Origin of the sequence: Wenzhouxiangella sediminis (assembly GCF_003410055.1) — a bacterium.
GTDB classification, from domain to species: domain Bacteria; phylum Pseudomonadota; class Gammaproteobacteria; order Xanthomonadales; family Wenzhouxiangellaceae; genus Wenzhouxiangella; species Wenzhouxiangella sediminis.
The window spans coordinates 1-112,956 of record NZ_QUZK01000018.1; the positions used below are offsets into that span (position 1 = coordinate 1).

Here is a 112,956-nt window from a genome sequence, read left to right on the forward strand (position 1 = left end):
CTCCGGCTTCTGCTCCGGCTTCTGCTCCGGCTTCTGCTCCGGCTTCTGCTCCGGCTTCTGCTCGGGCTTCTGTTCCGGCTTCTGCTCGGGCTTTTGCTCGGGCTTTTGCTCGGGCTTTTGCTCGGGCTTTTGCTCGGGCTTTTGCTCGGGCTTCTGTTCCGGCTTCTGTTCCGGCTTCTGTTCCGGCTTGGGTCCGGATTGCTGTTGGGGCTGCTGCGCCTGCTTCTGATCAGCCGGCCGGCCCCGACCCGGGTCCTTTTCCTGATCCTTCTTGTCGTTCCGGGACTGGCCCTGGCCCTGTTGGTTGCCCTGGTCCTGGCCCTGGTTGCCGGAACGACCGCGGCGCTTCTTGCCGCCGCGACGCCGACGTTTCTTCTTCTTGCTTCCGCCGTCGGGACCCTGACCGTCCTGGGAAGGCTTCTGGTTGCCCGGTTGCTGGTCGGCGGGCTTGCCGCCGGTTTTCTTCTTCTTGCCGCGGGCTTGGGTTTTCTTCTTTTTCTTGCTGCCGGGCTTGCCCTGGTGACGATGCGAACTGCCTACGGCTTTGTCGGGGCGCTTGCCGCCATGCTTGTGCGGGCGTGGACGATTGCGACTGCGCTCGCTGCGCTCGTCCTCGTCGCCGCCGAAAATGCTGCGCAACAGCGACTTGAACCAGGCGGCGAAGCCTCCGCGCTTGCGTGTCGGGGCCGGTGCTGTTCGTTGGATTCCGCTGACCGCGGCCGGCTCGGGCGCCGGTCCGGGCTGCACTTCGGCCTGGGCCGGCAGCGATTCCAGCTCCTCGCCGGTGGCCAGCGCGTAGCTGGGTTCATCGACGGTTTCGCTGGTACGCAGCCGCTGGATCTCGAAGCGCGGCGTTTCGATCCAGCGGTTGGCCACGACCGTGATGCCCACCTTGGTGCGCTCTTCGATTTCGTCGGCAGCCTGGCGTTTCTCGTTGAGCAGGAAGTTGGCCACCTCGATCGGTGCCTGGACGATCACGCGCGAGGTGTGCTCCTTCATGGATTCTTCCTCGGCCAGGCGCAGGATCGAAAGCGCGAGGGACTCGATCGAGCGAATGGCGCCGTAGCCGTCGCAGCGCGGGCAGGTGATGTAGCTCGATTCGCCCAGGGAAGGGCGCAGGCGCTGACGGGACATTTCGAGCAGTCCGAAGCGCGAGATTCGCCCGATCTGCACCCGGGCCTTGTCCATGCGCATCGCCTCGCGCAGGCGATTCTCCACCTGGCGCTGGGCGTCCTTACTCATCATGTCGATGAAGTCGATGACCACCAGGCCGCCCAGATCGCGGATGCGCAGCTGGCGGGCGATTTCGTCGGCGGCCTCCAGGTTGGTCTGCAGCGCGGTTTCCTCGATATCCGCGCCCTTGGTGGCGCGGGCGGAGTTGATGTCGATCGACAACAGGGCTTCTGTATGGTCGATCACCACGGCACCGCCCGACGGCAGTCGCACCTCGCGGGCGAAGGCCGACTCGATCTGACTTTCGATCTGGTAGCGCGAGAACAGCGGCGTGTCGTCGCGGTAGACCTTGAGCTTGCGCAGGTTGTGCGGCATGACCTGCTGCATGAACTCGCGCGCGTCCTCGAAGACCTTCTCGTCGTCGATGAGGATTTCACCGATGTCGTCGCGCAGGTAGTCGCGCAGGGCGCGGATGATCAGGTTGCTTTCCTGGTAGATCAGGAAGGGCGCTTTCTTGCTGTCGGCCGCTTCCTTGATCGCGCTCCACAGTTGCAGCAGGTAGTCGAGGTCCCATTGCAGTTCCTCGCGCTCCCGCCCCACGCCGGCGGTGCGCACAATGCAGCCCATGCCGCTCGGAATCTCGATTTCCTTGAGCGTGTCGAGCAGTTCCTTGCGTTCGTCACGCGTGATCTGGCGCGACACGCCGCCGGCGCGTGGGTTGTTGGGCATCAGCACCAGGTAGCGTCCCGCCAGGGAAACGAAAGTCGTCAGGGCCGCGCCCTTGGTGCCGCGCTCTTCCTTGTCGACCTGGACGATGACTTCCTGGCCGCCCTGGACGGCATCCTTGATTTCGACTCGTTCGCCGGATTCGAGCGCCTTGATCGCCGTCGGGCTGAAGTACTCGCGGCTGATTTCCTTCATGGAGAGGAAGCCGTGCCGCTCGGAGCCGAATTCGACGAAGCAGGCGTCCAGGCTGGGCTCGACCCGCGTGATGCGGCCCTTGTAGATGTTGGATTTCTTCTGCTCCTGGGCGGGCACCTCGATATCGAGGTCGAGCAGGGTCTGGCCGTCGGCAATCGCCACGCGCAACTCTTCGGGCTGAGTCGCGTTGATCAGCATGCGTTTCATTGTTGTTCCTCCGGCGCTCCCGACCGCCACGAGGCAGGGGTTCTTCGGGAGATGAGTGCCGGACTCCGCCACGCTCCGAAAGACGGAGCCGGGCGGGCAAACCAGCCTGCATCGATTGTCGTCGGACCAGCCGGCCCGGACACTCCGTCGAGACGACGCGCCCAAGGCGCGACATGGTCTGGTTTGGCATGCGGCCGCGCGAGGCGCTGGCCTGCAAAGTCTGGCACCCAACCCGGATCCGGTGCATCGGTCGATCCGGGAGCGCGTAATTTTCAATGTCAGGCCGCCGGGCGTCTGTTTGCCTCGTCCACGCTGGCGGCACACGTTGTTCATCTGCCGGAACCCGAATCCTGGGAAATCGGGTCGCCGCGCAAAATCGAATCGTTCGGGTCCCGTGGGGGACCGCTCCCGTTCCAGGCACTGGCCGGCCCGGGAGTCGAGCAAATGGTTCTGGTGGCGGATGCAGCATTCGGCCGTCGAGGCCCTGCCATGGCCGCTTGTATCGGCATCGGCAGATGTGTCAGCATCCGCGATCGGGTTCACGCGGGTTCAAGCCTTCCAGCCATCCTGCTGGTTGCCGCTCGACCACGCATGCGCCTGACCTTGTCATTTTATCATTGATCGTATTGCGACGATAGCCGTTGTCGATGGTCGGACCCTCCCGGCGAGAAGGCAGGCGCAGGACATTTCCGAGGAATCCCGATGAAGGAGAGCAAACAGGGCGGAGGCGTCAGGCACGTTACCGTCAGCGGCGACCGCTCCGGCCAGCGGCTGGACAACTTCCTGATGTCCCAGCTCGGATCGGTTCCCCGCGGCCTGGTCTACCGGCTGGTGCGCACCGGGCAGGTTCGGGTGAACGGGCGCCGCGCCAAGCCGATGAAGAAGCTGCAGGCCGGTGATGAAGTACGGATTCCGCCCGTGGCGAGCCAGGCGCCCGAGGATCGTCGCGTACCCGAGGGCATGGTAGAACGTATCCGCGAGTGCATCATCGAACAGGGTGAGGGCTTCCTGGTGCTGGACAAACCGGCCGGCGTGGCGGTGCAGGGCGGCAGTGGCCTCAATTGGGGCCTGATGGACGTGCTTTCGAGAATGGGCGAGGGATATCGGCCGGTGCACCGTCTGGATCGGGCCACCAGCGGCGTCCTGGTCGTGGCGCGCAGCCACCGGGCGGCGAGGGAACTGCAGAAGGCCTTCTCGGGCCAGGCCGTCGAGAAACGCTACCTGGCGCTCCTCCAGGGCGAACTGGCCGAGGACAGGGTGACCGTCGATTCGCCCCTCAAGAAGGTCCGGGACGCGAGCGGGCAACACCGCGTCATCGCGTCACCGGAGGGTCAGTCGGCGGTCAGCCACTTTCGCGTGCTCGAGCGGGTCGGCGGCTACAGCTACGTCGAGGTGCGCATCGAGACCGGCCGCACTCACCAGATCCGGGCTCACGCGGCCAGCATTGATCATCCGCTGGCCGGAGACGAGCGGTACAATCATGATCCGGCCCCGGAGGGCCTGAACCGGCTCTTTCTCCATGCGCACTACCTGAAGCTGCCCTGGCCGTCGGAACAGGTCTTTTCGGCACCGTTGCCCGAGGAACTGGCTGCCGTGCTCGATGGCCTCCGTTCCGGCACTTCGTCGGCCTGACACAGGAATCCGCTAGCGAATGTACCAACCCCTGAGCATTTTCGTCGGCCTGCGCTACCTGCGCGCCAAGCGCCGCAATCACTTCATTTCCTTCATTTCGCTCATATCCATGGGGGGGATCGCGCTGGGCGTGACCGTTTTGATCACGGTGCTGAGCGTGATGAACGGTTTCGAGAAGGAACTGCGGGAGCGCATCCTCGGCATGATTTCGCACGCCACGATCGAGGGCTACGAGCGCCGGCTTTCGGACTGGGAGTCCCTGCTCGAGGAAGTCCGGCGTCATCCCGACGTGGTGGGCGCAGCGCCCTATGTGGAGCAGGAAACCCTGATCAAGGGGCGTGGCACGGCGGGTGCTCAGGTTCGAGGTATCGATCCCGAGCTCGAGCCCCAGGTCTCCGAGATCGACGAGTTGATGCGGCACGACGGTTTCCAGGCCTTGGCGCCCGGTGAGTGGCGGGTGATGCTCGGCGCGGGGCTGGCCGCCCGGCTGGGGGTGCGGGAAGGTGACCCGGTCACGATTTTCGCGCCCGAGATCCGCGCCACACCGGCCGGCGTCGTGCCCCAGGTGCGTCGCTTCGAGGTCGCCGGCATTTTCGAAGCCGGCGTGCAGCAATACGATACGGCGCTGGCCATCGTTCACTATCGCGACGCGCAGCGACTGTTCCGGCTGGATGAGCAGGTCAGCGGTGTGCGACTGAAGTTCGACGACATGATGCGCTCCCGGGCGATCGCCTGGGAATTGAGCGACCAGCTCGGCGGAGTGCACCGCGTGCGGGACTGGACCCAGCAGCACGCCAATTTCTTCCGGGCCGTGCGCACCGAGAAGACGGTGATGTTCATCATCCTGTCGCTGATTATCGCGGTGGCGGCCTTCAATATCATCTCGACCCTGGTGATGGTCGTCACCGACAAGCAGGCCGACATCGCCATCCTCAAGACGATGGGGCTGGGGCCGAGGAAGATCATGGGGATTTTCGTCGTTCAGGGATCGCTGATCGGCATCATCGGCACGCTGCTGGGCATTGTCGGCGGCGTGGCCCTGGCGCTCAACGTCGAGCAGATCGTGGCCTGGCTGGAACAGTTCCTGAGTACCGATTTCCTGTCCGCCGAGGTCTACTACATCAGCGACCTGCCATCGGAACTGCGCTGGGGCGACGTGGTCAAGTTCGGCGGGGTGGCGCTGTCGCTGTCGCTGCTGTCGACCATCTACCCGGCGTGGCGGGCGGCTCGAACCGAACCGGTGGAGGCACTGCGCCATGAATGACATCGTCATCAGCGCCAGGGGACTCACGCGGACCTTTGTCCAGGGACGCACGGAACTCAACGTCCTCAAGGGCGTCGATCTCGACATCCACGCGGGCGAGCAGGTAGCCATTCTCGGGGCATCGGGGGTGGGCAAGAGCACCTTGCTTCATCTGCTCGGCGGCCTGGACAAGCCGACTTCGGGCCGGGTGGAAGTGGCCGGCGAGGACATGGCCCGGGCCGACGAGACCCGGCGGGCGGCCATCCGCAATCGCCATCTCGGCTTCGTTTACCAGTTCCATCACCTCCTGCCGGAATTCACCGCGCTGGAAAACGTGGCCATGCCGCTGTTGATCGCGGGCCGCGGCGCCGGTGACGCGAGCCGTGAGGCGACCGCGTTGCTCGAGCGCGTCGGACTGGGTGATCGGCTCTCGCACAAGCCGGGTGAGCTCTCCGGCGGCGAGCGCCAGCGCGCTGCAGTGGCCCGGGCGTTGATCAACCGGCCGGACTGCGTACTCGGCGACGAACCCACCGGCAACCTGGACGAACGCAACGCCGACCACGTCTATGGCCTGATGCTCGAACTCAACCGCGAATTTCGAACCAGCGTCGTCCTTGTGACCCACGACCCGCAGCTGGCTCGCCGCATGGACCGGCGCCTGGAAATGACCGGCGGTCAGCTCGTGCCCATCGACTGAGCGATGCGTGGCGGGGGCGGGCGCTTGCTACTGGCCTTCGTCGGAGGCTGCCTGCTTGCGTCCTGGGCGCCCTCGCTGCCCGGCATGCCGGCGCTCCTGGTGCTTGCCGCCCTGGCCGGAACGGGCTGCGCGTTCCGCTATACGCGACTGCCCGCTGCTTTCCTGCTCGGCGCGCTGTGGTTCCTGGCCGCGGCGCAGGGTCAGATCGGCAGCCAATGGCCCGCCGAGGAGGCGGGCGCAACGCGCACCCTGACGGGCACCGTCGTCGGCCTGCCCCAGCGTCACGAGCAGACCGTGCGTTTCGTCCTCGCCGTCGATGAAGCCTCGACCGGCACCGCGCTGCCCGAGCGGATCCGGGTCAGCTGGTATCGCCCCTTCCGGCGTGTCGTGCCGGGCAGCCGCTGGCGCATGACGCTGCGGCTGGAACCGCCGGTCGGGCGCGACAATCCCAACGGGTTCGACTACGAGCGCTACCTGCTGGCCCGGCGAATCGCTGCCACGGGCAGCGTGCGGGGGCGGCCGGAGCTCGTCGCCGACGACCCGGGCGAGCGATGGCTCGACCGTCAGCGTCAGCGCCTGTCCGACATCATCCAGTCCGAAACCGTCGATCGCGATGTCGCCGCCCTCAAGCGCGCCCTCGGCGTGGCCGATCGCTCGGCCATGCCGACGGCGCTCTCCGAGCGGCTTCGCGAGACCGGTACGGCCCATCTTCTGGCCATTTCCGGGCTGCATGTCGGCATGGTGGCCGGCCTTGCCGGCCTTCTGTCCGGATGGCTGGCGGCACCGCTGTCGCTCGTCGCCAGCCGTTTCGACCGGCGGCGGGTCGGCGTGTCGTTCGGTTTACTGGCCGCGGTGGCTTATGCGGGCCTGGCGGGCTTCACGCTGCCCACGCAGCGCGCCCTGGTCATGCTCGCCGTCGTCGCTGCTGCGCTGTTCTTCCGGCGTGCCGTTCCGCCCGGCCGGGCCTTGTTGCTGGCCCTGCTCGCCGTTCTCGTGTTCGATCCCCTTTCTCCGCTGTCGCTGGGTTTCTGGCTGTCGTTTGCGGCCGTCGCTGTCCTGGTTTTCGCTTTCGCGTGGCGTCCGTCCAGGCCCGGCCAGTGGGTGGCCGGCCTGTTGCGGGCCCAGATGGTTCTCCTGATCGGGCTATTGCCCCTCAACGTCGGCCTCTTCGGGCAACTCGTGCCCGGCGCTTTCCTCGCCAACCTGGCCGCGATCCCACTGGTGGGCCTGGTCGTGCTGCCCTCGCTGCTGGTGGATATCGCGACCATGCTGTTGGGCTGGCCCGCTTCGCCGCTCGCCGCGCCCGCGGACTTCGGCCTGCGCTTGCTGCTGGACATCCTCGAGGGGTTGCATGGCCTGGGCGGAACCCACATCGCGATGTCGTCGGCAGCGACCTGGGCGATACCGCTGGCGGCGGCGGGAGCGGCGTGGCTGATCGCGCCGCCGGGCTGGCCTGCAAGGGGTCTCGGAGCGGTCCTGCTGCTGCCCTTGCTGTGGCCGGCCGCCGACGAACTCGGCGAAGACCAGCTGGAGGCCTGGTTCCTGGATGTCGGCAACGGCCTGGCCGTGCTCGTGAGAACCGCCGACGAAGCGCTGCTCTACGACACGGGGCCGGGCGACGGTGAAGGCTCGGACGCCATTTCGGGAATCCTCCCGGGTGTATTGCGGACGGTCCGCCTCGACGGAGTGGATCGTGTCGTGATCTCGCACGAACATCGTGGTCATTCGGGTGGCCTGGCTTCGGTGACCGGCGAGGGCGTCGCGGTGCAGGCCGCCACGGGGCGACTCGGGGCGCCTTGCGTGGCCGGCCGCTCCTGGCGCTCGGCCGGCTGGCGCTTCCGCTTTCTTCACCCCAGCGCGGCCCTGCCGGACCTGGGCGGCAATTCCTCCTGCGTGCTGCACGTCTCCGGTCCGGGCGGCGACCTGCTGCTGACCGGCGGCATCGATGCCGACGTGGAGGCGCGCCTCGTCGCCGAGTGGGGCGGTCCGGCGTCCGATGTGCTCCAGCTGCCTTCCGGCGGCCACCGGGAAGGAAGCAGTCGAGGCTTCCTCGAGGCGGTCTCGCCGGGCACGGCCATTGCCTCGGTGGCACGTCATGATCGCTTCGGGCGCGTTCACGCCGAAACCCGCGAAAGACTTCAGGCGCACGGCACGACCCTGCTGACGACGGGGCGCTGCGGCGCGATCAGGGTTCGGTTCGCCTCCGACCGGCCGCCTGGCATTCGCTCCATGGCGACGCTCGCGCCCCGTTTCTGGAAGCCGCGCACCGGTTGTCCCTGATCGTCGGTGCGCGAGCTGCTTCATCCGGCGAGTGGAGGCGACGAATGAACGGCAAACCCGTTATCATGCGCGCTGGACAAGCAACGGTCGGGGCTGACTCCGGACATGCTCGAAATCGTCGTCGCGGGTGGATGGTTGATGGTGCCCATTCTGGCCTGTTCCATCATCGCCGCCGCCATCATCATCGAACGCTTCGTGAACCTGCGCCGCAAGCGCGTGCTACCCGCTGGCATCCTCGAGCGCGTGCGCCAGTGGGCGGCGCAACGGGAACTCGATCGCCAGCACATCGAGCAGTTGCGGCGGTCCTCGGCCCTGGGCCGAGTCCTGGCCGCGGCGCTGGTCAACCGCCGGCGCGAGCGTGAAGTCATCAAAGACGCGGTCCAGGACACCGGCCGGCACGTCGTGCACGAACTGGAGCGCTTCCTCAACACCCTGGGCACGATTGCGGGCATCACGCCGCTGCTCGGGCTCCTCGGTACCGTGATCGGCATGATCCAGGTCTTCTCGGCGATCATGATTCACGGCGTCGGCGACCCCAACGAGCTGGCCGGCGGCATTTCGCAGGCTTTGATCACGACCGCCGCGGGCCTGACCGTGGCCATTCCCAGCTATTTCTTCTACCGCTATTTCCGCGGTCTGGTGCGTTCCTACGTCGTGGAAATGGAGCAGCAGGCACTCGAATTGCTGCACACCATCGAGCTCAAGCGCCCGCAGGCCGCCGGCTGAAGCCAAGGCATGAAACTACAGCAGGAAGAACACGAAGAACCGGAGATCAACCTCACGTCACTGATCGACGTGGTGTTCCTGCTCCTGATCTTCTTCATGGTCTCGACCACCTTCGAGCGCCAGGCCCTGTTGCGCCTGGACCTGCCGGAGGCCAGTACGGCCGAGGCGGAGACTGTGCCGGAAATCGTGGAGTTCATCGTCACCGACGACGGGCGGTTGTTCGTCGGCGACCAGGAACTGGTCGACGCACGCCAGGCGACGGTGCAGGCCGCAATCGCCCAGCGTTTTCGTGATAATCCGGAGGCGGTGCTCGTGGTGCGTGCCGACGGGGAGGCGCCGCACAGGCTGGTCGTGCGCGTGCTGGACTCGGCGGCGGCCGAAGGCATCCGGCGGGTCAGCATCGCGACGGTCGAGGGAGATTCCGAATGAACGCGCCGACGAGCATGACCGGCAGGCAGGTCTACCGCCGCCTGCTGGGCATGGTGCTAAAGCACCGCCTGATCTTCGGCCTGGCGCTGTTGGCCGTCGCCCTGGACGCGGCCGGGCAGGGACTGTTCTTCTACCTGTTGCGCCCGTTGATCGACGACACCATCGCCAATCCCAACCCCGAGTTCAACTACGCTCTGCCGGCGCTGGTGTTCCTGTCGCTGATCCTCCGGGTGGTGGGCAATTTCGGCGGTGAATTCGGCATGCAGTGGGTCGGCCGAAAGCTGATCGCGGACTTGCGCAACGCACTGTTCGACCGTTACCTGGAGCTGCCCGCCGCGTACTTCGACCGGGAGTCTTCGGGCCAGATGATCTCGCGGGTGACCTACAACACCGAGCAGGTGGCCGAGGCGGCGACCAAGGCCTTGATCGGCATCTCGCGCGACATCATGACCGTGGTCGCGCTGTTCGGCGTGATGCTGATCCAGTCCTGGCGGCTGACGCTTTCCCTGTTGCTGCTGTTGCCCATCATCGGCGTGATCGCTTACTTCATCAGCCGGCATTTCCGGAGCATCTCGACCAACATCCAGGACTCGATGGGAGATGTCACCCACATCACGGAGGAGGCGGTCAACGGTCACCACGTGGTCAAGGTCTTCGGCGGCCAGCGGCAGGAGCGCGACAAGTTCCACGGCATCAACGAGAGCAATCGCAAGCTGCACCTTCGCCTGGTGGGCACGCAGCTCCTGTCGTCTTCGCTGGTGCAGATGGCCGCCGGCGTGGCGCTGGTGGTGCTGTTGGTCGTGGCGGCCAGCGAGCTGATGGGCGACACGGTCACCGCCGGCATTTTCATGTCCGTGCTGGCGGCCCTGGCTGCGACGATTCCACCGCTCAAGCGCCTGACCAAGATGCACGTCACCATCGAGCGTGGCGTCGCGGCGGCCGAGAGCATTTTCCGTGTGGTCGACACGCCGGGAGAAACGGATACGGGCACCTACGAGCCCGAATCCGTGCGCGGCGAGATCCGCTTCGAGAATGTCTCGTTCTCGTATCCGGACGCCAGCAATTCGGCTCTGATCGATCTCGACCTGACCATTCCGGCCGGCAAGGTCACCGCCCTGGTGGGGCGATCCGGCTCGGGCAAGAGCACGATCGTCAAGCTACTGCCGCGCTTCTACCAGCCCGCTGCGGGCCGCATCCTGATCGACGGCGTGGATATCCGGGACTACAAACTGGCAGCGCTTCGCGATCGCATTGCCCTGGTCAGCCAGGACGTGGTGCTGTTCAACGACACGATCGGCCGCAACATCGCCTACGGCGGGCTGGCCGGCGCCACCCGGGAGCAGGTCGAGGAAGCCGCGCGCGCCGCGCACGCCATGGAATTCATCGAGCGCCTGCCGCTCGGGCTGGACACGCCGATCGGCGAAGACGGTTCCCTGCTTTCGGGCGGTCAGCGCCAGCGCATCGCCATCGCGCGGGCCGTGCTCAAGGATGCGCCCATTCTGATCCTCGACGAGGCCACCTCGGCGCTGGATGCCGAGTCCGAGCAGGCCGTTCAGGATGCCCTCGAGGTGCTGATGGAGAACCGCACGACGCTGGTCATCGCGCATCGCCTGGCCACGGTTCAAATGGCCGACCAGGTGGTCGTGCTCGACCACGGCCGGGCAGTCGAGTCCGGCTCGCACGCCGAACTGCTAGAGCGCGACGACGGTCTCTATCGCTACCTGCACCGCCTGCAGCTCGCCGGCGCGTGACCGGCCGTGAAAGGGCGGCTGGAGCGGTATCTGACCGGGCTGTGGTACTCGCAGCGGCGTGTGCCGCTTTGGCTGCGGGCGCTCGTCCCGGTCTACCGCGCCGTGGCGGCCTCGCGTTGGCGACCCTCGCATGAGCGCCCGCCTTGCCCGGTCATCGTGGTCGGCAACATCACGGTCGGCGGGAGCGGCAAGACGCCGGTCGTGGCTGCGCTGGCCAGGCTGCTCGCTCAGGCCGGCCATGCCCCGGCGGTGATCAGCCGGGGATACGGCGGCCGGAACGGTGACGAGCCGCGGGCCGTGACGCCCTCGAGCGATCCCGAGTCGGTCGGTGACGAGCCGGTGCTGCTGGCCCGTCGGGCGGGTTGCGCCGTCTGGGTCTGCCGGGACCGGCGCGCGGCTCTGGACGCAGCACGCAGCGGCGGTGCGGACGTGGTCCTGTCCGACGACGGCCTGCAGCACCCGCGCCTGCCGCGAAGCTACGAAATCTGCGTTGTCGACGGCCTGCGCGGGCTCGGCAACGGCCGCTTGCTGCCGGCCGGGCCGCTCAGGCAGCCGGTCGACCGGCTCGATTCGGTCGACCAGGTGCTGGTCAAGCAGGCCGCAGGGGAAGCGGCGGAGTACCGGGCCGCCGCAACGCCTTTTGCAGTCGCTCCCGGCCGCCCCTATCTTCTGGGCGGCGGCCGTTCGGACGACACTTTTCCTGCACAGGCCGAATTCGACGCCGTCTGCGCCATCGGCAACCCGGACAGCTTCTTTGCCCTGCTGGAGGCTCTGGGATACCGTTTCCGGGCGCGAGCGTTTCCGGATCACCATGCCTTCGCAGCGAATGATTTCAAGGCAATGGAAGGTCCGCTGCTCGTCACCGAGAAGGACGCAGTCAAGCTGGAGCGGCTGGCGGGGCTGCCGCGGACCTGGGTCTTGCCCATCGAGGCCCGCCTGCCCGAGCCCGTCCGCGTTGCCGTGCTGGCGCATGTGCGAGAATTTCTGCGGCATGAGTGACTTCCACGTACTGATTCCCGCCCGCCTGGCATCCACACGATTGCCCGGCAAGCCGCTGGCCGACCTGGCCGGCCGCGCACTGATCCTGCGCGTGTGCGACCGGGCCCGCGCAGCGGGTGCGGCCAGCGTCCACGTTGCGACCGACAGCGAGGAGGTGGCCGGCATCGTGCGCGCCGACGGCGGCGACGTCGTGATGACCCGCGGCGACCACCGCTCCGGCACCGACCGGCTGGCGGAAGCCGCTTCGAAGCTGCAGCTCGGCGAGGACGAAATCGTCGTCAACCTGCAGGGTGACGAGCCGGAGATGCCGTCTTCCTGCCTGCGCCAGGTGGCCGGGCTGCTGGCCCGTGAATCCGAGGCCCGAATGGCGACCTTGTGGCGGGTCTTCGACAGCGAAGTCGAATGGCGCAACCCCAACGTGGTCAAACTGGTGGCCGACGAGCGCGGACGGGCCCTGTACTTTTCGCGCAGCGCCATCCCCCATGCCCGCGACGGCGGGTGGCCGGAAGCCGTCGCCCGGGCGCATCTCGGGCTTTATGCCTACCGGGCGGGCGCACTCCGGGACTGGCAGTCGCTGGGGGCCTCCGACCTGGAGCGGCTCGAGTCGCTCGAACAGCTCAGGGCGCTCTCGGCCGGGTGGGTCATCGTCTGCGACCGGGCCGATGCGCCCGTTCCGTCCGGGATCGACACGCCCGAGGACCTGGCGGCGGCCTGCGCCCGATTCGGCCGGGAATGAGTCTATTCAGGCTTGATGCGACAAGTGAATAAATGAAGCCAATATCATGAAAAGCATGCTTTTTGTCTGCCTCGGGAATATCTGCCGCAGCCCGACCGCAAAGGCTGTCTTCGACGCCCGCTTGAGCCGGGCTGGACTGGTGATCGAGACGGACTCGGCCGGCACCACCGGATACCACGCCGGCTCGGCGCCCGATCCGCGTGCGCAACGCATCGCCCGGCAGTGGGGGCTGGACCTGAGCGCCGAACGGGCAAGGGTGGTCGTGCCCGATGACTTTGAGCGTTTCGACGCCATCTTCGTTATGGACCGCTCGAACCTTCGCGACCTCGAGGCGATACGGCCCGCTGAAAGCGCCTGCCGCCTCGATCTGGTGATGAGCCTGGCGCCGGACTACGGCGTCGACGAGGTGCCCGATCCTTACTACGGCGGCGTCGACGGGTTCCAGCGGGTCATCGACATGCTCGAAGCGGCCGCCGAACAGCTGGTCGAGGAACTTTCCGCGTCCCGGCGATGAGCGAGTTCGACGGCCGCGCCTTCGCCCGCAGCCTCGGTACCGGACCGGGCGTCTACCTGATGCGCGACGCGGCGGGCAAGGTGCTCTACGTGGGCAAGGCGCGCAACCTGCGCCGGCGGGTGGGCAGCTATTTCAGCCGACGCGATCTCGGTCCCAGGCTCAACCTTCTCGTGCGCAAGGTCGACCACATGGAAGTCAGCCTGACCCGCACCGAGGCCGAGGCGCTGTTGCTGGAGAACGAATGGATCAAGGCGCACCGGCCGCGCTTCAATATCAATCTTCGCGACGACAAGAGCTACCCCTGGATCCGGCTCGAGACCGCGCACCCGTATCCGCGTATCGGTTTCTATCGCGGCAGTCGCAAACCGCCGCACCGCTACTTCGGTCCGTTCTCGAGCGCCGGCGCGGTGCGCGAGGCGCTCAACCAGATCTATCGGCTGTTCGGTGTCCGGCAATGTCGCGACACGGTGTTCGAGAACCGCAGCCGTCCCTGCCTGCAGTACCAGATCAACCGCTGCAGTGCTCCCTGCGTGGGCTACATCAGCGAGCAAGACTACGCCGCCGATGTCCGCGCCGCCGTGCAGTTCCTGGAAGGGCGCAGCGACGAGGTCATCGAACACCTGGGCGAACGGATGGAGCAGGCCTCGAGGTCGCTGGATTTCGAGAAGGCAGCGACCTACCGTGACCGAATCCGGGCGGTCCAGCAGGTGCGCGGCAGCCAATTCGTCACCGGCGCCAGCGGCGAGATGGACGTCGTCGGCATGCACGTCGAAGCCGCCAAGGCCTGCGTGCACGTGGTGGAATTCCGGCATGGCCGGAACGTGGGCGGACGGAGTTACTTTCCGGGCAACCTGCACGAGGACATGACGGCGGCCGACATCCTCGGGGCTTTCCTGGGCCAGTACTACGCCGATCGCAATCCGCCGGCCGAGATCCTGCTCTCGCAGGAGCCTTCCGATGCCGCTCTTTGGGAGGAGGCACTCGGTTCCCGGCGCGGGTCACGGGTGGCGCTTTCCTGGCGCCTGCGGGGCCAGCGGGCCGAGTGGGTGCGCCTGGCGGCGGCCAATGCCGGTGATGCGCTCCGGCGCCGCCTGGCGGAGCGGGACCAGGTCGGCCGCGGGCTGGCCGCCCTGGCCGAAATGCTCGAGATGCCCAATCCGCCCGAGCGCCTGGAGTGCTTCGATATCTCGCACATTTCGGGCACCGAGACGGTGGGCTCCTGCGTGGTGTTCGGCCCGCGCGGACCCGAGAAGAAGCAGTACCGGCGCTTCAACGTCAGCGATATCGAGCCCGGCGACGACTATGCGGCCATGGAGCAGGTGCTGCGGCGGCGCTACACGCGGGTGCTCGAGAAGTCCGAGGACCTGCCGGACCTGGTCGTCATCGACGGCGGCAAGGGCCAACTCGGTCGCGCACGCAAGGTATTCGAGGAACTGGGACTGGATGCCATCCCGCTGCTGGGCGTTGCCAAGGGGCCGGCCCGACGCGCCGGCCACGAGCGCTTCATCATGGGCGACCGGGAGGCCGTGCCGGGGCCGCATCATCCCGCCTCGCACCTGGTGCAACAAATCCGCGACGAAGCACATCGCTTCGCCATCAGCGGCCATCGAAAGCGCCGGCAGAAGCGAGCGCAGGCCTCGCCCCTGGAGCAGGTGCCCGGCGTGGGGCCCAAGCGGCGGCAGGCCCTTCTCAAGGCCTTCGGCGGGCTCCAGGGCATTCGCAAGGCGGGCGTGGACGAACTCGTGCGGGTCGGGGGCATCAGCCGCAAGCTCGCCGAGGCGGTCGTCGAACATCTGCACAAGCCCTGACGGTTCCGCTCGCGCCGATGTTGCGTGATAATGATGCGTTTACCGGCCCCGGAGCGATTCCTTGCAGTTGACCATTCCGACACTGCTGACCCTGCTGCGCATCGTGCTCATTCCGGTGCTCGTGGTGGTGTTCTACCTGCCGTTCGATGCGTCCAACCAGGTCACCGTTGCGCTGTTCATCATCGCGGCGGTTACCGACTGGCTCGACGGCTGGATTGCGCGGCGTTGGGGCATGACGAGCAGTTTCGGGGCCTTTCTGGACCCGGTGGCCGACAAACTGATGGTGACGGTCGCGCTGCTGCTGATCGTGCAGCGCCATCCCGAAATCGGCATTGCCCTGTCGGCGGCGGTCATTATCGGGCGCGAGATCACCATTTCGGCGCTGCGCGAGTGGATGGCGGCGCTGGGCGAGGCCGGGCGCGTCAAGGTCGCATGGGTCGGCAAGATCAAGACCATCCTGCAGATGGTGGCCATCGGCTTCCTGCTCTACGGCGAGTCGCTGTGGTTCATCCCGGTGCTCGAGATCGGCCGCTGGCTGCTGATCATCGCCGCGGCACTGACGATCTGGTCGATGTTCATCTATCTCCGCGCGGCCTGGCCGGCGGTCCGCAAACAATCCTGAGCCGGATGTCGCTCCGGCCTTTCACGACACACGGAGTCTGACGCATGTCGCGTGCCCGAAAACGCTCAAGCACCCTTGCCAGCCGCGCCGACCGGCACGCCCTCTACGAAGAGAGCGTGCAGGATCCGGAGTCCGAACTCGAATTCGTGGCCGAGACCTTCGAGGTCGTGGCCGGGCGTCCGCTCGAGTTCATCCGGGAGGATTTCTGCGGCACGGCCAACACGGCCTGCTACTGGGTTCGCAGCGATCGTGGCCGCCGTGCGGTTGGCGTCGATCTCGACCCCGAAGTCCTGGCCTGGGGCAGGGCGCATCACGTCGAGGCGCTCACGGCGGAGGAGCGGTCACGTATCGAGCTCATCGAGGGCAATGTGATGACCGCCAGCACACCACGCGTCGACGCCTTGCTGGCCATGAACTTCAGCTACTACCTGTTCACCAGCCGGGATGCGCTGCGGGCCTACTTCGAGCGTGCCCGGGAAGCCCTGGTCGACGACGGCGTACTCTTTCTCGACGCTTTCGGCGGCTATGACGCCCATCGCGAGCTCGAAGAGCGGACCGAGTACGACGATTTCACTTACGTCTGGGACCAGGCCAGCTTCGATCCCATCCAGCACGCGATGACCTGCCAGATCCACTTCGAGTTCCCGGACGGCTCGGAGATCAGGCGGGCGTTCGAGTACCACTGGCGTCTCTGGACCCTGCCCGAGATCCGGGAGTTGCTCGAGGAGGCCGGCTACTCCTCGGTCGAGGTGTACTGGGAGGGTACCGACGAGGACACGGGGGAAGGCAACGGCGTGTACGAGCCAGCCGACACCGGCGATGCCGATGCCGGCTGGATCTGCTACCTGGTGGCGAAGCGCTGAGGAGCCGGGCTCCTTACAGCGTCGAGTAGACCAGCTCGAGCCATTCTTCCAGGCCGTCGTACTGGCCGGGACGGGCTTCGATGAACTGGCTGATGTCGAGTTCGTTGAGGGCGGCAAAGTGCTCCTCGTCCTCGTGCAGCGCCAGCAGCGCGGCGCGGATCTCTTCCTGGATATCCACCGGGACTTCCGGGCTGGCGGCGACCGTCACTCCGGGAAACTCCTGCGAGGTCAGGACATTGGCCATGTTGACGTAGCGCGACACCAGGTTGTGCGGAACGATCGCGGCGTCGGCTTCCTGCGAGAAGACGATCTCGACGGCGTCGAGCCAGGAAGCGGCATTGGACTGGATGATCGGCTGCTGCATGGGATTGTCGAACCAGCTCGTCAGGATCAGGTAACCGAGGCTCGGTGCCGGCATCGTGGAGACACGACGCCCGATGAAGTCCTGGACGCTGGATTCGGCGTTGTTCATCGAGGTCAGGAGCGAATAGGTGATCGGCGCCTGAGCACGCACAAGCGGTGTGTAACCGTGTTCTTCCATGCGGTAGGCGGTCAGGTGCGGCTCTTCCAGCACCAGGTGCGGATTCTGCCCGCGGCGTGTGCTCAACCAGTAGCGGTGGTAGTCGGGAGCCAGCTCCAGGTCGAAGCGGTAGGGAAGCGCATCGTTGAGATAGTTGACCAGTGGGCGATAGACCAGCTCGGCGGTTTCCGGCGAAAAGATCGGATGGCCCTGGAAGACGAAAGTCTCTGCCGATTCCGGCGTCGCTTCCGCTGCGGCCGGCATCGGCTCGGCGGCGGCCTCTGCGGATTCTTCCGTTCCAGTCGTTACTGCAGGAGCCGAGCCTTCCTCGTCGGCAGTTTCGGCTGTCGAGCCCGATTCTTCCGCTTCGGTCGCTTGCTGCGGCTCGTCGCTTGCCTGCTCCTGCGCTTCCTGGGCTGCCTGCTCGGTCGCGGCGGCCTCCTCCGCGGACTGGCCGGACTGTTGCTGACTCTCTTCCTGAGTCCAGGCGGAAACGGCCAGGATCAGCCCGAGCAGCAGCCCCGACCATTTGATTGAAGTTTTCATTGAACTGACCCCTCTAAATTCATGATTTGTGGATTTCTTTTGGGCTTCTGGATGTTAGCACAGCGTTTCAGGCGCCGTCACTCGGGCCGAATGCGCGCGCTCGCCGCAGGCCACAAGCACCGCACCGTCCGACTCGGCTCGCGTCGCGAGAACCGCCAGGCCGATGGTCGAACTCTCCAGTGCCATGCCGCCCAGCCAGTGCCCGATACCGGCGCCGGCGGCATCCGTGATCCGGGCGTGAGCATCGATTGCCTCGACGGTGTCGATTTCCAGCCCGGCGAGGCGATACTTCACCGTGCCTCGGTAGTGCAAGCGGGCGATGACTTCCTGGCCGGGATAGCAGCCCTTGTCGTAGGCTACTGCCCCCAGTTCCTCGAGGCCCAGCCATTGGGGCAGGTGCCGGGCGCTGCTTTCGGGCTCGAGCCACGGAAGGCCCTGGCACAGGTCCAGCCGGCGCCAATTCCGCAGGGCTGCCGCGTCGCCCGGGGCCGCCACGTCGTTCAGCAAGCCTCGCTCCGGATCGAAAGCCAGGGGAGTTGCCTCACCGAGCCCATCGAACACGCCCGAAACGGGCCCGCTCTCCGAGAGATCGACGCGTCGCCCGATCGTGAATCGCCCGAGCCCTTCGCGGATGGACTCGCATTGAACGGCGGGGAGCACGAGATCGACACGGTTTTCACCCGCGCGGGCCATCATGGTGGCCAGTACGCGACCTTTCGGGTCGCACCAGGCCAGCGGCGACCAGGCATCCCCGGCGAGGCGATCGACGTCCGCCGTGAATTGCGACTGGGCATAGCTGCGGGCATCGGGGCCGGCGATCGAAAAGCTTGCGAGATGATTCAGCAGAAATTGATTCGACATGCCGAGTAAAATGGAGCGTCATGAGCGGTTACAATTCTACATCGTCAGGCACGAATCCAGATCAGCACACCGACGAAGCGACCCGCCAGGCGGAGCATCGCGATCACGCGCCGGAAGAGGAGTCGGCGTCTGATCGGCCGCGGGAGTTCGGCGGTCGCAGAAAGGGTCTCGAGCCTACCCGCTACGGCGACTGGGAAAAGGACGGTCGCTGCATCGATTTCTGACCTGGACGGAAAACCGGGAGAACTGAATCCATGGTGACGGACAACCGCCCCCTTTCACCGCACCTTCAGGTGTATCGCCCGCAGTTGACTTCCGTGATGTCGATCTCGCATCGAATCACGGGCCTGTTGCTGAGTCTCGGCATGGTCATGGTCACGGCCTGGGTCGTGGCGCTTGCAGCCGGCCCCGAGGCTTTCGCCTCGCTGACGGGACTGCTCGCCAGCCCGGTCGGCCTGGTCGCGCTGCTGCTGTGGACCGTGAGCCTGTTCTACCACCTGCTCAACGGCATCCGGCACCTGTTCTGGGACGCCGGCTGGCTGCTCGAGCTCAAGGGCGCCTATGCTTCGGGCTGGACCGTGCTGGTCCTGACCGTCGTGCTGACCGCCATCGTGTGGGGAGGCTTGCTGTGACCGGACTTCGCAACCCGCTCGAAAGAGCCCACAATCATGGTTCGGCCGGCGACGGTGTCGGCCACTGGTGGGCGCAGCGCTTCTCGGCCATGCTGCTGGTGGTTCTGACGGCCTGGCTGGTCTGGGCCCTGACCGCGCTGGTCGGCGCCGACCACGCGGCCGCCACGGCCTTCCTGGCGCATCCCTTCCATGCAACGATGGCCATCCTGTTCGTGGCCACCGGCTTCTATCACGGCCAGCTCGGCCTGCAGGTGGTCGTCGAGGACTACGTTCATCACCGAGCCCTCGAGGTGGCCCTGATGGTGACCATCAAGGCGCTGGCTATCTTCGGCGGCCTGCTGGCCGTACTCGCCATTCTCAAACTGGCTCTGGGAGTCTGAAGTTGAGTAACTACGACATTACCCGGCACGAGTACGACGTGCTGGTCATCGGCGCGGGTGGCGCCGGCCTTCGCGCCACCATGGGTCTGGCCGCGACCGGCCTGAACACCGCCTGCATCACCAAGGTCTTTCCGACCCGTTCGCACACCGTCGCAGCGCAGGGCGGCATGAGTGCCGCGCTCGGCAACATGGGCGAGGACGACTGGCGCTGGCATATGTACGACACGGTCAAGGGTTCGGACTGGCTCGGTGACCAGGACGCCATCGAGTACATGTGCAAGAACGCCATGCAGGCGGTGATCGAACTCGAGCATTTCGGCGTGCCGTTCTCGCGCACCGAAGAGGGCAAGATCTACCAGCGCCCCTTCGGCGGCATGACCACGCACTTCGGCGAAGGCACTGCGCAGCGCACGGCCGCGGCCGCCGACCGGACGGGCCACGCCATCCTGCACACGCTCTACCAGCAGTCGCTCAAGCACGATGCCCAGTTCTTCATCGAGTATTTCGCCATCGACCTGCTGATGGACGACGACGGCGTCTGCCGCGGTGCGCTGGCCTGGGACCTGGGCACGGGCACGCTGCACGAATTCCGGGCGCATGCCGTCATCCTGGCCACCGGTGGCTACGGCCGCTCGTACTTCTCCTGCACCTCGGCTCATACCTGCACGGGCGACGGCAACGGCATGGTGCTGCGCGCCGGCCTGCCGCTCCAGGACATGGAGTTCGTGCAGTTCCACCCCACCGGCATCTACGGCGCCGGCTGCCTGATCACCGAGGGCGTGCGCGGCGAGGGCGGTTACCTGACCAATTCCGAGGGCGAGCGCTTCATGGAACGCTACGCGCCCAATGCCAAGGACCTGGCCTCGCGCGACGTGGTTTCGCGCTCGATGACCATCGAGATCCGCGAAGGCCGCGGGGTGGGACCCAACAAGGATCACATCCATCTCAACCTGCAGCACCTCGGCGCCGACGTCATCCACGACCGGCTCCCCGGGATCGCCGAGTCGGCCCGGATCTTCGCCGGCGTGGACGTCACGAAAGAGCCGATTCCGGTTCTGCCGACCGTGCACTACAACATGGGCGGCATCCCGACCAACTATCACGGCGAGGTGGTCACGCTTGCCGACGGCGATCCCGACAGCGTCGTGCAGGGCCTCTACGCCATCGGCGAGGCGGCCTGCGTGTCGGTGCACGGAGCCAATCGCCTCGGCTCGAATTCCCTGCTCGACCTGATCGTCTTCGGCCGCGCCGTGGCCAATCGCTGCGGCGAGACGATCCAGCCGGGGCAGTCGCACAAGCCCCTGCCCAAGGGCACGCTGGATGCGCTCGTCGGCGAGTTCGACCGCCTGCGCCACGCCGACGGCGATGTGTCGACCGCGGAGATCCGGGGCGAGATGCAGCAGGTCATGCAGAACAACGCAGCCGTATTCCGCACCGGCGAGACGCTCGAGGAAGGCTGCGGAAAGATCAACGAGGTCGCCGCCAAGTTCGAGCGCGTCAAGGTCAGCGACCGCGGCCTGGTCTGGAACTCCGACCTGGTCGAAACGCTGGAACTGCGCAACCTTTTGGGCAACGCGGTGACCACCATGGTGGCGGCCGAGAACCGCACCGAAAGCCGCGGCGCGCATGCCCGCGAGGACTACAGCGACCGCGACGACGACAACTGGATGAAGCACACGCTCATCTGGATGGACGAGGCGAGCAAGACGAAGATCGACTACCGGCCGGTGCACATGCACACGCTGACCGACGAAGCCGAAGTCATTCCTCCGAAGGCGAGAACCTACTGACCATGGCTGAATTCAGACTCCCGAAGAACTCTCGCATTTCCAAGGGCAATCATCACCCCGCGCCCGAGGGTGCGAAGAACGTCAAGACCTTCCGCGTCTACCGCTGGGACCCGGACAGCGGCGAGAATCCGCGGGTCGATTCATACGATATCGACCTCGACGACTGCGGGCCGATGGTGCTCGACGCGGTCATCAAGATCAAGAACGAGATCGATCCGACGCTGACGTTCCGTCGTTCCTGCCGCGAAGGCATCTGCGGGTCCTGTGCATTCAACATCGACGGCACCAATACGCTCGCCTGCACCAAGGGTATCGACGAGATCTCCGGCGACGTCAAGATCTACCCGCTGCCGCACATGCCGGTGGTCAAGGACCTGGTGCCCGATCTCACTCACTTCTACGCCCAGTACGCGTCGATCCGGCCCTGGCTGCGCACGCAGAGTCCCGCGCCGCCGGACAAGGAGCGCCTGCAGTCGCCCGAGGACCGCAAGCACATCGACGGTCTCTACGAATGCATCCTGTGCGCCTGCTGCTCGACTGCCTGCCCGAGCTACTGGTGGAGCGGCGAGCGCTATCTTGGCCCCGCGATCCTGCTGCAGGCCTATCGCTGGCTGGTGGACTCGCGCGACGAAGCCACGGGTGAACGCCTCGACGATCTCGAGGACCCGTTCCGCCTGTATCGCTGCCACACCATCATGAACTGCACCAAGACCTGCCCGAAGGGTCTCAACCCGGCCAAGGCGATTGCCGAGATCAAGAAGATGATGCTAGCTAGGCGGGGGCTCTAGCGAGTCGCCTCGAGGTTCACCGGGATGACAGCGCAAGAGCCCCCTGCGAAACTGCGCTGGCGCTGCCGGCGGGGCATGCAGGAGCTCGACGTGATGCTCGGCGGCTGGCTGGAGGTGTGCTGGGCGGGAGCCGGCGACGATCTGCGCGAGGCCTTCGATCGTCTGCTGGAGATCGAGGACGACCGGCTCTGGGATTGGTTGTTGGGGCGCTCCGACCCCGAACGGGGCCTGGAAGAAATCGTCGAGGCCATTCGTGCCCGCCACTTCGGCCCGTCCCGGCGCTGACTGGCCAGTGGGACCGGCTCGCGGCGCGGCCCTGGTCGTGTCCGGGCTGAGCCTGCTCGCCTGCCTGGCCGCGTTCGCCAACGGATCGCCCTTTTTCATTCGCCTGTTCCTGGCATGCCTTGTCGCAGTCGTCGGCGGTTTCGCCGTCCTGCGCCTCCTGCGTCCGACGGTCAGTGGCCTGACGGTGACGGGGCGACGCGTACGCCTCGATCGACCGGGCCGCCAGCCACGGACCGGTGAGGTGGTCGGCCTGCCGTTCGTCTCACCGCTGTACGTCGGATTCCGCTGGCGTCCCGACACGACGCGCCTGCCGCGCGCCGTCGGCCTGTTCAGGGAACAAATGAGCGAGTCGGATTTTCGACGGCTCTGCGCCGAATTGCGCCAGGGTGACGAGCCATGAAACGATTCCTGCGAGGCCTTGGGCGGTGGCTGTTTCGACTGGGCGTCCTCGGCATTCTCTTGCTCGTCGGCCTGACCCTCCCGCTGCGCTGGATCGATCCGCCCACTTCGGCCTACATGATCCTCGACGAAAGGCGCAACGATCGAGCCGTCCGCCAGCAATGGGTCGCCTACGAACGCCTATCGGACCATCTCAAGCTGGCGGTCATCGCGTCGGAGGACCAGAAGTTCCCCCATCACTTCGGCTTCGATCTGGAGCAGATACGCCAGGCCGTCGACACGCGGCTGGACGGCGGACGCCTGCGCGGGGCCAGTACAATCAGCCAGCAGCTGGCCCGCAATCTCTACCTCTGGCCGGGTCAGGACTGGATACGGAAGGGTCTCGAAGCGGCGCTGACCGTGCCGCTGGAATTGTTCGTCCCCAAGCACCGGCTGCTCGAGATCTATCTCAACATCGCTGAATTCGATACCGGCGTGTTCGGTGCCGAGGCCGCGTCGATGCAGTATTTCGGCAAGTCCGCGCGAGCACTTTCCCGGAACGAGGCAGCGCTACTGGCCGCCGTGCTGCCGGCGCCGAAACGGTTCGAGGCGAACCGCCCGGACGACTTCCTGCGCCAGCGCCAGAACTGGATCCTGGAGCAAATGGACAACCTGGGTTACGGCTGGATTCCGCCCGGCCCGAAAGCCGCCGATCCCTGACTTCGGACCGAGTGGAATCCTGAGCGCGGCGGCTGAGCCACTTCGATCAAGCGGGCGTGACCCAGTCGGGCGAGCGCCAGCGCCAGTTCGGCACAGGACAGGGCATCGGCCAGCGCGTCGTGCTGGCTTCGAGCGACCAGCCCAAGGCGGCGGCAGGCCGCTTCCAGCGTCGACGCGTTCCCGTGGGCGTGTTCCGTCCCGGACATCCGCATGCGCCGACGGTGCCACGCGAGGGTGTCGATGACCGGCACGGGCCAGGCCGTTCGGAGGCTTGAGGCCAGCGCACGCTGCAGGAACGCCAGGTCCAGCGGCGCATGGTGAAAGACCGCGACGCGACCGTCCAGCGCCGCGATCAGCGCCCGCAGGGCGACATCCGGTGACTTCGCGTCGGCGAGATCGCAATCCCGCAGCCCGTGGATGGTCGCCGAGTCACCGACGGTGTCGCGTTCGCTTCGCGCCAGGCGATGATCCTGCGCGCCGCCGAGATCGATCGCGCCAGCGTTGATGGGTACCCATCCGATGCTGATGATTTCGTCCCTGACGGGATCCAGGCCGGTCATCTCCAGGTCGATGGCCAGCAGAGGGGCGGCCTCGACGGGCAGGGCCGCTGAGGGCCAGTTTCCGCCGAGGCGGCGCCGGGCACGTTGCCAGCGCCAGTAGCGCAGTGGATGGAGGAAAGCCGCGTTCACAGCATGTAGTGCTGGGCCAGGGCGCGCTGCGCGGAGGTGACGATGCTGAAGGCCGAGCGCAGGTAGCGACGGTGCAGGCTGGACAGTTCGTCCGGGTCGACCAGGTTGTCGGGCTTGTGGCCGTGTTCCATCTGCCGGGCCTGGTGGCGCAATCGTACGCCGCCGATGAAGCGCAGGGCGTGGATGAGGTCGTCGGCATCGCCGCTGCTGATGAGGCCGGCTTCGCCGGCAGCGCGAATTCGATCCTCGCTGTGCACGGCCCCGAGGGCGCCTTCCAGGGCGTGAACCCGGGCCAGGTCGACGATGGGGATGACGCCCCGCTTCTTGAGGTTGAGTCCCTTGCTTCTCTCGCCGCCGCGCTCCTGGACGAATTGCCGGAACAGGCCGAGCGGCGGTCGGTGGGTCATCGACTCTGCGGCCAGGAAACGACGAAAGATGTCGCTTTCCCGGGCTTGCTCGAGGACTTCGCGGTGGAGTGATTCGGCCATGCGCGAATCGCCTCGTACCGCGCGCATGTCGAAGAAGATGCTGCAGTGCATGACCGACTTGGGTTCCGGCTCGCGCATCCAGTCATCGAAGCGCTTGCGCCAGGCCCGACGCGACATCCGCCACTCGCCCTGGGCCATGACGCCGCCGGGACAAAAGACATAGCCGCAGGCGTCCAGCCCCGTGCAGACGAATTCGGCCATGGATCGAAAGTAGTCTTCGGCGCCATCGTCGGGCTCGTCGGCTAGCAGGAGGCCGTTGTCCTGGTCGCTGACCAGCCCTTGCTCGAGCCGAGCCTGGGAGCCGAAGGACAGCCAGGTCCAGGCCATCGGCGCTTCGCCCAGGTCCCGTTCGGCCAGTTCCAGCAGGCGACCGGTGCAGGCGTCGGTGATGCGCGATGCCATGCGACCGACTTCCGTGACGCCGGTGCCGGCCCGCGCCAGTCCGGCAAGCAGCGCCGGCCCCCGCCGGGCGAGGTGCGCGACGGCGTCGGCGTCTTCGGCACGCGCGATGTCGCGAACCAGGCGCAGGGGGTCGGGCGCCTGCAGTTGCATCAGGTCGCCGGAGCTGACCACGGCGACCAGGCGATCGCCGGCATCCAGGACCGGCAGGTGATGCACGCCCAGGCGCATCATCTCCACCACGGCCTCCGAGGCTGGCGCCGAGTCTCTTACGGGCGACGGATCGGGGGTCATGATCTGGCCGACGTCCGTGTCGGCCGGGAGGTTTCGTGCCAGCACACGGTTTCGCAGGTCGCGGTCGGTGACGATGCCGACCAGCCGATCGTCGGAAACCACGGGCAGGCAACTGATGCGGTGTTGGGCCATCAGCCGGGCGCAGTCTCCGATGGACCGCTCCGGTCCGGTGGTGACGGGCGGGCGCAGGCCGAGATGGGCCAGTGCATCGCCTCCCGTGGTCCCATCGCCGGTGGCCAGTCGCGCGGCGGGGCGCGCGGCCAGGAATCGGGACATCGCGTCATGCTCGGCGATGAGCCGCTCGACGTGTTCCCGACCGAGTTCCCATATCAGGCAATCCTCGACCGCCCTGACCGAATAACGCTCGACGGGCGGATCGAAAACGATCCGGTGCCCGAATAGCTCGCCTTCCCCGCGGTGCTCGAGTGAGTCACCGTTTGCATCAAGCAGTTCGACCGCCCCCTTGCGCACGATGAACAGTGCCGACTGGCCGGGCGGATCGAACGCGGCGATCCGGTCGCCGGCGCGAAAGTACCGGATGGTCAGCAATCCGGCGAGCCGGCCGACGAGATCCTGCGCCAGGGCGTCGAAGGGAACGACCTGCGACAGGAACTCTGAAATGTCTTTGGGTGCCGGGCTCATGTCGCCATTATCTCCATGCCCGAACGGAAAAAAAGAGGCCGGCAGCGCCTGCTGCCGGCCAAGCGGATCCTTCCGGAGGAAGAAGGATCATCGGGGAGAGCCGGGGATCAGTGGCCGTGCGCGGCGGCAGCACCGCGCGGCACCCGGATGTCCTCGACCAGGTCGCGGATATCGGCCGGCGGCGGAGCCGTCAGCTTGCTGACCACGGTTGCCACGATGACGTTGAGCAGCATGCCGACCACGCCGATGCCTTCCGGCGAGATGCCGAACAGCCAGTTCTCCGGCACGTTCTCGGCCAGGGGCGTGATGAAGATGCCCTTGAAGTAGAGAATGTAGCCGAAGGTGAACAGCAGGCCGGTCAGCATGCCGGCGATGGCGCCTTCGCGATTGATGCGCGTCGAGAAGATGCCCATGATGATGGCGGGGAACAGCGACGCGGCCGCCAGCCCGAAGGCGAATGCCACCACCTGGGCCACGAAGCCGGGTGGGTTGTAGCCGAGATAGCCGGCGATGACGATGGCCACTGCCGCGGCGATGCGTCCGGTGAGCAGCTCTCCGCGCTCGCTCATGTCGGGTTTGAAGATACCCTTCACGAGGTCGTGCGACACGGCCGAAGAGATGACCAGCAGCAACCCGGCCGCGGTGGACAGGGCGGCGGCGATCCCGCCGGCGGCGATCAGGGCGATGACCCAGTTGGGCAGGTTGGCGATTTCCGGGTTGGCCAGCACCATGATGTCGCGGTCGACGGTCAGTTCGTTGCCTTCCCAGCCGCGCGACTCGGCCACCGGCGAGAACTGCTCGTTGGCGTCGTTGTAGTACTGGATCCGGCCGTCGCCGTTCTTGTCCTCGAAACCCAGCAGGCCCGTCTCTTCCCAGGTGCGGAACCAGTTGGGCCGTTCCTCGTAGGCCAGCGGCTGCGTTTCCTCGCTGTTGCCGCCCGGCCAGATCGTCTCGATCAGGTTCAGGCGGGCCATGGCGCCGACGGCGGGGGCCGTCGTGTAGAGCAGGGCGATGAAGAAAAGCGCCCAGCCGGCGGATCGCCGGGCGTCGCTGACCTTGGGGACCGTGAAGAAGCGCACGATGACGTGCGGCAGCCCCGCCGTGCCGACCATCAGGGCCAGGGTGATACAGAACACGTCGATGGTTGCCTTCGAGCCGTCGGTGTAGGCGCCGAAACCGAGGTCCTGCACGACGCTGTCCAGTCGCTCCAGCAGCCAGACCGATTCCGAGCCGCTGACGGTCGAACCCAGGCCCAGTTGGGGCAGTGCATTGCCGGTCAGTTGGATCGAGATGAAGACCGCCGGCACGGTGTAGGCGAAGATCAGCACGCAGTACTGCGCCACCTGGGTGTAGGTGATGCCCTTCATGCCGCCGAGCACGGCATAGATGAAGACGATGCCCATGCCGACCAGCAGGCCGGTGAGGATGTCGACCTCCAGGAAGCGCGAGAAAACGATGCCCACGCCGCGCATCTGTCCGGCCACGTAGGTGAAGGAGATGAAGATCAGGCAGATCACGGCGACGATGCGCGCCGATTTCGAGTAGTAGCGATCGCCGATGAACTCCGGCACCGTGAACTTGCCGTACTTGCGCAGGTAGGGGGCCAGCAGCAGGGCGAGCAGCACGTAGCCGCCGGTCCAGCCCATCAGGTAGACCGAGCCGTCGTAGCCCAGGAAGGCGATCAGGCCGGCCATGGAGATGAACGAGGCGGCCGACATCCAGTCCGCGCCGGTGGCCATGCCGTTGGCCACCGGATGCACGCCCTTGCCGGCCACGTAGAAGTCGCCGGTCGAATGCGCCCGCGACCAGATCGCGATGCCGATGTAGAGCACGAAGGTGGCGCCGACGACGATGTAGGTGAGTGTTTGCAGGTCCATGTCGGCTCCTTATTCCTCGTGAAAGTCGTGCTCGCGGTCGAGCTTGTTCATGCGCCAGGCATAGAAGAAGATCAGACCGAGGAAGGTGTAGATCGAACCCTGCTGGGCGAACCAGAAGCCCAGCGGGTATCCGAACAGCTGGAAGCGGTCGAGCACGTCGACGAGCAGGATGCCGAAGCCGTAGGAGACGGTGAACCAGATGATCAGGCAGATCGCCATGAGCCGCAGGTTGGCTTTCCAGTAGCGATCGCGCGTGGCTTGATCGGACATGACGGAGATTCCCTCGTGATTGCGGTGATTCTCCGGGGAATGTAGCAACGCCTTATCCGAAGCGCCTTTCGACTTTAGTCGATGGGCCCGCGATACCGGAGGCGCGGATTGCTATGATGAATCCGGTTTCCGAGACCTGCGCGAATGTTCTCAGCGTCCCTGATCGCTCTCCTGTCCCTGGCCTATGTGGGGCTGCTGTTCGCCATCGCCTGGTGGGGCGATCGCGGCGCGGCGATTCCGCTCGGGCCGAAGACCCGCGCCGCCGTCTATTCGCTTTCCCTGGCGGTCTACTGCACTTCCTGGACCTTCTTCGGCGCCGTGGGCAGCGCCGTGGAGAATGGCTGGCTGTTCGCGACCATCTATCTCGGCCCGATCCTGGTGCTGGTCTTTGGACACGACCTGATGCAGCGAATCCTCCGACAGAGCCGCCAGCAGCGCCTGACCTCGATCGCCGATTTCATCGCGCATCGCTACGGACGCTCCCGCCCGCTGGCCATCGCAGTGACCCTGGCGGCCGTGATCGGGTCGATCCCCTACATCGCGCTGCAGCTCAAGGCCGTCACCATGGGCCTGGTCGCGATCAGCGACGGTCGCGACGCGCTCTCCGAACAAACCCTTGCGCTGGTGCTGGCCCTGGGCCTGGGCGTCTTCGCCGTGCTCTTCGGCGCGCGCCGGCTCGAAGCCAGCGAGCACCACCGCGGCATGGTCGTGGCGGTAGCCTTCGAGTCCATGGTCAAGCTCGTCGCTTTTGCCGCGGTCGGCCTGTGGGCGCTGTTCGCGGTGCTCGACGGGCCGGGCGGCATGCTCGAGCGAGTCAGCGGCGATGTCGAATACCGGGCCCTGTTCCTGCCGGGTGCCTTGCCCGAGGGCTTCTGGGTGCAGACCCTGCTGGCGGCCGCGGCCATCATCTGCCTGCCGCGGCAGTTCCAGGTCAATTTCGTCGAAAACGAAAACGAGGCCGACCTGCGCACCGCGCGCTGGCTGTTTCCCGTCTACCTGCTGGCGTTCACGTTGCTGGTGGTTCCGATCGCGCTGGCCGGCATGGAGCGCCTCGGCCAGGGATCGTTCAACGCCGACACTTTCGTGCTGACCCTACCGATGAGCGCGGATCAGGGCTGGCTGACCATGCTCAGTTTCCTGGGCGGGTTCTCGGCGGCCACCGGCATGGTCATCGTGGCCACCGTGGCCTTGGCCACCATGGTCAGCAACGACCTGCTGGTGCCGTTGTTGTTGCGTCTGAAATCGCGCCGGGGCAACGACTTCAGCCAAGTCGTTCTCAACGCCCGCCGCATCACCATCATCGCCCTGGCCGTCATGGCCTGGCTGTATTACCTGGTGCTGCAGACCACCGACCGGCTTGCCGCGATCGGGCTAACGTCCTTCGCGGCGGTGATCCAGTTCGCGCCCGCGCTGGTCATCGGCGTCTACTGGCGCGGTGCGAGCCGGGAAGGTGCCATGGCGGGCCTGCTGTTCGGGCTGGGCGTCTGGCTGTCGATGATCTTCATGCCCTCGATATTCACCGACTGGCCGGGCTGGCTCGAGCCCGGACTCTACCGCGCCACCCTGATCGGCCTGGCGGGCAACGTGTCCGCGCTTTTGCTGGTGTCACTGTGGGTGCGGCGGCGCCGCCCGGTCCTTCCCAGGCTGCTGGGCAGCCGCACGGCCCGTCCGGTCACCATCGGCGAGTTGCGCGAACTCGCCGCCGGCTTCATCGGCCGCGAGCGGGTCGATACCGCCTTCGCCAGCGCGCTGGGCGGTGAGCGAACGGCGGCCGATGAGGACATGCCCGCCGACCACGACCTCATCGGGTTCACCGAGCGCCTGCTTTCCGGCTGCATCGGGTCGGCCTCGGCGCGTACCGTCCTGGCCGCGGGACTGCGGCGCAGCGGCATGCGGCCCGACGATGCGCTGGCCCTGCTGGAGCAGACCTCCAGCGCGATCCAGTTCAACCGCGACCTGCTCGACGCCACGCTCGACCACATCAGCCAGGGCGTGAGCGTGGTGGACGCCGACCTGCGCCTGGTCAGCTGGAACCGGGCCTATGCCGAACTGCTCGAGTATCCGCCCGGCATGGTCTACATCGGGCGCCCCGTGGAGGAGTTGATCCGCTACAACCTGGAGCGCTGGCTCGAAGGCAGCCCCGAGCAAATCGAGGAGGCCGTCGATCGGCGTATGCATCACATGCGGCGGCGAACGCCTTACGTGTTCGAACGCCATCACGGCGACGGCCGCGTCATCGAGATCCGCGGCAATCCCATGCCGCAGGGCGGCTACGTGACCACCTATACCGACATCACCAGCTTCAAGCGAACCGAGCGCGAGCTCAAGCGCGCCTACGCCACGATGGAGCAGCAGGTGGCCGAACGCACGCGCGAACTCAACCGCGCCATGCAGGCCCTCGATACCGCGAGACAGGAGGCCGAGGCGGCCAACGAGAGCAAGACGCGATTCCTGGCCGCGGCGAGCCACGACCTGCTACAGCCGCTCAATGCCGCGCGCCTCTTTTCTTCCTCGCTCAGGCAGTCCGCCGATCGCCTGCCCGAGGAGGAGGCCAACCTCAGCCGCCGTGTCGATCACAGCCTGAGCGTGGCCGAAGACCTGCTGTCGGCATTGCTCGACATCAGCCGCCTCGACCAGGGCGCCCTGCAGCCGCGCTGGTCGGAGTTTCCCGTTCAGGTCCTGTTCGACAAGCTCGAGCGCCAGTTCGGGGCGCTGGCGGCGCGCCGGGGGCTCAAGCTGCGGCTCCGCCCGAGCGGCGCCTGGGTCCGCAGCGATCAGAAACTGCTCCAGCGGGTCCTGGCCAACCTCGTCGGCAACGCCCTGCGCTACACGAGGGAAGGTGGTGTGCTCCTGGGCTGCCGGCGGCGCGGGGAGAACGTGCTGATCGAAGTATGGGATTCGGGCCCGGGCATCGCCGAGAACGATCGCGAACGGGTCTTCCGGGAGTTCGAGCGCCTGGCGGCGGAGGAAGACGCCGACGTGTCGGAACAGGGCCTGGGTCTTGGGCTCGCGATCTGCCAGCGAATCAGCCTGATGCTCGAAGCGCCGCTCGACCTTCGCTCGAGGGTGGGGTGCGGCAGCGTGTTCTCGGTCAGCGTTCCCGCCGCGCAGGTCGGCTCATGGGAACGGAACGGGCAAGCGGCACGCCCGGAGAGTCAGGTGGGACAGTTCAGCGATCGCCGGGTGTTGTGCCTGGACGACGACCCGGATGTTCTGGACGGCATGCGCGCCATGCTCGAGCGCTGGGGTTGCGCCGTTTCGACCGCGCGCGACCGCGAAGCCGCAGCCCGGCAGATGCTCGAGCATTCGCCCGATTTGCTGATCGTCGACTACCACCTGGAAGGCCAGGACAATGGCCTCGATGCCGCGCTGTCGATACGCAGCGACTCGGGCCGGTCCCTTCCGGTCCTGGTGGTCACCGCCGATCGCGGCAGCGCGCTGCAGGAACGGATCGCAGCACTCGGATTCAGGCGCCTGCTCAAACCGGTCAAGCCGGCAGCCCTGCGCGCGGTCATGCGGCGCTTGCTGGACGAGGCGGGGACCGGGCAACCCGACGGCTGAGGCAGTCAGGCGAAGCAGTCAATCCCTACGGGCTGTCCTGCTCGAACGCCTTCGGAGAGACCTGCAGTCGATTGAGCAGCGTGACCGCCTGGGTGCGGTTGGAGACGTCGAGCTTTCGCATGATGGCGGTCATGTGGGCCTTGACCGTGGCTTCGGTGATGTCGAGTTCCCAGGCGATCTGCTTGTTGAGCAGGCCTTCGCCGAGCATCATGAGAATCCGGTACTGCTGGGGCGTGAGCGCGCCGATCTTCTGCACCAACTCGAGCTCGCCGGGGTCGCGCTCGCGCGGTTCGAGCCCGGCCGGCACCCAGGTGTCGCCGTCGAGCACGCGGTCGATCGCCTGATCGATGGTTTCCGAATCAGCCGACTTCGAAAGAAACCCGGCCGCCCCGTCGGCGATCGCGCGCTGGATGATCCGGGTGTCGTCGTGCGCCGAGATCAGCAGGACGGGTATTTCGGGATAGCGGCCCCGCATCCAGGCCAGGGCCGACAGGCCGTGCCGGCCGGGCAGGTGCAGGTCGAGCAGCACCAGGTCGATCGCCGAATCGGCCTCCAGGAGTTCCTGAAGCTGCTCGAACGAAGCCATCTCCGACACCCGGCATTGCGGGTGCATTCGCCTGAGCGTGCCGGCCAGGGCCTCGCGAAACAGCGGGTGGTCGTCCACGACCACCATGTGCTCGGCCGCCTGCAGGTTCATGCGCGTCAGACCTGTCGGCGGTTCTCGATCAGGTTTTCGACGACTTCGGGATCGGCCAGCGTGGAAGTGTCGCCGAGCTGGTCGTGTTCGTTGGCGGCGATCTTGCGCAGGATGCGGCGCATGATCTTGCCCGAACGCGTCTTGGGAAGGCCCGGCGCCCATTGCAGGTGATCAATCGTGGCGATCGGGCCGATCTCCTCGCGCACCCACTGGATCAGTTCCTCGGCCAGCTTCTCGTCGCCTTCCCGGCCTGCCATCAGCGTCACGTAGGCGTAGACGCCCTGACCCTTGATGTCGTGGGGGAAACCGACCACGGCAGCCTCGGCTACCGCGGAGTGCGCCACCAGGGCGGATTCGACTTCGGCCGTACCCAGGCGGTGACCCGAGACGTTGATGACGTCGTCGACCCGGCCGGTGATCCAGTAGTAGCCGTCCTCGTCGCGCCGGGCGCCGTCCCCAGTGAAGTAACGGCCCTTGTAGGCGGCGAAATAGGTCTCGCCGAATCGCTTGTGGTCGCCGTAGACGGTGCGCATCTGGCCGGGCCAGCTGTCGGTGAGCACCAGATTGCCCGAGGTCGCGCCTTCGAGCTCCTTGCCGTCGGCGTCGAGCAGGGCGGCCTTGATGCCGGGCAGGGGTTTCGTCGCCGAGCCGGGCTTGAGATCGGTGGCGCCGGGCAGGGGAGAAATCAGGATGCCGCCGGTCTCGGTCTGCCACCAGGTGTCGGCGATCGGGCAGCGGCCGTCGCCGACCACGTTGTAGTACCACTCCCAGGCTTCGGGGTTGATCGGCTCGCCGACCGTGCCGAGGATGCGAAGGGACTCGCGGCTGGTTTTCCGCACCGGTTCATCGCCGCCGCGCATCAGGGCGCGAATTGCCGTCGGGGCGGTGTAGAAAATGTTGACCTGGTGCTTGTCGACGACCTGCCAGAAGCGGCTGTTGTCGGGGTAGTTGGGTACGCCCTCGAACATCAGCGTGGTGGCGCCGTTGGCCAGCGGCCCGTAGACGATGTAGCTGTGGCCGGTCACCCAGCCTACGTCCGCCGTGCACCAGTAGATCTCGCCCTCCTGGTAGTCGAAAACGATCTCATGGGTCCAGCTCGCCCAGGCGAGGTAGCCGCCGGAGGTGTGCAGCACGCCCTTGGGCTTGCCCGTGGATCCGGAGGTGTAGAGGATGAACAGCGGATCCTCGGCGTTCATTTCCTCGGGCTCGCAGTCGGCGTCCACGTGCTCGAGCGCTTCGTGAAGCCAGTGGTCGCGGTCGGCATCCCAGTCGATGTCGTTTCCGGTATTGCGAACCACCAGCACCGAGTCGACGCGATCGGCCGCATCCTCGTTCGACAGCGCGCGATCGACGTTCTTCTTCAACGGCGTGGCCTTTCCGCCGCGCATGCCCTCGTCGGCGGTGATTACGCACTTTGAGTCGCAGTCGATGATGCGCCCGGCCAGCGCGTCGGGCGAGAAGCCGCCGAAGACCACCGAGTGGATCGCACCGATGCGCGCGCAGGCCAGCATGGCCACGGCGGCTTCGGGAATCATCGGCATGTAGAGCGTGACCCGATCGCCCTTGCCGACGCCGAGGCGCTTGAGCACGTTGGCGAAGCGGCAGACCCGATCGTGCAGCTGTCGGTAGGTGATCTTCTCGTCGCGCTCGGGGTCGTCGCCTTCCCAGAGAATGGCGACCTGGTCGCCGCGAGCGTCCAGGTGCCGGTCGACGCAGTTGGCGCAGACGTTGAGCGTGCCATCGTCGAACCAGCGGATGTGCAGGTCGTCGAGATCGAAGTTGACGTCCTTGATGCGCGAGTAGGGCTTGATCCATTCGACCCGCTGCCCGATCCGGTTCCAGAACGCATCCTCGTTCTCCAGCGCCTCCCGGGTCAGCTCCTCGAAGCGCTCACGGTCGACGCGGGCGGATTTCGCGATCTTGTCGGGGACAGGGTGGACCTGCGCTTGCGGATGATGTTCTGCCATGATTTCGCTTCCTCTTCGCGACTGCTTGGTTGGGGGCCCGGGAAGGCCTCGTGACGCCGTCGTTCAGTGTCGCCAAAGCCCGAAAGCTTGTAAAGGAGGGGTCGCGCATACGACGTACGACTTTGGTCTAACACGACTAAAGGCTAATTGCCGCGCAGGTGCGATGCCGGAACCATGAGGGCCGTCCATCGAACTCACCAACGGAAAGAGGGATTTTCCAATGACGGGACGGCAAATCGTCGAGATCAGGGATCGGAACGGATCCCCGAGCTGGCGCCGCGGACTGCTGGCGCTCTCCATTTCACTGGCCTGCGCCGGCCCGGTACTGGCCGACGACGCCGACCGTGTTGCCGAGCTCGAGCAGCGCGTGGCCGATCTCGAAGCCATGGTCCAGCAGCTTCTCGACGAGCGTCGCGCCGCGGCGCCCGCCGGTGAGGAAGTCCGGCGGGTGGCGGAAGAGTCGCGCGCGACCCGCGCCATGGTCGAGGAGATGCGTGATCGCGCCGAACCGGTCCTGGCCGCCGCCGAGGAAAAGGCTGCCGGACCCGAGTTCTACTGGGGCGGCTATGTCAAGGCCGACGCCATCGTCTCCGACTTCTCCGACGGCGAAGTCGCTGCCGGCAGCATCGGGCGGGACTTCTTCGTGCCGAGCACGATCCCGGTCGGAGGCGAAGGCGAGGGCGCGGTCACGGACTTCCATGCGCGCCAGAGCCGGGTCAATTTCGGCGTACGCCACCAGGTCGACGAGAACAACAGGCTGGGTGCCTTCGTCGAGTTCGATTTTCTCGCGACCGCCGGCGGCAACGAGCGCGTCAGCAACTCCTATTCACCGCGCATGCGCCACGCCTTCATCACCTGGAACAACTGGCTCGTCGGCCAGACCTGGAACACCTTCATGGATGTGGGTACGCTGCCCGAGAGCGTCGACTTCATCGGCCCCGCCGGCAGCACGACCTTCGGCCGCCAGACCCAGATCCGTTACACGAGCGGAAACTTCGCCGTTGCGCTGGAGAACCCGGAAACGACCATCACGCCCTTCGGCGGTACAGGCAGGATCGTAACCGACGATCACCTGATGCCGGAACTGGCCGCCCGTTATACCTGGAAGGGCGACTGGGGCCACGTCCAGCTCGGCGGCATGCTGCGCCAGCTTGCCTACGAGGACGACGCGCTGGGCATCGACGACGACGAGATGAGCTGGGGCGTCAGCGTTTCGGGCAAATTCCCGATCGGCCGCGACGACATCCGCTGGATGGTGCATCACGGCGACGGTCTGGGACGTCATGTCGGATTGAACTTCGTCAACGCAGCGGTACTCACCGACACCGGCAGTCTCGAGCCGATCGGCACGACCGGCGGGTTCGTGGCCTACCGGCACTGGTGGAGCGAACGCCTGCGCTCGACCGCCGTTTTCGGTTACCTGGACGTCGACAATCCGGTCCAGTACACGGGAACGGGGGTGAGCAGCGGCAACTGGAGCGGCCAGGTGAACCTGTTCTACAGCCCGGTGGACACGCTGAGCTTCGGCGTCGAGTACCTGACCGCCGAGCGCGAGATCGAATCGGGCGAAAGCGGCCGGCTCGACAGACTGCAGTTCACGGGCAAGTACAGCTTCTGAATTCCTACCGGCCCGATCTCGGGCCGGATCAGGAATCGTGCGCGAGGACGGTCGGCAGTTCCATCGGCGCGTTCAGGAGGTCGGCCGCTCCGGCTTCGATCAGTTCCGCGCGCGACCCATAGCCCCACGTCACCCCGTGGGGCTGGATGTTGTTGTTCCGGGCGCCGATCATGTCGTGCTTGCGGTCCCCGATCATCCGCGTGGTTTCGGTCGCCAGTCCGAGCTGCTCCGCAACGTACGCGAGGAGTTCGGACTTGTCGGTCCGGGTCCCGTCGAGTTCGCTGCCGAAGACGTCTTCCAGATACTTGTCCAGGCCGAAGTGGACGACGATGCGTCGCGCATAGATCGTGGGCTTCGAGGTCGCCACGAACAATCGCGCGCGCCCTGAACGAAGCGTCTCGAGCGCTTCGGCGATGCCGGGGTAGGGCGCGTTCTCGTAGAGACCGACTTCGCCGAAGCGTTCCCGATACAACGCCACGGCCCGGCTCGCAAGCTCGTCGTTTCCGTCGAGCATCTCCGAGAAACTTTCATGCAGGGGTGGACCGATGCAGTGCAAAAGCCGGTGCTGTTCGGGCACGGGCCGTTCGAGTCGCTCCAGGGCGTACTGGATACAGCGGGTAATGCCTTCGCGCGGGTCCGTGAGGGTGCCGTCGAGATCGAGCAGGATATCCAAGCCGTTGTCAGTCCCTTCTTGCCGCTCGCGTGGCGTCGGCCACTTCCGACAGAACCACGGACTTGCCGATCGGGAAAAGAGCGATCCCGGCCAGCTTGACGTGCTGGATACCGAAGGGGATGCCGAGGATGGTGATGAACAGCGCCAGTGCCCAGAACAGGTGGCCAATGGCCAGCCAGAGACCGGCGACCACGAACCAGATGACGTTGCCGATCATGCCCAGGCAGCCGGTACCCAGGTCGTCCCGGCCGGTCATCATTCGCCGATTGACGGCCTCGCGGCCGAAGGGCCAGAACATGAACTTGCCGATGACGAAGCAGGCTCGTCCCCAGGGGATGCCGATGATGCTGATGAAGCAAAGCAGCCCGTAGAACCACCAGGCGAGCCCCATGAAGAAGCCGCCGAGGACGAACCAGATCAGGTTGCCGATCAATCGAAGCATGTGCGTTTCCGTCGAGAGTCGATGAGCGTAAATTCTATCGCGTCGTGCTTGGTACCGTGCACAGGCTGGCAATCGGCTAATATCAAGGCCTGTTGATCGGAGTCCTCCCAGTGACTGAGCAAATCCTCCTCGGAAAGGGCGATCGGGTGGTTCAGCTCGAAGGTCGCTACGCCAACCGTCACGGCATGGTGGCCGGCGCGACGGGGACGGGCAAGACCGTCACGCTTCTGGTCATGGCGGAAGGCTTTTCGCGCATGGGAGTGCCGGTGTTCATGGCCGACGCCAAGGGCGATGTCGCCGGCCTGGCTGCCGCCGGTACGCCGCACGCAAAGATCGACGAGAGAATCGCGACCATCGGCATCGAAGACTATCGACAGGAACCCAGCCCAGTCGTCTTTTGGGATCTGTGGGGGCGGCAAGGACATCCTGTAAGGACGACGGTCTCGGAGATCGGTCCGACGCTTCTGGCGCGAATGCTCGAGCTCAACGACATTCAGGAAGGCGTGCTGAACGTGGTCTTCCGCGTTGCCGACGAGAGTGGCTTGCTACTGCTGGACCTGAAAGACCTGCGCGCGCTGCTCAATCACGTCGCGGAGAATCGCCGGACAGTCAGCCAGGAGTTCGGGCTGGTCAGTTCCGCCAGTCTCGGCGCCATCCAGCGAAGGCTGCTCGCGCTCGAAGACGAGGGAGGAGAACATTTCTTCGGTGAGCCCGCGCTGGAGCTCAACGACCTGATGCGCACCGACCTCTCCGGGCGGGGCATCGTCAACATCCTGTCGGCCGAGAAACTGATTCTCAAACCCGGCCTGTATTCGACGTTCCTTCTCTGGCTGTTGTCGGAGTTGTTCGAGCAGTTGCCGGAAATCGGCGACCGGGACAAGCCGCGCCTCGCGTTCTTCTTCGACGAGGCCCACCTGCTATTCGATGACTGTCCGCCTGCGTTGCGCCAGCGCGTCGAGCAGGTCGTGCGCTTGATTCGTTCCAAGGGGGTCGGAGTCTATTTCTGCTCCCAGAATCCCGATGACGTCCCCGAAGAAATTCTGGGTCAACTGGGCAATCGCGTGCAGCATGCTTTGCGAGCATACACCCCGCGCGACCAGAAGGCCGTTCGGGCCGCAGCCGAGACCTTCGTGCCAAATCCGGAACTCGACGTCCAGGAAGTCATCAAGACCCTGGGCGTGGGCGAGGCGCTGGTCTCGACCCTGGGTGAAAAGGGCGTTCCGCAGCCGGTCGAGCGAGCCCTGATTGCGCCGCCGCGTTGCCGCATGGGCGTCCTGAGCCCTGAAGAGCGGGCGGCCGTTCGTTCGCGCAGCCCGGTCAGCGAAAAATACGACCGGGCCGTGGATCGCGAATCGGCCTACGAGATCCTGAAGGAACAGGCACAGCAGGCCGCGCTGCAAGCCGAGCGCGAGCCGGCTGCTTCAAGGCCGGCCAGGAGGAGCAATCGCCAGAGTGCGGGTGAAGCATTCCTCAAATCCACCGTGCGCACCATCGGGACGCGACTGGGCCGCGAAATATTCCGCGGCCTCATGGGCGTGATGTTCAAGGGGCGTCGCTGAGGCGCTCGGTGTCCAGTTCGAAGCCGCCCATGATCGACAGACGCATTTGCGGGGCCGCACTTTCACTCGGCTCGACGAAGCTTATGCTGTCGCTGCTGTCGGCCTTGATGTAGAACACGTTATGCGCTTCCGGGTGGATGGGTTGCGGGTCCACCGGTCCTTCCTCGGTGACCTCGTAGATCACCAGGCCTTCTTCTTCCAGCCGAACATCGAGTATTTGACCGTTGGCGATGACGCGATATCGTCCGACGTAGCGCTCCAGTGTTTCGCGCGGTACTTCGACTCGCTGCCGCTTGATCCGTCGGGGCAGGGGCACTTCTTCGCCTTTCAGGATGGCGCCGGTCTCGTCGATAACACGCTGGATCGGAGTCGTGGCGAGGTTGCTCAGCACAATCAGGGTTCTGTCCCTGGCGATGTCGTGATGGACCCAGCTGCGGTATCCCTTCTTGCCCCCGGCATGCGCGATGCTCTCGTTGCGCGCGAGGTTCTCCGTGACGGCGGGGTGCCTGAGAAAGGCCAGGAGGTCCGTGGACGTACTGTAGATGTTGCCGGTTTCGAATTGCGCAACATCCAGATCACGGACCGGGTGCAGCTGATCTTCCTGTTCGTAAAGGCCGATTGCGATTGGCAACTTTTCGGGGCGCCGGTGGAACTCGAAGCTTTGCGGCATGCCCACTCGCTGGAAGATCCTTCGCTCGATCAGATCGGCCGGGTGCAGTGCGGTCGCTTCCTGCAGGATCAGGTCGATCATCATGTACCCGAAGTTCGAGTAGCGCGTCCGGGTGCCCGGCTCGAATTCCAGGGGATGGGAAGCGATCAGTTCCAGGTAGTCCTCGATCGGATAGTGACGTGGCTCGAACTGGAAGCTCTCGCCGCGGGACAGGCCTGACTGGTGATCGAGGAGGTGCCGAATGGTGATTTCCTCGCCGCGCGGAAAGTAAGGAAAGTACCTCGAGACGGGGTCGTCGAGTTGCAGTTCGCCGCGCTCGGCGGCATCGCGAATCAGCCATTCGGAGAAAAGCTTGCGTATCGAGGCGATGTGAAACGATGAACCCAGCTCGATGGCGCCGGCATCCGGCAGATCGCGCATGGTGTATGCCCGATGCAGCAGCACCTGGTTGCCCTGGGCCCACAGCACCACACCGTTGAAGCGATCGATCCCTGTCAGGGCATCGAAGTACTCCCCCAGCCGTTCGGCAATGGCCGATGGGCTCGGCTCCGGCGAGTCGGACGCCTCGGTCACTGCGAGCAGTTTCGACGGCTGGGCGAGGGTGATCGTCATCAGCGCAATAAGGAGGAGCGCTTTTGCGTGGATTCGAGGGCGCATCTTGATTGGGTTTCATTGTAAGCGAACGCTGATATTAGGGCATTAATATCTTTACATCAAGATAGATATCCCGGATAGAATGAGCGCGAGCCACAAACGACTGCGGTCGAAACCGGACCAGGACATGAATCGAATCGAGAAAATCGCCGCGGACTGGAAGCGGGAAAGGCCCGATCTTGATGCGACCGACGCCGCCACGATCGGTCGGTTCCTGATGGTCGCGCGGCAGTTGGAGCGCGTGGGGCGCGCGGAGCTGGCGCCCTTCGATCTGGGGCTGACCGATCACGACGTGCTTTCGGCGCTGCGGCGCAGCGGCTCACCCTATGCGCTCAAGCCGGGCGATCTGCTCGATGAGCTTGTCCTGACTTCCGGCGCCTTGAGCAGCTGTCTGGATCGATTAGAAGGGCGGGGCCTGGTCGAGCGAAGGCGACACGAGAAAGACGGTCGGGCCAGGGTGGTCTCGCTGACGCCACGCGGGACGGACCTGATCGACGCCGTTGTCGAGGCGCGATATGCCGCCGCCCGCGAAGTTCTCCGGGATATTTCCGCCCCCCGGAAAAGGCAACTCGACGAGCTGGTGGCGCAAGTCGAGATCGGCGCCGAACGAGCGGAGCGAAATCAGTCCAGGGCCGACCAGTCGACTTCGGGCAGGGCTTCGAAGGCCGGACGGGCGAAAAGGTAGCCCTGGAACAGCGACACGCCCATCGATTTCAGCGCCTCGTATTCTTCCGGTGTCTCCACGCCTTCGGCAATGGCCCGGATGCCGAGGCTCTCGCAGGCTGAAAGGGTGGCGCGAACCACCGCCTGCCGGCTGGACTTCCGGTCGATGTCGCGCACCAGCCCCATGTCGAGCTTGACCAGGTCGGTCCTGAAATCGGCCAGCAGGCTGAGGCCGGCATAGCCCGCACCGAAATCGTCGATCGCGGTCAGGAAGCCCTGCGCCTGGTAGTAGCGGATGATCTGGTCGAGGTGCTCGGGATCCTCGACGCGCTCGCCCTCGGTGATCTCGAAGATGATCCGGTCGGTAGGGAAGCCGTGCGTCTCGGCGGCCTCGAGCGTCGTCTGGATGCAGCGCTCCGGCTCGTAGACGGCATTGGGCATGAAGTTGATGCTCAACGGCGATTGCATTCCCAGCCGAGAGGCCCATTCGATGGCCTTGATGCGACAAGCCTGATCAAAGCCGTATCGGTTTCGGTTGTTGACCTTCTCGAAAACCTGTCCGGCGGGTTCGCCCGAACGGCCGCGAACCAGGGCCTCGTGCGCGAAGATGTCGCGGGCTTGGGCATTGACGATCGGCTGGAATGCCATGGAGATATCGAAGCCGGGTCGGTTCCGTTCGCGCATATCCGGCAATCGGAACGCTGACTATTGCTTTCTGCCATGCAAGCGATAGGGGTCGTTGACTGTTGCTGAAGTATGCCACAGACCCGGAAACCCCGAGTCGCCGTTTGGAGCAACGAGTGCGCTCGATCGTGCGAAGCGTTTGTGCAATCTAGGGGAATCGCCTAGGATTCCTGCATGTCAATGCGGGGACGGAGCCTTGTCCAGGGAAAGCTGTATCGTGGCGCAATTCAGGCGTCATGCCGACCTGTCCGACCAGGAAGTTGAATTACTGACGGCGCTCGAGAAGGACGTCCGTGACTTCCCCGCAGGGAGCGTGCTCAGCGAGGCGGGAATGGAGGCAGGCAGCTTCTTCAGCCTGCACAGCGGCTGGGCCTGCGCGACCCGCCTGCTTTCCGACGGCCAGCGGCAAGTGCTCGACATCTTCCTCGCCGGCCAGGTCATGGGCCTGCGGGACATCGGTTTCTCGCATACCCAGACCGAGCTGACTGCGTTGACCGAGGTCAGAGCCTGTCCGTTTCCGGCCAAGTACCTCGACGAGATCTTCGAGCGCTCTCCCAGGCTGGCGCGCATCTTCTTTCTCAAGCTGGTGCGCGAGAACGCGCTGTTGACCGAGCGCATCATCAACATCGGGCGACGACCGGCCGCACAGCGACTGGCGCACTTCCTGCTGGAGATGAAGGTGCGCCTCCATGCTGCAGACCCCGAGTTCGAATTGCCTCTAAATCAGAACGTGATCGCCGACGCGTTGGGCATCAGTACCGTTCACGTCAGTCGAACGCTCAGCCAACTCAAGGAGGAGGGGCTCGTCAGGGTGGGGCAGAACCGGGTCACCATTGATGACCTGGACGGCCTGGTGGCACTCTCCGGCTTTGATCCTGCCTATCTGGAATGAAACGGGGCCTGGAAGCGGGACCGGCAAGCCGCCGGCCCGCTCGGCAAGTCATGCCGTCACACTCTCGGCCTTCGGCCACTGATGAAGAAGATCAGGGCCACGATCAAACCGATGACGAAGAGGATCCAGGCGATGTTGGTCGCCGCCCCCGCGATGCCGCTGAGGCCCAGGGCGCCGGCGATGATCGCGACGATCAGGAATATCAAAGCCCAAGAAAGCATGTTGAACGTCCTTTTTCTTCGTGAAGGGGAGCGCTCATGCTAGGCGCAGCTGGGTTGCGTGTCCTTAACCTGTGTTATGGACTGGGCGGCCGCAAGCCATTACAGTGATCGTTTCGCAAGTGACTGATTGTTAAATTTTTATTTATGGAGAAACACCAGGCCAAGGGAAAACTCAACCGTCTGACTGCAAGCATCAAGCAGGAGTGGGGGAAGCTGACCGACGACGAGGTCAGCCAAGCGGAGGGCAACTACGACGAGCTGGTTGCCCGCATTCAGGAGAAGTACGGCGAAAGCCGCGAAGCGATCGCCGCCAAACTCAACAAGATGAAGGAGCGAGTGAACTCATGAGAAAGCTGATCAACAACAAACTGTTCAACGTACTCTTTGCGCTGATGCTGGCCCTGTCCGTCGGCATGCTGGCCGGCTGTGAACAGCAGGGTCCGGCCGAGGAAGCCGGCGAGGAAGTCGACGAAGCCGTCGAGGAAGCCGGCGACGAAATGGAAGAAGCCGCCGAAGAAGTCGAGGACGAAGTCGACGACGCCACCGGCGGCGGTTGATTGCCGACTCTCCATGTCCGACTCGAGAAATCCCGGCCACTGTGCCGGGATTTTTTTTGCGTCTACGTCAGTCCTGTCCTGCTCGTTCGGATCTGCGGAGACGCCCCGAACGCGTGGTGATCCACACCAGCAACATCACGAGCCCGGCAATCACCAGGATGCCGAAGAAGACAGGAACGAGCAAAGCCAGGGCCACGGCAAGCACGCTGCCGCCCGTCTCTCCCGTCGAGAACAGGGGGTTGGCCAGTCCGCCGGTCGAAGCGGTCGACAGGCCGCGTGCCAGGACCGTCGATCCCTGGACGATGCCCGCCGTACCGCCTCCGAGCAGCGCGGCCGCACCCCACTGGGCCAACGGATTCATCTCGGGCAGTAGCGACGAGACGATCACCGTCCCGCCGGCCAGAGCGGCCGGCGTGGCCACGAGGTCGAGCAGGTTGTCCACGATCGGAATGTAGTACGCGGTCGCCTCCATCACGGCGGCGATACCGACGACCACCAGGAAGGGCTCGGACATCATCCAGGCGAACTGCTCGCCCAGCGGCAACAGGCCGAATCTTCCCGCCAGGCCCAGTGCCAGAATCGGAATGAACACCCGCAAGCCGGCCGCAGCGCTCAGGCAGATGCCGGCCATGACGGCGGAGAGCATGCCGATATCCGATGCGGTTTCCATTGCGGAATTCTACCGCCAACTCCGGCCGGCCGGCAGGTAGCTGCCTACAAGCTCAAGCGATTGAGTCTCAGTGCATTCCCGATGACAGACACCGAACTGAAGCTCATGGCCGCAGCGGCGATCATCGGGCTCAACAGGATTCCGAAGAAGGGGTAGAGCACACCGGCGGCCACGGGCACGCCCAGGCTGTTGTAGACGAAGGCGAAGAACAAATTCTGCCTGATGTTGGCCAGGGTCGCCCGCGAGAGGCGGCGGGCGCGCACGATGCCGTCGAGGTTGCCCTTGACCAGCGTGACGCCGGCCGACTCCATGGCGACGTCGGTTCCGGTGCCCATGGCGATACCGACCTGCGCCTGGGCCAGGGCCGGGGCGTCGTTGATGCCGTCGCCGGCCATGGCCACGGTGCGACCCCGCTGCTGCAGCTCCTTGACCTTGTCGGCCTTGTCCCTGGGTGCGACGTCGGCGAAGACCTGGTCGATGCCCAGTTCGCGGGCCACGGCGGCGGCGGTAGTCTCGCTGTCGCCGGTCATCATGACGATCTCGAGCCCTTCCTCGTGCAGGGCGCGGATGGCTTCGGGCGTGCTGTCCTTGATCGGATCGGCGACGCCGATCAGGCCCGCGGCCCGACCGTCGAAGGCGGCGAACATGGCCGTGCGGCCCTTTGCGCGCATCGCCTCGGCGGCGTCGAGCAGCGCGCCGACGTCGACCTCGAGCGTCTCCATGAGCTTGCGGTTCCCCAATGCGACGCGCCGCTCGCCGACCTTGCCGTGCACGCCCTGGCCGGTGATCGAATCGAAATCAGAGACCTCGCTCAGTTCGATGTCGCGATCCTTCGCGCCTTCGACGATCGCCTCGGCCAGCGGGTGCTCGCTGGCGCGCTCCAGCGAGGCGATCGCGCCGAGCAGGTCGTTCTCGTCGGTGTCTTCGGCGGGCTCGATCGCCACCAACCGGGGTCGGCCCTCGGTAAGCGTGCCGGTCTTGTCGACGATCAGTGTATCGACTTCGCGAAAGACCTCGATGGCTTCGGCGTCGCGGAACAGGACGCCCATGCCCGCGCCGCGGCCGGTGGCCACCATGATGGACATGGGCGTGGCCAGCCCCAGCGCACAGGGGCAGGCGATGATCAGCACGGCGACGGCATTGATCACGGCATGGGCCAGCCGGGGCTCGGGCCCCAGGGTCAGCCAGGCGAGGAAGGCGAGAAGCGCTGAAATCACCACTGCGGGCACGAAGTACTTCGCGACCCGGTCGGCCAGGTTCTGGATCGGCGCCCTCGAACGCTGTGCTTCGGCGACCATCTTGACGATCTGCGAAAGCACGGTGTCGTTGCCGACCTGCGTGGCCTCGATCACCAGGCTGCCCGAGTCGTTGACCGTCGCGCCGATCACCCGGTCACCCGGCGACTTTTCGACCTTCACGGGCTCGCCGGTGATCATCGACTCATCGACGTTGGAGCGGCCCTCGACGACTTCGCCGTCGACGGGCAGCTTTTCCCCGGGGCGCACGCGCAGGCGATCGCCGATTTCGACATCCTCCAGCGGCACGTCCTCCTCGTTGCCGTCGGCGTCGATGCGCCGCGCGGTGCTCGGGGCCAGGCCGAGCAGGGCGCGGATGGCCTGGCTGGTGCGCGAGCGCGCCTTGAGTTCCAGCACCTGGCCGAGCAGCACCAGCGTGACGATCACGGCGGCCGCCTCGAAATACACGCCCACGGTGCCGTGCTCGTCCACCATGGCGGGGGGGAAGATCCCCGGCGCGAGCGTGGCGACCACGCTGTAGACATAGGAGACGGACACGCCCAGGGCGATCAGGGTGAACATGTTCAGGTTCATCGTGCGCACCGACAGCCAGCCGCGCACGAAAAAAGGCCAGCCGGCCCAGAGAACAACCGGCGTGGCCACGACCAACTCCAGCCAGATACCGAGCCGGTGGGGAATCCAGTCGCTCATGCCGGGAATGAGCATCTTGCCCATCGCCAGGAAAAGCACGATGGCCGACAGCGGCACGCTGACCCAGAATCGCCGGCTCATGTCGATCAGTTCGGGGTTGTCTTCCTCCTCGACCGTCACGGTCCGGGGTTCCAGCGCCATCCCGCAGATCGGGCAGTCGCCGGGCTCGTCGCGAACGATCTCCGGATGCATGGGGCAGGTGTATTCCGTCTTCGTCGACGGGCCCGATTGCGCCTTTTCCAGCGCCATACCGCATTTGGGGCAGGTGCCGGGCTCGTCCGATTCCACGCCCGGGCACATCGGACAGTAGTAGGCCTTGTCGCCGGACGGCTCGTTTCCCTTGCCGTGGTCGTGGTGGGAATGGCAGCAGTGGTGTGCCTGCTCGGCGTCGTGACGGTGCTCGTTGTCGCTCATGGCAATCCTCGAAAGTGGATTCGACGAGTCGGTCGGAGGTTCAAAGGGGCAGGGCGCCTCAGCGCCCGTAGCGCGTCAGCACATCGATCAGTTCGTCGATGCGCTCGTTGGGGCGCTCCGTGTTGCCCTTCGCAAGCTCGTCCTGAATGCAGTGCTGAACGTGGGTTCGGAGAACGCCGTCCTCCACGGCTCGCAGGGCGGAGCGGGCCGCTCTGAGCTGGGTGAGTATGTCCACGCAATAGCGCCCCTCGTTGATCATCTTCACGACGCCGTCGATCTGCCCGCGCGCCCGGTTAAGGCGCCGGAGCTGATCGCGGTGTGACGGGTGTTGAGTCATTCGAAAATTATACCCCTAGGGGGTATCGTGATCAACCAGAAATTGCCTTTAGAGCCAGGCAATCATTTATATTCAATAATTTACAATATATTCATGATGTGTTTTATAGGTCGTTCCACCGAGCAGTCGGGGGTATCCACGCTCCTCGATCGGCCGCCCGCCTGGGGCGAACGCCGTCGTTCAGTGCACGCGATCGGCGCCTGTATGACACAAGCGCCGAGCACGTTTGCCGCGACAGACTGATTCATCTGGCGGGCATCGCACCGCCCTCACGCTTCCCCTTCAAACCGGAGACGTGCCCTTCGTCCGCTCCCGTCTTCCCGGGGGAAGGCTCGGGGCCTTGATGACTCGCAGCTATGATCAGGAGCAACCAGATGAATACCGCAGGAGTGATTTCGACATCTATTGTCCGACCCGGCAAGGCTCCCGGGTGCGGACCCACCGACGATCGCAACGATCAGCGAAAGCCTCCGTTTGCCTCAAGCGCATTTTCGGCATTGCTTCTGACTCTGTTTGTGGTGAGCGGCATTGGGTCAGCGCTCGGAGGTCGGGCGAATGCGGCCGAGACCGAGGACAACGAACCGGCAGTCGCTTATCTTCGCTTCGAACCGATGATTATCTTCAACGATGGGCAGGATGAAATGAGCCTCAAGGCGCGTGTGACAGGTTCGGTCTCCAAGGTAGAGGCCCGCCAGCGCTATCACGACGGCCTGATACAAGTGGATGGTCAGGACATGGATCTCGGGGAGCGATTCGAGCTGCATCATGCTGGAGACGGTATCTATGTTCGGGACGGCATCACTTCCAATCATGTTCAATCTCGCGCTCGAGCCGACATCATCGTTACCGATGAAGAAGGCGAAGAACATGAGTTCTTCAGAACGGACAGCTGGTTCATGGTGAACGACAAGCGCACCCAGCGCCGCATTTTCGAGGTTTCCGAGGACGTGCGCATGAGCACGAACCTGATAAACATCCGAGCGGATGAGGAAATCTTCGACGTGCGCGCGTCCACCGACGAGACCGAACCACCCAATCTGGAGAGAGTCGGCCAGACGGTTTACGAGCATTTCCCGGATGACTTCGATTTTCTTGCGGTTTTCACGACCACCAACACGGGGCCTTTCAGGTTCTACGTTGACGCCAAGAACAAAATCGAGGGCATCGGAAAGCCCAACTTCGACGATGCCCATTCCTTCGGCAGTGCCGGCAGGCTGCAGGGTGTCGCCTACCTCAACACCTCGACGGGGCAGCCCCTCATTCACGAACTGACCCACAACTTCGGTGTCTTCCTCGACCCCGACCTGGGACTGGACGACGGCACGCCCCACTGGGGTGGCGTGGATATCCCGGGAACTCTGGGAGGGCTCGACTTCGAGCAACAGGGAGGCAATCAGTACAAGATAACCTGGTCACCTTTCGACGTGGAATCCGAGTCGCTGTCGATGGCGCCCATGGAGTTGTACCTGTGGGGACTTTTGCCGGCCGAAGATGTGCCCGAGACGACTGTGCTACATGGCGTTGACCCTCGAGACCAAGAGGTTGGCGACGTCGTAACGCCTGAATCGGTTTCCTCGGTAACGATGGCCGACGTTCAGGCCATCCATGGACCCAGAGTGCCGTCGCCTGCCAATGCTTCCAGCAGATTCCGAATCGCGGCCGTGGTCGTGTCGGCCGGGCGATGGGCCACGGACGCGGAAATGGCCTTCTGGAGCGGGGTCATGGAACGATTCGGGGTCGAGGAAGGGACGGCGACAGTCCTGGAACATTTCGATCAAGCGCTTGCCGACGAATTCGGCCAAGCACCCCCGACGGCTACATTCGACTACCTCACCCAGGGGCGCGGAGAAATGAACTCCACCCTCGCCGGTGAATCTCACGACCTCGCGGGCCTCACGGGCGCCTGGCACGATCCGGCCAGCTCGGGACAGGGGTTCAACCTGCAGATGGCGCCTTCCGGTCTCTTTGGCTATTACTACGGTTACAGCGATGCAGGCGAAGATTTGTGGTTGGTGCTGGACCTGCATGAACAGGCGATCGAGTTCGGCGAGCCATTCACGCTCAAGGCATTTGCCGGAACAAGCGGTGTCTTCGGGGCGCCGAATGAAGCGACGGAATGGGGCAGGGTCACCTTCGAATTCCAGTCGTGCCAGGAAGGCGAGGCCTTGCTTACCAGTCACTCCGGTGACCAGGTTCAGGAGTTCGACCTGAAGCCAATAGCGCTGGTCGATGGCGCAAGCCAGGAGGACTGCCGATTGCTTCACCGAACCGATGGCGCCGACGCAATGGTGAATCTCAACGCCGCTTGGCACGATCCCCAAACGAGCGGGCAAGGCTGGAATCTGGTGCGCACGACCGCCGGAATGTTCGGCTATTTCTATGGCTATACGGCCGACGGTGAACCGCTGTGGCTGGTCACGAAGGAAGTGATCGGCGATATCCAGTTGGGCCAGCCTGTCGAGTACACGCTGTTGACCAATACGACGGAAGCTGCGTCCTTCGAATCGCCGGCCCCATCCACCGAACTCGAGACCTGGGGCACGGCGACGCTGACCTTCGAGAACTGCCGTACCGGAACTGCTGACATGCAGGGGATCGACGGCACTCAGGTTCAGGAGCTGGAGGTGGTGGCCACCACGCTCGGACTGCCTGCCTGCCATGATCCCGGGGGCGAAGACTAGCCGACGAAAGCCCGCTCGAAGACGTAGTCGCCGGCCTGGCCGATGGACGCGCTGGCTTCGAACCCGCGCCGGTCGAGCAATTTCCGGAAGTCCTTGATCATCGCCATGCTGCCGCAGAGCATGACGCGGTCGTACTTGGGGTCCAGCGGGGGCAGGTCCAGGTCGCGGGCGAGCTGGCCGGAGTCGAGAAGATGGGTCAGCCGGCCGTTGTGAACGAATGGTTCGCGTGTCACGGCCGGGTAGTAGAGCAGGTGCCCGTTGATGGTGTCGCCGAGCAGCTCGTGGCGGGGCAGATCTTCGCTGATTGCTTCGCGGTAGGCCAGGTCGTCGATTTGCCGAACCCCGTGAGCGACGATGACGGTATCGAAGCGTTCGTAGGTCTCGGGATCCTTGATGATCGACAGGAAGGGTGCAAGCCCGGTTCCGGTGCCCATCAGGTAGAGACGCTTGCCGGGATGGAGGTCGCTTATGAGCAGCGTCCCCGTGGGCTTTTTCGACAGCAGGATCTCGTCGCCGACCTGCAAGTGCTGCAGGCGCGAAGTCAGGGGGCCGTCGGGTACCTTGATCGAGAAGAACTCGAGTTCTTCCTCCCAGGAGGCGCTGGCGAAGGAGTAGGCGCGCATCAGGGGCTTGCCGTCGATCTCCAGGCCGACCATGATGAATTGCCCGCTGTCGAAGCGAAGCCCGGGGTCGCGGGTGGTGCGAAAGCTGAACAGCCCCTCGTTCCAGTGATGCACGCTCAGCACGCGCTCTCGTCGGAATTTGTCCATGAGTCTGCAACGGATCCTCGGCGATGGAAGCGCCGCATCCTAACGCAGAAATGCGAGGAATTCTTGTTTCAGATCAAACTAATCAAAGTGCTTCAGGAGCGGTCGAACGGCTGGGCGCCCGCGGCGGGGAATGCCCCGCCACGGAAGCGCTTGATTTACGCCGCCCGGGATTGCTGAGATCGCTGGCCGCCATTCCGTCCCCGTCCGCGGCCGTTGTTGCCGCGAGCAGATTTCTGACCCCGTGGGGCGCTGTTGCCCCGACCGCCACCGCGATTGCCGCCGTTGCCACGGCCTCCGCCGCCCTTGCCGCGGCCCTGGCGGGTCGGTGTCTTGCCGGCGTCCCTTGAAAGCGGCTCGGTCGGTTCGTAACCTTCGACGCCGTAGGTGGGAATCTCGACTTTGACCAGCTTGCGGATATCCTCGAACAATCCGTGCTCGGAACCGGCCACCAGCGAGACGGCGAGGCCGTCGCGACCGGCCCGTCCGGTGCGGCCGATGCGGTGAACGTAGTCTTCGGGCACGTTGGGAATGTCGTAATTGACCACGTGCGGCAGCTGGTCGATATCCAGCCCGCGTGCGGCGATGTCGGTCGCAACGAGCACTCTGATCTTGTTCTTCTTGAACTCGCTCAATGCTTTGGTGCGGGCACCCTGGCTCTTGTTGCCGTGGATGGCCGCCGCCGGCAGTCCATCGGTCTCGAGCTGACGGGCCAGGCGGTTGGCGCCGTGCTTGGTACGGGTGAAGACCAGCACCTGCTGCCAGTTGTTCGAGCCGATCAGCCAGGACAGCACTTCCCGCTTCTTCTTCTGGTCGACGCGGAACGCCTGCTGTGCGATGGCTTCCACGGTGGAATTCGGCGGTGAAGTCTCGACACGCTCCGGATTGTTCAGATAGCTTTGGGCGAGCTGGCTGATTTCCTTCGAGAAGGTGGCCGAGAACAACAGGGTCTGCCGTTGATTAGGCAGCGACTTGACGATGCGCTCGATGGCCGGGCGAAAGCCCATGTCGAGCATGCGGTCGGCTTCGTCGAGCACCAGGAACTCGATCCTGGAGAGATCCACGGTGCCGCGCTGCATATGGTCGATGAGGCGGCCCGGCGTGGCGACGAGTACGTCGATGCCGCGCTGGAGCTTGGTGATCTGCGGGTTGATGTTGACGCCGCCGAAGATCTCCAGCGATCGCAGCTTGATGTGCCGGCTGTAGGCGCGGAGATTCTCGTTGACCTGTGCGGCCAGCTCGCGGGTGGGCGTCAGGATCAGCGCACGCGGCTGTCGCTGGTGACCGCTGCGCTCGCTCAGGCGATGCAGCAGCGGCAGCGTGAATGCGGCGGTCTTGCCGGTGCCCGTCTGGGCGCTGGCCATGACATCGCGGCCGGCCATCACGAAGGGGATGGCGCGTTCCTGGATGGGCGTGGGGGCGGTATAGCCCTGCTCGCTGACGGCACGCAGCAGTTCGGCCTTCAGGCCGAGGGAATCGAATTTCATTTTTTTGGTCCTTGAGTCGGGCCAAGGCATGCAATATCCCCGGAAGTTTCGGGGGAGGTACAAATCGGGGAGAGGCCTTGGCCGGAATCCTTTCGATTCCATCAATCCGCGAGAGGGCATCCGCTGTAACCTTTGCAGGGAAGCGCAAAGCACGAACGCCGCTGCAAGATAGCACAAGTCGAAAGCGTGCGGGGAAGTTTAGCGTGGGACCGATGTCCGTTGGGATCACGGACCGACCGTGTCGGCCGGTCCGCGCAGCCCATCAGCTTATTCGATGCGCAGGAGTTCAGCCTCGTACTCGTCGATCATGTGGGTTTCGCGCAGCTGCCGCACCTTCTCGACAATGCGCTGCACGTGGTCAAGACTCGCGCCCGGGTCGCTGTCGTCGACGGCATAGCTCAGCTTGTGGTTCGGGGTGGCCATACCGTAAGGCGGCCTGTAGCTGCACGGAGACGTCGACACGACCGTCCAGCCGCGAATGTTGACATCGTAGGCCAGAGCGTCCTGGTAGGCCTGGTTGCAAGCTGCCCAGCTTGAGTACGGGCCCACGACAAAGCCCTGTCCGCTGTCGAACCAGGCGCTGCCGTAGTAGCCGCCACCAGTGCCGCTTGGCGGCACGGCCGCCGCCATGCTGCTGGCCACGATCAGGAGAAGGGCGACAAGAATGCGATGTTTTTTCATTGTTGAACTCCACTAGTTTGAATTTCGCTTTCGGCGCTTGCCGAGACCGCCGCTTCGGCGGCCGGAGTCCACACTGCACCGAGGTTGACCATCGGACCAGCAAATAGTGGTGATCAAAGCGGGCAAGTAAGTTGTTCCCGACCGTTCCCGCGCTGTTTGGGCAAATGTAGCTTATTGATTAATAAGCTTTAATATTTATTGTTCCCAGAACGTCCCGCAATTTCTGCTGCTACCCGACCGCGCCTGGCCTAGGATTGGAGTGACTCATCAACGGAGATCCTGGTATGCATCGAGCGAAATGTCGACTGATGACAGCCGCCACCGTGCTTTCGGTCGGTATCGCAACCGGCGCATTGGCTCACAACCCTCTCGATCACCCGGACTGGTGCACGGAAAATGCGCGTCTCGTGGTGGTCGATGAGTTCGAATGGGATGGCGAAATGCTGGCGCAGGAGGTGCGCGAAGCGTCGAAAGGCAGCGACGATACCTGCAGTTCGCCGCAGTCCGGGGATACCGGCATGAAGACATGCGGCCAGTTCGACGACGATTGGGGTGCGGTCAACGCAATGGCAATCCATCACTGCGACGGTTACGCCGTTCGCTTCGTGGACGCCACGCACCCCGACCACGGTACGGTCATTCACATCGCAGAGGGGCCGGAGGCCTTCAACGACGAAGAAGGGCACCACGATCGCTATCGCGCGCGAATGGGACTGCGCGCCATGTGCGTTCGTTGCGAACCGGTCGTGCTCGAGCCGCTCAGGCCGGGCAAACCGGTCGATCCGGTACGTTGACGGGGACGGGGCGGGGCTGCGCCATCAGGCCAGCCCCAGTCTCCGTGCGTTTCGCTTGACCTTTTCTATACCGGCCTCGATGCGCCCGTCATCTTCGCCCGCACACTCCCCGAGCACGAAATAAGCGGTTCGCAGCACTTCCCGCCAGCGCGGCTGCTTCGGTAATTGCGCCAGGCTCAGGTAACGGTCCATCGCCCGCGTCCGCAGCCGACCCTCGTCGATCGTCACGCGCCAGATGCCGCTGCTTTCGGCGAGGTCGACACGCGTCTTGCCGGTCGCACGCTCCCAGGTCTCCAGGCTGCCGGCCATCAACTCGACCAGGTCCTGCCTGAATTCCCCGCGAATGTCCTGCTGCACGGGCTGCAGCTGCTCCGAGAGCAATTGCAGGTCGCCGTCGATCGAGGCCCAGCGCTGGTAGAGGTCGCCCTGAATGCCGCCTTGCTCGAGCGCGGCTTGCAGCACGCTGCCGAAGGACTGGATCCGGGAGAAGTGGCGGTTGATCAGGGGGATCAGCTCTTCGGCCGCGTGCGGATGCTGATCGGGCGTGCGGATGTTGACGACCTGGAGTTCCTCCTCGAGATTGAGCGGCTCCAGATCCAGTCGCAGTTCCGTGCCGCGGCCCGTGGTGACGGCCACGTCGCGGCGCTCCGCCTGGAGACGTTGCCAGGTGCCTTCGCCGAACAGCTGATCGAGCGTGCTGTCTTCTGGCAGGGAGTCCAGCTCCAGCAGGCGGCAGGCCGCCTGGTTGGCGAAGACGATGCGATCGTTGGCGTCCAGGCTCAGCAAGGCGTCCGTGCCAAGGTCCAGTAGCTGTTGCAGCTGTTCGCGCGATGTCCGCAAGGACCGGGCAGAGGCCTTGTGACCCTCGATCACTTGCTGGAGACGCTCGCGGCGTTCCGCCTCGCGACGATTGCGGCGCCGGTGCAGTCCGACCGCCACCAGCAGGATCGATCCCATACCGGTCGCGCCGCCTATGGCGATCAGGGCCGATCGGTTTCTCTGGTTGGCCAGTTCGAGATCCTGCATGCGGTTGTCGGCCGCAAGCCGTTCGATCTCGCGTTGCTTCTCGGAGACCTCGAAAAGCACCCGGCTGCGGTTGAGTTCGCGGTCTCGTTCCCGCTGCGCCCGGGCCAGGCTTTCCGTGTTGTATCGGCGATGCCAGGCCAGCGCCGCTTCGAGATCGCCGGTCTCTTCGTGTAAATCGGCGACCTGTTCGAGAATCTGCAGGCGGCGGTCGCCCGGCCAGGCCGATGCCTCTTCGAGAGCGCCCTCGAGCAGGGCCAGTGCCGTATCCGCTTGCCCCGATGCGGCCAGCCTTCTGGCCTGGATGGAGAACCAGCGCGGCGGGAGATCGATGCCCGAAAGCGTGGCCGTGGCGCGCGCGGTCTCGAGCCAGCGAGTCACTTCCTTCTGCCTTTCCAGCCCATCGGCAATCCCCGCCAGCTGCACGGCGGTGCGGACTTCGTCCGGCGGGCGATCCATCTTCTGAAATGTCGCATACGCTTCCCGAGCCAGTGCCATGGCTTCCTCACCCCGTTCCTGCTCGGCCAGCAGGCGGGCCAGGCTTTCGGTGCTGTGCGCCACGTGATGATGCGCATCCGCGCGCCGGTGGTGCGTGAGCGCCTGTTCGTAGAAATCCTCGGCTCGTCCGAGATCGCCGAGATCGGTCAGCAGGTCGGCAATGTTGTTGAGCGTGCTGCCGAGCTGCTCCTCTCCCAGGTTTCGCTTCATTTCCAGGCTGGTGGTATAGGCGTCGAGCGCTTCCTGGTGAGCCCCGATGTGCCGGTAGGCGTTGCCGAGATCATTGTGGCTGCGCGCGATCAGGGCGGGATCATCGTGTTGCGAGGCCAGTGCCAGCGCGCCGCGAAAGAAGGTCAGGGCGCTGGAACTGTTCCTGCGCACGTGGGCGAGGATGCCCTGTTCACGGGCAAGCCGATACTGGTTCAGCCACTGACCGGAGAACTCCGGTGTCCGCTGGATTTCGGCATGCAGTCGTTCGGCCTCGGCGTAGCGGCCCGCTTCACGCGCCAGAATGGCGAGCTGAAAGAGGGCAGTGAGTGCCGCGGAATGATCGTTGCGCTCGCGGGCCAGAGTCAGTGCGCTCCGGCAAACGGAGGCCGCCGATTCCGACTGCTGCTGACGGGCCTTGACGCAATCGCCGGCGTTCGCGGTGGGCTCGGAGCCGGAAACCGCGGAAATCAGCGCAAGAAGAAACGGGGCGAACAGGCTCGACACGGCAGGGTTGCGATGCTGGAGAGGACCCGGCGACCAGTATACGCAGGGTCGGGCACCGGGCCGCCTCGAATCCGACCGAAGGCGCCGGAACCGCGACGAGCTCCGTTTCTACACCGGGATGACGCGCCAGGCGCACTCCTGCAGGTCCGTCAGCCCTCGCTGGGCGAAGCCGGGATGATCGGCGAGCGCATCCCGGCGCTCGATCAGCTCGAAGCGGAAGCCGGGATAGTCGCCGAGTTCGTCGGCGGGCACAGAAAAAGGCGGGCCGTCCATCGAGGCCTGGTCGTATTCGAAGGTCACCAGCAATCCGCTGGCATTGTCCGCGAGAAGGCTGCCGAGGTGATCGATGTACCTGCCGCGCATTTCCTGCGGCAAGGCGACGAGGGCCGCTCGATCGTAGAACATCTGAAAGGGCTCGTCGTTCAGGTAGTCGAAGAAGTCGCCCTCGAATATCTCGACGTTGCCGGCCCGCCAGTGTTGCAGCCGGCCCGAGCGCGTGCATGTCGGTGCCTTCTTCCATTCCCGGTAGAACTCTTCGACGGCGCGACCGCTGAGTTCAACGCCGACCACGCCGTGTCCGCGCTCGGCCAGCCAGCGCAGGTCGAGGCTCTTGCCGCACAGCGGCACCATCACCCGCCCGGCCCGGCCGCCGGATATTTCATCCCAGTGACGTTTCAGTGCCCAGTGGATTTCGGATCGATGAAAGCCGATTTCGCGGCGATGCCAGCGTTCGTGCCAGAAGTGTGTCTCCATGGCCGCTTGGAACTCCCTGCAGCGATTGCGATTTGCATTGCCCGGAACGGCGTGGGCGGGATCGCGCGTGTTGATGTTTCATGACGGCCCTTGAAACACGGCCGTCACATTCGCGTCACCGACGTGCAACGAAGCGTCACTAACCTAGCCAGCAACGATCAACGCCACACACACCACGGGTGGAGCATTCATGCACAGGCGAGTTTATCAGCCTTTTCTTATGGTCGGGCTGCTGCTGTTTCCCCTGCTTCTCTCGGCCCAGTCCGGGTACGAGGGAAGGAACCTCGAAGCACTGGCCGAAGAGCTGGTGCGCATTCGCGGCGAAGTCGAGTCGCTCAACGCCGAACTCAACCGGATGCAGGAGCAGCATCGCAACGAGATGAGCTCGCTGGCGGCACAGAAGGGCGAACTCGAGGCCACGCTGCGCCGCGAGCAATTGCGCGTCGATCAGCTCGAAGAGGACCTCGCCCGCAACCGCGAGCGCGCGGAGCAGGCCGGCATCGCCGGCGAATCGCTCGTGCCGGTGGCGCAGGATGCGATCGCGTCGCTCAGGCAGCATATCCAGGGTTCCTTGCCCTTCAAGCCCCAGGAGAGACTGGCGGCTGTCGAAGAGATCGAGACGCAGCTGCAAGCCGGCTCGCTCTCGCCGCCGCGCGCGGTCAATCGCCTGTGGGGTTTCTTCGAAGACGAACTGCGCCTGACCCGGGAGAACGGCCTCTACAGCCAGGTCATCGACCTCAACGGCGAGGAAGTGTTGGCCGACGTCGCGCGCCTCGGCACGGTGGCGATGTACTTCAAGACCCGTGACGGCCACTACGGCCAGGCCGAGCAGCGAGGCGGCGACTGGCGCTTCACGCGCCTGGACGAGCGCGCTGCCATCCAGCGCGTCGACGCCCTGTTCGAATCCCTCAGAAAGCAGATCCGCACCGGCTACTTCGAACTGCCCAACGGCGCCATCCGGCTGGAGTCCGAATAATGAGCATCCGCAATTCCCACATCCTGATCCTGCTCCTGGCCGCCTGCCTGGCCCTGCCGGCGATGGCCCAGGAGGCCGAATCCGGGCAGGAAGAGGCCGCAACCGCGGAGTCGGCGCCGGCCAACACCGCCCAGGCTGAGCAGGCCGAATCCGGGCCGGAACCGGTCGCGGCGCAAGCGCCTTCGCTCGAGCAGGCCTACCAGAAGGAATTCGCGTTCCTTCAGGGTCAGAAGCGCGACCTGGCGCGTCGTATCGCGGAGTTCGAGCAAACCAGCCAGTCCGACCGCCGGGAACTGCAGTCGCAGATCCGCTCGCTCGAGCGCCGGGTGGTCGAGGCCACCAGCCGCGGCGATCGCCTCGATGAACAGGTGTTCGAGTCGGAGCGATCGGTCGAAGCCGCGCGCGACAACGTCAACCTGCTGGCCAGTACCTTCCTGCAGGCCGAAGCCACCATCGACGGCTGGGAAGCCCCCGCCCTCGAGGGTGACGAAGTGCCGCAGCCCGAAGACATCACGGCGATGTTCGCCACCGCTCTCGCCGAGCTGGATCGGCGCGGCGGCGTGCGGCGGGACAGCGGCGAATTCTTCCTCGCCGACGGTACGCGGGTGAGCGGCGACATCATTCAGGTCGGCCGCATTGCCAGCTACGGGGTGAGCGAACGCGGCGCCGGTGTGCTGGCGCCGGCCGGCGAGGGTGAACTGAAACTCTGGAACGAAGCCTCGGCCGAGGCAGCCCGTTCGATGGCCGCCGGCCAGATGGTTTCCCCGCTTCCGATCTTCATCTACGAAACGCTCAGCGCCGAAGTGGAAAAGAAGGGCGCCAAGGGCGTGTTCGAGACGATCTCGGACGGCGGCGTGATCGGCTGGATCATCTTCTTCCTGGGTTTGCTGGCCGCCGCACTGGTCATCCTGCGCGCGGTCTTCCTGGGACGGGCCGGCGCTTCGACCGGCAGGATTCTCGACGACATCTCCGGCCACGTGCGCCGGGGCGACAAGGAGGCGGCGCTTTCGGTCCTCAGGAAGCGCCAGGGCGCGACCGCCCGCGTGGTGGCCTCGGCCATCCGCAATCTCGACCGCGACCGCGAACACCTCGAGGACATCGTCTCCGAGTCGATCCTGCACGAAAGCGGGCACCTCAACCGCTTCGGCGCTTTCATCATGGTGATCGCCGCCGTCTCGCCGTTGCTGGGCCTGCTCGGCACGGTCACGGGCATGATCTCGACCTTCGACGTCATCACCGAGTTCGGCACGGGCGATCCCAAGCTGCTCTCGGGCGGCATCTCGATCGCGCTGGTCACCACCGAACTGGGCCTGATCGTGGCCATTCCCACGCTGCTGTTCGGCAACCTGCTGTCGAGCTGGGCCGAGCGCATCAAGGACGACATGGAGAAGGCCGCGCTGCGGGTGACCAACCAGTACACCGAAGCGCGCGCTGAAATGGAGCCGGGTCAGGCCTGATGCTCGGGGATCTCCTCAACGATTTCGCGACCTACTTCGAGCTGGGCGGCTACGTCATGCCGCCGCTGGTCCTGGCCACGGTCGTTCTGTGGTTCGCCATCGGCTATCGCTTCGCCGCACTCAAGCGCGGCAATGTCCGGTCGGTGCGCCGAATCATCCAGAAGCATCCGGACGGCTTCGGGCGCGAGCCGCGCGGGGTGATCGAGAAAGCGATCGAGCAGGGCATCTCGATTGGCCGTTCGGCACACGGAGACCTTCGGCGCCTGCTCGACGATGCCTTCTGGCCGATCGAGCGCGAAGTGAGCCGTTTCCACAAGCTGATCATGACGATCGTCGCGGTAGCGCCCCTGATGGGCCTGCTCGGCACGGTGGTCGGCATGATCGAAACCTTCGATTCGCTTGGCGACATGTCGCTGTTCGCCCAGTCGGGCGGGATTGCCGGCGGCATCTCCCAAGCGCTCTTCACGACTCAGATGGGCCTGGCCGTGGCCATTCCCGGTCTGATCGTCGGCGGTCTGCTCGAGCGGCGGGCGGCGGTCATCCGGCTGGAACTCGCCCAGGTCAAGGACATTCTCTGCGCACGTGCGCAGCAAGGCAGCCCGGTATGAGATATCGCGAACGCGCGAACACCGAACAGAACGTCGACATTTCGCCGCTGATCGACATGGTGTTCATCCTGCTCATCTTCTTCATGGTGTCGACGACCTTCGTCAAGGACATGAAGCTCGATCTCGACCGGCCCAGTGCCAGTTCGTCCGAGCAGGCCTCCACCAAGGCGATCCGGCTCTATATCGACAACGCCGGCGACACATTCCTCGACGGACAGCCCATCCGCGTATGGGTCATCCAGAGCAAGCTTCGCGACATGCTGCAGGGCGCGGCCTCGCAGTCGGTGCTGGTGGTGACCGACAGCAACGTGCCCGCCCGGAAACTGATTGAAGTGGTCGACCAGGCCCGCCGTTCCGGCGCGGCCGACGTCGGCGTCGCCACGGTCGAAGAAGCCGGCTCCGGCTGAACGCAAGTATTCGTGCAAGGACACGAGGAGGTAATGACATGACATCCGAATTCAAGAAGTGGACCTACGGGCTCGCCTTCATGTTCGCCGGCTCGGTGCTGATCATCGGCACGCTGCTGATGATCAACCGCCTGGCCTCCGGCCCCGATTCGCAGGAGCTGGCCAAGCAGACCAGCTTCTCGGTCGAGAAGCGGCCCGAGCCGCCGCCGCGCAAGGTCGTCAAGCAGGAACGGCCCGAACCGCGCCGCTCGCGAGACATCAACCCGCCGATGGTGGATCTCGACACCTCCCTGTCGGGCATCGACATGGGCATCCCGGGCGTGAGCGCCGACGACCTGGGCAGCCTGCGAGACGAGTTGTTGGGCGACACGCAGGACGTGGTCATGACCGACGATTCGGTCGACCAGCCGCCGCGTCCGACCCGCCAGACGCCGCTGCCGTATCCGGCCTCGGCCCGCAAGCAGGGCGTGGAGGGCTACGTGGTGCTTTCGCTGTTGATCAGCGCCGCCGGCGAGATCGAGAAGGTGCAGGTGCTCGAATCGAATCCGGTCGGCCTGTTCGAGGACGCCGCGGTGCAGGGCGTGCAGAACTGGCGTTTCGATCCGGCGCAATACCAGGGCCGCAACGTGCGCGTCTGGGCCAAGCAGCGCATTCGCTTCGACCTCAGCTAGGCGCCGGCAGGAGAGACGGGATTCCATGAGGCCTTACCTGACAACCTGGCTGCTGCTGCTCGCGCTGCTGTCGGCACCCGCCGCAGCCCAGGAAGAGGCGGCATCTTCGCCGGACGAGGAGGTCGATCGCCTGTCGCTGGCGGCGCTGCTTATCGGCGACGGCAATTATGACCGGGCCCGTGGCGTCCTCGCCGCGGTCGATTTCGACAATCCCGAAATCGATCGGGTTCGGTATCACAGCCTGGACGGCCTGGTGGCCCTGAACCTCGACGAGCTTGCCCGGGCCGAGTCGGCCTTCGAGCGGGCCATCGAGGCCGGGGGCGAAGCCGAAGCCGAAGCCCCGGCCGCCGACGTGGTCTGGCTCTACCTGGCCCAGGCGCGTTTCGGCCAGGAAGACTACGCCGGCACGCTCGACGCCCTCGACGGCGCCAATCCCGAAACCACGGAATTGCCCTCGGTCTACCTGATGCGCGCCCAGTCGCACTGGCAGATGGAGGACCTGGACGCCGCCTGGCGAGTCCTGACGCGCGGCGCCGGACGCTTTCCCGACCGTGCGGGGGACTTCACGCGCCAGCAGGTCTTCCTCCTGGTCGAGCAGGGGCTCTACCAGGAAGCCGCCGATCTGGGGCAGCGCTTCATGGCCCGGGGCAAGGCGACCGTCAGCGATGCCCTGGCCATCGGCAATGCCCTGCGCGAGGCCGGCGAAACCGACCAGGCCCTGCGCATCCTCGAAGCCGCCCGCCTGGAAGACAGCGACAACGTGCGCCTGGCGCGCGTCCTGGCCCAGACCTGGCTCGACCGCGAACAGGTTCTGCCGGCGGCCGACATCCTGCACGAAGCCGCCCGACTCGATCCGGAACTGATGGCCGAAGCCGCCGAACTCTATCGTCGCGCCGGCTGGCTGATGCAGGCGCTCACCCTCAATGCGCAGGTCATCGACCAGGCAAAGAAGCTCAAGCAGCGCCTGGCGATCTTCATCGAGCTCGGCCGGTTCGACCAGGCCGCCGGCATGGAGCCCGACCTGGTGCGAACGGGCCTGCTGTCGGAAGAGGACATCCGCTACGCGCTGGCCTATGCCCTGTTCAAGACCGGCCGCTACGAGCAGGCCGAGTCCCACCTGAGCCTGCTGACGCGCAACGACCTGTTCCGCAAGGCCAACGAGCTCCGGCGGGCCATGGAGCAGTGCCGCGACGAGCCGTGGCTCTGCACCTGAACCGCAACATGTTTCCGAGGTATCCGATGACGACGCTGTCCGCCCGGCGGTTTCCGGCCGTCCTTCTCGCAACGCTCCTGTTCGTATTCGGCGCGGTGCCCGCCGCGGCCCAGGACGAAGGCCCGGCCGACATCAGCGTGCTCGTCTTCGAGCAGGGCCGGCCCGTGCCCGGGCTTCGCGTGGAAATCGGTGATGCCTCGGGCACGACCGATGCCGACGGCGCCTGGCGCGGCAAAGTCGAGCCGGGCCGTACGCGACTGGCCGTCTACGAACATGCACTGGCCCTGGCGGCGCTGCCCGTTGAGCTTCACGAAGGGGAAGTCGCGCAGTACATCATCACGCTCACCGGGCCCGATCGAAAGGCCCTGGTCAGTATCGAGAGTTCGCACGAAGGTGTCCGGCAGCCGATGCCCCGGGCGGCGGGCGACGCTTCCGTGGGAGAGCAGGGCAGCGGCGTGCTCGTCGGGCGGGTCGTGTCGACCGAGGACGGTTCGCCGGTCACCGGCGCCCGGGTCTTCGTCAGCGGCACGCCTGTTGAAGCGCGCACCGACGAAGACGGGCGCTTCCGGGTGGAAGTGCCGACCGGCCGGTACGCCGTCTCCGTACTGCACAGCGAGTTCGCCACGCGCACCGTCGACGACGTGCCCATCCAGGAAGACAGCCAGACCGAACGGAACTTCGAGCTGCCGCCCGCCGGGCTGGAGCTGGCCGAATACGTGGTCGTCGAACCCTACATCCAGGGCAGCGTGACTTCGGTGATCGCCGAGCAGCGCGACACCGCCGGTGTGGCCAACATCATCGGCACCGAGCAGTTCTCCCGCGCCGGCGACGGCGACGCCGGCAGCGCGCTGGCCCGCGTGACCGGGCTGACCCTGGTCGGCGGCGAGTTCATCTACGTGCGCGGGCTGGGCGAGCGCTATTCGAGTACCCTGCTCAACGGCGCCAACGTGCCCAGCCCGGATCCGACGCGAAAGGTCGTGCCCCTGGACCTGTTTCCCACCGGCGTGATCGAGTCCATTCGCGTGCAGAAGAGCTACTCGCCCGAGATGCCGGGCGACTTCGGCGGTGGCGTGGTCGAGATCCGCACCCGGGGCATTCCGGAAGAAGACTTCCTCGAAATGAGTCTCTCCGTGGGCGGGCGTCAGGGCACGACCTTCAAGGATGGCCTGACCTACGAAGGCGGCGACCGCGACTTCCTGGGCATGGACGACGGCACGCGTGAGCTGCCCGGTCCGATCGCCGAGGTGATCGCCGATGGCGGCACGATCACCGAGCAGAACATCGTCAACCCCGACGGCCTGACGCCCGAAGAGATCGAGGCGCTCGGGGAGTCCTTCCCGGTCATCTACGATGTGGATCGCCGCAAGGTCGGCCCCGATCTGGGGTTCTCGATCGAAGGCGGCAAGCTGTTCGAGTTCAGCGACGACTGGACCGCCGGCGTCACGACGGCCGTGATGTGGTCGGATTCCTACCAGGCGCGCACGGAGCAGCGCCAGAGTTTCATTCCGCTGGGCGACGGCAGCCTGCGGCCCAACGACGACTACGAGATCGAGCGCTCCACCCGCGACATCGAGCTCAGCGGTTTCCTGACCGCGGGGCTCCAGTACACCGAGAACCACCGCATCAACCTGACCTCGATGCTGCTGCGCCAGACGCAGGACGAAACCTTCATCCAGGAGGGTTACAACCTGGACGAAGACGGCATCGTGCGCTTCACCGAGATGGAGTGGGAAGAACGCGAACTGCTCTCCCACCAGCTCCGCGGCGAGCACACCTTCGGCTTCCTGGGGGACACGCTCCTGGAATGGGACTACGCCGAGTCGCGCGCGCGCCGCGACGTGCCCGACCAGCGCCGTTACCGATACGATCCCGACAGCGAGTCGGACTTCATCTTCTCGCGGCGCTCAGACAACATCGTGCGACGCTTCTCCTACCTGGTCGACGACGCCACCGACTACGGTCTCGACCTGAAGGTGCCGTTCGGGAAGGGCTGGTTCAGCGGCAACGTCAGCGTCGGCGGTCGTCGCCTGGACAAGTCGCGCGATTCGAGCATTCGCCGCTTCCAGTTCGATGGCGTCAACCGGATTCCCTTCGACGTGCGCCGCAACCTGAACCCGGAAGAATTCTTCAACCCCGAGTTCATCGGCCCGGACGGTATCGAGATCAAGGACTCCACGCGCGAGACCGACAACTACACCGCGCAGCTCGAAGTCGACGCGCGCTATGCCAACCTCGACATGACCTTCTTCGAGCGGCTGCGTCTGACCGCCGGCATGCGCGTGGAGGACTGGTCCCAGAACGTCACCACCTTCCAGCTGCTCAATCCGCAGGCCACTCCCGTGGTCGCGGACCTGTCCGCCGAAGACCGCCTGCCGGCCTTCTCCGCGACCTGGTATCTGACGGAAAACCAGCAGATCCGGGCCAGCTACGCCGAGACCATCGTGCGGCCCGACTTCAAGGAGCTCTCGCCTGCGCCGTTCACCGACCCGGTCCTCAACCGCGAGGTCATCGGCAACGCCGAGCTGGTGCCGTCGGACATCGAGCACATGGACCTGCGCTGGGAGTACTACCCCGAGCCTTCCGAGCTCATCTCGGTCGGACTGTTCTACAAGTCGATCGTCAATCCCATCGAGGTGACCGTCGAAGCCGGTGTGGAACAAAGGCTCACCTACGCCAATGCCGACGAGGCCGAAAACTACGGCGTGGAGCTCGAGTGGCGCAAGAGCCTCGGCTTCTTCGGCGACTTTCTGGGTATCGAATCGGTCTGGGACCGGCTCTACGTGGCCGGCAACTACTCCTGGATCGAATCGGAGATCTTCATCGATGATCTCGGCATCCTGACCAACGAAACCCGACCGCTTCAGGGCCAGTCGCCCTACGTGGCCAACCTACAGATCGGCTACGACGACGAGGAACGCGACTTCTCCGCGACGATGCTGTTCAACATGGTGGGCGAGCGCATCGTCGAGGTCGGCGTGCTCGGCGCGCCCGACAAGAAGGAACAACCCACGCCGGATCTCGACCTGGTCTTCCGGTGGCGCATGTTCGACCTGTTCGACTTCAAGGCGGAGTTCGGCAACCTGCTCGATTCCGAGTTCGAAGTGCGCCAGGGCGAGGAAATCACCCAGCGCTACAAGCGCGGCCGGGAATTCAGCCTGGGTGTGAGCTGGTCGTACTGATCGACTTGCACATCGCTGTCAAGAATCGGTCACCTTCGAGTCACGGGACTGACATTGATCCCCCCTAGGCTGAGCGAGATGACGATAGATCGTCTTCATCGTCCTTCACTTGCGAACGGAAAGCAGAGGAAAGAAGCATGCTCAAGCACATGAAGCGCAACTTGCTGGCGGTTGCGGCCGGATCGATGCTGATCGGGTCGGCAAACGCCTTTGTTGTCAACGAACAGTTCACCGGTAACTACAACGAAGAGGGCAAGAGCGGCCGCGGTCTCATCCTGGACATCATCGATTCCAGCGAGTCCGAATTCGGCAACGGCGTCGTCGCCCAGTGGTTCACCTTCCGCGACGGCGAGCCGCTGTGGCTGGTCGCCACCGGCCCCATCGACCAGAACACCGACACCGCCGAACTCGAGTTCCTTGAAGTCACCGGCGGCACCTTCGGCCCCGACTACGTGTCCGGCGACTCCACCAACACCTCCTGGGGCACCGCCACGCTGCAGTTCAACAGCTGCAACAGCGTCACCCTGGACTATGACGGCGCCGACGGAGCCGGTTCGCTGGATCTGCGCCCCGTCATCCAGGGCAGCGAATGCGTGATCAAGGAAGAGTTCGACGGCTGCCCGGCCTTCGCCACGGAAGCGCCCTTCGACGGCGCCTGCATCGTCGGCGGCGAGCAGAACGGCGACATCACGCTGAGCAACGAGATCACCTGGCTGATCCAGGGCCAGCTGATCATCAACGACGGCGCTTCGCTGACGATCGAGCCCAACACAGAGATCATCGGCGGCACGCTGGGCGACACTGACACCCTGGTGGTCAAGCCCGGCGGCCAGATCTTCGCCGAAGGCACCGCCAACAACCCGATCATCATGCGCGGCCTCGACGCCATGACCCGCGCCGAATGGGGCGGTGTCGTGATCAACGGCCGTGCGCCGATCAACGGCTGCGCCGAAGGCGTCGACCCCTGCACCGCGCAGGGCGAAGGCAACTCCGGTGAGTACGGCGGCAACGATCCGCACGACAACAGCGGCGTCATGCGCTACGTCGTCGTGTCCAACGCCGGACGTCAGTTCAGCGAAGAGAACGAACTCAACGGCATCGCCTTCCAGGGCGTGGGCGACGGCACCACGGTCGAGTACATCCAGGTCCACCTGAACGAAGACGACGGCGTCGAGTTCTTCGGCGGCACCGTCAACGCCAAGTACCTGGTCCTGACGGGTATCGGTGACGACAGCCTCGACTGGACCCAGGGCTGGCAGGGCAAGGTGCAGTACGTCCTCGCCAAGCAGTACACCGACAACGGCGACCAGGGCATCGAAGCCGACAACAACGGCGACGCCAACGACTCGCTGCCGCGCGCCATGCCGATGCTGGCCAACCTGACCTTCATCGGTCAGTCCAACACCGACATCGGCTTCCTGCTGCGCGAAGGCACGGGCGCCCACATCGCCAACGCCATCGCCACCGGCTTCGGCGAGTTCTGCCTCGACATCGACAACGAGTCGACCTTCCTCAACGAGGAAAACCTGAGCATCCAGAACAGCGTCCTGGGCGGCTGCGGCGAGACCTTCAGCGAAGACGCCGAAGACGCCTTCTCGGTGGCCGACTGGTTCTTCAGCTACCCGAACAACGTCGAAGCCAACCCGAACCTGAACAACTACATGCTCAACGCCGGTTCCCCGGCCATCGGCATCGGCGCTGTTCCGTTCGAAGACGACTTCTTCGACAACGTCGACCACGCGGGTGCCTTCCCGGCCACCGGCGCAGACTGGACCAAGGGCTGGACGGTGGGTCTCGACCGCACCGCGCCGCTGGGCCAGTAAGCACAAGCTTCAAGATCCAGACAGACCCATTGCAGTATTTAGGCCCCGCTTCGGCGGGGCCTTTTTTTGTTCAGCCCGGAATGTGATCGGGTCCGAAGGAGTCCGGCAGCAGCTCACCGATCGTGTAGGTCTTCTGCACGCGGCCTTCATCGTCGATCAGGGCCACCCAGGTTTCCGGCGAGGCGAACTCGCGAATGCGCTGTCGGCAGTCGCCGCAGGGCGGGCAGGGTCGGCCGCCGGGGCCGAGCACGTAGACCAGGCGGATATCGCGGTCCCCGGCATTTGCCATCGCCGAAATGGCGGAAGCCTCCGCGCAGGTGCTCTTGAAGTGGGCGACCTCCACATTGGCGCCGCCGAAATGCCGGCCCGTTCCGCTCTCCACCACGGCGGCGACGGGATGATCGGAATAGGGCGCGTAGGCGTTGCCGCGCAGGCGCTTGAGTTCCGCCAGGAGGTCTTCGTCGATGTTCTTCATGCCTGTCTCCGGGGCTGTCTTGCCGTGTCGGGGCCGAAACTCGTGCCGTCAGGCAGCGGGTCGAGGCCGAAATGACCGGCCAGGGTCTGGCCGATGTCCGCAAAGCTCGCCCGCGCGCCGATGCCGCCGGCATTCAGTCCGTCGCCCCGCGCGAGGACGGGAACGTGCTCGCGGGTGTGATCCGTGCCGGACCAGGTCGGATCGCAGCCGTGGTCGGCGGTCAGGATCAGCAGGTCGCCTTCTGCCAGGCTCGCCGTCAATCGCGGCAGCTGCCTGTCGAAGTACTCGAGTGCCTCGGCGTAGCCGTCCGGGTCGCGCCGATGACCATAGATCATGTCGAAGTCCACGAGATTGGCCATGACCAGGCTGCGTTCACCGGCCGACTCCATGGCGGCAAGCGTGGCCTCGATCAGCGCCGGGTTGCCGTCGGCCTTGATCGCCGAGCTGATGCCCCGGTGCGCGAAGATGTCGGCGATCTTGCCCACGGCGACGACCTCGCCGCCGTCGTCGACCAGGCGTTCCAGAATGGTCGGTGCCGGCGTCGGCACGCTGTAGTCGCGGCGATTGCCCGTGCGCTGGAAATCGCCGGCGTGGTTGCCCACGAAGGGCCGGGCGATGACTCGGCCGACAGGATGATCGCCGAAATGCTCGTCGAGCAGCTCGCGGGCGATCTCGCACAGCCGGTACAGTCGCTTCAAGCCGAAGAACTGCTCGTGCACGGCGACCTGGAAGACCGAGTCGGCCGAGGTGTAGACGATGGGCTTGCCGGTCTCGATGTGCTCGACGCCGAGTCGGGCGATGATCTCGGTGCCCGAGGCGTGACAGTTGCCCAATACCCCGGGCAACTCGGCGCGGCGGATCAGTTCGTCGAGGAACTCGGCCGGAAAACTGTTCTCCTTCTCGCGGAAGTAGGCCCATTCGAAGCGCACGGGTACGCCGGCCATCTCCCAGTGGCCCGAGGGCGTGTCCTTGCCGCTGGAGACTTCCTTCGCGTAGCCCCAGGTGCCGTCGACCCGGCCGGGCAGGGCGATGCCCGCCGCCGTCGCGCCGGTACTGGACCGGTGAGCATGGAACAGGCCCAGCTTCGCCATGTTGGGCAGCGACAGGGGCCTGCCTTGTTCGAAGCGGTGTTCGGCGATGTGTCCCAGCGTGTCGGCGCCGGCGTCGCCGAAGCGCGCTGCGTCGGCTGATGCGCCGATGCCGAAGGAGTCGAGGACGATAACGAGTGCGCGCGGCATATCAGTATTCTCCGGGAATCAGTCTCTCGGACACCAGCGCCGGCCCTTCGGTCGGGCGCTCGCCGATGCGGCAGGCTCGGCGGACGGCCGCGGCGGCTCGTTCGGCGTCGGCTTCACTGCGGGCGTGAACCAGCGCCAGGGGGCGCTCCTTGTCTACTTCATCGCCGATCTGCGCGAGCCCGGCGAGACCCACGGCCGGATCGATGCGATCTTCGGCCTTGCGGCGCCCGCCGCCAAGATCGACCACGGCCATGCCCAGCGCGCGAACATCGATCGATTCGACGAAACCCGGCCTCTCGGCGTGAACCGCCCTGACGAGCGGCGCCGAGGGCAAGTGCCGCTCCGGATTGTCCACCAGGTCTGCGGGGCCGCCCAGGGCTTCGATCATGGCGCCGAAGTGCTCGGCCGCCCGACCGCTGTCAAGAACTTCGTCGACCCGCTTGCCGGCCGACTCGCGGTCCTGCGCCAGGCCGCCGGCCAGCAAGGCTTCGACCGCCAGCTCTCGGCTGAGTGCCGTCAGGGACTCGCGTCGCGGTCGCCCGCGCAGGCAATCGATCACTTCGAGAATCTCCAAGGCATTGCCGGCGCTGTCGGCCAGGGGCTGGCTCATGTCCGACAGCAGCACGTGCGTTGGCACCCCGGCCGCCGTACCGACCTCGGTCAGCCGCCGTGCCAGGTAACGCGACTGCTCGGGATCGGTCATGACCGCGCCGTTACCCGTCTTGACGTCGAGCACCAGGCCGTCGAGGCCTTCGGCCAGCTTCTTCGACAGGATCGAGGCGACGATCAGCGGCACGGACTCCACCGTGGCGGTCACGTCGCGCACCGCGTACAGGCGGCGGTCGGCTGGCGCCAGTTCGCCCGTCTGACCGATGATGGCGCAGCCCTGTTCGCGCACGACCTGTTGAAAACGCGCCGAATCGGGCGAGACCTGGTAGCCGGGAATCGCTTCGAGCTTGTCGACCGTGCCGCCCGTGTGGCCCAGGCCGCGCCCGGCGATCATTGGAACAAAGGCGCCGCAGGCGGCCAGGACGGGGGCGATCAGCAGCGAGGTGACGTCGCCGAGACCGCCGGTGGAATGCTTGTCGAGCACCGGGCCGGGCAGGGCGGGCGCATCCCAGCGCAGGACACGGCCGGAGTCGCGCATGGCCTGTGTGAGCGCCACGCACTCGCCGTCTTCCATGCCCTGGAGAAACACGGCCATGGCGAAGGCGCCGAGCTGCTCGTCGCCGACCGCGCCGTCGGTAATGCCGGCGACGAGTTCGTGAATGCTGTCCGGATCGAGCGCGCCACCGTCGCGCTTGCGAGCGAGAATCTCACGCACCTGCATCAGTACGCATCCTTGTCCGGGGCGGGCGCTTGGGAATCGCCCAGGGTGGCCATCAGGTCGTCGAGCAAGCCCGAGGCCCCGAAACGGAAATGCGAAGGACTGATCCAGTCGGGGCCCATGATGCGCGCCGCGAGTCCCAGGTATTCGCGCGCCTGCCGGGTCGTGCGGATGCCGCCGGAGACCTTGCAGCCAACGTCCCGCCCACTGTCGCGGATGGCCTCGAGCAGGATCCGGGCCGCTTCCGGTGTGGCGTTGACCGGCACCTTGCCGGTCGAGGTCTTGAGGAAATCGGCACCCGATTCGATGGCGATTCTCGCCGCCCGCCGAATCAAATCCGCCTCGGTCAACTCACCGGTCTCGAGAATGACCTTGAGCACGTGCTCTCCGCAGGCCTCCCGCGCGGCCGAAACCAGCCGGCGACCGGGCTCGTCATTGCCGGCCCGCAGTTCGCGCCAGGGAAAGACCAGGTCGATTTCGTCGGCGCCCGCGGCCAGGGCGGCTCGAATCGCTTCGACAACCGTTTCCGCGTCGTCCTCGCCGCGCGGAAAGTTCACCACCGTGGCGATCCGAACCTCCTCGGCCGGGTCGGCACCCGCCAGGGCCCGGCGGGCGGTCGCAACGAAGCGCGGATACACGCAGACGGCCGCGACCGGGCCGAAGCTCGTACCGGCCTTGCGGCACAGGGACTCGATATCGGCCTCGGTGTCGTCTGTCTCGAGCCGGGTCAGGTCGACCAGTGCCAGGGTCTGACGGGCCACTTCGTGAAGGGAGGTCATCGCGAGCTGAACGTCCTTATAAAGGCAACAGGATAACCAAATCGCCGGCGCGAGACGGGCAGGATGCCGGCATGCGCCCATCTGACTCAGGTCAATAAGTGTGCGTACAATGAACTTCTAAACTGTTCGTCAGCAAGGTAACAGTCGGGCAGGACTGGGCAGATGGATTCTGACGATGGGGACAAGCCGATCCTGAGGGATTTCGCCGCGGAGTTGCTGGAGACGATGCTTGAGGTCTCCGGCCTGCTGGTTGTCGTGCTCGACAGCAGGGGACGACTGACCCTGTTCAATCGGGCCAGTGAGGAATTGACCGGTTATTCTTCCGATGAAGTACTTGGACGGGAGATCTGGCCCTTACTCATCCCGCCGGACGAAGTGCCGGCGGTCAAGGATGTGCACCAACGCCTCACCCACGGGGAGGGACTGAATCTCTACATCAATCACTGGTTGACTCGTGACGGGAAGAAGCGGTTGATCCAGTGGCGTAATGCGGCCCTGCTCGATCAACACGGCAATCACGTCGGCGTGGTGGGTACCGGTATCGACATCACCGAGCAGGAACGCGCGCTGAGAACCCGGCTGCGCTGGGAACACGAGCGCCACTCGGTGCTCGATGCGCTGCCCATCCTGATTGCGCACGTCGGCCCGGATTTTCATATCCGCTTCGCCAATGACGGATACCGGCAGTGGTTCGGACTGGATCCGACCAGCGTCGTCGGTAAACACGTTGCCAGCGTGATCGGCGAGCGCGCCTTCGAAGTGCTGGCGCCGCATTTCCGCGAGGCCGTGGACGGTCATCGTTCCGCATACCATGGAGAAGTTCCCTACCTTTACGGACCGGCCCGCTTCATTCACGGCACTTATATTCCCGCTCTTGACGAAGCTTCCGGAGTGGACGGCTTCTACATTGTTGCGGTTGATCTGACCGAACAGCACCGACTCCAGGAAGAACTGAACGACGAGCGAGACAAGGCCCGTCGCGAAGCACAGACCCACCTGCTGGAACTTTCGCATGCCACCCGCCTGGCGGCAACGAGCGAACTTGCCACCGGCCTCGCCCACGAGATCAGCCAACCCTTGACGGCGATTTCGGCCAGCGCCGAGGCGTGCCTGATGCTGCTGGAAAACCACCCGGGTGAGGTGGATTCGCTCCGACCGGCCCTGGAGAAGATCGCCGCGCAGGGGCAGCGAGCGCGGCAGATCATCGAGCAATTGAGAAATTTCCTTCGCCGGGAGCAGGACGATGTGCGGATCGAAGTCGACCCGGAGGAGCTCGTCGAGCACGTCCTCCTGTTGCTCGACTCCGAACTCGTCGCATCCGGGGTCGAGGTCGAGACCATGATGGATCCGGAGGCTCCTCCGATAGGGGTCAACCGGGTTCAGATCGAGCAGGTACTGTTCAACCTGGTTCGCAATGCCATCGACGTTCTGAAGGATTTCGATGGCGAGAGGCGGATTCGCATCCGCTGCCTGACGGTGCCGGAGAAGGAAGAACTTCGTTTCGAGGTATCGGATTCCGGCCCGGGCCTGAGCGAAACCGGAATGCCGAAGTTGTTCAGTCCCTTCTACACCACGAAGCCCGAAGGCCTGGGACAGGGCCTGGCCATCTGTCGGTCCATCATCGACCGCCACGGCGGTTCGATCCAGGCGAAGAACCACTCGCAGGGCGGTGCCCTGTTCAGTTTCACCCTGCCACTTGAGGATGCCGGCAATGAATGACTTTGACGGCGCAAGAGGCACGATCGTGATCGTCGACGACGATGATCCGGTGCAGGAGTCGCTGCAGCTTCTGCTCGAGACCGCCGGCTTCCGCACCCGCCGCCACCAGACCGGTGAGGAACTGCTCCGCCACGGTCCCCCCGACGGGCCCGCCTGCGTGCTCCTGGATCTCAACATGCCCGGGCTGAACGGTATCGAAGTGCAGGAAAGCCTCCATGAGTCCGGCTGGGATGTGCCGATCGTGTTCCTGACCGGTCACGGCGATGTCCCGGCGGCGGTCAAGGCGCTCAAGAGCGGCGCGGTGGACTTCCTGCAGAAGAACCAGCTCAACGCGGCGACCCTGATCGATCGTGTCGAACAGTGCGTCGGCGAGCACAAGCGCAGGATGGCCGAGCGGGAATCCTCCGAGGCCGAGAAGTCCTTGCTCTCGCGCTTGACGCCACGGGAGTTCGAGGTGGCCCACCAGGCGGCCTCGGGCGTGACGAACAAGGTGATCGGTCTGGAGCTGGGCATCAGCGAGCGCACCGTCGAAATCCACCGCGGTCGGGCGATGAAGAAGCTGGGCCTCAGGAGAGCGGCCGACCTGGCGCGCATGAAACCGGCGTTCGACAAACTGGCCTCGGACTAGCACTATTTCGCAGACGTGAAGATTTCTTGACGCTCGTCACCGGTACACTTCCGGCTTCATGCTTCAATCGAACTCCATTTCCTGCCGGAGGCACCGACCTTCCAGGAAGCCAACATGAATATTGGAACGGAGCAGCCGGTGATCCATGTCGTGGATGATGACGAGGCCGTCAGGAGCAGCCTGTCCCTGCTGGGTGAGGCCCGCGGCTGGCTGGTCCGGCCCTACGCCAGCGCCCACGAATACCTCAACGCGCCTCATGCTCCCAAAGGCAACTCCGAGTGCCTGGTCCTCGACCTGCAGATGCCGGGCATGAACGGGGCGGAGTTGCTCGAATCCCTGCAAGCTTCCGGAAAACAGATCGCCACCGTCGTGCTGACCGCATGGCCCGACAGTGACCTGGCCCGGCGTGCCGAAAGGGCCGGGGCGAGGCTGATCCTCGCCAAGCCTTTTGCGCCCGTCGAGTGGCTGCATGCCGTTGAGGAGTCCCTGTTTCCGGCATAAGGGAGTTCCCTTATTGGCCGTTCTGCCCCTGTCCGTTAACTTCAATCAAAGGCAGCGAATGCCTGAAGTGTTGTTGGCTCCACCCGGGCCAGGCCCGGCAGGGAACGGAAATGACTCAGGGTCTACAGAGATTGAAGGGGGACGCAGCAAGCGCCTCGGCACGATCGGCCGCCTGGCCTGGTCGAATCCGTATCGGTCACTCCCCGCGACGGATTCTCCAGGCCGGGGACCATCTCTTCCAGGCCGGTGAATTCGGCACCGAATCCTTCATTGTCCGCACCGGGCATCTCAAGAGTTATTGCGTCCACCGGGACGGCGAGGAGCAGATCCTGGGCATGCACGGCCCGGGCGACGTGCTGGGCTTCGAAGCGCTCATCGGCAAGCCCGCGCTCTCCAGCGTGATCGCGCTGGAAATCTGCAGCATCGAAGTGGCCGAACTGCCTCACGTGGCGCTTCGCACGAACGGCACGGAAAGTCTGGTCGAAGGCATGTACCGTGAAATCCAGCGGTTCAGCCGCCTTCTGTACATGGACCGTCATCCGGCCGAGCGTCGCCTGGCGGAATTCCTTCTGGATTTTTCGCGCGAGGAGCAAATGCGGGGGAAGAGTCCGGTCGATCTGACGCTGCCGTTGAACCGCCGCGACCTGGCCCGTTTCCTGGGGCTGGCTCCCGAAACGCTGTCGAGAACCTTCACCCGCTACCAGGAGCAGGGTGTTCTGTCGGTTAACAACCGCCAGATCCACATTCTCGATCCGGCGGCCCTGAACGAAGCCGCCGGAGAGTAGGGCGCTGCACAGGCAGGAGTTGCAGCGGCCCGGACTCCTGAACTTCCCTCCCGACCTCAGTCGACGACTCGCCAGCTGCCGTCGGCCTGGCGACACGCCGTTCCATAGACCTGCTCGGTTCGGCCGCCGATTTCGGCGTCAAGAACGTACTCGCGGCACGGGCCCTCAGCCGATTCGTAGGTTCGGGTCGGCACCATCCGGTAATCGTAGCCGGTGTCCGGGTTGGACCAGGTCGTCGCCACGCCGGTGCGCGTGGCCTCGAGCGTGGCCGACATCTTCATCCGATCCATCTCGTCCATCTCGCGCCCGATCGAACTGCCGATGGCACTGCCCGCCAGTGCACCGATCACGGTCGCGGTCGTCCGTCCGCGGCCGCTGCCGACCTGGCTTCCCAGGACGCCGCCGATAATGCCGCCGATGACCATGCCGGCTTCCTCCTTGGGGCCGGTGGCGCAGCCCGGGAGCATGAGAATGGGGGTAAGCAGAAGAACGACGAGAAGGCGTTTCATGGCTGTTTGCTCCGTAGGTGAGCCAGGATCCAGATACTAGACCTCGGCGATCAACGGCGCGATGACGCAGGTCAATCCGATCATGATCAGACGCATCCAGGGATGCTCCCGGTAATCGGGCGGCGTCATTCGCCCGAATGCGTGTGGGCGGCAAGAATCTCGCGGACTTCCTCGTCGCTGGTCTGGTCGAAGCGGCGATAGAACTGTCCGACGGCCATGAAACTCTGCGGTCTTTCGACCGCGATGAATTCGTCCGCGGCCGAAAGCAGGCTGGAGGAGACATGGCTCGGCGCCACGGGCACGGCCACGATGATCGCGCGTGGCTCGTGCTGCCTGAGCGCCCGGACGGCCGCTTCCATTGTCGAGCCCGTGGCGAGGCCGTCGTCTATGACGAGCAGGGTCTTGCCCTCGAGATCCGGAAAGGGCCGGTCGCCCCGATACTGCCTTTCCCGACGGTCCAGTTCCTTGAGCTGTTTTTCGATTTCCGTGGCCAGCCTGGATGCGCTGACGTGGAGTTGCTCGATCAGATCGCGTGAGAGCACCTGCACGCCGCCGCTGGCGATCGCGCCGATTGCCAGTTCGGGCTGGCCGGGCGCACCCAGTTTGCGCACGACGAGAACGTCGAGCGGCGCCCCGAGCGCACTGGCCACTTCCTTGGCAACAGGAACGCCGCCGCGCGGCAACCCAAGGACCAGGAGGTCGCTGCGGTCTTTCAAGTGCTCGAGGTGCGCTGCCAGAACACGGCCGGCTTCAACTCGATCGGAAAACTGCCTGTCCATGAGGAATTGTGCCCGGAATCCCCGGCGCGTGGGGTTGATGCAGGTCAAGCGACCGGTCGATCCATTCACCGCCTGACTGCGGTTTTCGGCAATCCGGAGCCGCCAGGCTTGATGTGCGGGGCGCCGATTGTGCGTTTGCGCACCGAACTGTTGGTTGCGGCAAGCCTAGCATCGTCCACAGAGCCGGTGGTTCCAGCCGTTTGGCATGGGGCCGGTCCGGCGCCTTGGCCATACCCGCAGGAGTTCTCCGATGCCGGATCCAGGACCTTTCTCCCTCGCCCACAATTCGCGGTCGAGCAGGAGCGATGAATCAAGTGCCTTCGTCCCCCTGGGAGACAGTTCGGAGTTCCAGGTCACGGCAGAATTCGATGGTGGCACCGGTTTGTCCGAAGAATGCGCCGATACGATTCGGGAATGCCTGGATCGCAGCGGGTTCGTGATCGTCGATGGGCTGTTGACGCGCCGGGAGGCGGACGCCGGCCAGGGCCTGATCGATCAGACCGTCAACGATCCGAAGCGGCACATGAGTCAGTTCGCCAGTGAAACCGACAACCGCTACAGGCGCCGCAATTTCTGTTCGCTGCCCTCGACGCCGGAATCGCTGCGCTTCGTATCCACGCTGTGCCGGCGGCTCGAACCGGTGATCTCCGAGTACTGCGGGCGTTCGCGTCCACTGCTGGAGATCACGACGCTTACCAGCCACCAGGGATCTTCCCATCAATACATCCACCGGGATCCCGACTGCGTGCTTTCGATGCTCGTCGCCGTCGACGACATCGCGCCGGAGCAGGGCGGTACGCTGTTTGTGCCGGGAACCCACAAGTACGGCGGCGCGAATATCCGCATGGACGGGCGGGCCTTCGAGTTCATGGAGCTTTATCGGATCGCCTGCAATTTCCGCATTCTTGCCTACAATCTCAAGGCCCTGCTTCGAATGCGGCGTTGCGGCCATCCGAACCTGGAGCCCGGTGAGTTCCGAGACCGGGTCTTCTCGCGACAACAGGACGATCACCAGCCGAACCTGTTGCGCTTCGTGACGGGCAAGACCTACCAGTTCCGTGTCGGAATGCTGGGGCCGAGGAATCTGTGGAAGCTCTTTCGCTACCGCAAGCTGTTGTCCGAATCCTTTCGCATGGTCCGAACTGCACCCAGGAAGGGCAGCGTGATCCTGTTTCGAAGCGACCTGATGCATGCCGGTGGCGACAACCGGTCCGAACGCCCCAGGAACCTGCTGAGCCTGAGCATCGGGCGTGATGTGGTCAATCCGGACCAGTGGGATCTCAGCTATTCCCCAGATCCCACGCTGCGCGCCAATCCGCAGACCTACGGTGACCTGCTGAAGGAGATGGACAGTCCTGTTCCTGTCGGTTCGGCGAGGGAAGCGAACCGATAGTCAGCGCTTCCTTCATACTTGAGTCGCCGACTCTTGCGGGGAGAGCTCATGGTGATGACTTTCCAGAATTCTCATGCGCCAGGAGTGGATGTTGGTCGGATCAGGGAGATCGAGTTCGATCTCGAAGCTCTCTCCGGTTTCCAGCCTTCTTGCAGGCACTCTGAACAGGCGAGATCGCCAGTGAGTCACCGCGCTCAGCGGTGAGGTGTCGAAACTCAGGTCTTGGTCGAAAACGACCCGGAAGTACAGTGCCAGACCATCCATCCTTCCGGGGCGCGAAGCGGTCTTGCGTGCCCGGAAGTGGTTACCCAACTGCCTCGGACTGTCCATCCGGTTGAGGTCGAAAGTCAGCAGGGGTCGCGGCTTGCAGAGCAGCATTTCAAACGCCGAAGGTTCCAGCAGGTAGCAGTCGTAGTCGGGCGGCTTGAATCGCTCTGCATCGCGATCATTGCGGAGAATACCGAAATCGAGGCCGTGCACGGGCTCTTCCCACAGGTACGGAATCCTCCGTCCGGAGCGAAGCTGGACCGGCTCGAGAAAGAGCTCGAACACGGCCGGCAGAATGCGCCCCTCCGGCTTGAGGCATCGTTTCTTGAGGTCGAGCAGGTTGTCGAGCATGTTCTCGGTCAGCAGCTCGTCCCCGATCTGCTCATGAATCACGAGATCCACGCGTTGCGGTGGCGTGAACTCGCGGCTGTTGATCTTCACGAATTCGATGCCGTCGAGACCGTTGTGACGGGCCGCGCGGCGTGCGACGCCCAGAAAGTCGGAATGATCGAGCGCGTAGACCCTGGCACGGGACTGTCTGGCCGCGAACATCGCGAGAATCCCCGTACCCGTGCCCAGGTCGATGACGGTCTGTCCCGGATGGACATGACGGCGGATCGCCTCGTGATAGGCGTCGACGCGGACGCGATCGGCGAGCATGCGCTCGTGGCTCAACAGGCTCGTGAATTCATGGCGGTTGTTCAAGTCGTAGAGCAGACTGCGGCCCGCGCGCGTGGCGCGAAGCATGGACTTGCCCCGCTGAAGTGCCGAGCGAATCGCCCGATTGACCAATGGATGCATTGCCTGCCCCCGTCGAAGCTGGACGGCCCGATCCCAATCGAACCTGCTGATCCAGTCGCTGCGTCAGATGGGTCGACTCTGAACCCGCAACGGAAAGTCCATCTGTGCGTTGCCGTACACGGCGCGACCTGCGCTACCACTCCGGATTGCCATGACGCGGGTGAATGTTCGATTGCGCACAGATTCGCCTGCCCGGCACAGCGTAGATTCGCAACTGCAGTCGAACGGTTGCTGCGGGCGACCCGATACGGGTTGGCGACACTGGTCGGGCGGGAGTAACAGCCAATGATTATGTTCAAGATTCGCGAAGCACTGCTTGTCATGGCGACGCTGTCGGCGTTGTTGATGGCCGGTTGCGCAAGCGGGCCGAGTGCCGGCCCCGTTCCGCCTTCCTCGCTCATGAGCATGGCGGTTGAGGACTATCGAATCGGCGTCGATGATGTCGTACAGGTCAGCGTCTGGCGAAGAGAGGATCTGGGCGTGACCGTGCCGGTTCGATCCGACGGGAAGATCACGGTTCCGTTGATCGGGGACATCCAGGCGGGCGGTCTTCGTCCCGAGGAGGTCGCGGACAACGCGCGGGGCTTGCTGGCTGACTACATTCGCGAACCGAACGTCACGGTAATCGTCACGGAACTGCGCAGTCATGAATACCTGTCGCGGGTGAGGGTGACCGGAGCCGTTCGATCGCCGGTGTCGCTGCCGCACCGACAGGGAATGACCGTGCTCGATGCGGTGCTGGCGGCCGGCGGTCCGAACGAGTACGCGGCGGCCGACAGAAGTGCGCTTCATCGCCACCTCGACAAGGGCGGGTTCGAGAGCTATGCGCTACCCCTGAGGCGGATTCTGGAGCAGGGCGATCTCAGCGCCAACCATGTCCTCATGCCCGGTGACGTGATCACCGTTCCCCAGCGCAACTTCTAGGAACGAACCGGATGAACCAGCTTCCCAATGTGGCCGAGCCCCTTCCCCTGACCGAGTACATCCCGGCCAGTCTGCGCGAGGGCCAACGGCATTTCCTGCTGCTGGCGCTGGCATTCGCGGTCATCGGCCTGCTCGCGCTGGCCGTGGCGATCAGCTGGCCCAAACAGTACCGCTCCTCGACCAGCATCCTGGTTTCGGAGGACAACATCATCCGCCAGCTCATGGACGGACGCGCCGTGCCCACCAGCGTGTACGACCGTGCAGCCATCGCGCAGGAAGTCATGTTCAGCCAGAAGGTGATGGAGGAGATACTCGCCGTCGGTGGCTGGCTGGACGCCTCGCCCGGACAGGCAGAACGCGAGAGACTGGTCCAGGAGATCAAGGATCGAACGGCAGTCGGCGCTCCCAGGGAGAATCTCATCCGGATCGAGTACTGGGACCGGAACCCCGCGCGAGCGAAGCTTGTCACCGAACGCTTCGCGGCGCTGTTCATGGCCGAAAGCGCTGCGGCCAAGAAACGGGAAAGCGCCGATGCCTACGAGTTCATCGCCCGTCAGGTGAGCCAGTACCACGGCATGCTGGTGGATGCCGAAGAGCGGCTCAAGGCGTTCCGGGAAATCAGCGATGACGCCCGTCCGGGCTCGGGAGACGCGGTGGACGATCGCATCGCGGGGCTGCGTGCCGACATCCAGCAGTTCCGCATCGAGCGCGGGGAAATGCGATCCAGGGAGGCCTCCCTGGAAAGGCAGCTTGCCGGACTGGATCCGGAATCCGGCATCCAGACCTACCAGGCGCAACTGCGTCAGCGAATCTCGATCGTGCAGGAAGAGCTCGACACGCTGCTGCTGGATCTGCAGCCGCGACATCCGGACGTGGTCCGGGCGCGTCATCAGATCGAGGACCTCAAGGCAGAGCTGGCTTCATCGGGCAGCCGAGTGGCGGCCCCCGTCGACGGCTCCGGGTATCGCCAGAGCGCGATGCAGCAGGAGCTCAATATCGGTCTTTCCGAGCTGCGCAGTGCGATGGCCGGACTGGATGCAAGGATCGATGCGACCGAGCGTCTGCTCCAGCAGGAAATCGCCCGCGGGCGCCGGGTGGCCCAATCCGACCTGCAGCATGCCGAATTGATGCGCGATCACGTGGTCAACCGGACCATCTACGAGGACCTGCTCAATCGACTCGAGAACGCGCGTCTGTCGATGCGGCTCGACGAGCTCGGGCAGGGTCTGACCTTCAGCATCCACGAGCCGGCCATGGAGCCGGCGCGCGCCTCGGGGCCCCGCTTCATGCACCTGGCGGCAGGCGGCCTGATGGCTGCCGTGGCCACACCGCTCGGCCTGCTGTTGCTGCTCGTACGGCTCGACCCCAGGGTGCGCTCGCCGGAAGCCATCGAGCGTGTGACGCAGCTTCCACTGCTGGGCACCATTCCGCGCTACTGGACGCCGCGTGAGCGAAAGCGCTTGAAAGCTCGCATTGCAGTTGCCGTCGCGATCGCGGTCGTCACGCTTGCGGCCTACGGGATCGCCGGCTGGATAAGGATCATGGTGAACGCATGAAGACCCACAACCAGCTGGACGGATCAGTGACCACTCCTGAAGAAGGACCTTCCGAGGTGCTTGGCGACGCGCGGCGCGCAGGTCGATCGATAGCCAGGATGACCGAAGGAGAGCTTCTTGCTCCGACCGCCCTGGAGCGGCGTCGCTTGATTCACGCCTCGATGCGCAATTCCCGCCAGATGGACCTGGTCAGGGAGCTGCGCACCAACGTCCTGACGCGAAGCGCAGTGAGCAACCCGATACTCATGGTCACCGGTGTGGGCAGCGGATGCGGCGCGAGCTACCTGGCGCGCAACCTGGCGGCATCGATCGCGCTCGACGAGGAAAGGACTGCCCTCCTGGTGGAGTGCGACCATCGCAAGCCCAGGCTCGCCGAAGACTTCGGTCTGGCCGACGAGGCACCGGGACTGCTCGATCTCTTCAGCGGCGGCGTCGGCGACCTGTCTTCGGTCATCCATCCCAGCGGCGTGGAACGCCTCAGGATCATTCCGGTCGGTCGGGGCGGGCGGCGCGGACCGGAACACTTCGCCTCCGTCCGGATGCGCGCGCTGGTCAACGAGATCCGCAATCGCTACGACGACCGTTATGTCGTGATCGATGCCCCCCCGGTGCTCGGAGCGCCGGATGCCAGGATACTGTCGGTCTATGCGGACCTGATCATCCTGGTGGTCGGCGAGGGTCGCCATCGGCCGGAGGTGATCCGGCGGGCTGCCGACATGCTGCCGCAGGACCGGTTCGCGGGCGTGGCGTTCAACCAGCTGCCATGAATGCGACCCAACCGGTATTGGGCTGCTGTCTGCTCATCTTCTCGCTGTCGGCCTTCGAGGTTCGCGCCCAGTCGATCCAGGAGCCGGAAGATCCGGCGCCTGCCTTCGTTCTGGATCTGGAGCTGGGCGTTGAATACAGCGACAACCGGGGGCGATTCGACCCGCCCGGACCGGACGATACGCTGCTCATTCCGAGGTTGGTGCTTGATCTGTCCAGAACCGGCCGGCGCTGGCAGGCAAGGGCCCAGGGCTTTGCCGAGTACCGGCACTCGCTCGAGAGCGAATTCGACGACGAGTTCCGCGCCAACCTGGCCACGCTGATCGACTGGATCCTGGTGCCCGAGTCGCTGATCTGGACTTTTCAGGACGTTGCCAGCGTCGAGCCGATCAACCTGTTCGCCGTGGACGCGCCCGACAATCTCCAGCAGACCAACGTGCTGGTAACCGGTCCGGCCTGGCGGATTCGTGCGGGTACTGCTTGGGAGGCCCTTCTGGATGCGCGCTTCATCCACAGCTATGCCGAAGAGATCGACGACTTCAACAGCGAGCGAATGAGTGCCGCGGCTCGCCTCATGAGGCGCATGACGCCCACCCGGAATGCCTCGCTGGGCGTGGAGTTCACCGACGTGAGCTACCGGGAGTCGCCCTCCGATCTCAACGACTACGAGCGATTCGATACCTTTGCGCGACTGACTTCGACCCAGGCGCGCACGGAGCTGGACGTTGCCGCGGGCTATACATGGATCGAACCGGATCATCTCGGATCGACGTCCTCGCCGCTGCTGCGCGTCGCGATCGACTGGAGGCTCCTCGAACGCGGCGGACTGCGCCTGTCGGCACGGCACGAGTTGTCCGACAGCGTCAGGCAGCTGACGACGGCCATCGATGCCATCGACCTGCCGGTCTCGCATACCACGCGGCTGCCGGTGGGCGCTGAACTGTACGAACTGGACGAAGCCGAACTCGGCTGGTATCAGGCCACGGAACGATTCGAATGGTCACTCGCCCCTGCCTGGCGCGATTACGAGTTCGCAACCGACGCCGACCTGGATTACCGGGAATTCGGCGGCACGTTCCTCGGCAGTTGGCGGATCACCCCCCTGATGATCCTCCGGGCGCGTGTCGAGGTCGAACGGCGCCGATTCGATATCGATCAGCGCCGCGACACCGACTACCATGGCTCCCTGTTCCTGTCCCGCAGTTTCACGCCCCGATGGTCGGGCCGCGTCGGTGCAATTCGTCACGAGCGTGACAGCACGGCACCGGGGGAGGACAGCCGCGAGAACATTGTCGCCGTCTTCGTGACCTATCACGCCGGGCGATGAGCTGACCATGGGTCTCTTTCCCCAACCGGCCGCCTCGCGGGACATCGCCGAAGCTGCTGCCGAAGTGCCGGCGAGTTCCGGCCGCGGGCCGATCAGATTACTTTTGATCACCGATACGGACCTGGCCCAGAGAGGCGGCAGCGAGCGCTTTCTGACGCACCTGCTCGAGGGGCTGGATCCCACGCAGTTCGAGATCGATCTCATCCAGCTCGACCGTTCTCCGTCTTCGCATGATCACGGCGGGCTGCTGCGTTCCGGAAGCGGCAACTGGCGCATGGAATACCGCCCTGTCGGTGCGATCTACACGCCGCGCGCCTGGAGAGTCTGGCGAGAGGTGCGCGCGCGGGTTCGCCGGGGACGCTATGACATCATCCAGTCCCAGCACGAGAAGGCGGACCTGCTCAGCGCCCTGTTGCCCGACGGCCCGAATCGCCCGCTGAGAATCAGCAACCGGCGCGATACGGGGTTTCAGAAGAGCTGGGCGCTGCGCTTGCTGTTCCTTCTCCTCAATCATCGCTATGACCTCGTCGTGGCGCCTTCACAGGCGATCCTGGATCAGTTGGTCAAGCGCGAGGGTGTTGATCGAAGGCGAACCCGATGGTTGCCCAACGGGGTCGATTGCGATCGCTTCCAACCGATCCAGCGAGAGGATCGCCCCGAGGGCAGGGCGCAAGCCGGACTTCCTGTGGATGCCTATCTCATCGGTTGCGTCGCACGCCTGGTTCCCGTCAAGCGGCACGAAGACCTGGTCGCCGGCTTCGCCATGATGGCGGCTTCGCACCCTCGAGCCCGGCTCGTGCTCGTCGGCGGCGGCCCGCTCGAGGAGACCATCCGCCGGCAAGTGAACCAGCTCGGGCTGGGAGAGCGAGTGCAGTTCATGGGCGAGGGCCGCAACATGGAGCGACTGCTGCCCCTGTTTGACGCCTTCGTGCTGGCTTCCAGTACCGAGGGCATGTCCAACGCGATACTCGAAGCCATGGCCTGCGGTCTGCCGGTCATCGCGACTCACGTCGGCGGTAACCCCGAGCTGGTCCAGCCGGGCCTGACGGGCTATCTCGTACCGCCGCTCCAGCCGGGCCAACTGGCCAGGGCCATGTCCGATCTCGTCGAACGGCCGGATCAGGGCGAGCGAATGGGGCGGGCCGCGCGGCAGCGGGCCAGGATGGCCTTCTCGCTGCCGACCATGATCGCCTTGTTCAGCAGCTTTTACCGAGGCGGACGGGAAACGGTCCGGGCATGAGTATCGCGATCAACCATCTTCGGTCCAGCACGGGACTCTACGGGGCCGAACAGGTCGTTCTTGAACTTTGCCGGCACCAGCGCGCGACGCATGAGAGCACGCGCCTGCTCGTGTTCTCACCGGTGGGAAAGCCCCCCCCGGCGCTGGTCGAGGAAGCGTGGCGCCGTGGACTCCGAGCCGAACGCCTGCTTTGCCAGGGCCCCCTCGATCCCCACTGCGTTGCTGATCTGCGCCGTCGACTGAAGCAGAGTTGCAGATCGGGACCGGCCATCCTGCACTGCCACGACTACAAGTCGGTGGTCTACGGGGGACTGGCTTCGGTGGGCCTGCCCGTCGCCCGCGTCGCCACACTGCACGGCTGGCTCGAAGGGGGTGGGCGCTTGCGTCTGTACCACTGGCTCGAGGCCAGGATGCTCAAGAGCTTCAAGCGCGTCTGCGCGGTCTCCCCAATGATCGTCGACCAGTTGCTGGAGCAGGGACTCGATGCCGACCATATTCGGCGGGTCGACAACGGTATCGACACGAGCCGCTATCGGCCCCGGGCCGGAGCCAGCAATGCAAACCGGGCCAGCTATCTGCAGATCGGCACGGCCGCCCGCCTGTCGCCCGAGAAGAACCTGGGGCTGCTGGTCAGGGCGGTTGGGGAATGCCGCGACCGCGGGCTGGAGATCCGGCTCGACATCGTCGGGGACGGACCGCAGCGCGCCGAGCTGGACGCCCTGGTCGCGAAACTGGGGCTGGCCCGAGAGATTCGCTTTGCCGGCTGCCTGGACAGTCTCGAAGATTGGTATCCCGGCCTGGACGCCTTTGTCCTTCCATCGCTGCGCGAGGGCATGCCGATTTCCATTCTCGAGGCCCTGGCCTGCGGTTGCCCGGTGATCGCGAGCGATGTCGGCGCGGTCCACGAACTGCTCGACGGCATCGCGGGCTGCCGCGTCGTAGCGAGCAACGATCTCCCGGCCCTGGTGGACGCCATGCTGTCGCTGCGCGAAAACCCGCCCCCGCTCCTGGAGGCGAGCGACCGTGTCAATTGCCACTACTCGAGCATGGTCATGGCATCACGCTACGCGGGCATCTACCGCGAGGCCGTGTCGTGATGAGCCAGGCAGCCACCGTGCCTCTGGCCCGGCCGTTCGAACACGCATCGCGACGGAGCCAGAATTGGGCGTTGTATCTCTTCGTGATCCTGATCCCGCTGCAGAACATCTACCTGCAGTACATCCCGAATCCCGGCAAGGGGTTCAATTTCCTCAACGTGATGTTCGCCGCGTCGCTGCTGATGGCCCTGCGTTGTCGCGGCGGTCTCGTGCGGGGCAGTGGCGTCAACGGCTGGATGATGGCCTATGTCGCGCTGAGCATGCTGGCCCTGTTCAAGGGGTTCGGTTTCGTCGCCGAGCCGGAAGGGCACGGCCAGTACCTCAAGGATCACCTGATCGCCGTCTCCTTCCTTTTCCTCGCCCAGATGAGCGTTCTGGACTGGGCCGGCTGGCGGCGGCTCTACCTTGCATCGCTGGTTCCACTGCCGTACATGCTCTTCGTGGTCATGGACCAGAACGCCGCTGTCGGCGCCTGGCACTATTCCGATCAGCTTCGGATCAACGGCACCTTCATGGAGCTGGGCGCCAACGAAATGGGCGCATTCTTCGTGACCGCCTCACTCGTCGCGCTGGGGTTCGTCGTCGGCTTGCGCAGCGTTCCGCGCTGGCGGCTGCTGTGCCTGGCTGCAGCCGGCCTTGCGGTTACCGGAGTGGTGCTGAGCTACTCGCGAACAGCCTACGTCGCCCTTCTCGCGGCGGCCGTCCTGCTGCTGGTCATGCCACGATTCCGCCTGCGGCTCCTGATGCCGGTCTTCGTGGCCGTGCTAGTCCTGCCGATGATGCTGCCGCATTCGGCCGTCGAGCGCTTCGAGAGCATTTCGATCGAAAAAGGGCAGCGCGACGAAAGCACCGAAAACCGTTTCCACTTCTGGGAAGTCGCCGAGGAACAGTTCGTCAAGCGCCCCCTGCTCGGAACCGGCTTCCACACCTTCCACCACGGCGAAATCAACCCGCTGGAGATGGATACGCACAACTTCTTCCTGCGTGAACTGGTCGAGAAGGGCATCGTCGGCGCGCTGGTTCTCGCCGCGCTGCTGCTGAGCGTGCTGCGCTTGTGCTGGCGCGGATTCAGGGCAGCAACGCCCGGGAGCCACTATTACGGGTTCATGATCGGTCTGACGGCGGCGTTCGTCGCCCTGATGATCGGCAACGTCTTCGGCGACCGTTTCACGCACTACCCGATGATCGCCCACTTCTGGCTCTACGTGGGCCTGGCCCTGCGGGGGCTGCAGCTACATTTCGCCGCGCCAGCGCGAGGAGCCGGGCCATGAGCGCAGCACCTGAAACCATGCCGGCGCCCGGGCGGGTGCTGGCTCTCATGTACCACGGCATCCATGCCGGCCGCGCCAGCCGCGGGCACTTCGACCCGCGCTACAGCGTCCATCCGGACCGCTTTCGCGAGCAGGTCGAGTACCTGCACGAGTACAACCGGGTCGGCTGGCTCCCCGTGGCGGGCGAAGCGCTGTTGGCTCCACCGTCTGCGCGTGACCACAACATGGTGCTGATCACCTTCGACGACGGTGACGCCAGTCTGGTCGACGCCGCCTTGCCGGTCCTGGCCGAGGCCGGGCTGGGAGCAGTGTTCTTCGTGACGCGCAATTTCGTCGGGCAGCGCGGAATGATCAATGTCGGTGAGCTTCGGCAGCTGTCGGCGGCGGGCATGGTGATCGGCTCGCACGGCGTCAGTCACCGCTTTCTCAACACGCTGTCGGCGGCGGCACTCGAATTCGAGCTCGAACACAGCCGGGCCTTCCTCGAGCAGTCGATCGGGCGGGAAGTCTCTCTGCTTTCCCTGCCGGGCGGGCGCGGCGGAAAACGCGAGATCGAGGCGGCGGCCCGGGCGGGCTACCGCAGCGTCTTCGGCTCGGTCCCCGGAGACAACCGGAACACGGCGCCCGGTCAAGTCATCGAGCGGGTGGCCGTCACGCACGATGTCACGCTCGAACGGTTTCGCCAGATCGTGCACTGGAAAGGGTCCGCGGCCTGGCGGATTCAAGCGCGCCATCTGGCGCTTCGATGGCCCAAGCGATTGATCGGCGATCGGGGCTACGACTGGCTCCGCAATGCCTGGGTGCGCGGGACATGATCGCCGTCTTCATTATCTCGGTCTTGCTGGTGGCCTGGACCTTCGCGGGCTATCCCGGTCTCGCCGTCGCCTTGGCAAGAGGGCGGTCGGAACCGGCCGCCGACGGATCATGCCGCGATGCAGTGACGGTAGTGATCGCAGCGCGCAACGAGGCGGCCAGGATCCGGCATCGCATCGACAATCTCCTGGCCAGCGACTATCCCGCCGATCGCCTGCGTGTGCTGGTCGTCGACGACGGAAGCACCGACGGGACCGGCCGGGTCGTCGCCGGCTTCGGGGACGAACGGGTCCGGCTGTTGTCCCTGGACGAACCGGTCGGCAAGGCGGCCGCCCTCAATTGCGCGATGGCACGGGTCGATACCCCGCTGACGGTGTTCGCCGATTCGCGGCAGACCTTCCACGCCCTGGCGATCCGGCGGCTGGTGAATGCGTTTACTGATCCATCGGTGGGGCTGGCGGCCGGCCGGCTGGAACTGGGCGACGGCGAGACGACCGGCCTGTACTGGCGCATCGAGACCGCCCTGCGTCGGGCGGAGTCGGTGCTGGGCTGGGCGCACGGCGCCAGCGGGGCGATCTACGCCATTCGCAGTTCCCTGTTCGTGCCCCTGCCCAGGGACCTGCTGCTCGACGACGTATGGACGCCGCTGCACGTCGCCTCGACGGGCTATCGCCTGGTCTTCGTCGACGACGCGGTCGCCAGCGAACCGGCGGTGATGGGTCCGCGAGCGGAATTCAGGCGAAAGATCCGCACGCTCAGCGGCAACTGGCAGTTGCTCGCGCGGGCGCCCTGGCTGCTGCTTCCCTGGCGAAATCGTCTCTTTCCGGCCTGGTTCTCGCACAAGTTTCTGCGCCTGCTCGCCCCCTGGGCGCTGGCGTCGGCCTTCATTGCCTCGGGGTTTGCCGTCGTCTCCGACGGCGCCACCTGGCTGCAAGCCCTGTTCTGGCTGCAATCCGGGGCCTACGCGATCGCGGTGACCTCTCTGGCGGCTCCGGCGTTCGCCCGCCAGGTGCCGCTGGCCACCGCGGCCGGGAGCTTTCTGCTGCTCAATCTCGCGGCGATGATGTCGCTGCCGGCCTGGCTCGGAAGTCGTCGTCCCAACCGGTTCTGGAGGGGATGATGGCCCGCCTGCTCTTCGTCACCTCGCGCCTGCCGTTTCCGCCGAAGGAAGGGCACCAGTTGCGCTCCTGGCATCTCCTGCGCGCTGCTGCCCGCGTTCACGACGTTACCCTGTTGTCCCTGCGCCGCCCCGACGACGCCGAGACCCTGCCGTCCGGGGTCAGGCGCGTTCTGGGCGGAGTGGAAACGGTCGATCTCTCTCCGCTCAGCAGTCCCCTCGAAGTTCCGAGAATGACGGCCTGGTGGCTCAGCAGCCGCCGTCCCCTGCTCGACATCCGCTATGTTGCAGGGCCGCTCAAGCGGGCCTTCTCCAGACTGCTCAGCGACTGCGACCTGGTCCACCTGGACATGCTGGCGCTTGCCGGTCTCCTTGCCGAGGTGCCGAAAGGGATGCCGAGCGTGCTCAACGAACACAACGTCGAATCGGCGCTGCTGAACTCGCGAATCGCCGGCGAGGCAAGACCCTGGCGGCGCGCGCTCCTGCACGCGAAAATGGCCGGCCTGGAGCGATTCGAGAGCGAAGCCTGTCTCGACGCACAGCGCGTTCTCGCCTGCTCCGACGTGGATGCCGTCACCCTTTGCTCGCTCGCACCGGGTGCGAAGGTGGCCGTCATTCCCAATGGCGTGGACACGACGGCATTCCGCCCGGATCTCGACCGCCCGGCCGATTCGGAATCGCTGCTGTTCGTCGGACACCTGGGGTGGTTCCCCAACCGCGACGGTATCGAGTACTTCAGGCGCGAGATTCTTCCACGCTTGCGGCACCGTCCCGACTTGCAGGTGGACGTGATCGGTCGCAAGGACGGCCACGATCCGGGCAGCGATGACGCTGCCGGTATCCGCTTCCATGGCTTCGTCGACGATCTGGAAGAGCGCCTGCAGCGGGCCGCCGTGTTCATCGTGCCCCTGCGCCTCGGCAGCGGGACGCGCCTGAAGGTGCTCGAGGCCATGGCCATGGGCAAGGCCATCGTCAGTACGTCCAAGGGCGTCGAAGGCCTCGGCCTGGTCGACGGCGAGCACGCGCTGATCGCCGACACGCCGGAGGCGTTCGCCGCGGCCGTGGAGCGCGTACTGGACGACCGGGAACTGCAGCGGGCCCTCGGCATCGCAGCCAGGCGCATGGCCGTCCTTCACTATGACTGGCAGAGCGTCGGAGACCGACTGCTGTCGGTCTACGCGGAACTGCTCGGCGAACAGCTCCCGGGACCGGAGTTTGCGAAGGCCGCGCATTTCCCTGCCGAAGCGAGCACAGGGGGACAGCGTCATGGTGCCGTCTGAGACCCTGCGCCTGTCGAGTCCGCGGCCGGTTCTGGTTACCGGGACGGCCGGGTTCATCGGCTCGCACGTCGCCCACCGATTGCTCGACCTGGGCTGGCGGGTCGTCGGTCTCGACAACCTCAACGACTACTACGACGTCAACCTCAAGAAGGCCCGGCTGGAGCGACTGACGTGCCGCGAAGGCTATGAACACGTTCATGCCGACCTGGTCGATCGCGATGCGATCCAGGGCCTGTTCGAGCGCAGCCGGCCGGGCCATGTGGTCCACCTGGCCGCCCAGGCGGGCGTTCGCTATGCCGCCACCAATCCGCATGTCTACGTGGCCAGCAACGTGGTCGGATTCCTGCACGTGCTGGAAGGCTGCCGGCAGCATCCCGTCGAGCACCTCGTCTTCGCATCGACCAGTTCGGTCTACGGTGCCAACACGAGCATGCCGTTTTCGGAGACGCAGTCCGCCGAGCATCCGCTCACGCTCTATGCGGCCACCAAGAAGGCCGACGAAATGATGGCGCACAGCTATGCCCATCTCTACGGCATTCCCTCGACGGGCCTGCGCTTCTTCACGGTCTACGGACCCTGGGGCCGGCCCGACATGGCGCTGTTCCTGTTCACGCGCGCGATGCTGGCCGGCGAGCCGATACCGGTCTTCAATCACGGCCGGCACAAGCGGAGCTTCACCTACATCGACGACATCGTCGAGGGCGTGGTTCGGATCATGACCCTTCCGCCGGGGAGCGATCCGTCGTGGCGGGGGGACCGACCGGACCCAGCAAGCAGCAGCGCGCCGTATCGCCTGTTCAACATCGGCAACGAGCAGCCGGTCGAACTGCTCGACTACATCCGCGTGCTCGAGACCTGCCTGGGACGCCAGGCGCAGATGGAGATGCTGCCCCTGCAGCCCGGTGATGTTCCGGATACCGAGGCCGATGTCAGCGCGCTCGAGGATGCGATCGGCTGCAAGCCGGTCGTGCCGGTCGAAGCAGGGGTCAAACGTTTCGTGGAATGGTACCGGGAGTACTATCGATGTTGACGAGTCCGGAGAATCTTCTGGAGCGCCTGGAATCCGGTCGTTCGAGCCTGGCGGTCATCGGGCTGGGATACGTCGGATTGCCCCTGGCCGTTCATTTTTCACGGCACTTCCCGACGGTGGGCTTCGACGTCAACCCGGCCCGGGTCGAGCAGCTTCGGCAGGGCAGGGATCACACGCGTGAAGTGTCCGCCGAGGAGCTCGCTTCGGCCCGGTTGCTGCGAGTGACCGCCGAGGAATCGGAACTCTCCGATTGCGATGTGTTCATCGTGACCGTGCCCACGCCCATCGACCAGGCGCGGCGGCCCGACCTCGGACCCCTGCTTTCGGCTTCACGGCTCGTGGGCCGTCATCTCAGGCCGGGGTCGATCGTGATCTACGAATCCACCGTCTATCCCGGCGCCACCGAGGAGGACTGCGTTCCGGTACTCGAGGCGGCCTCCGGTCTTCGCTACCAGGCGGACGGGGATCCCGATCCCGAAGACGAAGCCCTGGTCTTCTATTGCGGCTACAGTCCCGAACGCATCAACCCAGGTGATACCAGCCATCGTCTTCCCGACATCATGAAGATCACCTCGGGCTCGACACCGGCCGCGGCCGGCTTCGTCGATCGCCTCTACAAAACGATCGTGCGCGCCGGCACTTACCCGGCCGAGAGCATACGCGTGGCCGAGGCGGCCAAGGTGATCGAGAACATTCAGCGCGATCTCAACATCGCGCTGGTCAATGAGCTGGCCATCCTGTTCGCCCGCATGGGGCTGGACACGGCAAGGGTTCTGGCGGCCGCCGGGACCAAATGGAACTTCCTTCCGTTCAAGCCGGGACTGGTGGGCGGCCACTGCATCGGCGTGGATCCCTACTACCTGACCCACAAGGCCCAGTCCATCGGCTACCACCCGCAGGTGATACTGGCCGGCCGCCGGGTCAACGACAGCATGGGTTTCTTCGTCGCCGGACAGGTCGTGAGACTGATGGCCCGATCGCGTGTCTACGGCCCGTCGGCACGGGTGCTCGTGCTGGGTCTGAGCTTCAAGGAAAACTGCCCGGACCTGCGCAACACGCGCGCCATCGACGTCGTGCATGAATTGCAGAAGTACAGCCTGGACGTCGACGTGCACGATCCCTGGGTGGACGCGGATGCCGCCCGGGACGAGTACGGACTCGATCTGGTCGAACAGCCGGCCAACGGCCACTATGCCGCCGTGATCGTGGCCGTCGCCCATCAGGTCTTCGTCGATCGTCAGCACAGCCTGCGCGACCACCTGGTGCCCGACGGCGTGCTCTACGACGCACGCTCGACACTGGCGCCGGAACTCGTGGACGGGCGGCTCTAGCGCTACTCCTGCCAGAGCGTGAGGCGGTAGTAGAGCTGGCCCAGCAGTTCGTAGAGGGCCCGTTCCGACTTGTCCAGCGCCGTCGACTGCGGCAGGAGCCCGGTCACGCTTCGAACCGGCACGTATCGGCTGTTCAGCGGCCAGGGGCAGACCTCGAAACCCGCCTTGCGGAAGGTCCAGCTCGCGCGCGGCAGATGCAGTGCGCTGGTCGCAAGGACGATGCGTGGTGCCTCCGGCAGCAACAGTTCCGCGACTTCCGCGGCGCCGGTGCGCGTGCTCGTCGAGCTCGACTCCACCAGCATCCGGGCCGGCTCGATGTCCAGGCTGCGCATCAGGGCGGCGATGATCGCGGCTTCGGGGACCCGGAACGGGCCGCCACCGGAGATCACCAGGGTCCAGTCCGCCGGCAGGCTGTCCGCCTGCAGGGTCAGGACGCGATCGATGGTCTCGGCGGTCAATGCCCCGAAGTCGCCGGTATCGGCGGCAGGTCGGCGCACACCGCCCGAGAGGAACACGAGGGTTCGCGAATCCGGGCAGGCTTCCTGCATTTCCGTGGTTCCATGGGGAGGCGTTGCCTCGACCATTCGTACCAGCAGATTGGCGCCCAGCGGCGTGGTCAGCCCCAGGAACAGCAGCATGAACCCGAGGGCTGTCGCAAACAGCAGGCGCCGCGAAAAGCGTGCGGCGAGCATGGCCAGCGTGGCCGCCACGAGGGCCAGAAAAAGCGGCGAATGCAGCACGTTCACGACGACCCCGAACGCGCGGCCACGATGCGCCGGATACCCGTGCGCAGCCCACTGTCCATCGACGCCCACAGCAGCGCCGGAACGGCGATCGTCAGCGAACCGGCGACCAGGCGGGCAAGCGCGCTTTCGGCTCCGAAATAATCGGCCGAGAGCAGGAAGGCATACATGGCCGGGGCAAAGAGCGCGGCTGCCGCCAGCCGGCGCCAGGGCGGCAGGTATCGCAACTCGGCCGGACATTGCCACAACTGGAACATGGCCAGATAGACGTAGCTGGTCACGGTGGCGGCAACGGCGCCCGTCACGCCCCACAGGAGAATCATCGGCACGTTCAGGGCGATGTTGAAGAGCGCTGCCGACAGGGTCACCAGGAAGAACCGCAGCGCGCGGCGCTGGAGCAGCAGCCCGTACTGCGCGATGGAGAACAGCGAATACCACGCCAGCGCCATGGCGATGGCGACGAACACCGGCGCCGATGCGGCCTTGTCGGGGCCGGCCAGGATGATCAGGAACTCCTGGCCGACGCACAGCAACAGGGCCGTGACGATGCCGACCGCCAGCACCCACACGTCGAGCATGTCGCGCTTGAGAGAGACGACCGCCGCCGGCCCGCTGGTGCCGTAGAGCCTGATGGCCGTCGGCGTGAACGCTTCATTGAGGGTCTGGCCCATGACGGCCGTGACCGCCATGGCCAGTCCGAAACCGATCGTGTAGATGCCGACCTCGGCAAAGCTTCCGGCCAGGCTTCGCAGGAGGATGCGGTCGGCAAAGCCGAACAGCACCGAGGTGAGTTCGGTGAGCATCATCGGCAGCCCGAAAGCCAGCCCGGCCATGATGGGCGCGCGCGACGGCATCACGAAGCGGCCCCGGAACCAGCGCCTGAACCACCAGGTCAGCCACGCGGCGATCACGACCACGACCAGCAGGCGGGCACTGAACACACCCAGGGCACTGCGCTCGATGAAACCCAGCGTGACCAGCACCAGGGCCAGTTCGCTCCAGCGCCACAGCGTCTTGAGCCAGACCGAGATGTCGGATCGTTCCAGCGCGTAGATGACGGCCTCGACGAAGCTGCACCAGATCAGCAGCGGCACCGTCACCACCAGCACCCACAGGATGGGCTGCTCCTCGCTCGGAAAGCGCCCGATCAGCAGCGCCACGCTCGCCGCACAGACCAGCCACAGCAGCAGGGACAGGCCGAGCGGAACCAGAAGGTGATTGGTCCTGAATCGGCGTAGCGAACTGCGCCCCTTCGCATGCGGATAGAAACGCAGGATGGCGTGCTGCGTGCCGAGCTTGAGTATTCCGGTCACGAGGAGCAGCCAGGCTTCGTAGTAACCCAGCACGCCGAACTGGTGGTTGTCCAGCAGGCGGGTCATGAACGGGAAGGACACGAACCCGGCAGCGATGATCATCACGTTGCCGCCCAGGTAGCGCAGGTAATGAACCAGGACGCTCGTCTGGCCGCGTTGGGTCAGCGTCATGCCGCCCCCCGTTGCCGGCCAAGCCCGATCCGGATCAGCGTTCGAATGCGTACTGTCCGGTGCCGCACAGAAGCCGGGCCAGGTCCAATGCCAAGCTGCTCCAGGAACATCATCACAGAGCCGATCGAAGCCACATGAACCCGTCCAGCAGCGAGCGCGGGGCACTGCGCGCGGACTTCAAGCGCTACCTCGATACCATGACCGGCATTCACGGGTCCTGGCGGGCACGGCTTGCGGCGGCCACCGAGTTCGGTTTCCTCGCCATTGCCGTCTATCGTTTCGGGCGCCTGGCCCGCAGGATTCGCCCCCGCTTGCTCGGCTGGCCCCTGAAGATCGTCTACCGGGTACTCAATTTCTTCGTCGAGATCCTGTTCGGCATCAGCCTTTCGACCAACTCGCGAATCGGGCGCGGCTTCTACATCGGTCATTTCGGGGGCATTGTCGTTCACGGCAATCTCGGCGAGGGCTGCTCGATCGGCCAGGGCGTGACCGTGGGATCCCGGGGCGCTGGACGGTCCGACGGGTATCCGGAGATCGGGGATCGGGTCTACCTGGGGGCGGGTGCCATGGTGATCGGTCGGGTACATGTCGGTGACGATGTCGTGGTCGGCGCCAATACCGTGGTGGTTTCCGACATTCCGGCGGGCTGTCGTGTGGTCAGCGCCCCGGCGCGCATCCTGCCACCGCGCTCCGGCGCCAGCGCGCCGGCTTCCGATCCAAGAGAATGCCCGGAGCGGACCCTTGGCTCTGTACGGTAGCGAACTTTCGGGAACCTTCCCGCGATCCCGGGGGGCTCTGTGCCTGCCGCGTTACGGACTTGAGTCAGCCTCCCGATCCGGGACGCGTGCCACCGGCAGCATTCGTTCCCGGCCCGGAGTGGCCGGGTTGTCGCTTCAGTTCGGCGCGCAGTGCCTCGAGCGCCTGGGAGCGCCCAAGCGGGCCGATCGCCCCGATCGCGTGCGGTCCTTCGGCCGGCCGGGGTATGCCCCAGAAGTCCCGATGGAGCCAGTCGCCGGCGCTTCCACCCCCCAGCATCGGGCTGCCTTTGAGCGGCGTGGGGTCGAAGTCGTCGATTTGGGTACGCCGTACCCCCGCGTGCCGAACGCAGGAGGAGGCAGGATTGCAGATGCCCCGGTGCACGCCGACGACGAGGTTGCTGCGCCAGATGACTTCCGCGCGGGGCTGGTCGCTGTAGAACTGGCAACTCGCGCGACCGCGAGCGTGTGCCAGCTGACCGAGCAGGAGATTGCTGGCAAAGAGAATCCGGCCTCCGGCATCGCCGGCACTGCTGACCAGGCAATTGCCTTCCCCCGTGATGCTGTTGCCGACCAGCCTGGACTCGACGGCCGGGCCGAGCCCGAGAAAAACGGCGTCGCCACCCGCCCGGCAGTGATCCCCGGCGGAGAAATTGGCTTGTCCCGCGAAGTGGGCGCAGTTGCCGATAATGACGGAGTTGGTGATGGCCGCGCTTGCGGCGATCTTGATCTGGTTGCCGGCGTTGCCCTCGAACAGCGATGCGTCGATCGCCACCCGGGATGCTGCGTCCAGGTAGGCCAGGTCCAGTCCATCGGAAGTGTTGTGGTGAATACGGACGCGCTGGAAAATCCAATCGCCGCCCGTTTCTGCGGTGCCCAGTCCGTCTCCGTAGCCGCCGGCAGTCTGCGCCCAGCATCCCCCGATTTCCAGTTCGGGCCAGCTTTCCGCGCAGCCGTTGTAGCCGATCTCCACCTCGCGGAAGAGAATCGTCCCGGCATTGGCGCTGTCCGGGCCGATATCGCCGTCCCAACCAGCCCACCCATTGGCCAGAATCCGAACGCGCTCGAGCCGCCAGTTGCTGATTCCTCCAGCCTGGATTCCCCGGCCTGCAAGCCCGTGAACATGGACATCGGAAAGCTCGATCTCGCTGGCATCCGATGCGAAGATTCCCGTGGATGCCCAGGGGCCGAAGGGGGGCTGATCCCGTTGGCAGGCGTGGACCTTGCCGCCGCAATCGCCGCCGTGGCAGTGAAATTCGATGCAGCCCGACTGGTCCGTGATCTCCAGGCAGGCGACCTCGGCGTTCGCCGTGCCGGAAAGATTGAGGATCATGGCGGCTCGCTCGGTGCCCCAGAGAATCGGCGCGGCAGGGCAGCCGGCATCGAACCCGGAACCGAGAAGACGTGTGGGGTGCTCGGCATCCGGGCCGCTGGGCAGGGCGGGCATATGGCAATCCCAGCTGTAGCCGCGATCGCAGTTGTCGCCACCCGGTGCGCCGAGGCCCATCCGGTAGTCACCGGAACCGATGACGAGCGTGTCCCCGCCGGAGATTCTTGGCGCTCCGCCCGGCGGCAGGGCAATGAAGGGATGCTTCCAGGCGCATGCCTGTCCATTCCCGTGCCCCGGATACGGGCGATCGAAAAGGCCGTTGCATTGCCGCTCGTCGCCGCCGTCCGTTCTGACGTGATACGTCACCGACCAGGCCGGCACGTGGCCGAATGCAAGGCAGGTGAGCAGCAGTGCGAACCGGGCGATTCGGCGGCTTTTCGGTCCCGTGCCAACAGGAAGTCCAGGATTCCCGGCGGTCATGTTCGTTCTCCACTTCGGTGGGCGAGAAAGCATTCCACATCGGTCAGGTCGATGCCGTGCGCCAAACCACAAAGCGAGCGTTGCCGACTTCTCGGCGCTACTTGCCACCCGTTGGGGGAAGCGCAGCGAGCAGTCGGCCACGGCCGGGAGAACGGCAAATGACGGGCCGTGAGATTCCCGACCGTACGCTTGGGATCGAGCATGTTCGTACACTCGGCGGACTGCTCGAACTCGAAGGCGAGTGGTGCCGGCTTTTCATTGCCAGCGGGCTGGACATTTTCAATGCGTGGGAATGGTTGGTGCCCTGGTGGCGCCACCTGGCGCCGGAACGCGCGCTGTGGGTCCTGGTCGCCAGGGACGAGGCCGGCTGCGCAAGGGGAATCGTTCCCCTGGGCCTGCACGAGACAAGGATCGGCCTGGTCGAGTTGCGGCGCCTCGCGTTCCTGGGCGACGAGCGAGTCGGAAGCGACTACCTCGACGTCATCGCCGAGCCTGGGTGGCGGCCGGCGGTTCTTCGTGCAGTCGCAGCGTATCTCCGAATGCACGGCCGGGAATGGGACCTGCTCGAGTGGCGGGACATGGATGCTCGATCCGACAGTCCCTGCCGCCTGGGCGAATGCCTCGGACCGAATTACGCCGTGGAGAACAGGCCCGAAATCACCTGCCCGGTCCAGGCACTGCCGGCCGGAGACAGCTTCGACGAATTCCTGTCCCGCACCCGTCGCGCCAGCAACTACCGACGCCGCCGGCGCTGGCTGGAGCGTCAGCCGGGTTTCCGGATCGAGATCTGCGAAGACGCTCGGGCAGTGGAAGAAGCCAGGGAGACCTTCTTCCGCCTGCACGAGATGCGCTGGGCGGAGGAAGGCGGCTCTGCCGGAATTCCCGACCAACGGGTTCGCGACTTTCATGTCGAGGTGACAGGCCGCCTCGCCGAGCGCGGACAAGTCCTCTTCTATACGCTGTGGGTCGGTAATGAACCGCTTGCAAGCGTCTACGCGCTGATCTGCGGCGATACTTTCTATTACTACCAGGCCGGCATGAATCCGGCCTGGCGCTCGAAGAGCGTCGGGCTCGTGCTCATCGGCGAGACCTTCGCGGATGCCATTCGAAGGAATCTGCGTCGATATGATTTCCTTCGCGGCGAGGAGTCATACAAGTTCGACTGGGTCAGTGAAAGCCGCCAACTCGTTCGCTGGCGGCTGTACTCCAGGGCAGGGCGGGGCCGGCGTGCATGCCGCATCGATAGCGGCATACAGGCCGGCAAGAGGCAGATCAGGTCGTTGATCGGGAGAACGGCTAGTTGAAGTCGTCACCGAATATCCGATCGTTCGGATCACCGACGGGAACAAACTCGATCGCACCGATTTCCGGTCCATCCGCTCCGCCACGTGCGACGCCGAAATAGTCGATCGAAGGGGCCAGGCCCCAGTCGGCAGTACCGATGAGATCACTGCTTTCACGAGGTCGGCCGTCGAAACTGTCGATGGAGGCGTCGACGATGCCGGGCGAGCCCTCGCACAGGCTGTCTCCCGGACAGGCATCATGGCGGGGCTCGTGAATGTAGTTTCTTTCCCACACCACCTGTTCCGAGGCGCCCGAGTAGTAGAGGCAACTCTGCTGCGACGGGTCGTGCCAGTAGGGCGTGGCGATGACGAGATTGTTGATGAAGCGAATCCGGGAGCTGCTCGTGCCGCCGCCGCCACTGATCACGCAGTTGCCCTGACCGATGATGGTGTTGTTGATCAGCTCCGTCTGGTCATTGTCGCTCAGCCCCACCGAGACGGTATCGCCCAGGGCCCGGCAGTGGTCGCTTTCGAGCATGTTGCCTTCTCCCTGGAAGAAGCCGCAGTTGCCCACGATGACCGAATTCTCGATCAGCGCGCCGCGAGACACCTTCACCTGGTTGCTGGCGTTGCTGTCCATGAGCGTACGCTTGACCGTCACGCGGCCGTCCTGTCGCAGGTAGAGCAGGTCGATCCCGTCGGAGGTGTTGTGATGGACCTTGCTGCGCTCGAAGATCCAGTGGCCGGCCGTTTCGGCCGTACCCAGCCCGTCCCCATAACCACCGCCGCCCTGTGCCCAGCATCCGAACTTCTGCTCGCCGGGCCAGCGTTCGCCGCATCCGTTCCAGGAAATCTCCGAATCGACAAAGCGGATGGTGCCGGAGTTGGAGCTGCCGCCGCCGATATCCCCGTCCCAGCCGGCCCAGCCGTTGGCGACGATCCGCACGCGTTCCATGGTCCAGTCGGCGAGTCCACCCGCATGAATGCCGCGGTTGGCCATGCCGTGGACGTTGATGTCGCGCAGGACCACGTTGCTCGAGTTGCTGGCCACGATGCCCGTACCCGCCCAGTCCCCGAAAGGCGGTGAGCCGCGATTGCAGGCATCCACTTCGCCGTTGCACTGCCCGTTGTGGCAGTGGAACTCGATGCAGCTTTCGTGATCGGTCAGCTCGAGGCAGGCCAGCTCCACGTTGGAGCTTCCGCCCAGGTCGAGGATGGACTTGGCACGTTCGGTGCCCCAAAGCTCCGGGGGATTGGCACAGCCGCTGTCGTGACCGGCACCGAGAATCCGCGTCTTCTGGCTGGAAGAGGGCCCGGAGGGAATCGCCGGCATCACGCAATCCCAGGACCAGCTCTGACCACAAGCGCCGGCGCCCGGTGCGCCATATCCGATGGCGTAGCTGCCGCTGCCGATGAGCAGCGTGTCGCCGCCAGTGATGCGTGGCGAACCACCCGGCGGCAGGGCGATGAATGGATGTTCCCAGGCGCAGTCCCGGTTGCTTCCGCTGCCGGGGTAGGGCGCATCGGTCAGCCCGCTGCACTGGCTGGCGTCACCGCCGTCGATACGAACATGGTAGGTCGTCGCCCAGGCAGCCGCGATGGGAAGAGAAAGCGACAGGAAGACAAGCAGATTGACAACCCTCCGGTTCATTCCTTGTCCAGTTTTCATGTGTGGTGATCTCTCGGTCGGGAATCGTCTTGAGCGATTTCTGGTCCGCCCTGGAATGCAGCGGCCGCTAAAGTATTCCAGCGAAGTCGTTGATATTTCATGGCTTGTGCGTTTGTTTTTCGTTCATCGACCGCGCCGTGCGTCGCGCTGCGCTCGCTGTTATGTGAGGCAGCGCACAATGGTCCCGGGCGTACAATCCGCTTTTGCCGTAATCGGCCGTAATCGAGGGTGCGCCCGCGCCGATTCGGCGCGGGCGGCGGGGGCGGCTAGAACCGGACCGTGACGTCGGCGGAGCAGGTTGAACTGCCGTGCTCACAAACCCGGTAGGTCACCTCGTCGGGCGAGTCGTTGTCCAGGCGATCGGCATAAAGCTCGAAGCTGAACGTGCTGGCGACGAGTGCACCGTTGCGGTAGATGTCGGTTGCATCCGTGCTGATGCGGCTCCAGCGCAGGCGAACGAAACGCAGGCCGCTGCGTCTTTCGACCGCTCGGGCGTTCAGCCGGATGTCCGGTGACTCGACCGGCGGGGCAGACACCGTCAGGGTTTCCATCGTGGCGCTCGACAGTCCGGTTTCGTTGTCCGTGACCCGAAGTTCGACGGTGTATTCGCCGGCAGCGCCATAGGTGTGCTGGGCCTCGATCGAGCTGGCCGAAGCGCCGTCGCCGAACGACCAGGCATAGGACAGATCGGCACCTTCAACTCCGGTAGCACTGAACCGGCATGCCAGGTCGCTGCACTGGAAGGTGAACTCGGCGAGCGGCGGCGCCGGCGCCGGCGTGGGATCCTGGGCCTGCGAGCCGTACTCGATCGCGCCGATGTCGGGCCCGCCGCCATTGCCGCGCGGTTGCTCGTAGAAATCGTGTTCGGGAGCCAGGCCGGCATCGGCGGCCGCGATGAGCGGGCTGTCGCTGGTCGGCTCGGCGTTGAATGACTGCAGCGAACTGTTCTCCAGGCCCGGATCGGTGTCGCAGATGCTGTCTCCGGGGCATGCGCCGTGGCGAACGTCCTTGATGAGGTTGCTTTCCCAGGCGATCTGTTCGTCCGAGCCGGAGTAGTACAGGCAGCTCTGCTGATCCGGATAGTGCCAGTAGGGATTGCCGATGATGACGTTATTGGCGATTCTCAGCATGGACTGGCTGTCGCCGCCGCCGCCACTGATCACGCAGTTGCCTTGTCCGATGATGGTGTTATTGATCAGGTCGGTCTGCGAACCGTTGCTGAAGCCCACGTAGACGGCATCGCCCAGGGCACGGCAGACGTCGCCGTCGTGCATGTTCGCGTGGTCCGCAAAATAGGAGCAGTTGCCCACCACAATGGAGTTTTCGATGATCGCACTCCGGGATACCTTGACCTGGTTGCCCGCATTGCTGTCGATCATCGAGCGACGCACCGTCGCCTGGCCGCCGTCCCGCAGATAGAGCAGGTCGATGCCGTCGGAAGTGTTGTGGTGAACCTTGGCCCCTTCGAAGATCCAGTGTCCTGCGGATTCACCGACACCGAGCCCGTCGCCGTAACCGCCGCCCCCCTGGCCCCAGCAGCCGAACTTCTCGCCGCTTTGCCAGTCTTCGACGCATCCGTTCCACGCGATCTCGGAATCCACGAACAGCATGGTGCCGGTATTGCCGCTGTCCGAACCGATGTCGCCGTCCCATCCGGCCCAGCCGTTGGCGTTGATCTGCACGCGCTCCATGGTCCAGTCCGAAAGCCGGCCGGCGTAGACGCCCTGGTTGGCCATGCCGTGGATGTTGACGTCGCGGATCACGACATTGCTTGAGTCTCTTGCCGAGATGCCCGTAGAGGCCCAGTCACCCCAGGGGGCACCCGAGCGATCGCAGCTTGCAACTTCACCGTCGCATTGTCCGTTGTGACAGTGGAAATCGATACAGCTGGCGCGGTCGGTCACTTCCAGGCAGGCCAGTTCCACGTTGGAGCTGCCCTCGAGGTTGAGCACCGTGCTGGCGCGTTCCGTGCCCCACAGCTCGGGCGCGGCGGAACAGCCCTGATCGTGCCCGCTTCCCAGGATGCGCGTCGGCTTGTCGGGGGAGGGGCCGCTGGGGATCGGGGGCATGAAGCAGTCCCAGGACCAGCTCAGTGCGCAGCTCTCCGCGGCGGGTGCGCCATACCCCATGCGGTAGCTTCCCTCACCGATCAGGAGGGTGTCGCCTCCGGCGATTCGCGGTGAGCCACCGGGCGGAAGCGCCACGAAGGGATGGCTCCAGGCGCATTCCCGGTTGGTGCCGCTTCCCGGATAGGGATTATCCGACAAGCCCGTGCACTGTTCGGCGTTTCCCCCGTCCGAACGTACATAGTAGGTATTGGCTAGAACGGCCGGACTCGCCAGAGCGAGGAATAGAGCGATTACCGGCCAACGACCCCCCAACGGTCCTGTAAGGGTTCTGGTCATGATGTCCTCTTGCGTAAAGGTTCAGGGTGAATCCGGGGCCCCTCTCGGGCACCGGCCCATTGCCGATGCAACGGTTACGCAAAAGTATTTCAACGGCGGCGTTGAAAAGCCATGGCCAGGAAGTTAATAAAATGAAGAACTTGGGAGAGTGTTTTCACGCGAGCTGAGGGAAAGCGTGAGTGCTGGCTCAGTGTGGTGCACCGCACAATGCAGGAAGGCGCCGGAGCCGGGGATCGCAGCCCGGTTTGCGCGCATCGGTCAGGAGCCGGGAGCCAACCCGGTTCGGGGAGGGGCCCGAACTGGTGTACCTGCTCCCGGCACCTGGCCGATGCGCGCAGACCGGGTCAGCGGGGATTCACTTTCTCCGGATGGTGATACTCATGCAGCAAGCGGACTGAAAGGCCGCCGGACGACACACTCCAGGCCGCTGAGTTTCCACCGGAAGCGCGTCATGGTGTCGTCGTGACCGATCGCGATTCTCGGCAGGGTGAACAGACGTCTCGCATGGAAGGCGTGCAGGTGGCCCAGGCGCGTGGTGGTTGCCGATTCGAATCCCAGTTCCTCCGCCGCATGGAACTCCCGACTGCCCGCCTGCTGCCTGCCGCCGAACGGATAGGCCAGGTGAGTGACCGGCGTGCCGGTCCATTCCTCGAGAAGCCGCCGCGAGCCCTGCAGCTCCACCCGAAGCTGCCCTGGCGGCAGGCTGCTGAGCACGGGGTGGCGATGCGTATGGGCACCGATCGTGATCAGTGGCTCCTTGGCCAGGTGCCTGACCTGCCCCCTGTCGAGCACTTCCCAGCCACCTTGCAGGCGTCTTCCCGCATCGTTGCTCAGGCGCTCCAGAAGGCGGCGCTGATCGGCCGGGTTCATGCTCTTCATCATCCGGTTGATCCGCTCATAGCAGTCGCGCTTTCGGCGGGAATCGATGATCTTCTCGCTGCGCGGCCTGCCGTTCCACTCGAACTCGAGGTGGTCCTGTCTTCGAATGATCTGCTCGAGTTCGTACCACCAGGGCGTCGTCGTGTTCTCGACCATGCCCGTCGTGATGTAGATGGTCGCCGGAACGCCGTGCGCCTTGAGGATGGGCAGGGCGAGCGTCAGGTTGTCGAGATAGCCGTCGTCGAAGGTCACGATGACCGAGCGTTTCGGAAGCCGCCCGCTTCGCAACAGACGAACGGCATCCGGCAGTGACAGGCAGTTGTGGTTGCGCGCCAGGTAGGCCATCTGGCGGTCGAACTCGCCCTCGCGCACGACCAGTTCCCGATTGGGCCAGAAGCGACCCTCGGGAATGAAATCGTCGGTACACAAGCGGTGGTACATCAGGCAGGTGCCCAGCCCGGCCCAGACGCGGCGGAGCGGAGCGGTCAGAGACGACTCGGACAGCAGGCGGCGCAATGCATCACGGCGCGGCTCCCGTGCGAAGGGCTTGCCCGAGGGGGCCGGGTCGACAAGCCCGGTGCCGCCGTTTCCGGCAACCGTGCTCACTGGTTCGGTCGTGCTACGCATTGCATTCCTTCGAGAGTCCGTCTCGCTGTCATGTTGCGTTCCCAGTTCAGGGCCGAGTTCACGATCAGGTCGATGTCGTCCCTCGTCGGCTTCCAGCCCAGGCGCGCTCGAATCCGCGAGTTGTCGGCCACCACAACGGCCATATCGCCGGGGCGACGCTCGCTCTCGCGAATGTCGAGCCGCTGTCCGCTGATTCGCCGCACCGTCTCGAGCACCTCACGCACGCTGAAGCCGTGGCCGTAGCCGCAGTTGGCGATCAGCGACTCGTTGTTCCCGCGCAGGTAGGCGAGCGCCTGCAGGTGGGCGTCGGCGAGATCCTCCACGTGGATGTAATCCCGGATGCAGGTGCCATCCTGCGTGGCGTAATCCGTTCCGTAGATGCTCAGATGGGGGCGCTGGCCGGTGGCATGCTGGCAGGCGACCTTGACCAGGTGGGTGGCGCCCGGCGTGTCCTGGCCGATCCGTCCGGCGCCGTCGCAGCCGGCGACATTGAAGTAGCGCAGGATCACATACCGCATGGCCGAGGCATTGCACGCATCCTGCAGCATCCACTCGGTCATCAGTTTCGACCGGCCGTAGGGATTGAGCGGGGCAGGGCTGGTGTGCTCGCTGGCCGTTCCGCCCGGCGGCTCGCCGTAGACCGCGGCGGTCGAGGAGAAGATGAAGTACTTCACGCCGTGCTCGACGCAGGCCGACATCAGGGTCCGGGCCCGGGCAGTGTTGCAGTCGTAGTATTCCAGAGGTCGGGCCACGGACTCGGGCACGACCGTCCGAGCCGCGAAATGCAGCACCGCTTCGAACTCGTATTCGCGAAACAGGGCGGCCAGGAGTTTCCTGTTGCCGATATCTCCCACCACCAGGCGTCCGAAGAGCACCGCCTTCGAATGCCCGGTACTCAGGTTGTCGAGCACGACGATGCGCTCACCCTGTTCGCCGAGCTGGGCGACGACGTGCGAACCGATGTACCCGGCGCCGCCCGTGACGAGAATGGACGGTATCCGTCTCATCGGGCACCTCGCATGCTGAGCGACGCACGGCCCGCGGACAGTCCGTGCAGGCAGCTCGTGAAAAGCACCCGCGCCAAGCGCTTCCAGAGCAGTCGTGCTGTCGGGTCGAGCCGAATGGCGAGCCACTGCTGGCGAATGGCGTCCCGGTGTTTCCGGCGCATGAGGTACTCGAGACCGAGGTCGCTTTCGATCATCGCCTCCATGCCGGCGACCAGATCTCGCCCCCGATCCGATCGCCCCAGCTTCTCGATCAACAGCCTTCTTGCCTGGTGCATTCGGGCGAGATCCGCGCTCAGGCTGGTGGGATGAACCCGGTAGCGGGTTGCCACATGATCCAGATAGCGAATCCGGAAGCGGTCGGCAATGCGCAGCCACAGATCGCGATCCTCGCAACCAAGCCCATTGAAGCGTTCGTCGAACTTGCCGACGACCTCGATGGCTTCGCGCGCCACCACGGCCGTGGAGCAGGCCACGTGTTCGTGCCTCAGGGCAATCGCCTCGAACGGATCGCTGACTGCCTGCCAGTGCCTCACGGGCACATCCAGCGACCGCCCGCGGGTGTCGATCCGCTCGATATTGGCATGCACCAGGCCCAGATCGGGATCGTGCTCGAAGGCTGCAACGGCACGCTCGAGATGATCCGGAAGCCAGGCGTCGTCGGAGTCAAGAAAAGCGAAGTACAGGCCCCGTGCTTCGCTCAGCCCGGTATTGCGCGCCGTGGCGACGCCGCTGTTGCCGATCGCGATCACCCGGATTCGACCGCGCGACTTCCGGCTGCGATCGAGGGCGATTTCCCGGCTGCGATCGGTCGATCCGTCGTCGACGATGATGACTTCGTAGTCTTCGTAAGTCTGGGCGGCAATACTGTCCAGCGCCTCGCCCAGCCAGGCATCCCGGTTGAAAACCGGCACGATGACCGAAACCCGCGGCCGCTCCATTACCGGCTTCCCCTTCTGAACAGCACGACTTCTACAGTCTGCAGCAGTATCTGCAGGTCGAACAGCAGGCACTGCTCCTTGATGTAGTACAGGTCGTAGCGGAGCTTCTCCGCCGCGTCCTCGACCGAGGCACCGTAGGGGTAGCGCAGCTGCGCCCAGCCTGTGAGCCCGGGCGCCACGCTGTGCCGCAGGCCGTAATAGGGGATCAGGCCCTTGAGTCGCTCGACGATCTCCGGTCGCTCGGGCCGCGGCCCGACCATGCTCATGTCGCCGCGAAACACGTTGTAGAGCTGCGGCAACTCGTCGAGGCGAAGCTTGCGGATGATGCGACCGACCCGGGTGACGCGATCGTCGTCGGCACTCGCCCATCGCGCCACGCCATCGCTCTCGGCGTCGGAGCGCATGCTGCGGAACTTGTAGAGCGTGAAGACCGAATCGCCTTCACCGACGCGCTCCTGGCGATAGAGCACGCCTTCGCGACCGCCCGACTCCATCCAGATCGCCAGCGCGACCAGCAGCATGAACGGCCAGGCCGCCGCCACGACCAGGCTTGCGGCGATCAGGTCGAAGGCTCGCTTGCTGATACCGCGCATGACGGAGCGATCGAAGTGATTCGTGAAAACGAACCAGGAGGGCAGTAGCCCCTCCAGCATGACTCGGCCCATCTCGCGTTCGTAGAAAGAGTCGAGCCGCAGCACGCTGATGCCCGCCAACCGACAGCTCATCAGTTCGTCCATGCAAAGGGAGTTGCGCAGATCGTCGCTGGCGACCACGATGTCATCGACCCGATGGTCGAAAGCCAGGTCCAGCAGTGATTCGGTCTGTCCGAGATGAAGCGCGTCATCGCTGGCGCGAGAAGCCCCCTTGCCGGACAGATCAGGCCCCACGAATCCGATGACGTTGATTCTTTCGAAATTGTCGCGCGTGAGCGTCTCTGCCAGGACGGACCGGGCCTTGTCCCCGGACCCGAGCAGAAGCACACGGCGCCGCAGTCCCTCGCCCTGCGTCAAGCGGGAGAAGACGAGCCTGGAGGCGACGAGAAGCGCAAAGGCGATGGCAATCGACAGCGCGAACAAGCCGCGACCCACTTCCAGCCGGGGCACGGCGAAATAGAGCACCATCAGCGCAAGGGAACCGGCGCCCATGGAAAGCACCAGCCTTGTCAGGGTGCCGATCGCCACGCCCGACGCCTGCCGGCCGTGGCGCTGGTAGAGCCCGAGGGCGACCATGGTCAGCCAGACCACGCCGGCAAAGGCAGTACTGGTCATCGGCATGTCCTGCATGGCGGCCGTCAGCGAGGCCGGATCGTCGTAGAACCTGAGTCTCACGGCCAGCCAGGGCGCCAGGAGCAGGAGCGCAATCTCCGTAGCGGTCAGCAGGGCGAAAGAGCGCAGGCCCTGCTGACGCAGCCAGCGACCGAACAACCCCAGTCGCATTTGCCTGCGCGAGGCCAGAACCGGGGAAAAAGCCAGGGGTGCGGTGGACGTCGAACCCACCGGCTGTTCGGACGGGCTGCTCGGGGAATCAAGCAAGTTGAACATGTCCCTACTCCTGCCAAACGGATCGTGAGCCAGGCGCTCATCCTTGCGGAGCGGGACAGCCGGTTCTGTGCGCTTGCGAACCCTCACACAAATATATGGAAACTGTGTGCCAGCGCACAGAACTGTTTCATTAGCCTTCTGTAATCTGCGCGTCCGATCATCAATCGTGGGCGACCCGTCCCGGTTTGAGCGGGCTCGGCGGGCAAGGCAAGTATGGGAATAATCGGTGGGACCCTGGGATACAGCATACTCAGGGCAATCGCGCCGGCTCCTCCACAAAGGGGCGGCGAAGCGCAAGCGGACCAGGACTGCAAGCTGGAGCGCTATTTCGGTTCAGCCTTCCTCGGAACCCTGCGAGGCAAGACCGTCATCGATTTCGGCTGCGGCGACGGACTGCAGGCGGTGACCATCGCCAGAAGGGTGCCGGACTGCCGGGTCATCGGCCTGGACATCCAGCCCCGCTTTCTCGAGAAAGCCAGGCTCCGAGCCGCCCGCTGCGGTGTTTCCAACCGATGCACTTTCACCGAGTCCACGCAGGAGCGCGCCGACGTCATCATCAGCATCGACGCTTTCGAGCATTTCGACGATCCCGCGAAAATTCTGGCGATCATGAACGGGCTGCTCAAGCGCGACGGTGAGGTCCTGGCTTCTTTTGGCCCGACCTGGCTGCATCCCTACGGTGGCCATCTCTTTTCGGTCTTTCCCTGGGCCCATCTCGTATTCACCGAGGCTGCGCTGATCCGCTGGCGCGCCCGCTTCCGCCCTGATGGGGCCACCCGCTTCTGCGAAGTCGAGGGTGGTCTCAACCAGATTCGCATCGCCGAGTTCGAGCGGCTGGTCGGGGACAGTCCCCTGGCCGTCGACTGGCTCGAAACGGCACCCATACGCAACCTGTCTTTCCTGCGCTGGAAGCCCTTCCGGGAACTCGGCTCCAGCATCGTGCGATGTCGTCTGGTTCGCAGGGAAAGCCGTTGCGCCGAGCCGCAAGCAATAGGGGAGTTGGCAGCATGAACTCATCAGCAAGCCGGGTTTCTGTGCTCAGAGAACCGGTTGGACATCCTTACACCGGATTCAGGGGTGCGGAGTGCAATCGGATTCTCCGGGGCATGAATCACCAGGACTACGCCCGTGTCCTTCCACACCTGACTCTTGTGGAATGGCACCGTGGAGAGATCATCCATGAATCCTGCGCGGTCCAGCGATACGCGTACTTTCCGGTCGACTCGCTCGCGTCCATCGTGCTCCTGCTCGAAGACGGGCACAGCTGCGAGATTGCCGTCGTCGGCAATGACGGCCTTCTGGGGCTTTCCATTTTCACCCAGACGGAATCGATGCCCAGCTATTCCACCGTGCAGGTGGCCGGCAGCGTCTATCGGCTCAAGGCCGCCGTTCTGCGTGAACTCGTGCATGACAGCGAGCACTTTCGCTCCCTGCTGCTTCGCTATACCCAGGTTCTTTTCACGCAGATAGGCCAGTCTGCGACCTGCAATCGCTACCACACCATCCATCAGCAACTGGCGCGCTGGCTGTTGATCGCCATCGATCACCTGCCCGACAACCATCTCGAACTGACCCAGGAACAGATCGCCCACAGCCTGGGGGTTCGACGAGAAGGGGTGACCGAAGCCGCCGGCCGGCTCCAGAAGGCCAAACTGATCGAGTATCGGCGCGGCCACATCCACGTTCTCGATCGGCCGGGCCTCGAACACGAATGCTGCGAGTGCTACCGGACCGTCAAGCGGGAGACTGAACGTCTCCTGCCAGAGTGATGGAACGGGCTGTCGACACCCAACCGCTCGGTCTCGGCAGGCGGACAAGCGAGACTGTCTCCGAAAACCGGATGCTCGACTGCCTGAGCCCGGATGAGCTGTCGCAGCTCATGGCCGTAAGCGACCTGACCAGCTTTGTCGCCGATGCCCGGATTGCCGTCGGGGGTGACGTGATCAGGGAAATCTACTTCCCGGTCAGCGGCTATGCCTCGCTGATGATCACAGGCTCCGAGGAATCGAGCGTGCAGGTAGCATTCGCCGGCAGGGAAGGGATCCTGGGTTGGGAGTCCTTGCTGGGCCGTGAAAGCTTCCTGCTGGACATCTACGTTCCGGAAGCCCTGAAAGCGCTCAGGGTCGATGTCGGAGAGTTTCTGATCCGGGCGGCCGCCAATGAGCATTGGCGTAACGTTCAGTTCAAGTACGTGGCCGGATTGTTCACCGTGGTGGCGCGGGGCGTCCTTTGTGCCCGCTTCCATGTGCTCGAAGCGCGCCTGGCCCGCTGCCTGCTCGAGGTCAGCGACAGGCATGCCGAGATCCCCATCCTGCTCACGCAGAATACCCTGGCAAAATTGCTCGGCGTTCGGCGCAGCGGCGTGACCAACGCCGCCACCCACCTGCAGTTGCTCGGGCTCATTCAGTACCGCCGCGGCGAAATCCGCCTCCTCGACCGCAAGGGACTGGAAGCGGCAGCCTGCGAATGCTACCGCTTCGATGTCCACTAGTCCGACAAGGTGGGCAAGTTACAGCTGCGCCGTTTCGCGGGCGAATCCGGACGACAGCCCGCTCGCAGCCATCGTGAAGGATGCCGACGCGCCGCTGCAGGTTCATGTATACGAAGACGCCGCGTCGCTCGCCAGGATCGAGCCGGCCTGGCGAGAACTCATCTGCTCGGCGGGACATTCCGAGCCTTTCATGCGCCCCGAGTGGATTCGATCCTGGTGGAACGCCTTCGGGAAGGCCGGGCATCTCCGCCTGGTCACCGTATGGCAGGGGGAAAGGCTGGTGGGCATCCTGCCGCTGATGCTCAACCGGGTGCGCCGGTACGGTATTCCGCTGCGCCGACTCGGGGCCCCGGCCAACGTTCATTCGCCTCGCGTTGATTGTATGGTGTCCCCGGACGTGACTGGCGTAATCGATGCGATCTGGCGCCATGTGGCCGGTATGGAAGGGCAGTGGGATATCTTCGAACTCCCGAGGTTGCTCTCGGATTCCCCGGTGATTCGGAGCCTTTCCGCCCGGGCGGAAACCGACGGATTCCGTTTTGGCTTGTGGCAGGCGGAATCCTCGCCCTTCATCAACACCGCTACGGAATGGAACCGCTATCTCTCCGGGCGTTCGAGAAACTTCAGAAAGGAACTGCGCAGAAAGACCCGACAGTTGTCGCAAACGGGACGAATCGCTCTCGAGGTGGTCGTCGACCCCGTGGCCGTGCCCGAAGCGCTGGAGACCGGCTTCGAGATCGAGGCCGACGGCTGGAAGGGAAGGGCCGGATCGGCGATGAAGTCCAATGACGATGTTCGCCGCTTCTATCACGAACTGGCCGGGAGAATGGCCCACAGCGGTCTGCTTCGGCTGCATTTCCTGGAACTGGACGGCGAGCGCATCGCCTTCGACCTTTCAATCGAGTTCGGGGGGCGACTCTACTCGCTGAAGTCCGGCTTCAGGGACGGTCTTTCGGCCAGCTCACCGGGCCTGGTTCTCCTGGGCCTGATGCTCGAGCACTACATGGCCACGGAACTGGAAGAAATCGACCTGCTGGGAGAACAGGACGAGTTCAAGCAGCGCTGGACAAGCAACGCGCGCTCGCACCACTGGTTTGTCTGCTTTGCTCCAACGCCCCGCGCCAGCGCCGTCCACCGCATCAAGTTCGGCCTGATTCCGCGAATCAAGAAACTGGGGAAACGCTTGAAGGCGGTCGGGCACACCGCCTCCTGACTTGCTCGCAGATCAAAGGTACTCGGGCAGCTGAGCGCGAATGGCCGCGGCGTCCAGTCTCGAAACGTTCTTGGCCGTCTCGCTCCGGATCTGCTCTCGAGTGTCTTCGTCCAGGCTGTTGCGAAGTTGGCCCAGGAAACGCGGCGCAGCCAGGACATGCAGTCGTGACATCTTGCCGTCGAGCCGCGCCTGACGTAGACGGCGCGCCAGTTCCAGGGCCATGGTCTTCTCGGCATGTTCCCGGTGACTTTCCGGCTCGGCCATGGCAAAACGGCCTGAGCGCGATCGATTCAAGCCGCGTCCCCGCTCGTCGGAAACCAGGTCCTGCTCGCGCAGGCGCGCGTCCGGGTTGAGCATGACGTCGAACTCCTCGATCGACTGGCCCTCGGTCTTGCGGAACAGGCGAACGCGGCTGCTGTCGGCCGCAATGACCCAACAATCACTCATGACTGCGTACTACTCGAGAACGAAACTCACGCGCATGGTCACTCGATAGCGAATGATGTTGCCGTCCTCGACAATCACCTTCTGCTCGGCAATCCAGGCTCCGCGCACGTTCTTCAGGGACTTCTCCGAGCGTTCGATGCCGCGCCGGATGGCGTCCTCGAAACTCTCGGTGGAGTCGGATGTAATCTCGACGACTTTTGCGACACTCATGATGCGATCTCCTTGGTTCTGTTCTTGTTGGGTTCAGCTATTGATTTCGATCTTGCGGGCCACGGCCTTTTCGGACTTGGGAATCCTGATCTCGAGCACGCCGTCCTTCATGTGGGCTTCCACCCCGTCGTCGGCCGCATCGGGCAGGGAGAACTGGCGCGCAAAACTGCCTGAGAAGCGCTCTACGCGATGGAAATCCTCGCCTTCTTCCCGATGCTCTTCCTTGCGCTGGCCGCGCACGGTCAGAACGCCGTTTTCGAGCGTGACGTCGATGTCCTTGGGATCCACGCCGGGAATGTCGGCCTTGACGATGTAGGCCTTCTTGTTCTCCTTCAAATCCACGGCGGGAGCCCAGGACTCGGTGAAGAGCGATTCGTCGGGGAAATCATCGAAAGGCCACTCCGCCAGCGACATGAGGCGGCGAAGGGCGTTGCTGCTGGAATGCTGGGCGCGTTGGCGCCTGCGGGGAAGGGCCATGGTTCTACCTCCTTGGGAGTGGAGTGGGCAACGCTCATCCAACATACGCCCGGTCGAACCCCGGCGCATTGATGCGCGTCAACGCCGGTGAAGGTGGCCGCGAGCCCCGCGCCGTGACCTCTGGCACTGTGATCGGCTCAGCGGCTCATGCTTGAATGGTGGCTACGCATTCATCAACGAGGCGCAGTCATGTCGATTCGATCATTCACCACCACCGCCGCCGTGGCGCTGCTGGCCTTGTCTTCGCTGGCATCGGCCAGCGAGAGCATCAGCATTCCGGCCGGCTCGACCCACAAGGGCGATGTCGAGACCCGCAACGGCTCGGTCCGCATCGGCGATGAAGCCGTCGTCGAGGGCGCGCTGGAGAGTCGCAACGGCGACATCGAAACCGGCGTGTCGGTGACAGCCGGCAACGTGAGCACACGCAACGGCAGCATCGAACTGGGCGGCAACGGCGAGTACGGCCGCATCGATTCACGCAACGGTTGGATCAGCCTGGGCGCCGGCGCGACCGCCGGAAGCATGGAGTCCCGGAACGGCGCCATCCGCATCGGCGAATCGGCCCGCACGGGCGGCCTGGTCTCGCGCAACGGCGGCATCGAGGTTGGTTCCGACGCCGTGGTGGGCGGCAACATCAAGACTCGCAACGGCCGTGTTGCCCTGGCGTCCGGCAGCCGGGCCGAAGGCCGGATCACGACCCGCAACGGCGGCGTCACCCTCGACGGCGCCACGGCGGAGCAGGGCATCCAGACCCTGGCCGGCGACATCACGCTCGACAACGGCAGCCGGTCCGGCGGCGACCTGGTCATCGAGATCACCGAAGACAACGCGGGCCGCAACGGCGGCTTCTTCGGCTTCGGCGGCAGCCTGTCCTGGCCCGAGGCCGGCGACATCCGGGTGCTGGGCGGCAGCGAGGTCGACGGCAGCATCATCCTGCTGCTCGACGCCGACTACGACGAGAAGCTTCCGGTCGTCGAGATCGCGGCCGACGCCTCGGTCACCGGCGACGTGCGCGTCGACAGCCGCGTCGAGCTGATCATCGAAGGCGAAGTCGGCGGCGAGATCGAACGCATCACGCCCTGATACCGTCTTTCGGGCCGCGCCGTCGCCTTCGGGCGGCGGCGTCAAATCAGCGTCAATATCCATGTGATAGTCTGTTGTGGCATCCGGTTGAATTCTTGGGAAGGGGTAAACCGGGTGTTCTGACAAACCGCGAGGAGAACGGTCGTGACCAAGCACGATCTCTCGTTGCGGGCGGGAAACGGCGGCCGTGCCGCCGACCTGCTTGCCTATCGGACATTGCGCGCCTCCGTCGGCTTGCCCCGGCTGACATCGCTCGGGCTCATCGCGCTCGGGTTGCTCGCGTCCTGGCTTTGCGTCTACGCAGCCGGTGGCGCAGGCGCCCTGGCGCCGCATCTCTACTACCTGCCCATCCTGTTCGCCGCCACCCGCTTCGGGCCCGTCGTCGCCCTGTGCACGGGCCTGGCGGCCATGTTCCTGGCCGGCCCGATGACGCCGGAATTCACCGCAACCGGCGAACCGCAGGATGCGTTCCAGTGGCTGACCCGCGGGGCGTTCTTCATCGGAATAGGGCAGCTGTCCGCCTGGCTGCTGGCACCGTCGATCCGCCCGATCACCGAAGAGCTCCATGCCCTGCAGCTCGAGCACCGAATCCGCCATGCGCTCACGCACGACGAATTCCGCCTGGTCTACCAGCCGATCTATTCCATTTCGAGCAGCCGCTATGTCGGGGTCGAGGCGCTGATCCGCTGGGAGCACCCCGTGCATGGGAACATCCCGCCCGACCAATTCATGGGCGTGGCCGAAGAAACCGACCTCATCCACGAAATCACGGACTTCGTGCTCGACCAGGCCTGCCGCGCCGCATCGGAATGGCGCAACGTTGCC

General features: G+C 65.1%; 104 protein-coding genes (1 of these 104 only partly in view). 63 read left to right on the forward strand and 41 right to left on the reverse strand.

Features of this window, described 5'->3' with window-relative positions; translation table 11 throughout:
* Window positions 1-2,301, reverse strand: a 2,301-nt coding sequence (locus tag DZC52_RS03825) for an Rne/Rng family ribonuclease (protein ID WP_116649938.1), incomplete at its 3' end; no start/stop codon positions are given.
* Between the two features lie 702 nt (window positions 2,302-3,003).
* Between DZC52_RS03825 and DZC52_RS03830 the strand changes: the two genes are divergently transcribed.
* The 13 genes from DZC52_RS03830 (at window position 3,004) to DZC52_RS03890 (ending at window position 16,601) form a co-directional block, all read left to right on the forward strand.
* Window positions 3,004-3,933, forward strand: a complete 930-nt coding sequence (locus DZC52_RS03830) for an RluA family pseudouridine synthase (RefSeq protein WP_116649803.1) — start codon at window positions 3,004-3,006, stop codon at window positions 3,931-3,933.
* A 19-nt stretch (window positions 3,934-3,952) separates the two neighbouring features.
* Window positions 3,953-5,197, forward strand: coding sequence for a lipoprotein-releasing ABC transporter permease subunit (locus DZC52_RS03835; RefSeq protein WP_116649804.1), 1,245 nt, complete (start codon window positions 3,953-3,955; stop codon window positions 5,195-5,197).
* Complete coding sequence (gene lolD, locus DZC52_RS03840) at window positions 5,190-5,873, forward strand: lipoprotein-releasing ABC transporter ATP-binding protein LolD (protein ID WP_116649805.1); 684 nt, start codon at window positions 5,190-5,192, stop codon at window positions 5,871-5,873. Before DZC52_RS03835 ends, lolD begins: the two co-directional genes overlap by 8 nt.
* Before the next feature lie 3 nt (window positions 5,874-5,876).
* Window positions 5,877-8,153, forward strand: a complete 2,277-nt coding sequence (locus DZC52_RS03845) for a DNA internalization-related competence protein ComEC/Rec2 (protein ID WP_116649806.1) — start codon at window positions 5,877-5,879, stop codon at window positions 8,151-8,153.
* 105 nt (window positions 8,154-8,258) lie between these two features.
* On the forward strand, window positions 8,259-8,879 hold the full coding sequence (locus DZC52_RS03850) for a MotA/TolQ/ExbB proton channel family protein (protein ID WP_116649807.1): 621 nt from the start codon (window positions 8,259-8,261) through the stop codon (window positions 8,877-8,879).
* A 9-nt stretch (window positions 8,880-8,888) separates the two neighbouring features.
* On the forward strand, window positions 8,889-9,308 hold the full coding sequence (locus DZC52_RS03855; protein WP_116649808.1) for an ExbD/TolR family protein: 420 nt from the start codon (window positions 8,889-8,891) through the stop codon (window positions 9,306-9,308).
* The gene (msbA, locus tag DZC52_RS03860) at window positions 9,305-11,059 is read left to right on the forward strand and encodes a lipid A export permease/ATP-binding protein MsbA (protein WP_116649809.1); all 1,755 of its coding nucleotides are present in this window, start codon (window positions 9,305-9,307) and stop codon (window positions 11,057-11,059) included. Before DZC52_RS03855 ends, msbA begins: the two co-directional genes overlap by 4 nt.
* A gap of 6 nt (window positions 11,060-11,065) precedes the next feature.
* Entirely contained in the window at window positions 11,066-12,058 is a 993-nt protein-coding gene (gene lpxK / locus DZC52_RS03865; protein WP_116649810.1) for a tetraacyldisaccharide 4'-kinase, read from the forward strand.
* Window positions 12,051-12,794, forward strand: coding sequence for a 3-deoxy-manno-octulosonate cytidylyltransferase (gene kdsB / locus DZC52_RS03870; protein WP_116649811.1), 744 nt, complete (start codon window positions 12,051-12,053; stop codon window positions 12,792-12,794). The genes lpxK and kdsB overlap by 8 nt, the downstream gene beginning before the upstream one ends.
* Before the next feature lie 46 nt (window positions 12,795-12,840).
* On the forward strand, window positions 12,841-13,308 hold the full coding sequence (locus DZC52_RS03875; RefSeq protein WP_116649812.1) for a low molecular weight protein-tyrosine-phosphatase: 468 nt from the start codon (window positions 12,841-12,843) through the stop codon (window positions 13,306-13,308).
* On the forward strand, window positions 13,305-15,116 hold the full coding sequence (uvrC, locus tag DZC52_RS03880; protein WP_116649813.1) for an excinuclease ABC subunit UvrC: 1,812 nt from the start codon (window positions 13,305-13,307) through the stop codon (window positions 15,114-15,116). The genes DZC52_RS03875 and uvrC overlap by 4 nt, the downstream gene beginning before the upstream one ends.
* Before the next feature lie 61 nt (window positions 15,117-15,177).
* Window positions 15,178-15,738: a CDP-diacylglycerol--glycerol-3-phosphate 3-phosphatidyltransferase gene (gene pgsA, locus DZC52_RS03885; RefSeq protein WP_116649814.1), complete on the forward strand. Its 561-nt coding sequence runs from the start codon at window positions 15,178-15,180 to the stop codon at window positions 15,736-15,738.
* Window positions 15,739-15,782: 44 nt separating this feature from the next.
* Complete coding sequence (locus DZC52_RS03890) at window positions 15,783-16,601, forward strand: class I SAM-dependent methyltransferase (RefSeq protein WP_116649815.1); 819 nt, start codon at window positions 15,783-15,785, stop codon at window positions 16,599-16,601.
* A gap of 13 nt (window positions 16,602-16,614) precedes the next feature.
* On the opposite strand, the gene DZC52_RS03895 is transcribed toward DZC52_RS03890, so the two are convergent.
* Window positions 16,615-17,667 carry a phosphate/phosphite/phosphonate ABC transporter substrate-binding protein gene (locus DZC52_RS03895; RefSeq protein ID WP_116649816.1) on the reverse strand — a complete coding sequence of 351 codons (1,053 nt, stop codon included), beginning with the start codon at window positions 17,665-17,667 and terminating at the stop codon, window positions 16,615-16,617.
* Between the two features lie 54 nt (window positions 17,668-17,721).
* A complete protein-coding gene (ygfZ, locus tag DZC52_RS03900) occupies window positions 17,722-18,528 on the reverse strand; it encodes a CAF17-like 4Fe-4S cluster assembly/insertion protein YgfZ (protein ID WP_116649817.1) in 807 nt (268 codons plus the stop codon).
* 20 nt (window positions 18,529-18,548) lie between these two features.
* On the opposite strand from ygfZ, the gene DZC52_RS03905 reads away from it, so the two are divergent.
* Genes DZC52_RS03905 through mtgA form a run of 8 tightly spaced genes read left to right on the forward strand, consistent with a single transcriptional unit; the run spans window position 18,549 to window position 23,501 of the window.
* Window positions 18,549-18,752 carry a DUF1674 domain-containing protein gene (locus tag DZC52_RS03905; protein WP_116649818.1) on the forward strand — a complete coding sequence of 68 codons (204 nt, stop codon included), beginning with the start codon at window positions 18,549-18,551 and terminating at the stop codon, window positions 18,750-18,752.
* Between the two features lie 30 nt (window positions 18,753-18,782).
* Window positions 18,783-19,160, forward strand: coding sequence for a succinate dehydrogenase, cytochrome b556 subunit (gene sdhC / locus DZC52_RS03910; protein WP_116649819.1), 378 nt, complete (start codon window positions 18,783-18,785; stop codon window positions 19,158-19,160).
* Window positions 19,157-19,540 (forward strand): succinate dehydrogenase, hydrophobic membrane anchor protein, encoded by a 384-nt coding sequence (sdhD, locus tag DZC52_RS03915; RefSeq protein ID WP_116649820.1) that lies wholly within the window; start codon window positions 19,157-19,159, stop codon window positions 19,538-19,540. Before sdhC ends, sdhD begins: the two co-directional genes overlap by 4 nt.
* A gap of 2 nt (window positions 19,541-19,542) precedes the next feature.
* Entirely contained in the window at window positions 19,543-21,330 is a 1,788-nt protein-coding gene (gene sdhA, locus DZC52_RS03920; protein WP_116649821.1) for a succinate dehydrogenase flavoprotein subunit, read from the forward strand.
* A gap of 2 nt (window positions 21,331-21,332) precedes the next feature.
* Window positions 21,333-22,118, forward strand: a complete 786-nt coding sequence (locus tag DZC52_RS03925; RefSeq protein WP_116649822.1) for a succinate dehydrogenase iron-sulfur subunit — start codon at window positions 21,333-21,335, stop codon at window positions 22,116-22,118.
* Window positions 22,119-22,142: 24 nt separating this feature from the next.
* Window positions 22,143-22,403 (forward strand): FAD assembly factor SdhE, encoded by a 261-nt coding sequence (locus tag DZC52_RS03930; RefSeq protein ID WP_116649823.1) that lies wholly within the window; start codon window positions 22,143-22,145, stop codon window positions 22,401-22,403.
* 7 nt (window positions 22,404-22,410) lie between these two features.
* A complete protein-coding gene (locus DZC52_RS03935; RefSeq protein WP_181918761.1) occupies window positions 22,411-22,803 on the forward strand; it encodes a YgfX family protein in 393 nt (130 codons plus the stop codon).
* A complete protein-coding gene (gene mtgA / locus DZC52_RS03940; protein WP_116649825.1) occupies window positions 22,800-23,501 on the forward strand; it encodes a monofunctional biosynthetic peptidoglycan transglycosylase in 702 nt (233 codons plus the stop codon). The genes DZC52_RS03935 and mtgA overlap by 4 nt, the downstream gene beginning before the upstream one ends.
* Here mtgA and DZC52_RS03945 read toward each other — a convergent pair.
* The 4 genes from DZC52_RS03945 to DZC52_RS03960 form a co-directional block, all read right to left on the reverse strand.
* Complete coding sequence (locus DZC52_RS03945) at window positions 23,459-24,190, reverse strand: 3'-5' exonuclease (RefSeq protein ID WP_116649826.1); 732 nt, start codon at window positions 24,188-24,190, stop codon at window positions 23,459-23,461. The genes mtgA and DZC52_RS03945 overlap by 43 nt on opposite strands.
* Window positions 24,187-26,013, reverse strand: a complete 1,827-nt coding sequence (locus DZC52_RS03950) for a putative nucleotidyltransferase substrate binding domain-containing protein (protein WP_116649827.1) — start codon at window positions 26,011-26,013, stop codon at window positions 24,187-24,189. Before DZC52_RS03950 ends, DZC52_RS03945 begins: the two co-directional genes overlap by 4 nt.
* Window positions 26,014-26,120: 107 nt before the next feature.
* The gene (locus DZC52_RS03955) at window positions 26,121-27,890 is read right to left on the reverse strand and encodes a sodium:solute symporter family protein (protein WP_116649828.1); all 1,770 of its coding nucleotides are present in this window, start codon (window positions 27,888-27,890) and stop codon (window positions 26,121-26,123) included.
* Between the two features lie 9 nt (window positions 27,891-27,899).
* A complete protein-coding gene (locus tag DZC52_RS03960) occupies window positions 27,900-28,160 on the reverse strand; it encodes a DUF4212 domain-containing protein (protein ID WP_116649829.1) in 261 nt (86 codons plus the stop codon).
* A 144-nt stretch (window positions 28,161-28,304) separates the two neighbouring features.
* Here DZC52_RS03960 and DZC52_RS03965 point away from each other — a divergent pair, with 144 nt between their 5' ends.
* Window positions 28,305-31,721, forward strand: coding sequence for a hybrid sensor histidine kinase/response regulator (locus DZC52_RS03965; RefSeq protein WP_116649830.1), 3,417 nt, complete (start codon window positions 28,305-28,307; stop codon window positions 31,719-31,721).
* A gap of 25 nt (window positions 31,722-31,746) precedes the next feature.
* Here the strand turns inward: DZC52_RS03965 and DZC52_RS03970 are convergent, their stop codons facing one another.
* A complete protein-coding gene (locus DZC52_RS03970; RefSeq protein WP_116649831.1) occupies window positions 31,747-32,418 on the reverse strand; it encodes a response regulator transcription factor in 672 nt (223 codons plus the stop codon).
* Between the two features lie 5 nt (window positions 32,419-32,423).
* Window positions 32,424-34,385, reverse strand: a complete 1,962-nt coding sequence (gene acs / locus DZC52_RS03975) for an acetate--CoA ligase (protein ID WP_116649832.1) — start codon at window positions 34,383-34,385, stop codon at window positions 32,424-32,426.
* Between the two features lie 220 nt (window positions 34,386-34,605).
* Here acs and DZC52_RS03980 point away from each other — a divergent pair, with 220 nt between their 5' ends.
* Window positions 34,606-36,003, forward strand: coding sequence for a DcaP family trimeric outer membrane transporter (locus DZC52_RS03980; RefSeq protein WP_220338262.1), 1,398 nt, complete (start codon window positions 34,606-34,608; stop codon window positions 36,001-36,003).
* Between the two features lie 28 nt (window positions 36,004-36,031).
* Here DZC52_RS03980 and DZC52_RS03985 read toward each other — a convergent pair whose 3' ends face one another.
* The gene (locus tag DZC52_RS03985) at window positions 36,032-36,676 is read right to left on the reverse strand and encodes an HAD family hydrolase (RefSeq protein ID WP_116649833.1); all 645 of its coding nucleotides are present in this window, start codon (window positions 36,674-36,676) and stop codon (window positions 36,032-36,034) included.
* 7 nt (window positions 36,677-36,683) lie between these two features.
* Window positions 36,684-37,118, reverse strand: a complete 435-nt coding sequence (locus tag DZC52_RS03990) for a YccF domain-containing protein (protein WP_116649834.1) — start codon at window positions 37,116-37,118, stop codon at window positions 36,684-36,686.
* Between the two features lie 110 nt (window positions 37,119-37,228).
* Here DZC52_RS03990 and DZC52_RS03995 point away from each other — a divergent pair, with 110 nt between their 5' ends.
* Window positions 37,229-38,677: a helicase HerA-like domain-containing protein gene (locus DZC52_RS03995; RefSeq protein WP_116649835.1), complete on the forward strand. Its 1,449-nt coding sequence runs from the start codon at window positions 37,229-37,231 to the stop codon at window positions 38,675-38,677.
* Here the strand turns inward: DZC52_RS03995 and DZC52_RS04000 are convergent.
* Window positions 38,661-39,959: a serine hydrolase domain-containing protein gene (locus DZC52_RS04000; RefSeq protein WP_181918762.1), complete on the reverse strand. Its 1,299-nt coding sequence runs from the start codon at window positions 39,957-39,959 to the stop codon at window positions 38,661-38,663. The two genes, DZC52_RS03995 and DZC52_RS04000, sit on opposite strands and share 17 nt — an antisense overlap.
* Window positions 39,960-40,128: 169 nt before the next feature.
* Between DZC52_RS04000 and DZC52_RS04005 the strand changes: the two genes are divergently transcribed.
* Window positions 40,129-40,686 (forward strand): MarR family winged helix-turn-helix transcriptional regulator, encoded by a 558-nt coding sequence (locus DZC52_RS04005; protein WP_181918763.1) that lies wholly within the window; start codon window positions 40,129-40,131, stop codon window positions 40,684-40,686.
* Here DZC52_RS04005 and DZC52_RS04010 read toward each other — a convergent pair.
* Window positions 40,623-41,348 carry an EAL domain-containing protein gene (locus DZC52_RS04010; protein ID WP_116649838.1) on the reverse strand — a complete coding sequence of 242 codons (726 nt, stop codon included), beginning with the start codon at window positions 41,346-41,348 and terminating at the stop codon, window positions 40,623-40,625. The genes DZC52_RS04005 and DZC52_RS04010 overlap by 64 nt on opposite strands.
* Before the next feature lie 217 nt (window positions 41,349-41,565).
* Between DZC52_RS04010 and DZC52_RS04015 the strand changes: the two genes are divergently transcribed.
* Window positions 41,566-42,240 carry a Crp/Fnr family transcriptional regulator gene (locus DZC52_RS04015; protein ID WP_245960754.1) on the forward strand — a complete coding sequence of 225 codons (675 nt, stop codon included), beginning with the start codon at window positions 41,566-41,568 and terminating at the stop codon, window positions 42,238-42,240.
* Between the two features lie 56 nt (window positions 42,241-42,296).
* Here the strand turns inward: DZC52_RS04015 and DZC52_RS04020 are convergent, their stop codons facing one another.
* Window positions 42,297-42,461 carry a DUF1328 domain-containing protein gene (locus tag DZC52_RS04020; RefSeq protein WP_116649840.1) on the reverse strand — a complete coding sequence of 55 codons (165 nt, stop codon included), beginning with the start codon at window positions 42,459-42,461 and terminating at the stop codon, window positions 42,297-42,299.
* A 144-nt stretch (window positions 42,462-42,605) separates the two neighbouring features.
* Here DZC52_RS04020 and DZC52_RS04025 point away from each other — a divergent pair, with 144 nt between their 5' ends.
* On the forward strand, window positions 42,606-42,809 hold the full coding sequence (locus DZC52_RS04025) for a CsbD family protein (RefSeq protein ID WP_116649841.1): 204 nt from the start codon (window positions 42,606-42,608) through the stop codon (window positions 42,807-42,809).
* Window positions 42,806-43,018 (forward strand): hypothetical protein, encoded by a 213-nt coding sequence (locus DZC52_RS04030; RefSeq protein WP_116649842.1) that lies wholly within the window; start codon window positions 42,806-42,808, stop codon window positions 43,016-43,018. Before DZC52_RS04025 ends, DZC52_RS04030 begins: the two co-directional genes overlap by 4 nt.
* A gap of 67 nt (window positions 43,019-43,085) precedes the next feature.
* On the opposite strand, the gene DZC52_RS04035 is transcribed toward DZC52_RS04030, so the two are convergent.
* The 3 genes from DZC52_RS04035 to DZC52_RS04045 are packed head-to-tail and all read right to left on the reverse strand — an operon-like array spanning window position 43,086 to window position 46,385.
* Entirely contained in the window at window positions 43,086-43,688 is a 603-nt protein-coding gene (locus DZC52_RS04035) for a DUF4126 domain-containing protein (protein WP_116649843.1), read from the reverse strand.
* Window positions 43,689-43,732: 44 nt separating this feature from the next.
* Window positions 43,733-46,048, reverse strand: a complete 2,316-nt coding sequence (locus DZC52_RS04040) for a copper-transporting P-type ATPase (RefSeq protein WP_245960755.1) — start codon at window positions 46,046-46,048, stop codon at window positions 43,733-43,735.
* Between the two features lie 58 nt (window positions 46,049-46,106).
* Entirely contained in the window at window positions 46,107-46,385 is a 279-nt protein-coding gene (locus tag DZC52_RS04045) for a metal-sensitive transcriptional regulator (protein ID WP_116649844.1), read from the reverse strand.
* 374 nt (window positions 46,386-46,759) lie between these two features.
* Here DZC52_RS04045 and DZC52_RS04055 point away from each other — a divergent pair, with 374 nt between their 5' ends.
* Window positions 46,760-49,066, forward strand: coding sequence for a hypothetical protein (locus tag DZC52_RS04055; RefSeq protein ID WP_147307601.1), 2,307 nt, complete (start codon window positions 46,760-46,762; stop codon window positions 49,064-49,066).
* On the opposite strand, the gene DZC52_RS04060 is transcribed toward DZC52_RS04055, so the two are convergent.
* The 3 genes from DZC52_RS04060 to DZC52_RS04070 all read right to left on the reverse strand — a co-directional run bounded on the left by DZC52_RS04060 (window position 49,063) and on the right by DZC52_RS04070 (window position 52,001).
* Window positions 49,063-49,836 (reverse strand): ferredoxin--NADP reductase, encoded by a 774-nt coding sequence (locus DZC52_RS04060; RefSeq protein ID WP_116649847.1) that lies wholly within the window; start codon window positions 49,834-49,836, stop codon window positions 49,063-49,065. The genes DZC52_RS04055 and DZC52_RS04060 overlap by 4 nt on opposite strands.
* 155 nt (window positions 49,837-49,991) lie before the next feature.
* A complete protein-coding gene (locus DZC52_RS04065) occupies window positions 49,992-51,320 on the reverse strand; it encodes a DEAD/DEAH box helicase (RefSeq protein WP_116649848.1) in 1,329 nt (442 codons plus the stop codon).
* Between the two features lie 267 nt (window positions 51,321-51,587).
* A complete protein-coding gene (locus DZC52_RS04070) occupies window positions 51,588-52,001 on the reverse strand; it encodes a hypothetical protein (RefSeq protein WP_116649849.1) in 414 nt (137 codons plus the stop codon).
* A gap of 308 nt (window positions 52,002-52,309) precedes the next feature.
* Between DZC52_RS04070 and DZC52_RS04075 the strand changes: the two genes are divergently transcribed.
* Window positions 52,310-52,795, forward strand: a complete 486-nt coding sequence (locus DZC52_RS04075; RefSeq protein WP_116649850.1) for a hypothetical protein — start codon at window positions 52,310-52,312, stop codon at window positions 52,793-52,795.
* Between the two features lie 24 nt (window positions 52,796-52,819).
* On the opposite strand, the gene DZC52_RS04080 is transcribed toward DZC52_RS04075, so the two are convergent.
* Together DZC52_RS04080 and DZC52_RS04085 are read right to left on the reverse strand one after the other, a co-directional pair.
* A complete protein-coding gene (locus DZC52_RS04080; protein WP_116649851.1) occupies window positions 52,820-55,030 on the reverse strand; it encodes a tetratricopeptide repeat protein in 2,211 nt (736 codons plus the stop codon).
* A gap of 108 nt (window positions 55,031-55,138) precedes the next feature.
* Window positions 55,139-55,783, reverse strand: coding sequence for a thiopurine S-methyltransferase (locus tag DZC52_RS04085; protein WP_116649852.1), 645 nt, complete (start codon window positions 55,781-55,783; stop codon window positions 55,139-55,141).
* Window positions 55,784-55,973: 190 nt separating this feature from the next.
* Here DZC52_RS04085 and DZC52_RS04090 point away from each other — a divergent pair, with 190 nt between their 5' ends.
* The 8 genes from DZC52_RS04090 (at window position 55,974) to DZC52_RS04125 (ending at window position 66,117) form a co-directional block, all read left to right on the forward strand.
* Window positions 55,974-56,759 (forward strand): DUF3450 family protein, encoded by a 786-nt coding sequence (locus tag DZC52_RS04090; RefSeq protein WP_116649853.1) that lies wholly within the window; start codon window positions 55,974-55,976, stop codon window positions 56,757-56,759.
* Window positions 56,759-58,216 (forward strand): MotA/TolQ/ExbB proton channel family protein, encoded by a 1,458-nt coding sequence (locus tag DZC52_RS04095; RefSeq protein ID WP_116649854.1) that lies wholly within the window; start codon window positions 56,759-56,761, stop codon window positions 58,214-58,216. Before DZC52_RS04090 ends, DZC52_RS04095 begins: the two co-directional genes overlap by 1 nt.
* Complete coding sequence (locus tag DZC52_RS04100) at window positions 58,216-58,824, forward strand: MotA/TolQ/ExbB proton channel family protein (RefSeq protein WP_116649855.1); 609 nt, start codon at window positions 58,216-58,218, stop codon at window positions 58,822-58,824. Before DZC52_RS04095 ends, DZC52_RS04100 begins: the two co-directional genes overlap by 1 nt.
* Window positions 58,821-59,231 carry an ExbD/TolR family protein gene (locus tag DZC52_RS04105; RefSeq protein WP_116649856.1) on the forward strand — a complete coding sequence of 137 codons (411 nt, stop codon included), beginning with the start codon at window positions 58,821-58,823 and terminating at the stop codon, window positions 59,229-59,231. The genes DZC52_RS04100 and DZC52_RS04105 overlap by 4 nt, the downstream gene beginning before the upstream one ends.
* 38 nt (window positions 59,232-59,269) lie before the next feature.
* A complete protein-coding gene (locus DZC52_RS04110; protein WP_116649857.1) occupies window positions 59,270-59,902 on the forward strand; it encodes an energy transducer TonB in 633 nt (210 codons plus the stop codon).
* Window positions 59,903-59,927: 25 nt separating this feature from the next.
* On the forward strand, window positions 59,928-61,115 hold the full coding sequence (locus DZC52_RS04115; RefSeq protein WP_116649858.1) for a tetratricopeptide repeat protein: 1,188 nt from the start codon (window positions 59,928-59,930) through the stop codon (window positions 61,113-61,115).
* A gap of 26 nt (window positions 61,116-61,141) precedes the next feature.
* Window positions 61,142-64,294, forward strand: coding sequence for a TonB-dependent receptor (locus DZC52_RS04120; RefSeq protein WP_181918764.1), 3,153 nt, complete (start codon window positions 61,142-61,144; stop codon window positions 64,292-64,294).
* A 137-nt stretch (window positions 64,295-64,431) separates the two neighbouring features.
* Window positions 64,432-66,117: a hypothetical protein gene (locus DZC52_RS04125; protein ID WP_116649860.1), complete on the forward strand. Its 1,686-nt coding sequence runs from the start codon at window positions 64,432-64,434 to the stop codon at window positions 66,115-66,117.
* 70 nt (window positions 66,118-66,187) lie between these two features.
* Here the strand turns inward: DZC52_RS04125 and DZC52_RS04130 are convergent, their stop codons facing one another.
* From DZC52_RS04130 to deoC, 4 genes are read right to left on the reverse strand one after another with little or no spacing between them, the layout of a single operon-like run.
* Window positions 66,188-66,592, reverse strand: a complete 405-nt coding sequence (locus DZC52_RS04130; RefSeq protein ID WP_116649861.1) for a cytidine deaminase — start codon at window positions 66,590-66,592, stop codon at window positions 66,188-66,190.
* A complete protein-coding gene (locus tag DZC52_RS04135; protein ID WP_116649862.1) occupies window positions 66,589-67,830 on the reverse strand; it encodes a phosphopentomutase in 1,242 nt (413 codons plus the stop codon). Before DZC52_RS04135 ends, DZC52_RS04130 begins: the two co-directional genes overlap by 4 nt.
* 1 nt (window position 67,831) lies before the next feature.
* Window positions 67,832-69,160, reverse strand: a complete 1,329-nt coding sequence (gene deoA / locus DZC52_RS04140; RefSeq protein WP_181918765.1) for a thymidine phosphorylase — start codon at window positions 69,158-69,160, stop codon at window positions 67,832-67,834.
* Window positions 69,160-69,936 carry a deoxyribose-phosphate aldolase gene (gene deoC, locus DZC52_RS04145; RefSeq protein WP_116649864.1) on the reverse strand — a complete coding sequence of 259 codons (777 nt, stop codon included), beginning with the start codon at window positions 69,934-69,936 and terminating at the stop codon, window positions 69,160-69,162. The genes deoA and deoC overlap by 1 nt, the downstream gene beginning before the upstream one ends.
* Before the next feature lie 162 nt (window positions 69,937-70,098).
* Between deoC and DZC52_RS04150 the strand changes: the two genes are divergently transcribed.
* The 4 genes from DZC52_RS04150 to DZC52_RS04165 all read left to right on the forward strand — a co-directional run bounded on the left by DZC52_RS04150 (window position 70,099) and on the right by DZC52_RS04165 (window position 73,569).
* Window positions 70,099-71,655 (forward strand): PAS domain-containing sensor histidine kinase, encoded by a 1,557-nt coding sequence (locus tag DZC52_RS04150; RefSeq protein ID WP_116649865.1) that lies wholly within the window; start codon window positions 70,099-70,101, stop codon window positions 71,653-71,655.
* Complete coding sequence (locus DZC52_RS04155; protein WP_181918766.1) at window positions 71,648-72,283, forward strand: response regulator transcription factor; 636 nt, start codon at window positions 71,648-71,650, stop codon at window positions 72,281-72,283. The genes DZC52_RS04150 and DZC52_RS04155 overlap by 8 nt, the downstream gene beginning before the upstream one ends.
* Before the next feature lie 114 nt (window positions 72,284-72,397).
* The gene (locus DZC52_RS04160; RefSeq protein WP_116649867.1) at window positions 72,398-72,784 is read left to right on the forward strand and encodes a response regulator transcription factor; all 387 of its coding nucleotides are present in this window, start codon (window positions 72,398-72,400) and stop codon (window positions 72,782-72,784) included.
* Window positions 72,785-72,894: 110 nt separating this feature from the next.
* A complete protein-coding gene (locus DZC52_RS04165) occupies window positions 72,895-73,569 on the forward strand; it encodes a Crp/Fnr family transcriptional regulator (RefSeq protein WP_116649868.1) in 675 nt (224 codons plus the stop codon).
* A 56-nt stretch (window positions 73,570-73,625) separates the two neighbouring features.
* Here the strand turns inward: DZC52_RS04165 and DZC52_RS04170 are convergent, their stop codons facing one another.
* Entirely contained in the window at window positions 73,626-74,078 is a 453-nt protein-coding gene (locus DZC52_RS04170; RefSeq protein ID WP_116649869.1) for a glycine zipper 2TM domain-containing protein, read from the reverse strand.
* Between the two features lie 125 nt (window positions 74,079-74,203).
* Window positions 74,204-74,857 (reverse strand): phosphoribosyltransferase, encoded by a 654-nt coding sequence (locus tag DZC52_RS04175; RefSeq protein ID WP_116649870.1) that lies wholly within the window; start codon window positions 74,855-74,857, stop codon window positions 74,204-74,206.
* Between the two features lie 382 nt (window positions 74,858-75,239).
* Between DZC52_RS04175 and DZC52_RS04180 the strand changes: the two genes are divergently transcribed.
* Window positions 75,240-76,250: a phytanoyl-CoA dioxygenase family protein gene (locus DZC52_RS04180; protein ID WP_181918767.1), complete on the forward strand. Its 1,011-nt coding sequence runs from the start codon at window positions 75,240-75,242 to the stop codon at window positions 76,248-76,250.
* Window positions 76,251-76,262: 12 nt separating this feature from the next.
* On the opposite strand, the gene DZC52_RS04185 is transcribed toward DZC52_RS04180, so the two are convergent.
* Entirely contained in the window at window positions 76,263-77,264 is a 1,002-nt protein-coding gene (locus DZC52_RS04185; RefSeq protein ID WP_181918768.1) for a methyltransferase domain-containing protein, read from the reverse strand.
* A 339-nt stretch (window positions 77,265-77,603) separates the two neighbouring features.
* On the opposite strand from DZC52_RS04185, the gene DZC52_RS04190 reads away from it, so the two are divergent.
* Genes DZC52_RS04190 through DZC52_RS04245 form a run of 12 tightly spaced genes read left to right on the forward strand, consistent with a single transcriptional unit; the run spans window position 77,604 to window position 91,069 of the window.
* Window positions 77,604-78,242 carry a polysaccharide biosynthesis/export family protein gene (locus tag DZC52_RS04190; protein WP_245960756.1) on the forward strand — a complete coding sequence of 213 codons (639 nt, stop codon included), beginning with the start codon at window positions 77,604-77,606 and terminating at the stop codon, window positions 78,240-78,242.
* A gap of 11 nt (window positions 78,243-78,253) precedes the next feature.
* The gene (locus DZC52_RS04195; protein ID WP_116649873.1) at window positions 78,254-79,798 is read left to right on the forward strand and encodes an XrtA system polysaccharide chain length determinant; all 1,545 of its coding nucleotides are present in this window, start codon (window positions 78,254-78,256) and stop codon (window positions 79,796-79,798) included.
* Window positions 79,795-80,565 carry a P-loop NTPase family protein gene (locus tag DZC52_RS04200; RefSeq protein ID WP_181918769.1) on the forward strand — a complete coding sequence of 257 codons (771 nt, stop codon included), beginning with the start codon at window positions 79,795-79,797 and terminating at the stop codon, window positions 80,563-80,565. Before DZC52_RS04195 ends, DZC52_RS04200 begins: the two co-directional genes overlap by 4 nt.
* Window positions 80,562-81,890 carry a porin family protein gene (locus DZC52_RS04205; RefSeq protein ID WP_116649875.1) on the forward strand — a complete coding sequence of 443 codons (1,329 nt, stop codon included), beginning with the start codon at window positions 80,562-80,564 and terminating at the stop codon, window positions 81,888-81,890. Before DZC52_RS04200 ends, DZC52_RS04205 begins: the two co-directional genes overlap by 4 nt.
* Window positions 81,891-81,897: 7 nt before the next feature.
* Complete coding sequence (locus DZC52_RS04210; RefSeq protein WP_116649876.1) at window positions 81,898-83,130, forward strand: glycosyltransferase; 1,233 nt, start codon at window positions 81,898-81,900, stop codon at window positions 83,128-83,130.
* The gene (locus DZC52_RS04215) at window positions 83,127-84,227 is read left to right on the forward strand and encodes a glycosyltransferase family 4 protein (protein ID WP_116649877.1); all 1,101 of its coding nucleotides are present in this window, start codon (window positions 83,127-83,129) and stop codon (window positions 84,225-84,227) included. The genes DZC52_RS04210 and DZC52_RS04215 overlap by 4 nt, the downstream gene beginning before the upstream one ends.
* Entirely contained in the window at window positions 84,227-85,498 is a 1,272-nt protein-coding gene (locus tag DZC52_RS04220; protein WP_116649878.1) for an O-antigen ligase family protein, read from the forward strand. Before DZC52_RS04215 ends, DZC52_RS04220 begins: the two co-directional genes overlap by 1 nt.
* Window positions 85,495-86,313: a polysaccharide deacetylase family protein gene (locus DZC52_RS04225; protein ID WP_116649879.1), complete on the forward strand. Its 819-nt coding sequence runs from the start codon at window positions 85,495-85,497 to the stop codon at window positions 86,311-86,313. The genes DZC52_RS04220 and DZC52_RS04225 overlap by 4 nt, the downstream gene beginning before the upstream one ends.
* Complete coding sequence (locus DZC52_RS04230; RefSeq protein WP_181918770.1) at window positions 86,310-87,431, forward strand: glycosyltransferase family 2 protein; 1,122 nt, start codon at window positions 86,310-86,312, stop codon at window positions 87,429-87,431. Before DZC52_RS04225 ends, DZC52_RS04230 begins: the two co-directional genes overlap by 4 nt.
* A complete protein-coding gene (locus tag DZC52_RS04235; protein WP_181918771.1) occupies window positions 87,431-88,708 on the forward strand; it encodes a glycosyltransferase family 4 protein in 1,278 nt (425 codons plus the stop codon). Before DZC52_RS04230 ends, DZC52_RS04235 begins: the two co-directional genes overlap by 1 nt.
* Window positions 88,695-89,738, forward strand: coding sequence for an NAD-dependent epimerase (locus tag DZC52_RS04240; protein WP_116649881.1), 1,044 nt, complete (start codon window positions 88,695-88,697; stop codon window positions 89,736-89,738). Before DZC52_RS04235 ends, DZC52_RS04240 begins: the two co-directional genes overlap by 14 nt.
* Entirely contained in the window at window positions 89,732-91,069 is a 1,338-nt protein-coding gene (locus DZC52_RS04245; RefSeq protein WP_116649882.1) for a nucleotide sugar dehydrogenase, read from the forward strand. The genes DZC52_RS04240 and DZC52_RS04245 overlap by 7 nt, the downstream gene beginning before the upstream one ends.
* Before the next feature lie 2 nt (window positions 91,070-91,071).
* Here the strand turns inward: DZC52_RS04245 and DZC52_RS04250 are convergent, their stop codons facing one another.
* Both DZC52_RS04250 and DZC52_RS04255 read right to left on the reverse strand, forming a co-directional pair.
* Window positions 91,072-91,815: a YdcF family protein gene (locus DZC52_RS04250; RefSeq protein ID WP_116649883.1), complete on the reverse strand. Its 744-nt coding sequence runs from the start codon at window positions 91,813-91,815 to the stop codon at window positions 91,072-91,074.
* Window positions 91,812-93,296 carry a lipopolysaccharide biosynthesis protein gene (locus DZC52_RS04255; RefSeq protein WP_116649884.1) on the reverse strand — a complete coding sequence of 495 codons (1,485 nt, stop codon included), beginning with the start codon at window positions 93,294-93,296 and terminating at the stop codon, window positions 91,812-91,814. Before DZC52_RS04255 ends, DZC52_RS04250 begins: the two co-directional genes overlap by 4 nt.
* A 134-nt stretch (window positions 93,297-93,430) precedes the next feature.
* Between DZC52_RS04255 and DZC52_RS04260 the strand changes: the two genes are divergently transcribed.
* Window positions 93,431-94,054 (forward strand): serine O-acetyltransferase, encoded by a 624-nt coding sequence (locus DZC52_RS04260; RefSeq protein ID WP_116649885.1) that lies wholly within the window; start codon window positions 93,431-93,433, stop codon window positions 94,052-94,054.
* 64 nt (window positions 94,055-94,118) lie between these two features.
* Here DZC52_RS04260 and DZC52_RS04265 read toward each other — a convergent pair whose 3' ends face one another.
* Entirely contained in the window at window positions 94,119-95,861 is a 1,743-nt protein-coding gene (locus tag DZC52_RS04265) for a right-handed parallel beta-helix repeat-containing protein (RefSeq protein WP_181918772.1), read from the reverse strand.
* 158 nt (window positions 95,862-96,019) lie between these two features.
* Here DZC52_RS04265 and DZC52_RS04270 point away from each other — a divergent pair, with 158 nt between their 5' ends.
* Window positions 96,020-97,165: a GNAT family N-acetyltransferase gene (locus DZC52_RS04270; RefSeq protein ID WP_116649887.1), complete on the forward strand. Its 1,146-nt coding sequence runs from the start codon at window positions 96,020-96,022 to the stop codon at window positions 97,163-97,165.
* Here the strand turns inward: DZC52_RS04270 and DZC52_RS04275 are convergent.
* The 6 genes from DZC52_RS04275 to DZC52_RS04300 all read right to left on the reverse strand — a co-directional run bounded on the left by DZC52_RS04275 (window position 97,158) and on the right by DZC52_RS04300 (window position 106,210).
* Window positions 97,158-98,795 carry a right-handed parallel beta-helix repeat-containing protein gene (locus DZC52_RS04275; RefSeq protein ID WP_181918773.1) on the reverse strand — a complete coding sequence of 546 codons (1,638 nt, stop codon included), beginning with the start codon at window positions 98,793-98,795 and terminating at the stop codon, window positions 97,158-97,160. The two genes, DZC52_RS04270 and DZC52_RS04275, sit on opposite strands and share 8 nt — an antisense overlap.
* 284 nt (window positions 98,796-99,079) lie before the next feature.
* Window positions 99,080-101,218, reverse strand: coding sequence for a PKD domain-containing protein (locus DZC52_RS04280; protein ID WP_116649889.1), 2,139 nt, complete (start codon window positions 101,216-101,218; stop codon window positions 99,080-99,082).
* 378 nt (window positions 101,219-101,596) lie between these two features.
* The gene (locus DZC52_RS04285) at window positions 101,597-102,724 is read right to left on the reverse strand and encodes a polysaccharide deacetylase family protein (RefSeq protein ID WP_116649890.1); all 1,128 of its coding nucleotides are present in this window, start codon (window positions 102,722-102,724) and stop codon (window positions 101,597-101,599) included.
* Window positions 102,700-103,731, reverse strand: a complete 1,032-nt coding sequence (galE, locus tag DZC52_RS04290) for a UDP-glucose 4-epimerase GalE (RefSeq protein WP_116649891.1) — start codon at window positions 103,729-103,731, stop codon at window positions 102,700-102,702. Before galE ends, DZC52_RS04285 begins: the two co-directional genes overlap by 25 nt.
* Window positions 103,728-104,669, reverse strand: coding sequence for a glycosyltransferase family 2 protein (locus DZC52_RS04295; protein ID WP_116649892.1), 942 nt, complete (start codon window positions 104,667-104,669; stop codon window positions 103,728-103,730). The genes galE and DZC52_RS04295 overlap by 4 nt, the downstream gene beginning before the upstream one ends.
* Complete coding sequence (locus DZC52_RS04300; protein WP_220338263.1) at window positions 104,669-106,210, reverse strand: TIGR03013 family XrtA/PEP-CTERM system glycosyltransferase; 1,542 nt, start codon at window positions 106,208-106,210, stop codon at window positions 104,669-104,671. The genes DZC52_RS04295 and DZC52_RS04300 overlap by 1 nt, the downstream gene beginning before the upstream one ends.
* A gap of 213 nt (window positions 106,211-106,423) precedes the next feature.
* On the opposite strand from DZC52_RS04300, the gene DZC52_RS04305 reads away from it, so the two are divergent.
* The 4 genes from DZC52_RS04305 (at window position 106,424) to DZC52_RS04320 (ending at window position 109,914) form a co-directional block, all read left to right on the forward strand.
* Window positions 106,424-107,221, forward strand: coding sequence for a class I SAM-dependent methyltransferase (locus DZC52_RS04305; protein ID WP_116649893.1), 798 nt, complete (start codon window positions 106,424-106,426; stop codon window positions 107,219-107,221).
* Window positions 107,222-107,316: 95 nt separating this feature from the next.
* Window positions 107,317-107,979 carry a Crp/Fnr family transcriptional regulator gene (locus DZC52_RS04310; protein WP_116649894.1) on the forward strand — a complete coding sequence of 221 codons (663 nt, stop codon included), beginning with the start codon at window positions 107,317-107,319 and terminating at the stop codon, window positions 107,977-107,979.
* Window positions 107,979-108,701 (forward strand): Crp/Fnr family transcriptional regulator, encoded by a 723-nt coding sequence (locus DZC52_RS04315; RefSeq protein WP_116649895.1) that lies wholly within the window; start codon window positions 107,979-107,981, stop codon window positions 108,699-108,701. The genes DZC52_RS04310 and DZC52_RS04315 overlap by 1 nt, the downstream gene beginning before the upstream one ends.
* A 73-nt stretch (window positions 108,702-108,774) precedes the next feature.
* A complete protein-coding gene (locus DZC52_RS04320; protein WP_181918774.1) occupies window positions 108,775-109,914 on the forward strand; it encodes a GNAT family N-acetyltransferase in 1,140 nt (379 codons plus the stop codon).
* Between the two features lie 12 nt (window positions 109,915-109,926).
* Here the strand turns inward: DZC52_RS04320 and DZC52_RS04325 are convergent, their stop codons facing one another.
* From DZC52_RS04325 to DZC52_RS04335, 3 genes are read right to left on the reverse strand one after another with little or no spacing between them, the layout of a single operon-like run.
* A complete protein-coding gene (locus tag DZC52_RS04325) occupies window positions 109,927-110,361 on the reverse strand; it encodes a host attachment protein (RefSeq protein ID WP_116649897.1) in 435 nt (144 codons plus the stop codon).
* A 9-nt stretch (window positions 110,362-110,370) separates the two neighbouring features.
* Complete coding sequence (locus DZC52_RS04330) at window positions 110,371-110,571, reverse strand: dodecin family protein (RefSeq protein ID WP_116649898.1); 201 nt, start codon at window positions 110,569-110,571, stop codon at window positions 110,371-110,373.
* Window positions 110,572-110,604: 33 nt separating this feature from the next.
* A complete protein-coding gene (locus DZC52_RS04335) occupies window positions 110,605-111,048 on the reverse strand; it encodes an Hsp20/alpha crystallin family protein (RefSeq protein WP_245960757.1) in 444 nt (147 codons plus the stop codon).
* A 189-nt stretch (window positions 111,049-111,237) separates the two neighbouring features.
* On the opposite strand from DZC52_RS04335, the gene DZC52_RS04340 reads away from it, so the two are divergent.
* Window positions 111,238-112,131 (forward strand): DUF4097 family beta strand repeat-containing protein, encoded by an 894-nt coding sequence (locus DZC52_RS04340; protein WP_116649900.1) that lies wholly within the window; start codon window positions 111,238-111,240, stop codon window positions 112,129-112,131.
* A 144-nt stretch (window positions 112,132-112,275) separates the two neighbouring features.
* Window positions 112,276-112,956, forward strand: the 5' portion of a protein-coding gene (locus DZC52_RS04345) for a putative bifunctional diguanylate cyclase/phosphodiesterase (protein ID WP_116649901.1). It continues 564 nt past the right edge of the window; only the first 681 of its 1,245 coding nucleotides appear in the window; its start codon is at window positions 112,276-112,278; its stop codon lies beyond the right edge, outside the window.

Bases quoted from the DNA above. Each gene is read 5' to 3' on its own strand.
- DZC52_RS03830 (WP_116649803.1), top strand. From the start codon at position 3,004: ATGAAGGAGAGCAAACAGGGCGGAGGCGTCAGGCACGTTACCGTCAGC.
- DZC52_RS03835 (WP_116649804.1), top strand. From the start codon at position 3,953: ATGTACCAACCCCTGAGCATTTTCGTCGGCCTGCGCTACCTGCGCGCC.
- lolD (WP_116649805.1), top strand. From the start codon at position 5,190: ATGAATGACATCGTCATCAGCGCCAGGGGACTCACGCGGACCTTTGTC.
- DZC52_RS03845 (WP_116649806.1), top strand. From the start codon at position 5,877: ATGCGTGGCGGGGGCGGGCGCTTGCTACTGGCCTTCGTCGGAGGCTGC.
- DZC52_RS03850 (WP_116649807.1), top strand. From the start codon at position 8,259: ATGCTCGAAATCGTCGTCGCGGGTGGATGGTTGATGGTGCCCATTCTG.
- DZC52_RS03855 (WP_116649808.1), top strand. From the start codon at position 8,889: ATGAAACTACAGCAGGAAGAACACGAAGAACCGGAGATCAACCTCACG.
- msbA (WP_116649809.1), top strand. From the start codon at position 9,305: ATGAACGCGCCGACGAGCATGACCGGCAGGCAGGTCTACCGCCGCCTG.
- kdsB (WP_116649811.1), top strand. From the start codon at position 12,051: ATGAGTGACTTCCACGTACTGATTCCCGCCCGCCTGGCATCCACACGA.
- DZC52_RS03875 (WP_116649812.1), top strand. From the start codon at position 12,841: ATGAAAAGCATGCTTTTTGTCTGCCTCGGGAATATCTGCCGCAGCCCG.
- uvrC (WP_116649813.1), top strand. From the start codon at position 13,305: ATGAGCGAGTTCGACGGCCGCGCCTTCGCCCGCAGCCTCGGTACCGGA.
- DZC52_RS03890 (WP_116649815.1), top strand. From the start codon at position 15,783: ATGTCGCGTGCCCGAAAACGCTCAAGCACCCTTGCCAGCCGCGCCGAC.
- DZC52_RS03895 (WP_116649816.1), bottom strand. From the start codon at position 17,667: ATGAAAACTTCAATCAAATGGTCGGGGCTGCTGCTCGGGCTGATCCTG.
- ygfZ (WP_116649817.1), bottom strand. From the start codon at position 18,528: ATGTCGAATCAATTTCTGCTGAATCATCTCGCAAGCTTTTCGATCGCC.
- DZC52_RS03905 (WP_116649818.1), top strand. From the start codon at position 18,549: ATGAGCGGTTACAATTCTACATCGTCAGGCACGAATCCAGATCAGCAC.
- sdhC (WP_116649819.1), top strand. From the start codon at position 18,783: ATGGTGACGGACAACCGCCCCCTTTCACCGCACCTTCAGGTGTATCGC.
- DZC52_RS03925 (WP_116649822.1), top strand. From the start codon at position 21,333: ATGGCTGAATTCAGACTCCCGAAGAACTCTCGCATTTCCAAGGGCAAT.
- DZC52_RS03930 (WP_116649823.1), top strand. From the start codon at position 22,143: ATGACAGCGCAAGAGCCCCCTGCGAAACTGCGCTGGCGCTGCCGGCGG.
- mtgA (WP_116649825.1), top strand. From the start codon at position 22,800: ATGAAACGATTCCTGCGAGGCCTTGGGCGGTGGCTGTTTCGACTGGGC.
- DZC52_RS03950 (WP_116649827.1), bottom strand. From the start codon at position 26,013: ATGAGCCCGGCACCCAAAGACATTTCAGAGTTCCTGTCGCAGGTCGTT.
- DZC52_RS03955 (WP_116649828.1), bottom strand. From the start codon at position 27,890: ATGGACCTGCAAACACTCACCTACATCGTCGTCGGCGCCACCTTCGTG.
- DZC52_RS03960 (WP_116649829.1), bottom strand. From the start codon at position 28,160: ATGTCCGATCAAGCCACGCGCGATCGCTACTGGAAAGCCAACCTGCGG.
- DZC52_RS03965 (WP_116649830.1), top strand. From the start codon at position 28,305: ATGTTCTCAGCGTCCCTGATCGCTCTCCTGTCCCTGGCCTATGTGGGG.
- DZC52_RS03970 (WP_116649831.1), bottom strand. From the start codon at position 32,418: ATGAACCTGCAGGCGGCCGAGCACATGGTGGTCGTGGACGACCACCCG.
- acs (WP_116649832.1), bottom strand. From the start codon at position 34,385: ATGGCAGAACATCATCCGCAAGCGCAGGTCCACCCTGTCCCCGACAAG.
- DZC52_RS03980 (WP_220338262.1), top strand. From the start codon at position 34,606: ATGACGGGACGGCAAATCGTCGAGATCAGGGATCGGAACGGATCCCCG.
- DZC52_RS03990 (WP_116649834.1), bottom strand. From the start codon at position 37,118: ATGCTTCGATTGATCGGCAACCTGATCTGGTTCGTCCTCGGCGGCTTC.
- DZC52_RS04000 (WP_181918762.1), bottom strand. From the start codon at position 39,959: ATGACGATCACCCTCGCCCAGCCGTCGAAACTGCTCGCAGTGACCGAG.
- DZC52_RS04005 (WP_181918763.1), top strand. From the start codon at position 40,129: ATGAATCGAATCGAGAAAATCGCCGCGGACTGGAAGCGGGAAAGGCCC.
- DZC52_RS04010 (WP_116649838.1), bottom strand. From the start codon at position 41,348: ATGCGCGAACGGAACCGACCCGGCTTCGATATCTCCATGGCATTCCAG.
- DZC52_RS04020 (WP_116649840.1), bottom strand. From the start codon at position 42,461: ATGCTTTCTTGGGCTTTGATATTCCTGATCGTCGCGATCATCGCCGGC.
- DZC52_RS04025 (WP_116649841.1), top strand. From the start codon at position 42,606: ATGGAGAAACACCAGGCCAAGGGAAAACTCAACCGTCTGACTGCAAGC.
- DZC52_RS04030 (WP_116649842.1), top strand. From the start codon at position 42,806: ATGAGAAAGCTGATCAACAACAAACTGTTCAACGTACTCTTTGCGCTG.
- DZC52_RS04035 (WP_116649843.1), bottom strand. From the start codon at position 43,688: ATGGAAACCGCATCGGATATCGGCATGCTCTCCGCCGTCATGGCCGGC.
- DZC52_RS04040 (WP_245960755.1), bottom strand. From the start codon at position 46,048: ATGAGCGACAACGAGCACCGTCACGACGCCGAGCAGGCACACCACTGC.
- DZC52_RS04045 (WP_116649844.1), bottom strand. From the start codon at position 46,385: ATGACTCAACACCCGTCACACCGCGATCAGCTCCGGCGCCTTAACCGG.
- DZC52_RS04055 (WP_147307601.1), top strand. From the start codon at position 46,760: ATGAATACCGCAGGAGTGATTTCGACATCTATTGTCCGACCCGGCAAG.
- DZC52_RS04060 (WP_116649847.1), bottom strand. From the start codon at position 49,836: ATGGACAAATTCCGACGAGAGCGCGTGCTGAGCGTGCATCACTGGAAC.
- DZC52_RS04065 (WP_116649848.1), bottom strand. From the start codon at position 51,320: ATGAAATTCGATTCCCTCGGCCTGAAGGCCGAACTGCTGCGTGCCGTC.
- DZC52_RS04070 (WP_116649849.1), bottom strand. From the start codon at position 52,001: ATGAAAAAACATCGCATTCTTGTCGCCCTTCTCCTGATCGTGGCCAGC.
- DZC52_RS04075 (WP_116649850.1), top strand. From the start codon at position 52,310: ATGACAGCCGCCACCGTGCTTTCGGTCGGTATCGCAACCGGCGCATTG.
- DZC52_RS04085 (WP_116649852.1), bottom strand. From the start codon at position 55,783: ATGGAGACACACTTCTGGCACGAACGCTGGCATCGCCGCGAAATCGGC.
- DZC52_RS04090 (WP_116649853.1), top strand. From the start codon at position 55,974: ATGCACAGGCGAGTTTATCAGCCTTTTCTTATGGTCGGGCTGCTGCTG.
- DZC52_RS04095 (WP_116649854.1), top strand. From the start codon at position 56,759: ATGAGCATCCGCAATTCCCACATCCTGATCCTGCTCCTGGCCGCCTGC.
- DZC52_RS04100 (WP_116649855.1), top strand. From the start codon at position 58,216: ATGCTCGGGGATCTCCTCAACGATTTCGCGACCTACTTCGAGCTGGGC.
- DZC52_RS04105 (WP_116649856.1), top strand. From the start codon at position 58,821: ATGAGATATCGCGAACGCGCGAACACCGAACAGAACGTCGACATTTCG.
- DZC52_RS04110 (WP_116649857.1), top strand. From the start codon at position 59,270: ATGACATCCGAATTCAAGAAGTGGACCTACGGGCTCGCCTTCATGTTC.
- DZC52_RS04115 (WP_116649858.1), top strand. From the start codon at position 59,928: ATGAGGCCTTACCTGACAACCTGGCTGCTGCTGCTCGCGCTGCTGTCG.
- DZC52_RS04120 (WP_181918764.1), top strand. From the start codon at position 61,142: ATGACGACGCTGTCCGCCCGGCGGTTTCCGGCCGTCCTTCTCGCAACG.
- DZC52_RS04125 (WP_116649860.1), top strand. From the start codon at position 64,432: ATGCTCAAGCACATGAAGCGCAACTTGCTGGCGGTTGCGGCCGGATCG.
- DZC52_RS04130 (WP_116649861.1), bottom strand. From the start codon at position 66,592: ATGAAGAACATCGACGAAGACCTCCTGGCGGAACTCAAGCGCCTGCGC.
- DZC52_RS04135 (WP_116649862.1), bottom strand. From the start codon at position 67,830: ATGCCGCGCGCACTCGTTATCGTCCTCGACTCCTTCGGCATCGGCGCA.
- deoA (WP_181918765.1), bottom strand. From the start codon at position 69,160: ATGCAGGTGCGTGAGATTCTCGCTCGCAAGCGCGACGGTGGCGCGCTC.
- deoC (WP_116649864.1), bottom strand. From the start codon at position 69,936: ATGACCTCCCTTCACGAAGTGGCCCGTCAGACCCTGGCACTGGTCGAC.
- DZC52_RS04150 (WP_116649865.1), top strand. From the start codon at position 70,099: ATGGATTCTGACGATGGGGACAAGCCGATCCTGAGGGATTTCGCCGCG.
- DZC52_RS04155 (WP_181918766.1), top strand. From the start codon at position 71,648: ATGAATGACTTTGACGGCGCAAGAGGCACGATCGTGATCGTCGACGAC.
- DZC52_RS04160 (WP_116649867.1), top strand. From the start codon at position 72,398: ATGAATATTGGAACGGAGCAGCCGGTGATCCATGTCGTGGATGATGAC.
- DZC52_RS04165 (WP_116649868.1), top strand. From the start codon at position 72,895: ATGACTCAGGGTCTACAGAGATTGAAGGGGGACGCAGCAAGCGCCTCG.
- DZC52_RS04170 (WP_116649869.1), bottom strand. From the start codon at position 74,078: ATGAAACGCCTTCTCGTCGTTCTTCTGCTTACCCCCATTCTCATGCTC.
- DZC52_RS04175 (WP_116649870.1), bottom strand. From the start codon at position 74,857: ATGGACAGGCAGTTTTCCGATCGAGTTGAAGCCGGCCGTGTTCTGGCA.
- DZC52_RS04185 (WP_181918768.1), bottom strand. From the start codon at position 77,264: ATGCTTCGCGCCACGCGCGCGGGCCGCAGTCTGCTCTACGACTTGAAC.
- DZC52_RS04190 (WP_245960756.1), top strand. From the start codon at position 77,604: ATGATTATGTTCAAGATTCGCGAAGCACTGCTTGTCATGGCGACGCTG.
- DZC52_RS04195 (WP_116649873.1), top strand. From the start codon at position 78,254: ATGAACCAGCTTCCCAATGTGGCCGAGCCCCTTCCCCTGACCGAGTAC.
- DZC52_RS04200 (WP_181918769.1), top strand. From the start codon at position 79,795: ATGAAGACCCACAACCAGCTGGACGGATCAGTGACCACTCCTGAAGAA.
- DZC52_RS04205 (WP_116649875.1), top strand. From the start codon at position 80,562: ATGAATGCGACCCAACCGGTATTGGGCTGCTGTCTGCTCATCTTCTCG.
- DZC52_RS04210 (WP_116649876.1), top strand. From the start codon at position 81,898: ATGGGTCTCTTTCCCCAACCGGCCGCCTCGCGGGACATCGCCGAAGCT.
- DZC52_RS04215 (WP_116649877.1), top strand. From the start codon at position 83,127: ATGAGTATCGCGATCAACCATCTTCGGTCCAGCACGGGACTCTACGGG.
- DZC52_RS04220 (WP_116649878.1), top strand. From the start codon at position 84,227: ATGAGCCAGGCAGCCACCGTGCCTCTGGCCCGGCCGTTCGAACACGCA.
- DZC52_RS04225 (WP_116649879.1), top strand. From the start codon at position 85,495: ATGAGCGCAGCACCTGAAACCATGCCGGCGCCCGGGCGGGTGCTGGCT.
- DZC52_RS04230 (WP_181918770.1), top strand. From the start codon at position 86,310: ATGATCGCCGTCTTCATTATCTCGGTCTTGCTGGTGGCCTGGACCTTC.
- DZC52_RS04235 (WP_181918771.1), top strand. From the start codon at position 87,431: ATGGCCCGCCTGCTCTTCGTCACCTCGCGCCTGCCGTTTCCGCCGAAG.
- DZC52_RS04240 (WP_116649881.1), top strand. From the start codon at position 88,695: ATGGTGCCGTCTGAGACCCTGCGCCTGTCGAGTCCGCGGCCGGTTCTG.
- DZC52_RS04245 (WP_116649882.1), top strand. From the start codon at position 89,732: ATGTTGACGAGTCCGGAGAATCTTCTGGAGCGCCTGGAATCCGGTCGT.
- DZC52_RS04255 (WP_116649884.1), bottom strand. From the start codon at position 93,296: ATGACGCTGACCCAACGCGGCCAGACGAGCGTCCTGGTTCATTACCTG.
- DZC52_RS04260 (WP_116649885.1), top strand. From the start codon at position 93,431: ATGAACCCGTCCAGCAGCGAGCGCGGGGCACTGCGCGCGGACTTCAAG.
- DZC52_RS04265 (WP_181918772.1), bottom strand. From the start codon at position 95,861: ATGACCGCCGGGAATCCTGGACTTCCTGTTGGCACGGGACCGAAAAGC.
- DZC52_RS04270 (WP_116649887.1), top strand. From the start codon at position 96,020: ATGACGGGCCGTGAGATTCCCGACCGTACGCTTGGGATCGAGCATGTT.
- DZC52_RS04275 (WP_181918773.1), bottom strand. From the start codon at position 98,795: ATGAACCGGAGGGTTGTCAATCTGCTTGTCTTCCTGTCGCTTTCTCTT.
- DZC52_RS04280 (WP_116649889.1), bottom strand. From the start codon at position 101,218: ATGACCAGAACCCTTACAGGACCGTTGGGGGGTCGTTGGCCGGTAATC.
- DZC52_RS04285 (WP_116649890.1), bottom strand. From the start codon at position 102,724: ATGCGTAGCACGACCGAACCAGTGAGCACGGTTGCCGGAAACGGCGGC.
- galE (WP_116649891.1), bottom strand. From the start codon at position 103,731: ATGAGACGGATACCGTCCATTCTCGTCACGGGCGGCGCCGGGTACATC.
- DZC52_RS04295 (WP_116649892.1), bottom strand. From the start codon at position 104,669: ATGGAGCGGCCGCGGGTTTCGGTCATCGTGCCGGTTTTCAACCGGGAT.
- DZC52_RS04300 (WP_220338263.1), bottom strand. From the start codon at position 106,210: ATGTTCAACTTGCTTGATTCCCCGAGCAGCCCGTCCGAACAGCCGGTG.
- DZC52_RS04305 (WP_116649893.1), top strand. From the start codon at position 106,424: ATGGGAATAATCGGTGGGACCCTGGGATACAGCATACTCAGGGCAATC.
- DZC52_RS04310 (WP_116649894.1), top strand. From the start codon at position 107,317: ATGAATCACCAGGACTACGCCCGTGTCCTTCCACACCTGACTCTTGTG.
- DZC52_RS04315 (WP_116649895.1), top strand. From the start codon at position 107,979: ATGGAACGGGCTGTCGACACCCAACCGCTCGGTCTCGGCAGGCGGACA.
- DZC52_RS04325 (WP_116649897.1), bottom strand. From the start codon at position 110,361: ATGAGTGATTGTTGGGTCATTGCGGCCGACAGCAGCCGCGTTCGCCTG.
- DZC52_RS04330 (WP_116649898.1), bottom strand. From the start codon at position 110,571: ATGAGTGTCGCAAAAGTCGTCGAGATTACATCCGACTCCACCGAGAGT.
- DZC52_RS04335 (WP_245960757.1), bottom strand. From the start codon at position 111,048: ATGGCCCTTCCCCGCAGGCGCCAACGCGCCCAGCATTCCAGCAGCAAC.
- DZC52_RS04340 (WP_116649900.1), top strand. From the start codon at position 111,238: ATGTCGATTCGATCATTCACCACCACCGCCGCCGTGGCGCTGCTGGCC.